The 93,901-nt window shown below is 40.5% G+C and carries 82 protein-coding genes and 2 pseudogenes; 51 read left to right on the forward strand and 33 right to left on the reverse strand.

Going from position 1 to position 93,901, the window contains the following annotated elements:
- From FHQ08_RS04750 to FHQ08_RS04775, 6 genes are all read left to right on the forward strand, one after another.
- Nucleotides 1-257 (forward strand): IS30 family transposase (locus tag FHQ08_RS04750; RefSeq protein WP_230913252.1); only part of this gene is annotated, 257 nt, incomplete at its 5' end.
- Nucleotides 258-314: 57 nt separating this feature from the next.
- Nucleotides 315-545, forward strand: a complete 231-nt coding sequence (locus FHQ08_RS04755) for a hypothetical protein (protein WP_230913253.1) — start codon at nt 315-317, stop codon at nt 543-545.
- Between the two features lie 127 nt (nt 546-672).
- A complete protein-coding gene (locus FHQ08_RS04760) occupies nt 673-1,266 on the forward strand; it encodes an ECF transporter S component (protein ID WP_230913254.1) in 594 nt (197 codons plus the stop codon).
- Nucleotides 1,259-2,035 (forward strand): energy-coupling factor transporter transmembrane component T, encoded by a 777-nt coding sequence (locus FHQ08_RS04765; protein WP_230913255.1) that lies wholly within the window; start codon nt 1,259-1,261, stop codon nt 2,033-2,035. Before FHQ08_RS04760 ends, FHQ08_RS04765 begins: the two co-directional genes overlap by 8 nt.
- The gene (locus FHQ08_RS04770; protein WP_230913256.1) at nt 2,026-2,856 is read left to right on the forward strand and encodes an energy-coupling factor ABC transporter ATP-binding protein; all 831 of its coding nucleotides are present in this window, start codon (nt 2,026-2,028) and stop codon (nt 2,854-2,856) included. The genes FHQ08_RS04765 and FHQ08_RS04770 overlap by 10 nt, the downstream gene beginning before the upstream one ends.
- Nucleotides 2,840-3,643: an energy-coupling factor ABC transporter ATP-binding protein gene (locus FHQ08_RS04775; protein WP_230913257.1), complete on the forward strand. Its 804-nt coding sequence runs from the start codon at nt 2,840-2,842 to the stop codon at nt 3,641-3,643. The genes FHQ08_RS04770 and FHQ08_RS04775 overlap by 17 nt, the downstream gene beginning before the upstream one ends.
- A 123-nt stretch (nt 3,644-3,766) precedes the next feature.
- Here FHQ08_RS04775 and FHQ08_RS04780 read toward each other — a convergent pair whose 3' ends face one another.
- From FHQ08_RS04780 to FHQ08_RS04790, 3 genes are all read right to left on the reverse strand, one after another.
- The gene (locus tag FHQ08_RS04780; protein WP_230913258.1) at nt 3,767-4,762 is read right to left on the reverse strand and encodes a LacI family DNA-binding transcriptional regulator; all 996 of its coding nucleotides are present in this window, start codon (nt 4,760-4,762) and stop codon (nt 3,767-3,769) included.
- A gap of 166 nt (nt 4,763-4,928) precedes the next feature.
- Entirely contained in the window at nt 4,929-6,449 is a 1,521-nt protein-coding gene (locus FHQ08_RS04785; protein WP_407929184.1) for a glycoside hydrolase family 30 protein, read from the reverse strand.
- A 96-nt stretch (nt 6,450-6,545) separates the two neighbouring features.
- Complete coding sequence (locus tag FHQ08_RS04790; RefSeq protein ID WP_230913260.1) at nt 6,546-7,859, reverse strand: MFS transporter; 1,314 nt, start codon at nt 7,857-7,859, stop codon at nt 6,546-6,548.
- A 509-nt stretch (nt 7,860-8,368) separates the two neighbouring features.
- Here FHQ08_RS04790 and FHQ08_RS04795 point away from each other — a divergent pair.
- From FHQ08_RS04795 to FHQ08_RS04835, 10 genes and pseudogenes are all read left to right on the forward strand, one after another.
- A pseudogene (locus FHQ08_RS04795) lies at nt 8,369-10,058 on the forward strand (glycoside hydrolase family 2 TIM barrel-domain containing protein).
- Nucleotides 10,059-10,113: 55 nt separating this feature from the next.
- Nucleotides 10,114-10,611: a glycoside hydrolase family 30 protein gene (locus tag FHQ08_RS13165; RefSeq protein WP_330166070.1), complete on the forward strand. Its 498-nt coding sequence runs from the start codon at nt 10,114-10,116 to the stop codon at nt 10,609-10,611.
- Complete coding sequence (locus FHQ08_RS13295; RefSeq protein WP_407929183.1) at nt 10,509-12,605, forward strand: glycoside hydrolase family 30 protein; 2,097 nt, start codon at nt 10,509-10,511, stop codon at nt 12,603-12,605. Before FHQ08_RS13165 ends, FHQ08_RS13295 begins: the two co-directional genes overlap by 103 nt.
- Before the next feature lie 443 nt (nt 12,606-13,048).
- Nucleotides 13,049-14,581, forward strand: coding sequence for an MFS transporter (locus tag FHQ08_RS04805; RefSeq protein WP_230913261.1), 1,533 nt, complete (start codon nt 13,049-13,051; stop codon nt 14,579-14,581).
- Between the two features lie 29 nt (nt 14,582-14,610).
- A complete protein-coding gene (uxaC, locus tag FHQ08_RS04810) occupies nt 14,611-16,029 on the forward strand; it encodes a glucuronate isomerase (protein WP_230913262.1) in 1,419 nt (472 codons plus the stop codon).
- Nucleotides 16,030-16,043: 14 nt separating this feature from the next.
- Nucleotides 16,044-16,925: an aldose 1-epimerase family protein gene (locus tag FHQ08_RS04815; protein ID WP_230913263.1), complete on the forward strand. Its 882-nt coding sequence runs from the start codon at nt 16,044-16,046 to the stop codon at nt 16,923-16,925.
- 12 nt (nt 16,926-16,937) lie between these two features.
- A complete protein-coding gene (locus FHQ08_RS04820) occupies nt 16,938-18,572 on the forward strand; it encodes a mannitol dehydrogenase family protein (protein WP_230913264.1) in 1,635 nt (544 codons plus the stop codon).
- Between the two features lie 40 nt (nt 18,573-18,612).
- The gene (gene uxuA / locus FHQ08_RS04825) at nt 18,613-19,680 is read left to right on the forward strand and encodes a mannonate dehydratase (protein ID WP_230913324.1); all 1,068 of its coding nucleotides are present in this window, start codon (nt 18,613-18,615) and stop codon (nt 19,678-19,680) included.
- A 23-nt stretch (nt 19,681-19,703) separates the two neighbouring features.
- Nucleotides 19,704-20,390, forward strand: coding sequence for a GntR family transcriptional regulator (locus FHQ08_RS04830; protein WP_230913265.1), 687 nt, complete (start codon nt 19,704-19,706; stop codon nt 20,388-20,390).
- A gap of 70 nt (nt 20,391-20,460) precedes the next feature.
- Nucleotides 20,461-21,117, forward strand: coding sequence for a bifunctional 4-hydroxy-2-oxoglutarate aldolase/2-dehydro-3-deoxy-phosphogluconate aldolase (locus FHQ08_RS04835; protein WP_230913266.1), 657 nt, complete (start codon nt 20,461-20,463; stop codon nt 21,115-21,117).
- A gap of 151 nt (nt 21,118-21,268) precedes the next feature.
- Here the strand turns inward: FHQ08_RS04835 and FHQ08_RS04840 are convergent, their stop codons facing one another.
- The gene (locus tag FHQ08_RS04840; RefSeq protein WP_230913267.1) at nt 21,269-21,550 is read right to left on the reverse strand and encodes a type II toxin-antitoxin system YafQ family toxin; all 282 of its coding nucleotides are present in this window, start codon (nt 21,548-21,550) and stop codon (nt 21,269-21,271) included.
- Nucleotides 21,540-21,818, reverse strand: coding sequence for a type II toxin-antitoxin system RelB/DinJ family antitoxin (locus tag FHQ08_RS04845; protein WP_230913268.1), 279 nt, complete (start codon nt 21,816-21,818; stop codon nt 21,540-21,542). The genes FHQ08_RS04840 and FHQ08_RS04845 overlap by 11 nt, the downstream gene beginning before the upstream one ends.
- A gap of 361 nt (nt 21,819-22,179) precedes the next feature.
- Here FHQ08_RS04845 and FHQ08_RS04850 point away from each other — a divergent pair, with 361 nt between their 5' ends.
- Nucleotides 22,180-22,359: a hypothetical protein gene (locus FHQ08_RS04850; protein WP_230913269.1), complete on the forward strand. Its 180-nt coding sequence runs from the start codon at nt 22,180-22,182 to the stop codon at nt 22,357-22,359.
- A gap of 342 nt (nt 22,360-22,701) precedes the next feature.
- On the opposite strand, the gene FHQ08_RS04855 is transcribed toward FHQ08_RS04850, so the two are convergent.
- Both FHQ08_RS04855 and FHQ08_RS04860 read right to left on the reverse strand, forming a co-directional pair.
- On the reverse strand, nt 22,702-22,998 hold the full coding sequence (locus FHQ08_RS04855) for a type II toxin-antitoxin system YafQ family toxin (protein ID WP_230913270.1): 297 nt from the start codon (nt 22,996-22,998) through the stop codon (nt 22,702-22,704).
- The gene (locus FHQ08_RS04860; protein ID WP_230913271.1) at nt 22,991-23,263 is read right to left on the reverse strand and encodes a type II toxin-antitoxin system RelB/DinJ family antitoxin; all 273 of its coding nucleotides are present in this window, start codon (nt 23,261-23,263) and stop codon (nt 22,991-22,993) included. Before FHQ08_RS04860 ends, FHQ08_RS04855 begins: the two co-directional genes overlap by 8 nt.
- A gap of 302 nt (nt 23,264-23,565) precedes the next feature.
- On the opposite strand from FHQ08_RS04860, the gene FHQ08_RS04865 reads away from it, so the two are divergent.
- A complete protein-coding gene (locus FHQ08_RS04865; protein ID WP_230913272.1) occupies nt 23,566-24,735 on the forward strand; it encodes an iron-containing alcohol dehydrogenase in 1,170 nt (389 codons plus the stop codon).
- Between the two features lie 497 nt (nt 24,736-25,232).
- Entirely contained in the window at nt 25,233-26,933 is a 1,701-nt protein-coding gene (locus FHQ08_RS04870; protein ID WP_230913273.1) for a 6-pyruvoyl-tetrahydropterin synthase-related protein, read from the forward strand.
- 29 nt (nt 26,934-26,962) lie between these two features.
- Here the strand turns inward: FHQ08_RS04870 and FHQ08_RS04875 are convergent, their stop codons facing one another.
- The gene (locus FHQ08_RS04875) at nt 26,963-27,649 is read right to left on the reverse strand and encodes an SGNH/GDSL hydrolase family protein (RefSeq protein ID WP_230913274.1); all 687 of its coding nucleotides are present in this window, start codon (nt 27,647-27,649) and stop codon (nt 26,963-26,965) included.
- Between the two features lie 292 nt (nt 27,650-27,941).
- Between FHQ08_RS04875 and FHQ08_RS04880 the strand changes: the two genes are divergently transcribed.
- Together FHQ08_RS04880 and FHQ08_RS04885 are read left to right on the forward strand one after the other, a co-directional pair.
- Nucleotides 27,942-28,823 carry a hypothetical protein gene (locus FHQ08_RS04880; protein ID WP_230913275.1) on the forward strand — a complete coding sequence of 294 codons (882 nt, stop codon included), beginning with the start codon at nt 27,942-27,944 and terminating at the stop codon, nt 28,821-28,823.
- A 218-nt stretch (nt 28,824-29,041) separates the two neighbouring features.
- A complete protein-coding gene (locus tag FHQ08_RS04885) occupies nt 29,042-29,305 on the forward strand; it encodes a hypothetical protein (RefSeq protein ID WP_230913276.1) in 264 nt (87 codons plus the stop codon).
- An 85-nt stretch (nt 29,306-29,390) separates the two neighbouring features.
- Here the strand turns inward: FHQ08_RS04885 and FHQ08_RS04890 are convergent, their stop codons facing one another.
- Nucleotides 29,391-31,154: an ABC transporter ATP-binding protein gene (locus tag FHQ08_RS04890; RefSeq protein WP_230913277.1), complete on the reverse strand. Its 1,764-nt coding sequence runs from the start codon at nt 31,152-31,154 to the stop codon at nt 29,391-29,393.
- Nucleotides 31,155-31,395: 241 nt separating this feature from the next.
- Here FHQ08_RS04890 and FHQ08_RS04895 point away from each other — a divergent pair, with 241 nt between their 5' ends.
- The 7 genes and pseudogenes from FHQ08_RS04895 (at nt 31,396) to FHQ08_RS04925 (ending at nt 41,229) form a co-directional block, all read left to right on the forward strand.
- Nucleotides 31,396-32,487 carry an NADH-dependent flavin oxidoreductase gene (locus FHQ08_RS04895; protein ID WP_230913278.1) on the forward strand — a complete coding sequence of 364 codons (1,092 nt, stop codon included), beginning with the start codon at nt 31,396-31,398 and terminating at the stop codon, nt 32,485-32,487.
- Between the two features lie 301 nt (nt 32,488-32,788).
- Nucleotides 32,789-34,834: a glycosyl hydrolase 115 family protein gene (locus FHQ08_RS04900; RefSeq protein WP_230913279.1), complete on the forward strand. Its 2,046-nt coding sequence runs from the start codon at nt 32,789-32,791 to the stop codon at nt 34,832-34,834.
- Nucleotides 34,835-35,103: 269 nt separating this feature from the next.
- A pseudogene (locus FHQ08_RS04905) lies at nt 35,104-36,561 on the forward strand (MFS transporter).
- Between the two features lie 118 nt (nt 36,562-36,679).
- The gene (locus FHQ08_RS04910) at nt 36,680-37,996 is read left to right on the forward strand and encodes an ABC transporter substrate-binding protein (protein ID WP_230913280.1); all 1,317 of its coding nucleotides are present in this window, start codon (nt 36,680-36,682) and stop codon (nt 37,994-37,996) included.
- A 34-nt stretch (nt 37,997-38,030) separates the two neighbouring features.
- The gene (locus FHQ08_RS04915) at nt 38,031-39,791 is read left to right on the forward strand and encodes a sensor histidine kinase (RefSeq protein WP_230913281.1); all 1,761 of its coding nucleotides are present in this window, start codon (nt 38,031-38,033) and stop codon (nt 39,789-39,791) included.
- Nucleotide 39,792: 1 nt separating this feature from the next.
- Nucleotides 39,793-40,185 carry a response regulator gene (locus FHQ08_RS04920; RefSeq protein ID WP_230913282.1) on the forward strand — a complete coding sequence of 131 codons (393 nt, stop codon included), beginning with the start codon at nt 39,793-39,795 and terminating at the stop codon, nt 40,183-40,185.
- 87 nt (nt 40,186-40,272) lie between these two features.
- Nucleotides 40,273-41,229 (forward strand): helix-turn-helix transcriptional regulator, encoded by a 957-nt coding sequence (locus tag FHQ08_RS04925; RefSeq protein ID WP_230913283.1) that lies wholly within the window; start codon nt 40,273-40,275, stop codon nt 41,227-41,229.
- Between the two features lie 84 nt (nt 41,230-41,313).
- Here FHQ08_RS04925 and FHQ08_RS04930 read toward each other — a convergent pair whose 3' ends face one another.
- From FHQ08_RS04930 to FHQ08_RS04940, 3 genes are read right to left on the reverse strand one after another with little or no spacing between them, the layout of a single operon-like run.
- Complete coding sequence (locus FHQ08_RS04930) at nt 41,314-42,816, reverse strand: UxaA family hydrolase (protein ID WP_230913284.1); 1,503 nt, start codon at nt 42,814-42,816, stop codon at nt 41,314-41,316.
- Nucleotides 42,817-42,825: 9 nt separating this feature from the next.
- Complete coding sequence (locus FHQ08_RS04935) at nt 42,826-44,253, reverse strand: tagaturonate reductase (protein WP_230913285.1); 1,428 nt, start codon at nt 44,251-44,253, stop codon at nt 42,826-42,828.
- Nucleotides 44,254-44,268: 15 nt separating this feature from the next.
- A complete protein-coding gene (locus FHQ08_RS04940; RefSeq protein WP_230913286.1) occupies nt 44,269-45,267 on the reverse strand; it encodes a LacI family DNA-binding transcriptional regulator in 999 nt (332 codons plus the stop codon).
- Nucleotides 45,268-45,640: 373 nt separating this feature from the next.
- Here FHQ08_RS04940 and FHQ08_RS04945 point away from each other — a divergent pair, with 373 nt between their 5' ends.
- Both FHQ08_RS04945 and uxaC (FHQ08_RS04950) read left to right on the forward strand, forming a co-directional pair.
- Nucleotides 45,641-47,101 carry a glycoside-pentoside-hexuronide (GPH):cation symporter gene (locus FHQ08_RS04945; RefSeq protein ID WP_230913287.1) on the forward strand — a complete coding sequence of 487 codons (1,461 nt, stop codon included), beginning with the start codon at nt 45,641-45,643 and terminating at the stop codon, nt 47,099-47,101.
- Nucleotides 47,102-47,133: 32 nt separating this feature from the next.
- Nucleotides 47,134-48,603: a glucuronate isomerase gene (gene uxaC / locus FHQ08_RS04950; RefSeq protein WP_230913288.1), complete on the forward strand. Its 1,470-nt coding sequence runs from the start codon at nt 47,134-47,136 to the stop codon at nt 48,601-48,603.
- A 71-nt stretch (nt 48,604-48,674) separates the two neighbouring features.
- Here the strand turns inward: uxaC (FHQ08_RS04950) and FHQ08_RS04955 are convergent, their stop codons facing one another.
- The 6 genes from FHQ08_RS04955 to FHQ08_RS04980 form a co-directional block, all read right to left on the reverse strand.
- Complete coding sequence (locus FHQ08_RS04955; protein WP_230913289.1) at nt 48,675-50,357, reverse strand: glycoside hydrolase family 13 protein; 1,683 nt, start codon at nt 50,355-50,357, stop codon at nt 48,675-48,677.
- Between the two features lie 199 nt (nt 50,358-50,556).
- Entirely contained in the window at nt 50,557-51,534 is a 978-nt protein-coding gene (locus tag FHQ08_RS04960; RefSeq protein WP_230913325.1) for a LacI family DNA-binding transcriptional regulator, read from the reverse strand.
- Nucleotides 51,535-51,572: 38 nt separating this feature from the next.
- On the reverse strand, nt 51,573-51,833 hold the full coding sequence (locus tag FHQ08_RS04965; protein WP_230913290.1) for a hypothetical protein: 261 nt from the start codon (nt 51,831-51,833) through the stop codon (nt 51,573-51,575).
- 15 nt (nt 51,834-51,848) lie between these two features.
- Complete coding sequence (locus tag FHQ08_RS04970) at nt 51,849-53,273, reverse strand: glycoside-pentoside-hexuronide (GPH):cation symporter (RefSeq protein WP_230913291.1); 1,425 nt, start codon at nt 53,271-53,273, stop codon at nt 51,849-51,851.
- 178 nt (nt 53,274-53,451) lie between these two features.
- On the reverse strand, nt 53,452-55,140 hold the full coding sequence (locus tag FHQ08_RS04975) for an alpha-glucosidase (RefSeq protein WP_230913292.1): 1,689 nt from the start codon (nt 55,138-55,140) through the stop codon (nt 53,452-53,454).
- Nucleotides 55,141-55,534: 394 nt separating this feature from the next.
- Nucleotides 55,535-56,950 carry an aldehyde dehydrogenase family protein gene (locus FHQ08_RS04980; protein WP_230913293.1) on the reverse strand — a complete coding sequence of 472 codons (1,416 nt, stop codon included), beginning with the start codon at nt 56,948-56,950 and terminating at the stop codon, nt 55,535-55,537.
- A gap of 440 nt (nt 56,951-57,390) precedes the next feature.
- Here FHQ08_RS04980 and folB point away from each other — a divergent pair, with 440 nt between their 5' ends.
- The 7 genes from folB to FHQ08_RS05015 all read left to right on the forward strand — a co-directional run bounded on the left by folB (nt 57,391) and on the right by FHQ08_RS05015 (nt 63,182).
- Nucleotides 57,391-57,729 carry a dihydroneopterin aldolase gene (gene folB, locus FHQ08_RS04985; protein WP_230913326.1) on the forward strand — a complete coding sequence of 113 codons (339 nt, stop codon included), beginning with the start codon at nt 57,391-57,393 and terminating at the stop codon, nt 57,727-57,729.
- 17 nt (nt 57,730-57,746) lie between these two features.
- Entirely contained in the window at nt 57,747-58,232 is a 486-nt protein-coding gene (folK, locus tag FHQ08_RS04990) for a 2-amino-4-hydroxy-6-hydroxymethyldihydropteridine diphosphokinase (RefSeq protein ID WP_230913294.1), read from the forward strand.
- A gap of 6 nt (nt 58,233-58,238) precedes the next feature.
- Nucleotides 58,239-58,808 (forward strand): GTP cyclohydrolase I FolE, encoded by a 570-nt coding sequence (gene folE / locus FHQ08_RS04995; RefSeq protein ID WP_230913295.1) that lies wholly within the window; start codon nt 58,239-58,241, stop codon nt 58,806-58,808.
- 1 nt (nt 58,809) lies between these two features.
- Nucleotides 58,810-60,132 (forward strand): bifunctional folylpolyglutamate synthase/dihydrofolate synthase, encoded by a 1,323-nt coding sequence (locus FHQ08_RS05000; RefSeq protein ID WP_230913296.1) that lies wholly within the window; start codon nt 58,810-58,812, stop codon nt 60,130-60,132.
- Nucleotides 60,129-60,716, forward strand: coding sequence for a non-canonical purine NTP pyrophosphatase (locus tag FHQ08_RS05005; RefSeq protein ID WP_230913297.1), 588 nt, complete (start codon nt 60,129-60,131; stop codon nt 60,714-60,716). Before FHQ08_RS05000 ends, FHQ08_RS05005 begins: the two co-directional genes overlap by 4 nt.
- A gap of 5 nt (nt 60,717-60,721) precedes the next feature.
- Nucleotides 60,722-61,864, forward strand: a complete 1,143-nt coding sequence (gene folP, locus FHQ08_RS05010; RefSeq protein WP_230913298.1) for a dihydropteroate synthase — start codon at nt 60,722-60,724, stop codon at nt 61,862-61,864.
- 130 nt (nt 61,865-61,994) lie between these two features.
- Complete coding sequence (locus tag FHQ08_RS05015) at nt 61,995-63,182, forward strand: MFS transporter (protein ID WP_230913299.1); 1,188 nt, start codon at nt 61,995-61,997, stop codon at nt 63,180-63,182.
- A gap of 266 nt (nt 63,183-63,448) precedes the next feature.
- Here the strand turns inward: FHQ08_RS05015 and tyrS are convergent, their stop codons facing one another.
- Entirely contained in the window at nt 63,449-64,720 is a 1,272-nt protein-coding gene (tyrS, locus tag FHQ08_RS05020; RefSeq protein WP_230913300.1) for a tyrosine--tRNA ligase, read from the reverse strand.
- A gap of 683 nt (nt 64,721-65,403) precedes the next feature.
- Between tyrS and FHQ08_RS05025 the strand changes: the two genes are divergently transcribed.
- The 3 genes from FHQ08_RS05025 to FHQ08_RS05035 all read left to right on the forward strand — a co-directional run bounded on the left by FHQ08_RS05025 (nt 65,404) and on the right by FHQ08_RS05035 (nt 67,825).
- On the forward strand, nt 65,404-65,928 hold the full coding sequence (locus FHQ08_RS05025) for a GNAT family N-acetyltransferase (protein ID WP_230913301.1): 525 nt from the start codon (nt 65,404-65,406) through the stop codon (nt 65,926-65,928).
- Nucleotides 65,928-67,169 carry a C40 family peptidase gene (locus FHQ08_RS05030; RefSeq protein WP_230913302.1) on the forward strand — a complete coding sequence of 414 codons (1,242 nt, stop codon included), beginning with the start codon at nt 65,928-65,930 and terminating at the stop codon, nt 67,167-67,169. The genes FHQ08_RS05025 and FHQ08_RS05030 overlap by 1 nt, the downstream gene beginning before the upstream one ends.
- Before the next feature lie 86 nt (nt 67,170-67,255).
- Nucleotides 67,256-67,825, forward strand: coding sequence for a guanylate kinase (locus FHQ08_RS05035; RefSeq protein ID WP_230913303.1), 570 nt, complete (start codon nt 67,256-67,258; stop codon nt 67,823-67,825).
- 1 nt (nt 67,826) lies between these two features.
- On the opposite strand, the gene FHQ08_RS05040 is transcribed toward FHQ08_RS05035, so the two are convergent.
- The 3 genes from FHQ08_RS05040 to FHQ08_RS05050 all read right to left on the reverse strand — a co-directional run bounded on the left by FHQ08_RS05040 (nt 67,827) and on the right by FHQ08_RS05050 (nt 70,724).
- Nucleotides 67,827-68,642 carry an LCP family protein gene (locus tag FHQ08_RS05040; RefSeq protein ID WP_230913304.1) on the reverse strand — a complete coding sequence of 272 codons (816 nt, stop codon included), beginning with the start codon at nt 68,640-68,642 and terminating at the stop codon, nt 67,827-67,829.
- A gap of 74 nt (nt 68,643-68,716) precedes the next feature.
- Nucleotides 68,717-70,087, reverse strand: a complete 1,371-nt coding sequence (locus FHQ08_RS05045; RefSeq protein ID WP_230913327.1) for a sensor histidine kinase — start codon at nt 70,085-70,087, stop codon at nt 68,717-68,719.
- Entirely contained in the window at nt 70,080-70,724 is a 645-nt protein-coding gene (locus FHQ08_RS05050) for a response regulator transcription factor (RefSeq protein ID WP_230913305.1), read from the reverse strand. Before FHQ08_RS05050 ends, FHQ08_RS05045 begins: the two co-directional genes overlap by 8 nt.
- Before the next feature lie 296 nt (nt 70,725-71,020).
- Here FHQ08_RS05050 and FHQ08_RS13185 point away from each other — a divergent pair, with 296 nt between their 5' ends.
- Nucleotides 71,021-71,719, forward strand: coding sequence for a C40 family peptidase (locus tag FHQ08_RS13185; RefSeq protein WP_330166072.1), 699 nt, complete (start codon nt 71,021-71,023; stop codon nt 71,717-71,719).
- Nucleotides 71,720-72,071: 352 nt separating this feature from the next.
- Here the strand turns inward: FHQ08_RS13185 and FHQ08_RS05060 are convergent, their stop codons facing one another.
- From FHQ08_RS05060 to FHQ08_RS05085, 6 genes are all read right to left on the reverse strand, one after another.
- Nucleotides 72,072-73,712 (reverse strand): peptide ABC transporter substrate-binding protein, encoded by a 1,641-nt coding sequence (locus FHQ08_RS05060; protein ID WP_230913306.1) that lies wholly within the window; start codon nt 73,710-73,712, stop codon nt 72,072-72,074.
- Nucleotides 73,713-73,866: 154 nt separating this feature from the next.
- Complete coding sequence (locus tag FHQ08_RS05065) at nt 73,867-74,850, reverse strand: ABC transporter ATP-binding protein (protein ID WP_230913307.1); 984 nt, start codon at nt 74,848-74,850, stop codon at nt 73,867-73,869.
- Complete coding sequence (locus FHQ08_RS05070; protein WP_269073870.1) at nt 74,840-75,904, reverse strand: ABC transporter ATP-binding protein; 1,065 nt, start codon at nt 75,902-75,904, stop codon at nt 74,840-74,842. The genes FHQ08_RS05065 and FHQ08_RS05070 overlap by 11 nt, the downstream gene beginning before the upstream one ends.
- A gap of 12 nt (nt 75,905-75,916) precedes the next feature.
- Nucleotides 75,917-76,939, reverse strand: coding sequence for an ABC transporter permease (locus FHQ08_RS05075; protein ID WP_230913308.1), 1,023 nt, complete (start codon nt 76,937-76,939; stop codon nt 75,917-75,919).
- A complete protein-coding gene (opp3b, locus tag FHQ08_RS05080; protein ID WP_230913309.1) occupies nt 76,939-77,874 on the reverse strand; it encodes an oligopeptide ABC transporter permease in 936 nt (311 codons plus the stop codon). Before opp3b ends, FHQ08_RS05075 begins: the two co-directional genes overlap by 1 nt.
- 80 nt (nt 77,875-77,954) lie before the next feature.
- Nucleotides 77,955-79,607, reverse strand: coding sequence for a peptide ABC transporter substrate-binding protein (locus FHQ08_RS05085; RefSeq protein ID WP_230913310.1), 1,653 nt, complete (start codon nt 79,605-79,607; stop codon nt 77,955-77,957).
- A 387-nt stretch (nt 79,608-79,994) separates the two neighbouring features.
- Between FHQ08_RS05085 and FHQ08_RS05090 the strand changes: the two genes are divergently transcribed.
- From FHQ08_RS05090 to FHQ08_RS05105, 4 genes are read left to right on the forward strand one after another with little or no spacing between them, the layout of a single operon-like run.
- Nucleotides 79,995-80,735 (forward strand): amino acid ABC transporter ATP-binding protein, encoded by a 741-nt coding sequence (locus tag FHQ08_RS05090; protein ID WP_330166073.1) that lies wholly within the window; start codon nt 79,995-79,997, stop codon nt 80,733-80,735.
- A 23-nt stretch (nt 80,736-80,758) separates the two neighbouring features.
- The gene (locus FHQ08_RS05095) at nt 80,759-81,580 is read left to right on the forward strand and encodes a transporter substrate-binding domain-containing protein (RefSeq protein WP_230913330.1); all 822 of its coding nucleotides are present in this window, start codon (nt 80,759-80,761) and stop codon (nt 81,578-81,580) included.
- A 2-nt stretch (nt 81,581-81,582) separates the two neighbouring features.
- Nucleotides 81,583-82,239, forward strand: a complete 657-nt coding sequence (locus FHQ08_RS05100) for an amino acid ABC transporter permease (protein ID WP_230913311.1) — start codon at nt 81,583-81,585, stop codon at nt 82,237-82,239.
- Entirely contained in the window at nt 82,239-82,913 is a 675-nt protein-coding gene (locus FHQ08_RS05105; RefSeq protein ID WP_230913312.1) for an amino acid ABC transporter permease, read from the forward strand. The genes FHQ08_RS05100 and FHQ08_RS05105 overlap by 1 nt, the downstream gene beginning before the upstream one ends.
- Nucleotides 82,914-83,140: 227 nt before the next feature.
- Here FHQ08_RS05105 and hflX read toward each other — a convergent pair whose 3' ends face one another.
- Complete coding sequence (hflX, locus tag FHQ08_RS05110; RefSeq protein WP_230913313.1) at nt 83,141-84,409, reverse strand: GTPase HflX; 1,269 nt, start codon at nt 84,407-84,409, stop codon at nt 83,141-83,143.
- A gap of 119 nt (nt 84,410-84,528) precedes the next feature.
- Nucleotides 84,529-84,816: a hypothetical protein gene (locus tag FHQ08_RS05115; RefSeq protein ID WP_230913314.1), complete on the reverse strand. Its 288-nt coding sequence runs from the start codon at nt 84,814-84,816 to the stop codon at nt 84,529-84,531.
- Nucleotides 84,817-85,137: 321 nt separating this feature from the next.
- Between FHQ08_RS05115 and FHQ08_RS05120 the strand changes: the two genes are divergently transcribed.
- From FHQ08_RS05120 to FHQ08_RS05130, 3 genes are all read left to right on the forward strand, one after another.
- Complete coding sequence (locus tag FHQ08_RS05120) at nt 85,138-85,890, forward strand: ABC transporter ATP-binding protein (RefSeq protein WP_230913315.1); 753 nt, start codon at nt 85,138-85,140, stop codon at nt 85,888-85,890.
- A gap of 15 nt (nt 85,891-85,905) precedes the next feature.
- Nucleotides 85,906-87,711 carry an FtsX-like permease family protein gene (locus tag FHQ08_RS05125; RefSeq protein WP_230913316.1) on the forward strand — a complete coding sequence of 602 codons (1,806 nt, stop codon included), beginning with the start codon at nt 85,906-85,908 and terminating at the stop codon, nt 87,709-87,711.
- Between the two features lie 341 nt (nt 87,712-88,052).
- Nucleotides 88,053-88,565, forward strand: a complete 513-nt coding sequence (locus FHQ08_RS05130; protein ID WP_230913317.1) for a hypothetical protein — start codon at nt 88,053-88,055, stop codon at nt 88,563-88,565.
- A 231-nt stretch (nt 88,566-88,796) separates the two neighbouring features.
- Here FHQ08_RS05130 and FHQ08_RS05135 read toward each other — a convergent pair whose 3' ends face one another.
- The 3 genes from FHQ08_RS05135 to FHQ08_RS05145 form a co-directional block, all read right to left on the reverse strand.
- Nucleotides 88,797-89,552 (reverse strand): hypothetical protein, encoded by a 756-nt coding sequence (locus FHQ08_RS05135; RefSeq protein ID WP_230913318.1) that lies wholly within the window; start codon nt 89,550-89,552, stop codon nt 88,797-88,799.
- A 630-nt stretch (nt 89,553-90,182) separates the two neighbouring features.
- Nucleotides 90,183-90,374: a hypothetical protein gene (locus FHQ08_RS05140; RefSeq protein WP_230913319.1), complete on the reverse strand. Its 192-nt coding sequence runs from the start codon at nt 90,372-90,374 to the stop codon at nt 90,183-90,185.
- Between the two features lie 137 nt (nt 90,375-90,511).
- A complete protein-coding gene (locus FHQ08_RS05145) occupies nt 90,512-90,709 on the reverse strand; it encodes a bacteriocin (RefSeq protein WP_230913320.1) in 198 nt (65 codons plus the stop codon).
- Nucleotides 90,710-91,390: 681 nt separating this feature from the next.
- On the opposite strand from FHQ08_RS05145, the gene FHQ08_RS05150 reads away from it, so the two are divergent.
- From FHQ08_RS05150 to FHQ08_RS05160, 3 genes are all read left to right on the forward strand, one after another.
- The gene (locus tag FHQ08_RS05150) at nt 91,391-92,092 is read left to right on the forward strand and encodes a GntR family transcriptional regulator (protein ID WP_230913321.1); all 702 of its coding nucleotides are present in this window, start codon (nt 91,391-91,393) and stop codon (nt 92,090-92,092) included.
- On the forward strand, nt 92,082-92,987 hold the full coding sequence (locus tag FHQ08_RS05155) for a triphosphoribosyl-dephospho-CoA synthase (protein WP_230913322.1): 906 nt from the start codon (nt 92,082-92,084) through the stop codon (nt 92,985-92,987). Before FHQ08_RS05150 ends, FHQ08_RS05155 begins: the two co-directional genes overlap by 11 nt.
- A 93-nt stretch (nt 92,988-93,080) precedes the next feature.
- Nucleotides 93,081-93,338 carry a hypothetical protein gene (locus FHQ08_RS05160; RefSeq protein ID WP_230913323.1) on the forward strand — a complete coding sequence of 86 codons (258 nt, stop codon included), beginning with the start codon at nt 93,081-93,083 and terminating at the stop codon, nt 93,336-93,338.
- The last annotated feature ends 563 nt before the right edge of the window (nt 93,339-93,901 follow it).

Here is a 93,901-nt window from a genome sequence, read left to right on the forward strand (position 1 = left end):
TCACAGCCCATCAAGAAGTTACTGAGAAGACGGGGATCGAGTTTTACTTTCCAGATGCCCATGCTCCTTGGCAAAGAGGAACTAGTGAGAATACCAATGGTTTGATCCGGGAATATTTACCCAAGGGTCAAGATATCACAGCTTCCGATAGAGAGATTGATCAATACACAAGCCAATTGAATCACCGGCCAAGGAAATGTTTAGGTTGGAAAACACCCTACGAAGTATTCTACGATAAGAGTTTGCATTTAATTTGACAATTCAAGATATAAAACTTTATTAAAAAAATTAAATATTGAAAGGTAAGGCATATTATGGATAGAAAAGTCCAAATTGACCCAGATAAGTTTGCACTGGCCATTGCTGGAACAGTTAGCGATGGACCAGATGATGTTCGTGTCAGTAAAAACGCATTATTACGTTATTTGACAGCTTACTACTTAGTACTGCAATTTAATGAATTAGAAGCTGATCAGTTTAGTTTTAAGAATAGTGCTAATTTCAAACATATGATTGAAGGCTTAGATAGAATTGTACCCCATTAAGTATGACAAAATAGGAAAGATGTGATTAAAGACAGGTGTGAAATGATTTTTGTTTCACACCTGTCTTGACATCTGTCTAGACCACCTGTATGATGTTATACATGTCAAGACATACAGGAGGCAAGAAATGAAAGTACAAAGATTGTGGTCTATCAAATTATCATCAGCAACACTGGTTCTAATTCCAGCAGCAGTTGGTATCAACTATTTAGCAAAGGCACTAGCTGAGGGGCTAAAATTACCGGTATGGTTGGGTTCTATTGGGACGTTTTTAGCTAGTATGTTAGCTGGTCCGATTGCTGGGGCAATTAGTGGATTTATCAACAATGTGATTTATGGATTAACACTGTCACCAATTTCGACAGTTTATGCGTTGACGAGCATTGGCATTGGTTTAAGTGTCGGGGTGTTATTCCGATTAGGCTGGTTTAGTTCCGTTAAAAAAGTCTTATTAGCAGCTTTGGTGATCGCCTTTATTTCAGCTATTATTTCGACACCATTGAATGTCTATTTTTGGGCTGGACAAACGGGAAATGCTTGGGGTGATGCCATTTTTGCAGCGTTAGTTGCCCATCACACACCTGTTTTTCTGGCTTCGTTTGTAGACGAATTTGTTTTAGATATTATCGATAAAATCGTAGTTGCCTATTTGGCTTACGTGATTTATCGACGTTTACCGAATAAATTGATCAGCTTTTTTCAGGATGAGTCTCATGCTTAAAAAGGCACCATTTTCGGCTGGATTAGTGCATAAATCGTCTTGGACGCGCCATATTGATCCTGGTAGTAAATTTCTATTGATGGCGGATACAATTGCCGCCAGCATGGTCTTTTCTAGTCTTTCCGTGAATTTAGGTTTGATTTTATGCTTATTAATGCTTAATTTCAGCGCCCATATCTTACATAAAAGTTTGGTTGTATTGGCGTTTAGCTTATTTCTGATTAGTACAATGTTACTCATTCAGGGGTTGTTTTATGCTCAAAATCAAACACCGATCTTCACAATTGGCTGGTTGACTTTTTATCAGGAAGGCTTGCAGCATGCTGCCCTTTTGGCAGGCCGGATATTGATCATTACGCTGTCCGCTTGTTTGTTGATGTTTACCATGACAATTGGTGAAAATACAATTTACTTGGAAAAATTAGGTCTGCCTTTTCGCTATGTCTACGCGCTGATGTCCGTCTGTTATATTTTGCCGCAAATGCATGCCAATATGCGCCGAATACAATTGGCGCAACAAGCAAGAGGTGTTGTTGGTTCCGGACGGTTAAGACAGCGATTTCGAGCGATTTTACCTACTTTGATCCCACTGATCGTTATGACTTTAACGCGAACGATCAACCGTTCCATTGCGTTGAGGTTACGCGGTTTCGAATCAAAACAGCGCCAAACACCAAATTGGCAATATACTTATATTTTTGCCAGGGGCTTACATTATTTATTGTTTCTGGGGTTGTTGGCTCTATTAGGAGGCGTAGTATGGCTGTAGAAACATTTATTACACTAGATCGAGTTTCAGTGAAGTATCCCAATGCGCAAGATTTGGCTTTAGACTGGGTTTCAATGAGCGTGCCCCAGTTTGCTAAAGTCGGCGTTATTGGAAATTCAGATGCGGGAAAAACGACTTTCTGCCAATTATTAGCTGGTATTATCCCGGAAATGATCCATGCTAGGATTGAAGGCCAGCTACAGATCGATCGTAACGATACCAAACAAAAACCAAGTATTGGCTATGTTTTCCAAGATCCTGAGAGTCAATTGAGCGGACTCGCCGAAACTGTTGCAGATGAAATTGCATTTGGATTGGTCAATGCAGGTTTATCAGAGAGTGAAATTGATCAACGAGTAAAGCGTATCGCCCAGGAATTAGAGTTAACTTCAATATTACAACAGAGCCCAACTGAGATTTCTGGCGGGCAACAGCAGCGATTGGCCTTAGCAACAGTGCTAGTCGTAGAACCAGACATTTTAATTTTGGATAATCCTACCAGTCAAATGGATCCCCGAGGGAAAGCCTGGCTTTTTGAACATTTAGCAGCTTTAAAAAAGCAAACAATTTTTTTGGTTTCAGATGAAATTGATTTACTTTGTGAGTTTGCCGATTATCTTTGTGTGTTCGCCCAAGGGAAATTACTAGCTTTTGACATACCAGCGCGCGTGATCAATCAAGCAGATCAGAACCACTGGCCAATGGCACTGCCAGCGGTTTATCAATTTGCAAAAGCACTGTCAAAAACCATGGCGGGGACTTATCGCTATCCAGTAACATTAGGGCGGTTAAAGCGGGTGATGCATGATGACGATGATTAGTTTGGATCAGGTACAATATCAATACCCCGGATCAGCTATGAAGTTGACGATCGAACAATTGAAGATTAAAAATGCCTTAACAACAATTGTAGGGGCTAATGGTTCTGGTAAATCTACTTTATTGAAATTGTTGTTGGGACTATATGCGCCATCTCAAGGTACGATCAGTCTTGAAGGCCAGGATTTAAAAGCATTGCCTATTAAGCGTAAGTTAGAAATGATCGGGCTTGTTTTTCAAAATCCCAATGATCAGCTTTTTAATGCCACAGTCTTACAAGAAGTGACTTGGAGCGTACGCCAATTAGGGCTGCCTGTAGTAGAGCAGCGGGCAAAAGCGGCGTTGACCCAGGTTGGCTTAGAAGCGGAACTAACGACGAATCCTTATGATCTTTCTCTTTCAAAACGGCAATTATTAGCTATTGCAACGATTCTAGCAATAGATCCAGCAATTTATTTATTTGATGAACCTTTTAGTTATTTGGATTTTCCAGCACAACAACGAATTACTGCGTTAATGCGTCAGCTATCTGAGACTGGTCACCAAGTTATCGTTGTGACCCATGATATGGATTGGTTGGCAACACAAAGTGACGAGATTCTTTTGATGAATCAAGGGACAATTCAATTTCAAGGAACGCCAGCGGCCTTATTTACAAATCATGACTTTATGAAAATGGGACAAATTGCGCCGCCTCGGGTAATGCAAATCGCCCAAAATTTTGGCGATTATGAGGTTTATTTATCTATTGAGGATTATTTAGAAAAAATACAGCAAAAAAATTTATGAAACATTTTACTAAAATTGATAATTAGTACAGATATATTCTGCTAAAATAAAATAACCATCAAGAATTAAGTTTTTAGCTCTAATTCTTGATGGTTATTTTTATAGTTATGGCAACAGAATTAATCACACACTGCTTTCACGTTTGATCAGTTTCGTCGCAAAAGCAACCAGGCGTGCTGGCCGTTCAGAGTCTTGAATGCGTTCCGTAAGTAATTTAATCGCTTCTTCACCAATGCTAGCCGTATCGGAATGAATTGTGCTTAGCGCAGGTGTGGTGAACTTAGCAATAGCGACGTCATTAAAGCTGATGATGTTAACACGGTCAGGAACGGCAAGATTTGTTTGATTTAATGCCCGAATCGCACCAACAGCCATGGTATCACTGCCAACAATAAAACCGTGGGGTAAATTGGCACCAAGTTGCGCAATTGCTTGGTTCATTAATTTAAATCCTGATTCAGGTGTGAAAGCACCTTTAAAAATATATTCTGGATGATATAAATTCAAAAAGCGTAAGTAATTGGCATACGTTTGTAATCTTGGATCTGGCAATAACTGCCTTTCTTGGCCGGTACTTTCTTCGCCAATTAAGATGCCGATATCGTCAATATGATGCCGACGATAATGGTCAATAATATTTTTTGTTGCCGTTTCATAATCGCTGTGGACACTATCTAAATCAAACTCTAAGGCGTTTTGACCAACCACAATAATTGGCAGTTCAAATTGTTTTAGCAGTTTGAATTCAGTGTAATCAAACTTACCGATCAAAACCAAGCCTTCAGCAGCCACATTTTTTTCTTTCATGATTTTATCTAAGGTGATCACTTCGGTTTCAATACCTAAGCGATTAGCCATATTTTCGACCCCATATTGTAGTTGTAAATAATAAAGGTCTGAAAGTTCCTCTGACATGGTGTGCCATTGGATAATCATGACTTTTGTACTAGTTTTATGTTTTTTTCGCGGGCGTTTTTTGTATTGAAGTTCTTCAGCAACTTCCAATACACGTTGCCGTGTTTCGGGTGTGACAGCGAGCGTGTCGTCATAGTTCAAGATACGCGAGACGGTGGAGATCGAAACATCAGCCTTCTCTGCGATGTCTTTGATTGTTGTCATAAAAAAATTCATCCCTTATCATATAATGCTTAATCCAAATTATAACCGAATCACCGCTTAAAGAACATTATAACAGCTAAACCTCTTACGTATCATATATACAAAAAGCTCGGAAACAAAATGTAAATGTTTTGTCCCGAGCTCAGCAATTAAAATTATTGAAAAATTAATCTAATTTATTAACACCTTTACCAGGGGCTTCGTCATCAGCTAAATTTGCTGGATAAGGGTTCAATTTGAAGGCTTCATCTTCGCGAGGTGTACTCTCATTGACCGAGCCAAAAGCCTTGTGCAGTGTCACAGTACCCCAAGCAGGGACGGTGACGTGTTGCCAAATAGAGCCACGGCCATAGACGAGAACGGCGGCCTCTACGGGTTTGCCAGTTGGATTATACAAGTGAGCGGCAATTGAGCCATCTGGTGCTAAGAAAGCAACGGAGCCAACACCACCTGTGTAACCATCTTGGGTATAACTGCTGGAACCGATCACGGTTGAGCCGGGCACAACGTCTTGACCAAAATTGCGCAACATATAATATTCCAAATTGCGTTGCACTTTACCAGTGGTATGATCAATGGTTACAACACCACGACGTCCAGTGGAGCCTACCATATTCGGTAAACCACGCTCATCTAACGCCATGTTCCAAAGATCGATCATATTCAGCCCTTGACGTACAAGCCAGTTGCCAATCAAGCCAAACATAATATGAGAAGCATCTTCAGGGGTTTCTTCAATGAAACATCGACGTTCAGTCATAGCTAGCTTCCAATGAGGGTAGGAACGGCTGCCGTTGAATAAATTGGTATAAGGTCCATCATAAGTGTGGAAAGCAAAGCCATCAAAGGCACTAGCTTGTTCAGGTGTGATTTCATCACTGATATGTTTGTTTAAGATATTCAAACTGCCATCCCAAAAATAAATCTTTGTGTCAGGGAAAGTTTTGTCTAAAGCTGGCCGTAAATACTCATAACCAAATTTTGCCAATTCAGGAATTTTCCAAATCATAGCTGGCCAGGCAGCCGCATTAGAAGGCTCATTTTGAATTGTGATCGCATAAATTGGGATGCCGTACTGACGGTAAGCTTCAAGATATTTAACGAAATAGCGGGCGTAGACACTTTCAAAAGTATCTTTTTCTTTATCATAGCCATTACCGATATATTCACCAAAACGCAGATGACCACCCATTTTAAGTTCACCAGTATTTTTCATCCAAGCGGGTGCCGACCACGGGGAGGCCATGATTTTAACCGCTGGGTTGATTTGCAAGATTTCTTGAACAACCGGGACCAGATATTTTAAATCTTTAGTGGCATCTGGCGCGTCGGGTTCACCTTCACCAATGGAGAACTTTGACAAACTAGCATCATGTTCACCAAAAGGCACATCATCATAAGTATAGTAAGGCTGGCTCGCTGGTTCACAGGAGCCGAGCGGAATACGGATGGTTGAAAAATTGCCTTCTTTCGGGTCAAATAGTTCATGAAGTAAAGCACTACGCTGCGCTTTGCTTTGTTTCCAGATCAAAGAGGCAGCTGCATCAGTGATAGCGGCACCAGCGCCTAGCCATTCTTGGCGTTTATCAGAAGGATCAATGACGATTTTGGCAGCCTCACCTGGTTCAGTTTGCGGTGTGGGTGTTTGTAAGTGTGTTCTCTTTTCGGAGAGGTCACCAGCGGTCATGGTCCAAAATTCTGTTGGGAAAAGTCCTTCTTGTGTACTCAAATGAAACATCCTTTCAAAATCAGTTGTTAATTTTTACTAAATTTTAACACGTCATTATTTGACACGTTTGATAAGTGCGATACAGATACCACCAACTAATTCCATGGCAACGGCGAAAATGAAGATAGCCTGATAACCAAAAGCGGCAACAATGGCGGCAGCCACCATGGCACCTAACATTTGACCTAAAGTATTGGCTAAGTTGATCAAACCAAGATCTTTACCAGCGGTATCAGATGATGGCAAAACATCCATGTTTAAGGCACCATCAACGGAATTATAAAGCCCATTCCCAAAAGCGGCGATGATAGCGTAAACGAACATAGCCCAAGGTGCTTTGACAAATAATGGGAATAAAGCAGCAGCGCCTAAGGCAAAAGTAGCGATAACAACTGGTGCTTTGACACGGCCAAGTTTATCAGCTAAAGGTCCACCAACTAGGGCAAAGAAAACACCAATGAATAGCATGATACTAGAGAAAATTGAAATGGAACCGGCAGCAGCTTTTGTGCCTTGACCAATATAATCGGTAAATAAGAAGAGCAAGAAAGTTGTGATAATTGTGGAGCCAACAACCATGAAGAATTTACCAGTTAAAGCGAGGTAGAAATCCCGAGCATCATGAGTTGGGAAGAAGAAGTATTTCTTAAGTGAATCTTTATCGAATTTAACTCTAGGTTCGTCAAGATTAGACTTTTCTTTAATTAGAGCAACGTGGACGATGGCCAAAACAACAGTGATCGCAGCCATGACATAGATCCCAAACTTAACATTGCCTAGGAATTGGGCTGCTAATAATGCGAAGCCTTGTTGCGCAATGGTAAAACCAACACCGTAGAAAGTAGAAACAGTGCGACGCCATTTAGGCGCTACACGGTCCGATATTTGCGGGTAGATAGCCGCTGCAATGACATTTTCGGCCGCTGCCGCAATGATCCAAATAAATATAATAGCTGTGACAGAAGCAATGTTAGCGATTGCAATTAATGAAATAGCAATGGCAATCGTTCCGCCAATAATATAGGGCTTTCTTTTACCAAAACGTGTCCGCGTGACATCTGAAAAGGCGCCGAATAGTAAATTGGTAATCGCTCCGGTAATTGAAGCAACAGTCGCTAAAATACCAACGGCCCAAACCTTATGGGCGGCATCAATTTGACTAAATAATTGGGGAATTAAGACACTACGCGTAGAACCAATGGGCCCATACCAGCAAAGTGGGGCAATGGACATGGCGAAGGCAACGGTCAAGGGCACTTTCGGTTGATCTTCATCTTTAACGGCTGCGTTGGAAATTTCACCGACCGCCGTTTTGACAGGTTCCTTTTTGTTATGGGACCCATTATGAGGTGCTAAAGTATCTGACATATTAATTCGCTCCTTAGAATAATATCGATAAAATAATGACTATAATGATAAATTAAAACTTTAACTCAACTCATATACTTGTATATAAGCAGGTGCTTTTGAACGAACCTCCTTAATATTGATATTTAGTTCACAAAGCGGACGATTGCTAAAAAATGGCGGATAATAAGAGGGATGCATGATTTAGTAATCGTTTACATTTCTAATCACAATCTCGGTTTTACCAAAAATCAAGACATTTAAATACTTTTTACCAAACTAATATATTGCTTATTTTTTTAAAGCTGACAGATTATGCTGTCATATTGTTCGTCATCAAGTTTGTTAAATTGGTTTAGATACATACTGACAACGATAATCTTAGCAATTTATTGTTATTATTAATTATGAATTATGGCTCGGAAAATATTTTAGTAAAATTTATGTTGACTGAATTTTGATTCATAGTAGAATGAGCAATGGAAAGCGTTTTACTGAGGAAAATTATAAATTTGGAGGTTATTTCACAAATGGAAAAAGACCTATTATATCCAGTACAGAATCAATATCGGACCCAACAATCTTTAGACGGCCTGTGGCAATTCAAATTCGACCCAGAAGCTAAAGGTGAAACCGAACAATGGCAAGATCGACTAGAAACTGAGACCGAGTTACCTGTCCCAGCAAGCTTTAACGATTTCTTTACGGATAAAACTTCAAGAGAATACGTGGGTGATTTTTGGTATGCCCGGCAATTTTTTGTACCTGATTCTTGGCGTGACAAAAATGTTTATTTACGTTTTGATGCCGCAACACATCGGGCTAAAATATTTGTGAATGGCCAATATATTAGATCCCATGAAGGCGGCTTTTTGCCTTTCATGGCCCAAATTGATCAGGCTGTTAAATTTGGTGCTGAAAACACCGTGGCTATAAAAATCAACAATGAATTGCATCGCGATGCTTTGCCTGCAGGGGATACTTTAACGCTGAAGAATGGGCATAAGATGGCCAAGCCATTCTTTGACTTCTATAATTATTCGGGGTTGAATCGTAGCGTCCACCTCGTAGCATTGCCGAAAATCCATTTGACAGATTATGCAACCACTTACGCGCTAAAGCAAGATCAAGCTGAGGTACATTATCAGTTGACAGCTAACACAGCTGGCTTATCAGCTCAAGTCACACTCTTTGATGCAGCTGGTCAAAAAGTTGCGTCTGGTACTGGCCTTGAGGGGACTTTAAACGTGGCACAACCACATCTTTGGCAAGTGGGTAAGGGTTATATGTATCAACTGCAGATCCAATTGATTCAAAATGGTCAAGTGGTGGATCAGTATCAAGATGAGATCGGCATTCGGACCATCGAGATCAAGGGTCATGAAATATTCGTAAACAATCAATCCGTTTATATTCGTGGTTTTGGCCGTCATGAAGACAGCAATTTTGCTGGTCGCGGTTTTGATCTAAAAGTTGAAAAACGGGATTTGTCCTTGATGAAATGGATCGGTGCCAATGCTTATCGCACATCACATTATCCTTACGATGAACAAGCTTATCGAATGGCTGATCACGCCGGCATACTAATTATTGATGAAGTACCGGCAGTCGGTTTCAAAATGGCAGCAGCTAGTTTTCTCGGTGGCCTAGATCAGAATTTCTTTGATGGTGATTGGATTGACAGTCTTTATGAGAAACATTTGGATCAAATTACGGATCTGATTCAACGGGACAAGAATCACCCGAGTGTCTTTGCTTGGAGTTTGTTTAACGAACCTGACACGTCCAGTGAAAAATGTGTGCCTTATTTCACGAAAATATTCTCAGCCACTCAGGCGTTGGATCCACAAAGCCGACCGCGGACGTTTACTTTGAATGAGGATGATACCTATGAAGCGTCCCATGCCAAACAATTTCCAGATATTTTCTTATTGAATCGGTACCCAAGCTGGACTGCACAAACTACCATCAGTGATGTGGAGCGAAGAATATCAAGTTGAATTATTAGAAATGTTTAATCATGTGTTTGATAGCTATGACTTCATTCGCGGCGAGCAAGTTTGGAACTTAGCTGACTTCCAGACCGTGGAAGGCAACATGCGAGTCGATGGTAATAAAAAAGGGATCTTTACTCGGGAACGGCAACCTAAAGCAGCTGCCTTTTACCTGCAAAAACGATGGACGAGTTTGCCGCTGGATTTTAAAGCAAAGGAAGGCTAAGTATGCAAAAAACGGAATTTACGATTGATGGGGCAACGCTAGATTTAACTAAAAAATGGGCAATACATTTAAAGGCTTTGGTTACATCAGTTGCAACAATTCATCACGCTTATTATTGGACTATAAAGCTGAATACCCACAAGTTTATCAACAGATTCTGAAAATTTTATTTGGTGGTAAGCACCCGTTATTGACCATGCTAAAGGTAGAACTTGGTGATGATGCCAATACGTCCTCTGGCACGGAACCAGCAACCAAGCGCAGTGCTGACGAACCCGCTAATGTGCGCCGTGGAGCTGGATATCAATTGATTGCGGATGCTAAAAAAGTTCAGCCAGAGCTAAAAACAGCTATTTTGCGCTGGGGGAACCTGGTTATCTCAAGTCAGCTTGGCACCAAGTGCGGACGAATGATCCGGATCATGATGTTCCTGAATCGGCGTATGAAGCCATGTATCAGTTATATAAACAGATCATTATTGCCGCCTATGAAACTTATGGTTATTTGTTTGATTACGTGGATCCTGATCGTAATGAAACCAAGCACCCAATGACCCAATGGATCAAGTGGTTTGCCCAAAGATTGGCCAATGACGAAGCTGAATTTCCTTGGAATTTTCCAGTAGCACAGTATCACGAAATCAAAATTATTGCGGCCGATCAAAACTATGAAACCAATTTTGGCGATTTTATGATTGCAGATGATCAGTTACGGTCATTGGTACCAGCAGTGGGGTATCATTACAACACCGATGATGGCCCTAAAGCGCCTTATAAACAATTGGCTGATCAATACGATCATGAAGTCTGGTACAGTGAAGGGGTAGCACCCATGACACGAGGCGATTACCGAGTACGTGCTTCTGCTGGCACAGGTATTGGCGGCCAACAAAGTGGGTTAGATATTGCGAATCGTTTGATCAAGAGTTATTTCAAATCCCGTCGGAGTTTATATCTATTCCAGCCGGCCGTAGCTGCTTATTATCCAGGTGTGAACTATTCTCATAAGGAATTGATTACAGCACAGCAACCGTGGTCGGGGCATTTTACAGTGGATAACGTTGGTCTGCAGATCATTAAGCACTTTACCGACTTTGTAACTTGCGGCTGGGATCCGAAGACAGCTTGGCGTATCTTAACCACGGCTTGTTATAGTGGCGTCGGCGGGACTGAAAACCTCGGCACCCATACAGACGCTGCCAGTTATATGACTTTCGTTGCACCAGATAAGCAGGATTTTTCCACTGTATTTGTTAATGACAGCGCAACGCCCCATCAATATCGAGTGAATATCACTAATTTACCAAACAAGCGCCTATATGTTTGGCAATCTACGGGCCCAACACAGGCAACAGCAGCCTATGATAGCCAACTCAAAAAAATGGTCGCCACACCAGCAATTACGGCTGGCGCGTTTACCATTACAGTACCGGCATATGCAATTATCACGGTGACCACCCTGGATAAGACGCAGGATACTAGTGTGCAGTATCAGCGAATGACGACTGCTCAGCCAGATGATGTTTTGGTACAAGATGCTGACCACCAGCTTTTGTATGAGGACCATTTTGATTATCCCCAGTTTGAATCGACTTATCTTGACCACCGCGGTGGCACACCACGCTACCTGACCGATCAAGGCGGGGCCTTTGAAGTGGTCACTGATCAAACTAAAGAGCCTGTTTTACAGCAGATGATCACTGAAAAAGAACGGGCTTTGGATTGGGAATACTCTTTTGCACCGAACTTTACAGTGGGTGATGACCGTTGGAGTGACTATACAGTTACGTTGGCGTATCGCTTCGATACGACCACCGTGCAAAATAGTCCTGATGGCAATTATATTGGTATTGGTCTACGGCAAACTACAGATGTTAAAGGTCGTTTGGAAAGTGCCCCTTATGTGGTCAAATTAGATACCAATGGTTTTTATCAATTATTAGTTCGCGATCAAGTGGTGTTATTTGACTATGTAACTGTTTTTGATCCTAAACAATGGCATCAGTTCAGTTTTGGCGCGAAAGGCAATGTATTAATAGCTGAATTAGATGGGCAACCACTATTTACTTGGACCGATACGAAGAATCCAACCTATGCTGGCCGTGTTAAAGTTGGCTGTGGCTATTTCAAGACACAGATTAGTCAGTTGACCGTTAAACAAGCCGCTGCAGGTGATCTAGTCACAAAGCGTTTAGATAATTTGAATCAAGCTGTGACTTATACGGGTTCGTGGCAACATTTAGTCGGTCAGCGCAATACAATTTGGGAGCGGACACTCTCCATTGCGACTAATACGCCAGCTAGTTTTGAATTTGATTATCAAGGGCATGGCTTTGCGCTAGTAGGTCATCAAAATGAACCGGTAACGTTACAGCTGATTATCGATGGGACTTGTGTGGTTGATCAAGTTCAGACCAATGTTGGTTCTGAAAAGGGCACACATTATAAATGGGTGCAAGCAACGGGCGGTCAACATCATGCAAAAGTAGTTGTTTTATCAGGCACTTATCAATTAGATGCCATTGAAATCTTAGAAAGACAAGTATAAACAAGTAGAAATTACTGTATCAATTCACACATAGCTACTTGACAATTGGAACGACTAACTGGGGCCCATTTTTTTGATGGATTGAACCGTTCGAAAATCATGAGGTCCTGTAAGTTAGTCGTTATTTTTATAGATATTTTTTAATGAATTTGAAAAATATTTAAAACACTTTCATAAACGTTGTTATATAAGCGCTTAACGGATATATCAGATAGGACTAGATAGTTAAATTTGGTTGTGAATTATATATTTTATAGGCAGATTAAGCCTTTGGATAAGATAGAAAAGAACAGCATTAAAAACTGTACTATAAGTATTTTAACTGTAATTTTTAATTTGATAAAATCATAACAAACTATTGACTTTTGAAACCTTAACATTATAATGAAATCGTATTCATATACTAGTATATTAGATTCGACTGACTTATAATGAGGGGTGTAATGATGGATAACAAAAATCGGCGGGTGTTTGGACCAAATGGTCGTAAGATCACTTTAAAGCGCGCACTTTTGTATGGGCTTCCAGACATGATGGGCGGTGGTGGTTTTACAATTATCGGGGCTTTCTTGCTTTTCTTCTTTACCACGTTTGCTGGCTTGACGGCCACAGAAGGGGCATTGATCATCGGTATTGCGCGGATTGTCGATGCCGTTACCAGTTTGGTAATGGGTAGTCTGACCGATAACTTTTGGCGGACAAAATTGGGTCAGCGCTTTGGTCGACGCCATTTCTTCTTAATGATTGGTGCACCATTGATGCTGGAATACATTTTGATGTGGGTGCCAGGTAGAGGATTTTTCTACTATTTGATCGTTTACCTGCTGTTTGAAATTATTGCGGCTTCTGTGTTGATTCCTTGGGAAACGTTACCAACTGAAATGACTGAAGATTTTACGTCACGGACAAAATTGTCTTCTACCCGGATGTTCATTTCATCGACGGGCACATTTTTAGCAACTTTTATACCTGGACAAATTATTGGCCTGATGGGACAAAAAAATCCTTATGCTTATTTAGTTAATGGGATCGTCTTTGCAATTATCTTCATGATTTGTGTTTGGCTGGCAAATATTGCGACTTGGGAGCGGCCAGTTAGTAAAGAAATGAAGCAAGCTTACTATGATCAACCGAAACGGGGTTTCTTTAAGACACTTGGCAAAGAGTTCAAAGACTATCTTTCCACTTTAAGAATCAAGAGTTTCCGCAAACATATTGCCATTTATCTACTATCATTCACTGGTAAAGACACTTATAATACGATTTTTGTTTATTTCATCGTTTCTTGCATGGGTCTGACGGCAACAGACTCCGCAAATATCCTTTCATTATCTGTTATTGGCATCCCAACGACGATTCTGGCTGGGTATCTCATGATCAAGAAGGGGCCTAAGTTCCTGTTTATCAACGCTTATACCATCATGCTAGCGATGATTGCTGGTGATTATCTTGTGTATAAGCTGCAGCCGGACAATCCATTGCTATGGCTGTTTGCTATTGGCTTGATTTACCAAGTTGGTCGGCAGACTTTGGAGTTCACACCGTGGAACGTTTTCCCATTCATCCCAGATTTGGATGAAATTGTGACCAAGCAACATCGGGAAGGTATCTATGCTGCTTTTATGACTTTCGTACGGAAATCCACTGTCGCTGTTGCCACCATGATCGTAGGGGTTATTTTAGATGCTAGTGGTTACATTAAAGGTGCTAGTCACTTGTTGAATGAACCGAAATCAGCACGTGAGGCCATTGTTGGTATTTTGGTCTTCGGTGCTGGTGGCTTAGTCTTATTAGCTTTGCTGGTGGCATTGACCTTCAAGCTTAATAAGAAAACCCATGACGTGGTCTCAGAGGAAATCACGCGTTTGAAGAATGGTGGTTCTAAGGCTGACGTGACACCAGAAACACGTCAGGTTGTTGAAGAGTTAACCGGTTGGGATTATGACAAAGTTTGGGACGAAAAGAACGCCAATTAAAGTTTCAATCATGAAAGGAAGTTTATAAAATGCAATTGATAGACAGAGATTTTTTGTTAACAAACGAAATGGGTAAGAAATTGTTCCATGATCATGCAGAAAAGATGCCAATTATTGATTTTCACTGTCATTTGGAGCCTAAAGAGATCTATGAGAACAAAAATTATCCCAATTTGACCAGAATTTGGATCAACGATGGTTTGTTCGGTGATCATTATAAATGGCGGCTGATGCGGGCTAACGGGGTACCAGAAGCATTGATCACAGGCGACGGCGATGAATATGAAAAGCTCGTTGCTTGGGCTGGTACGATTGAGAAGGCCATTGGTAATCCATTATATGAATGGACCCATTTGGAATTACAACGTTTCTTCCATATTACAAAACCGTTGACGCGTGACAATGCCAAAGAAATCTGGGATACAGCGAACAAGTTGTTGGCAACAGATGATTTTAAACCCCGGAGCTTGATTCGCAACAGCAACGTCAAAGCTGTTTGTACCACCGATGACCCGGCTTCTGATTTGAAATATCACAAGTTGTTAAAAGCTGAAGAAAAGGAAAATGGCTTCAAAGTATTACCAGCAATGCGCCCCGATGCGGCGATGGCGATCAATGATAAAGATTACCAAAATTATTTAGGCAAATTAGGTGAAGCTGCTGGCGTTGAGATCACTGATTTTGATTCGTTGACACAAGCTTTCGAACAACGGTTTGAATATTTTGAAAGTATGGGTGGTCATTTATCAGATCACGGGTTGAACACGTTCCATTATGTGGCCGCTACGCCAGCCGAGCTCAATGAAATCGTTAAGAAACGACTCACTGGTGCCGCATTATCTGATCATGAAGTGGCAGCTTATGTGACTGGTTTAGTCAAAGTCTTGATGCGCTTAAATAAGAAGTTTGATTGGACGATGCAATACCATATCAATGCGATCCGCAATGCTAACAAACCAATGCTAGCTAAGATTGGACCAAATACTGGCTTTGATTCCATGGGGACGCAACCAGATATTGCTGACAATATGATGCAACTCTTCACAGATATGCAAACAGAAGACAATATTCCCAAGACCATCTTGTATTCACTCAATCCTAATGACTGGATGGAGTTAGCCACTGGGATGGGGGACTTCTATGGCGATGTGAAACAGAAACTACAACTTGGCGCTGCTTGGTGGTTCAATGACACACGCGAAGGTATGCAGAAACAGTTAGAAACAATGGCACACCAGAGCTTGCTGGCAAACTTTGTTGGTATGTTGACAGATTCTCGTAGTTTCTTGTCCTATCCGCGCCATGAATATTTCCGCCGAGTCCTATGTGATTACATCGGCGGCTTATCTGAACGCGGTCAAGTTCCTGAAGATGAGGCTTACCTTGGTAAAATTGTTGAAGACATTTCCTATAATAATGCTTATAACTACTTTGGTTTCTTCAAGTAGGCGGAGGACGCGATATGCAAACAATTGAAAATGATCACTTTAAAGTCACGATCAACGAATTAGGTGCTGAGATCACGAGTATCTATAATAAGACGGCTGATTTTGAATATATTTGGAACAATGAAATTTGGCCAAAGCATGCGCCCGTGTTGTTCCCAGCCATTGGTCGCTCCGAGGCTGATGCTTACACCTACCATGATAAGCAATATCCGATGCCCCAACATGGCTTCATCAGTGGGCAAACCTTTGATGTTTTGGAACAGACCCATGATTCACTAGTTTTAGGTGTGACTGATAGTGGCGATACCCATCAGTATTTTCCGTTTAGCTTTCAATTTAAAGTTAAGTTTGTGCTGACTGAGCGGAGTTTGGCGCTGACATTTACGGTTAATAATACCGATGCTAAAGAATTTGCCTTCTCCTTAGGTTCACACCCGGCATTTAACGTGCCGATCGCTGACGAAGGGACTTTTGATGATTATCAAATTGATTTCAAGCCTAAGTTTGAAACCTTGACACACTTTGAAATCGTTAAGACACCGGCACCTTATCGTTCCGGAAAATTAATCCCAGTTGAAGGCTATCAGGACGGGACGTTAATGTTGAGCCACGATCTCTTTGAAGCTGGCTTAATTATTATTGAAAATAAAGGGATTCAGTCTTTGACCCTACATGCGCCTAAAGCTAAGCATCAGGTCAAAATCGATTTAGGCGATTTTCGCTATGTTTGCTTATGGACTAAGGAAGGCACCGAAGCCCCATTCTTATGTATTGAACCCTTTGCAGGATTACCAGATGTCACTGGCAAGATGAGTGATTTATTAACGAAAGAAGCAAATACCAAATTAGCACCAGGATTTACCAAAGCATTTAATTACAATATTCAGTTAGGATAGGTGATAAATAAAATGGTTAAATTATTGGATGACTATGTTACAAATAAAGCTGCTTTTGAAAAGGCAGGCATTACCGTACCAACTTATGACGCTGCAAAAACAAGTGCCGAAACGAAAAAGGCGCCAGTTTGGTTGCACTTTGGCGGTGGGAACTTATTCAGATGTTTCCATGCAATGATCGCCCAAAAATTATTAGATGCTGGTGAATTAGACGCTGGTGTGCTGGTCGGCGAAACTTGGGACGATGCCGTAGTTAAAGATATCTACAAGAAGTATGATGACCGTATTTTAAGTGTCGTTATGAAAGCCGATGGCACTTTAGATAAGACCTTGTTAGCTAGTGTTGGCGACGCCGAATATTTCAATCGTGATAATCCTGCTGGCTTTGAAGCAATTACAGCCGCTTTCAAATCTAAATCATTGCAGTTCGTGACTTTTTCAATTACTGAAAAGGGCTACGCTTTGACAGATATGAATGGTAACTTAACTGCCCAAGCACAAGCAGATATCAAGGGTGGCCCAGACAAAGCAGCGACCAACATGGGCTTGATGGCTTACTTACTCTATACTCGTTTTCAAAATGGCGCTTATCCAATTGCCATGGTCAGCACCGACAATTTCTCTGAAAATGGTCAGAAATTAGAAAATGCTGTCTTAACAATCGCTAAAGGCTGGTTAGAAAATGGGTCAGTCGATCAGAAATTTGTTGATTATCTATCTGATCCTAAGCAAGTCAGTTTCCCTTGGTCCATGATCGACCGTATCACGCCTAATCCTTCTGAGAAAGTCAGTCAACAATTAGCTGCCGCCGGTTTTGAAGATACCGATATTTTACATACAGCTAAACACACGAATATTGCGCCATTTGGGAATACAGAAGAAGTTCATTATTTGGTCATTGAAGATAGTTTCCCTAATGGACGTCCGGCTTTAGACAAAGCAGGTGTGATTTTAACCGATCGCGATACGGTCAATGATGCGGATCAAATGAAAGTCACAGCTTGCTTGAATCCATTACACACGTCATTAGCCATCTTTGGCTGCCTATTGCGGTATCAATCGATTGCTGAAGAAGTCGCTGACCCAGATTTGTTGAATTTGATCAAGAACTTAGGTTATGGCGAAGACCTATCAGTTGTCGTTGATCCTAAGATCATCGATCCAAAACAATTTATTGATCAATTGATCCAAAAACGGCTGCCAAATAAGAATATCCCTGATACCCCACAACGGATCGCAACGGATACCTCACAAAAATTGCCAATTCGCTATGGTGTCACGATTCAACACTACATCGATGATCCAAGCCGAGATCCTAAAGACTTGGAATTCATTCCGTTGATCTTAGCCGGTTGGTGCCGTTACTTAACGGGCATCGCTGATGATGGGGCATCATTTGAATTGAGTAACGATCCGTTGTTAGATCAATTGCAACCACGCTTCAAGAATGTGCAATTAGGCGCTGATATAGACGCTCATGAGATTTTACAACCAATTTTGGCCAACAAGTCAATTTTTGCTCACGATTTATATGCCATTGGTTTAGGTGAAAAAGTTGAAGCATACTTCAAACAAATGTTGCAAGCTAAAGGCAGTGTGCGCGGTACGATTCAAGCTGCCCTTAAAGCACATGGCAAAAATTATTAAGCAGATTTAAGTCAATTATAAAGAAAAGGTGAATAAACTTATGGAAATGGGTTTTCGTTGGTACGGGTCCAAAGATGACGATGTGACATTACCACAAATTCGTCAAATCCCGGGTATGAAACAAGTTGTCGGTGCATTATTTGATGTGCCAGTGGGTGAAGTTTGGCCTGAAGCTGAAGTCAAAGCACTTAAAGAACAAGTCGAAGCAGCTGGCTTGAAATTAGAAATTATTGAATCTGTCAATATCCACGACGATATCAAGATCGGATTACCTAGTCGGGATAAATATATTGCAAACTATATTGAAACTATTAAAATTTTGGCGAAATATGGGATCAAAACAATTTGCTATAACTTTATGCCAATTTTTGACTGGGTTAGAACAGACCTACATTACAAATTACCGGATGGCTCAACCGATTTAGCTTTCCAACATAAATTAGTGGAAGGCGACCCTGAGGATATCATCAAGTCTGTGCAGGATAACTCTCGTGGTTTTGTACTGCCTGGCTGGGAACCTGAACGTTTGGCCGAAGTTCGGCGCTTATTCAAAGCTTATGAAGATGTTGATGCTGAGAAATTAGCTGAAAATATGTCTTATTTCTTGAATGCCATCATGCCAACCTGTGAGAAATATGATGTCCGCATGGCCATGCATCCAGACGATCCACCACGTTCTTTATTTGGACTGCCAAGAATTTACAAGAACGTCGAAGACATGCGGGCAATTGCGAATATGTATGATTCGCCGTATAATGGCTTCACGATATGTACCGGTAGTTTGGGTGAAAATCCAGATAATGATGTACCAGCAATCATCCGCGAGTTTGTCAAAGCTGACAAAGTACCATTTATGCATGTCCGCAATATTAAATTCATGGGTAATGAAGGGGACTTCCACGAAGCTGCCCACTTATCCAGTGAAGGCTCTTTAGATATGTATGAAATTATGAAAGCTTTGCATGATACCGGCTTCAATGGTGTGATTCGGCCAGATCATGGTCGGGATATTTGGGGTGAACAAGGTCGTCCCGGTTACGGGCTATATGACCGAGCTTTAGGCGCTACTTACCTTAATGGTTTGTGGGAAGCTTTAGAAAAAGCTTAATAAGATGAGTGGGAGTAACAATTATGATCAATCCAGAACGTACTGAAAACATGCAATCACGGGCTTACCAGGAGATTATCAAACGCATTTTGCGTGCGGAATATGTCCCTGGTGAAAAAATATCCGAGAAGTCGTTAGAAGCAGACCTTCAGTTAGGACGAACGCCAATTCGAGAAGCATTGATCCAGCTGCGTAAGGATGGGTTGATCGAAGTTATTCCCCAAAGCGGGACCTATATTACCAAGATCAATATCAAACGGGCTACCGATGCGCGGTTCATTCGGCAAAGTGTTGAACGCAAGATCATGGTCGAGGCAGCGGCTAAGGCAACAGAGGCCAATGTCCAAATTGTGATGGCAAATATTGACGCCCAAGTTACGGCTGCCAAGGCTAAAGATCATGATAAGTTTTTCGAATTGGATGAAGCTTTTCATTATTCGTTTTATCAAATGACAGCTAAAGAAAACGTCTGGGATTGGCTGCAAACGATCAATATCCAATTGAATCGGTTCCGCTGGTTACGCTTACAGATCACGAAGCTGGATTGGTCCAGCCTGATCACAGATCATCGCCATCTCTTAAAAGCCGTCGCAACGCATGATCCCGAAGAAGCCGAGCGCTTGAGTATGAACCATTTGCATTTAATGTTAGAAGAAGAACAACCTTTATTTGAAGCTTTTCCAGAATATTTTACAGATATCCAGAATTGATCGTTGTTGGAATGTAATTGCGTTATAATATATGAGAAATGTCATTTACAAAGGAGAAATAAATAAGTCTATGGCTGATTTACAAAAAGTAAAAGTGCTCCAAAGAATTGAAGACGCTGGTGTTGTTGCGGTTGTCCGGGGCAAATCTGTCGAAGAAGCGGTTAAGATCAGTGAAGCTGCCATCAAAGGTGGGATTGCGGGCATCGAATTAACTTTTACCGTGCCGCATGCTGACCAAGCCATTGCCCAATTAGTTGAAAAATATGGTGATGACAAGGCTTTGATTGGTGCTGGAACTGTTTTAGATCCAATTTCAGCCCGTTTGGCAATCATGGCTGGGGCACAATATATTATTAGCCCAAGTTTCAACGGTGAAGTTGCTAAATTATGTAATCTCTATCAAGTGCCTTATTTACCTGGTTGCTTTACGATTACAGAAATGCAACGTGCTCTAGAAGCAGGCTGTGATATCATCAAACTCTTCCCAGGTAGCGTTGCTGGACCAGGTGCCGTCAAGGCTGTCAAAGCACCATTACCACAAGTTAACTTGATGCCAACTGGTGGCGTCAACTTAGATAATTTAGAAGCTTGGTTTGATGCTGGTGTCATTGCAGTCGGTGCCGGCAGTAACTTAGTTGGTCCTGGTGAAAAGGGCGACTTTGATCAAGTTACTGAGAATGCTAAAGCCTATTTAGCTAAAATCAAAGAAATTAAAAGCAAAAAATAATGATTACGGGCAACCGTAGTTGTTAAGTATGAGCGCGAGACAAAAGGCCGTTGCCTTTTGGAACACGTTTAAAATTTAATTATTCGTAACTAAATACGAGGGCAAAAACAAAACGTTAGTTTTGTCTTGCTCTCGTATTTTTTAGGCTTATTTATTCAATTCCTAAAACGTTGCGGTGCGTTCCAGTAGCTAATAATAGTAAAGTGAGTCGGTCTGCATCAATGTTATAACGTAGTAACCAGTCACCTTGAATGTGTAACTCTCTGTCGCCATTAAATTTTCCTCGAAGTGGATGATCCTTAAGTTTTTTCAAAATGGGCCGATCATTATAATAGACCGCCGCAATAGCTTGATCTAATAGTGTCATATTGTAACCGGATTTTTTTAATTTTTTATATTGTCGTTTAAACGAATCGGCGCGTTTAATGATCATCGTTTAGGTCTTTAAGCAAGCTTTCCAAAGAATTAAATGTTTGATAATCACCTTCACTGATTTCTTTATGTGCATGTTGGGTTGCCTCATTTAATGGGTCGCGCAACGATGGTTTGAAAGGTAGCTGTTTATCTCGAGCAACTTGTTTCAAATAGATATTGATACCTGTACTCAGATCCATACCTAAATCGTTAAAAACCTTACGTGCTGCTTCTCTAGTTTCATAGTCCAAGCGAACAGTAATGGCAGAACGTTTTTTAAGATCCATATGATCACCTCTCTACATGATTTTAGTACATTGGTCATACATTGACAATATAAAAGCATTATAATTAAACCGTTGATACCACTTGCTTCAAGGTACTAGTAAATTACAAAAGAATCTAACGGATTGATTATTTGACTTTACGCCTAATCAAAATATTTCAAAGATGGAAAGGGCGAAAGTTCAAGGAATGCTGAATAATATCGTATAAACTGTAGTTTTTAAGCGCGAGTTTACGCAGCAATAAATAATTCTAGGAATAAGATTGTGGCTTGGCAAATCTTTAATTAAAAGAAATAGTTCTCTGTCTGCTAGAATGATAAATGGGAATGTGTCCAAACAATCATTGTAGGAGGGGAAAGCCATGCGCAAAAAAACATCAAACATTAATAGACAGAAAGTTATGAAATGGTGGTGGTTATTAGCAGCTAGTGGTGTCGCTTTATACGGCCTTATGCGGTGGTTCTCGACAAACCAATATATTGCTTTAATATTTTGGGGCTATCTTATTGGGGAGGGTTATTTTTATGGCATTTATGTATGACCGTGCTTAGAATAATGCTTTGATCACCAATTACATATCGTTTAGTATTTCCCATGATTATTGGTTTAAATTTGGCGATAATATAAGGTCGCAAACGTTTCGTTTCTTTGATCAAGAGCCTGATTCTTGCAGCTGTCATCAGAAGGACGCTAATGGCTGTGTTCCACACAGTAGTACAAGATTGATGCTACCGTCTGATTAGTAATAATGCTCTAAGTTGGCGGATGGCTAAAGCCATAAACATAGTGCCCCTTAAAAGTTAGACCGAAAATCCGACTTCTAAGGGGTACTGCAGTTTTACCCTGACCGCTTGATGTAACAGCCACTATATGAAACGATTACTTATTTGCCAAGTAACGTTTTATGACTGCCTGTACGAACAAGGGTCAAAAGATTATCTGATATTTGGTATATCAATAGCCAATCACCACTTTTGCCATCAACGTGCAACTCGTGATGACCTTTCCAAATGCTGTTGGGTGCCAGGGCATGATCATGGTATCGTGTTACTAATTCTTGGTTGTGGGTACCTTCTGCTAAGAGATCGATCACCGTTTTTAATGCATCAAGCGAATAATGTTTCTTTTGTAGCTTTTTTAGATCTCGTCGGAAGGTTGGCGTAAAATTTAATTCAAGCATCTAAATCATGCCACATATCTTTGGTATTTTTATAATATTTACGTGTTTTTTCCGGGTGTTCGGATTCCTTTAAGGCACGTAGCGTCTCGATCGGGAGACTGGTGGGTGTAAATGGAAGTTCATGAGTCTTTACCATTTTTGTGATAAACATGGTCACAGCCGTTGTAAGGTCAAGGCCCATATCATTAGCGATTTCTTGACCGGCTTTTTTTAGTTCGGGATCGATTCGAATACTTAGACGTGTATCCTTTTTTTTAGCATCCATAGTACATACACCTCCTTATTATTATTTTACCTCCATAAGTTACCGAGTGCAACCCAATGGATACACGTAAGGCACACAAAAAGTGATTTAGACAGATAACGATTTTTCCATTTTGGTCATTCGTGGTTAGGGTAAGGTCATGGTCTTTTGGCATACAGTTAAAAATTAAATTACTCTCAAGAGGTTAGTTATGTGAATAAAGACGGTTAATGACTAAATTGATAAATATTTCACAAATTATCCTAATAATATGTTACAGTTAGGTCTGTAAGGTAATTCTATCTAAAGGGGATAATGTGAATATGAAATCAAACTTTGATTTTTTAATGCCTAGTGTGAATTTCTTTGGACCTGGCGTCATTGAAAAAATTGGTGCTCGGGCTAAAATGCTAAATATGAAACGGCCGCTGATCGTAACGGACCAATTTCTTGAAAGTTTATCTGATGGCGCTGTAGCTCAAGCAACAGCTTCGTTAAAAGCTGCTGGCGTTGATTATGTCATTTACAATGGCGTCGAGCCAAATCCTAAGGTACATAATATTCAAGAAGCAAAGGCCCTTTATTTAAAAGAAAAATGTGACAGTATCATTACTATTGGCGGCGGCTCTGCGCATGATACGGGGAAAGGTACCGGAATTATTCTAACGAATGGTGACGATATTACTAAATTGGCTGGGATAGAAACGTTAACAAACGCCTTGCCACCATTGATTGCAGTTAATACAACCGCTGGAACCGGTTCAGAGTTAACGCGGCATTGTGTGATCACGAATACCGAAACGCATTTGAAATTTGTCGTCGTTTCATGGCGTAATATTCCGTTAGTATCGTTTAATGATCCGATGTTGATGCTAGATGTACCGAAAAGTTTAACTGCAGCAACAGGGATGGATGCCTTTGTTCAGGCAATTGAACCTTATGTCTCCACCAATCGGAATGCAATTACAGATAGTCAATGTATTCAAGCTATCAAACTCATTGAAACCAGCTTGCGGGAATGTGTTGCAAACGGGCATAATATTGAAGCACGTACTAAGATGGTGGAAGCCGAAATGTTAGCTGGTATGGCCTTTAATAATGCCGATTTAGGTTATGTGCATGCGATGGCGCACCAATTAGGCGGCCAATATGATGCCCCGCATGGGGTTTGTTGTGCACTGCTCTTACCAGTGGTAGAACAGTATAATATCATTGCTGCACCAGAGCGCTTCGCTGAATTAGCACAAATTATGGGTGAAAATACAGCTGGCTTGTCGGTACGGGAAGCGGCTGATCTATCCATTAAAGCTATGCGCCAAATGGCTGAAGATGTTGGCATTCCTAAGAGCATCAAAGCAATTGGTGCTAAGCCAGAAGATTTTCCATTAATGGCTGAAAATGCTTTAAAAGACGGCAATGCATTCTCGAATCCACGTAAGGGGACTAAGAAAGAAATCATTCAGCTTTTCCAAGAAGCTTATGACGCAGAATAGCTTAAAATAAGGTATAACCATAGACTCAGGTGCAAAATTATTATTTTGCCCTGGGTCTTTTATTAGCTTTATTTATAAAGTCCGTAGTGGTTCAAAAAGATGCTATCTACATTTGTTTTTTAAATAAATGAATAAAACAATTTATCGTATTGCTTTTCGAGTTGAATCTTAGATTGCTTAATAATTTTATTGTTGGGTCTACTTAAAATTTCGTGTAAAATTGAAAGGGTATTTTGACAAATACATTTAAACTGCAAAACAATCAGAGAGTGAGACAAAAAGCGCTCAGCACCTGAGCACTAACAAGAATTACGAAAAATGGTGGGCTTTCCATTTGAGCCATTCGTGGTTAGGTGAGAGTATTGCCCTTTGGAACACATTTAATTTAATTGTTTACAAATAAATAGTGACTGAAAACAAAAACATTAGTTTTGTCCCAGCCACACTGGTATTAAGCTTAATATGCATCATATCAATCCGTTTTGGGAGGCACGACAATGTCGTTGACTGGAATCAAAGCATCTAAGAAAATCAAAGTTCGGATTTTAATTACCATCTGTTTTATCCTGCTCAGTTTAATTTTTATCTTACCTGTATGGGCTTACCCTAAAATTTTAGTGAGTGCTGATGATAGTCTCTTTCACATTCCGCGTTTAATTAGTCTGCAAAATGCGTTGACGCACGGTCATTTATTGCCAGGCTATGATTTTAATACTTTTGGGAATGTTGGTTCTGCCATCAATATTTTTTATCCTTATGTTACCACGGCACTACCTTTGGTTTTGATTCACCTGGTTGTTCATAATTGGATCCCTGCTTTTTTGATTTTTTTATTTTTGACGACATTAGCAACTCTGGAAATTGCTTACCATTGGTGTAAAAAACTGCTGCAGAGTGATGTAGGTGCTTTTGTTTTTTCGGTTGTCTATACCTATGCTATGTATCGTATTGCTTCGGCCTACATGCGTCTAGATTTGGGAGAATATATGGCCGCAATGATCCTGCCGATTATTTTTGTGAGTTTAGAATTATTGCTGCAAAAACATGATGTGCAACAATGGTATTGGTTAATGCTTGGCATGAGTTTTTTAATATATACTCATTTACTATCAGTATTATTAGTTATTGGGTTAATTTTAATACGGCTGTTGATCAGTCTGCCTATGATCAATAAAACAGTTATGATGGCGCTCATAAAGGCAGCCGGCGCCACCTTATTGATTAGTACCTATCAAGTGATTTCGTTGCTGGAACAGTATCATTATCAGCCGTTGCGTAGTGTGGGTACATCTGCATTAGAGCGTATTCTAAAAACGCCAGCCCAGATGTTGAAATTTAGTGTCAATAATAACGTTTATGTTTATACTATTGGCACAGTTGGCGTGATCGCACTGGTAATTATCCTAAGTCAGCTGACAAAATTACAGGTAAACGGCATTGATTTAGGGCCAATGGCATTTTTGGGCATTTTAACCTTTTACTTAACGACTGATTTATTTCCTTGGAAGCAGCTAAATCATACGCCATTTGCTATCATACAGTATCCTTATCGGTTTAATTTTTTCGCTACTTTTTTTATTTTGTTTGTAGCTGCGGCGATTTTAGCCAAAGGTAATCAAAAAAGCAGCACACTGTTAATGATCAATGCGCTGACGATTACAATGTTGCTATTTGTTAGATCCGCCAATGGCATTATCCATAAATCTTGGCGCCAAAATGTCCCTTTCGTTAGCCTAGAGCACAAAGTAGAGATCAATGATTTTAAAAATTTTACTACCACAGACTACCGGCCAGTCACGACAGAGCCCTATGATAATGACATCAACCACCATATTGCGGTGATAGGCCAACAACGCAAGCCGGTAATGGTAACGAGTACAGCGGATCATTATGCTGTCAATCTAACAACTACAAGCAAAAATCAAAGCGTTGATCTGCCAATCATCAATTATCGAGGCAATCAAGTTTTTGCTGGGCAAAAGAAAATACCAACGACAATTTCACCAAGAGGCACGCTGCAAATGACCTTAAAACAAGCTGGAAATCATCGATTATTGATTGGCTATCAACCAACCAAGAAACGCATTTTTGCGAGTGTCATTTCGGTCATCGCCTCGATTACACTTATAAGTAACCCTTATTTCACAAAATATGGCCTGAAAGTGCCCAGGCAGCATGGCAAAAAAAGTGAAATTTGAAAAATAAAAGCACTATTATGATGCTGCATCTATACTGTGACAAGTGTTTTTAATTTTTGGGTAATGATTGGATCATAAAAAAGTCGATAGCCCGCGGCATTAGGGTGGGTACCAGTGCCGCCAACAGCATGATTACTGCCATTGTGGTCTACTGTGTCATAGGAATAATCATGCTGATATTGTTCTAAAAAAGCGTTAAAATTACCTGCTGTATAAAGGTCAGCCACCGCAATCGACCATTTACGCATAATTTTTAAAGCTGTGGCTTGCATGACATTTTGCACGCGTAAATCCCGTGCCGGTGTTTTATGGGTAGCGATATAAAGCAGTTTAGCTCCTTGGTATTTCGTTTCCAGCAAGCGGCAAATGGTTTCTACAGCGCCACAATAAGTTTTGGAATCGAGCGCATCATCATAAGTGATTTGGCCCATGATTTGGGGATCATCGACCACTTGGGCATAGGCATCATTATCTACCGCATCAAAGACGATAAGATCTGGTACTTTTGTCGGTGCATTTTCAATTTGGGTCACGATGTTATTCGTATCCGTGGTTCTAGCAGCGGCACCATTGACGCAGAACTTTCTGTAAGTCATTTGATTAGCTTGACCGATATCGTCCACAAAACTGGTATTTGCCAGATGGCCATTAACAATACTGGTACCGAACGCGTAGAGGACTTTGCCATTTAATGGATTGTTTGATTTTTCCGTCATATTTTCACCTTCAATAAAGTAATAGAATTACATACTTATATTGTAATCGCTTTACAAAAGATTAATAGGGTCTATTCTAGACGAAAAACCAGAAAATTTAGACAAACAAAGCCGGGTATTTTTTGCTTTTGACGGCTGTTTAGAAGTTAGCTCAAATAACCTCAAAAATCAGATGTTGTGTCTGTTTCTGAGGTTATTTTTATGTTTAAATTAAAAGAACGAAGCAAAAAACAGCCTCTTAGCAGCTATTCAAGATTAAGTCGGGCGTTAATATAAATTGGAGTTTACCAAAATGAAAAAAGTAACCTTAGCAGTTGGCCTATTCGCGATATTTCTGGCTGGTTGTTCGATACAACAGCCAGTCGTTAATCGCAATCATAAACCTGAAACAGTTCATGATCACAGTAAGTCAAGCCGTTATCACCAAGCTGTTATAACTGCGCAAAAGAAAGGTAGCAAACAGCGTCAAGCTTTAGCAGCAGTTGCCAAACACTATATTGGGCGTGCGGGTTCTGATGCTAGTTCTAACCGTGATAGCGTGATGATCTACCCAAGCAAGGTTAAGGCTTATGCTGGTCGTGTTAGGGGTTATAAAGGGATCGTTGTTTCGGGAGTCGTCACTAACTGGCGCCCCCATGCACGGTCAGCCAACCATGAAGTTTTGACCGAATATGAGCTTTTGGTGAATCGGCAGCTGACTTTCCGCGCAAAACAAAATTTGGAGGGGACCACGATCAAAGTTTTGCATCTTGGCGGCTATACAACAATTGGGGACCAGATGGATGGCATGCCAGATAAACCACAGGTAGCCGCAGTTGAAAGTGAAAAAGTTATCTTTACGGAACAGATTTCCAGCCCGCTTCCAAGAATTGGCGACCAAATCTTCATTGCCTTAGTCCCGAATGATCGGCAAGCTAATCTAAACTTTTATAATCAAAACCGCTTCTCTAAAACAGACATTTTTTCATTAGCTGCTGGTGACAATTGTTATTTCTTCTTTAATAAGCACACGAAGCAATATGAAGCCAGAATTGCTGACCCAGAAACTGGACAACTTAAAGCGACCAATTTAAACAGTGGGGAAGATGATGCTTACCAAAAAGCTCGACATGAAATGTTAGCAGATGTGAACCGGCATTATCGCGAGAGTGAAACCAAAAATGTTGATGGTTAAACCAAAGGTATTCACAGTGAGCATGTAGTGATCAAGTGTTTTATACTTAAGATTATGACATTCTTTGATAATAATGAGTTAGAAAAAATTATGAATTTCATGACTATTCCTTGCCTAGAAATAGGAAGATTTATGAATAGTACTAAAAGTATTGAAATCGTTTTAAAAGATGGGTAGTCTAAACGACATCAATGTTTTAAGTTAGTAGGTGATTTTTAATGCTCACAACAGATGAGTTACAGTTGTTAGGTTTTCTTTTTCTTGCTGTCTGTATTCTTTTACATCGGCCGTTTCAACGAACTCAGCTCTATCAAAAGCTATTAAAACCACACTTAGTTCCTATTTTAAGCCTGCTATTTTTGATTATTATTAGTTGGCAACTATGGTTATATGGATTTCATGCTTTGATGATGCCGTTACTTGTTCTAGCGGTTGTCGGTATATTTATTGGCTGGCGAATTCAATATTCAGTTAAATCATGATGGTTGATTTCAGTGTTATGAGAGTCTAAAAATAACCTCAGAAATAGATTGACTGTCTGTTTCTGAGGTTATTTATTTGTATTTTTTATTCAAACTGAGCTTGGTACAACTTAGCGTAGTCGCCGCCTTGGGCCAATAAACTTTCATGTGTACCAGTTTCGACAACTTGACCATCATCTAAGACGACGATTTGATCGGCGTTGTGAATGGTGGATAAGCGGTGGGCAATGACTAAGCTGGTACGAGATTGCATCAGGTTGTTTAGCGCGTTTTGAATGGTTTTTTCTGACTCATTGTCTAGGTTGGCGGTGGCTTCATCTAAGATGACAATTTGGGCATCTTTTAAGAGGGCCCGGGCAATGGCTAAGCGTTGGCGCTGCCCGCCAGAAAGTTTAATGCCCCGTTCACCGACTTGTGTGTCTAATTGATTGGGTAGACCAGCGATAAAAGTTTTGATATCAGCCAGTTCAGCCATCTGCCAGATCTGGGCGTCGGTTGCGGCTAAAGTACCATAACGAATATTGTCCCGGATCGTCCCATCAATAATGGCGATATCTTGGGAAACAATGGCAATATTTTGCCGTAGGGATTGTAATTGGATTTGCGTAATTGGTAAGTTATCGAAGTAAATCTGGCCTTGATCGATATCATATAAACGATCAATCAATTTGGTGATTGTTGATTTACCAGCACCAGAGTGGCCAACCAAAGCGGTTTGTTGCCCATAAGGTATTTTGAAAGAAACATCGGTCAATGCGGCATGTTTGGCTTTTTCGGCCGGATCATCTGCTTTGAAAGTGAAATAAACATGGTCTAAAGTGATGCCTTGTTTTAATTGCGGCATGGCAACGGCAGCTTTGGCATCAATGATTTGCGGTTTGACTTGGGTCACAGCCTTGATGCGACTATACGAAACTAAGGATTGCTGCAGCTGATTCAATAGGCGCGTGAAGGAACTGATAGGATTTTGCAGCATACTGACATAGCTCAGGTAGGCAACGAGACCCCCCACGGTGAGCTGGTGCTTAATGACAAAATAGGCGCCTAGCAGTAAGACGATTGCAACCCCAAGGTAATTCACACCATCGACTAAAGGTGAAAAGATGGCTTGATTCTTGGTGGCATTGATCATATTCATCTTATTTTGATCAGCATATTTGCCGAAAGTTGTTTCTTCTGAATCTTCACTGGTATAACTCTTGATCAAATCAATTTGGGTCAAAGTATTTTGCATTTGGTTGGACATTTGTGATTGGGATTGCCGCACCCGAATGAAGGCGGCGTGGATCCGATCGCGAAAATAACGATAAATAAAGAAAGTCAGAGGGAAGGTCAAACTAACGGCCAGCGCCATTTGCCAATTTTTGTAAAAAATAAAGCCCAGCACGCCAATGAAAGTAAATAGGTTACCGATCATAGCTAACATGTTGGCAGAAATTAAACTTTGCATATTATTGATGTCACTGGTCAAACGCACCATCAAATCACCGGTTTTGCTAGATTCGAAGAAGTGCGTGTCTTGATGCAAAATATCATTATACAGCTGGGTGCGTAGATCGGTGATCGCTGTCTGGCTCATCACACCCATGTAATAGGTTGAGATGAAGTTAAATACACCTAACACGACTGCAGTTAATAAAAGTAGCCCGATGCTAATAAAGAGTAATTTGAAATGGGCTTGCGGGATTACTTTATCAATGATGAACTGCTCGATTTGCGGGAGCACAAATTGTAAGAGCGTGATCACCGTCAGCGCTAAAATATTAAGGCCTAAGATCCAGCGTTTCTTCAAGACATTGCGAAAAACGAAGTGAAACATTTCTTTGATTGTTGGATTTGTTTGCGTCATATTAGCGGCCTCCTTGTCCAGAGAGTAACTATAAAGCATCAAACTTAAAAGCGCAAAGAAAATACTTAGGCACCTAAATTATGCTTTTTATTCCCGAAAATTAAATTAAAATTGAAAATTAAAGTATTGTTGGTTAAGCTAAACATACTGACTTATGATAAGTAACCATAAAATTAGAACTTAAATGATTATTGTCAGTCAGCTTTGACATAAGATTAACAACAAAGGAGTCGATCATATTTTGGCTAAAATAGAACAACTGCCACTGACATTGCGTTCAGGTGTTACGTTGCCGAATCGGATCATGATGTCACCCATGACGACGCAGCAAAGCTTTTATAATGGGACGGTGACCCAAGATGAGATTGCTTATTATGCGGCTCGAGCTAGGGGACTTGGCGCTGTGATCACTGGCGCAGCTAATGTTCAAGCAGATGGTAAAGGCTGGCCCGGTGAGTTGAGTATTGCCGATGACCAGATGTTACCTGAGCTTACTGAGTTAGCTAAAGCGATTCAAGCGAAGGGTGCCAAGGCGATCATTCAAATTTTTCATGCTGGTCGGATGACGGATCGTTCCACACTTGGCGGTGTTCAACCCGTCTCAGCCAGTGCGGTGGCGGCTCCACGGCCAGGGGCAGAAACACCACGAGCAATGACGCTTGCTGAAATCGAACAAGTGATCAAATCTTTTGGTGCGGCTACCAAGCGAGCTATTGAAGCTGGCTTTGATGGGATTGAATTGCATGGGGCGAATACTTATCTGATCCAGCAATTCTTTTCCCCACATTCTAATCGTCGGACAGATCAATATGATGGGGATCGGCAAGCTCGGTTTACTTTTATCAAAGAACTATTGACTGAAGTTTTTGAAACTGTGCATCAGTATGCTAAGCGCCCCTTTATTGTCGGTTATCGGATTTCTCCAGAAGAGTTTGAAACACCAGGTATTCGTTTTGCGGATACTTTATGGTTATTAACCCAGCTCCAAAACTTTGATCTAGACTACATTCATCTATCTGAAAATGATTATCAGCGGATTGCTCAGGATCCAGATTATCAAGATCATAGTATGCTGTTTTATGTCCATCAAGCTTTGCAGGGGAAACTGCCATTGATCGGTGTCGGTAATGTCCGCAATCGCCAAGATGTGACACAAGTTTTGGCGGATGCAGAATTAGTAGCTGTGGGCCGGCAATTGATTTTCGACCCTGATTGGGCACTAAAATTACAGCAGGGTGCCGATGAGACGATGCTGACCGCACCTTTCAAAGAAGCACTCAAGAGCATACCTTTGAATACACCATTGCGTGACTTTGTTGCTACAATGGTCTAGAAATTAATTTTGCTCATTGTGAATTAAATATTTATGAAATAAAAACCCGTAAAAAATAGTGCCACTTTTTACGGGTTTTTATCTATTTTAAAGGGTATGTTATTTTTTGATTTACTTTAACATAAGATATGTAAGTGATTACATAATTGTCAATCAATTATCAGCTTAAATCGTTTTTAATTGAGCATAATTGGTAATAAATTGGTGGCTGGTCATTTAAAGCGTCCCCAAGCCATCATTAAATATTTTATACCAATCGTTCCACAAGCTTTGAATCTGAATGATTAAAAGGAGCGTCGTAATGACAGAAAAATTTTTAATTTCTAAAGATACAAGTGTTGTGACGGATTATACCAATGATGTCTTGCGCAATGCAGCTAGAATTTTGACTCGAGACATTGCACAGACCGTGACTGCTCAGGGCGACAAAAATGAAATCGCTTTGATCTTGGATAGTGACCGTGATCAAGATGAAACGTTTTTGGTCACGCAAGTGGATGATAAGCGTGTAGAAGTTCATTCTGGTACCGCACGTGGTGTGATGTATGGTGCTTTAGCTATTTCAAAGCAAGTCTTAAAGATCGATGAATTTTGGTTTTGGTTAGATAAACTACCAAAACCAACGCCTTATGTCACTTTGCAAGATACGACACAGTTAAGGCTGCCAAGATATCATGTGAAATACCGCGGCTGGTTCGTCAATGATGAATTACTTTTGAATCATTGGGAATATCGGGAATCTACTAAGAATGTTTGGGAAATGATTTATGAAACCTTGTTACGCTGCGGTGGGAATATCGTTATTCCAGGGACAGATACCAATGCACATTTGAATCGTTCCGACGCGGTCAAAATGGGTTTGATGATTGCGCATCACCATGCAGAACCGCTGGGTGCTGAAATGTTTTCGCGTGTTTATCCTGATTTAGATGCCTCATATCTCAAACATCCAGATCTTTTCAAAGCCCTATGGCAAAAGAGTATTGATGAACAGAAGGATAATGATGTGATTTGGAACATTGGCTTTAGAGGTCAAGGGGATCGCCCATTCTGGTTAGATGATGATCATGAATATACTTTGGCGGAAAAAGCAGCTGTCATCAATAAAGTCATTAAGATTCAGTATGACATGGTCAAAAAAGCGGATCCTAATGGACAATGTTCCATCAATATTTATGGTGAACTAACAGGTTTTTATAACGCTGGGTTACTGGACGTCCCTAAAGACGTGATTCAAATTTGGGCTGACAATGGCTACGGTAAAATGGTTTCACGCCGGCAAATGAATGATGATCCACGTTCTGAAATTTTGAAAAATGGGGACCCTAGCATTTCTCAAGGTATTTACTACCATGTGGCTTTCCATGATTTACAAGCTTCCAATTTTTTGGCACTACTGCAAATTGATCCACACTATGTTGCTAATGAACTCAACAAGGTTCGGGTAGCGGGGATGGATGACATGGTGATGTGTAATACGGGGAATATCAAACCCCACATCCTCTTCTTAAGATTGATGATGCAATTCTGGCGGGAAGATTTTGAAGTCCAGTCTAATGCTGAAATTTTAGCGGACTATGTTAATACCTACTACGAAACAAATCAAACAGAAATTGCTGCTTTATATCAAGCTTACTTTGATACAACTTTCAATTATGGCAAGCATACGGATCAAAAAGCCGGTGAGGAATTTTATACTTACACATTACGTAAAATCATCGCAACGTGGATCGCTCAAAAGCAAAAGTTGCCTGAGATGGAATGGTTAACTGGCGATAAGAAGTTTATCGGGCAACTCGCGCAGATCGATGAACTGATCAGTGACCATGTCAAACCATTTGCTAAATTAGCCAATCAAGCGCGCCTGCTTTTAGAAAAATTACCAGCTGAGGATCGTCATCGGTTATATAACGACCTCTGGCTAAGCATTGCGGTACATGCCTATCCCTTAAAAGCACTCAAATTAACCATTGATGCCTTTGATGCCTTCTTTGCTGATACCGATGATTATTATGTCAATTCATTCTTATGTGCTAGTAAGGCAGCTGAAGCGCTGGATCAAGTTTTACAGGCTTGGCAAAATAATCCTACCAAGAAATGGGCTCACTTCTACGACAACGATTGCTATACCAATACCTCGTTAACGATTGAGACCTTGGGCACGTTACGGAATTATATTCGCATCATTGGCGATGGACCTGATGAAGATCAATGGGAACGGCAATATTTGATGGCTAAGAGCGATGCCAAGATCATGTTATTGTCCAATACGCATAAAGCCTATGATGATGATGAATTAGCAACGCGTTTACTAGGACTGAATAAATTTAACCAGACAAAGGGCTAGTTTTGCTTAGCCATTATAAAGGAGGATAGAGGTCAGCCGCTGCGAAAAATGAATTTCTGCATTTATTTATGTAAGCGTTTGTGATAGCTATTGTTTTTAATTATTAATTAAAGGAGTTTACGAACATGGAAACAAAAAGTCATGATAATACCCCCGTCGAACACGACGGCTGGAATGAGTATGCCAATAAATCCATTTATCATGCCCATGGCAAAGTTGGGGTGACTCGCTCCATTGGTTTTGGTCTGTTCTCATTCTTTAGTATTTCGATGCAGGGCTTAGTCGGAGCTTGGCTGTTATTCTTCTATACCACATTTTGTGGTTTGACTGCTGGGCAAGGGGCCACGATCTTCTTAATTGGCCGTGTCGCTGATGCGATTGCCTCACTAGTTATGGGGAATATTTCTGATAATATTTATAAATATAAGTTAGGCCGAAAATTTGGTCGGCGGCATATTTTCATTCTAGTTGCCGCACCATCAGTTCTATTTGCCATCACGATGTGGGTTGCTGGCATGGGCTATTGATACTACTTAGTTACTTATATTATTACCACCGTATTGATGTCTGTCTTACAAATTCCTTGGGAAACTTTACCAAATGAAATGACTAAGGATTATAACCAACGGACAACCATGTCCACTGCTCGGATGGTTATCGCTGGTTTAGGGAACATGTTAGCCCAATTTGTACCCGCCCAATTATTCCATTTCTTCCCTAAGACTTCACCAACACCATACTTATTGATGCAAGCTGGTTTTTCAATTGTCACTTTCTTCTTGATTTTCATTACTTATAAGAGTACATGGGAACACTTTGTGACTAAGGAAGAAGCTAAGCGGATCGAAGCTGAAGCGTTACGTGAGAATAATGGTCAAAAACCAAACTTAAAATCTGAGCTCAAAAATTATTTCTCAACCTTTAAGATCAAGAGTTTCCGAATCCATATGGGTATTTACCTAAGTTCATATTTTGCTTCCATTTTATGGTCTACCGTTTTTGTTTACTTTATCGTCTTCGTTGTTGGTAAAACAACGAGTACCTCTGGTTTCTTACAGTCTTTAAGTATTGTTTCTGTGCCAGTTACGTTACTAGCTGGGTATATCGTCACTAAAATTTCACCAAGAATGCTTTATACTTTTGGGTATTCTTTGATCTTGATCAGTTGTCTAGATTGGGCCTTCGTTGCCTTGACTAAGCCAGCAAATGTTATGGTTTGGTTAGTTATCGGGACATTGTTGTATGAAATTGGCCTTTACATCTTATACTTTGTTCCTTGGAACGTCTTTCCATTCATTCCTGATGTCGATACCTTAGTCACTGGTAAAAACCGGGCTGGCTTATTCGCTTCAGTCATGGTCTTTATCAACCAGATCAGTCAAGGGCTAGCTTCTGTTGTTGCAGGCTACTTACTTGACTTCGGTGGTTTTCGCGAATCTACGAATGGAGCTGTAACACAGCCTGCTAGTGCCATTCACATGATCACATTCGTTGTTTCCGGTGGTGTCGGGATCATGATCCTATTAGCGCTCTTCTTTGCCAGCCGCTTTAAGTTGAGTAAGAAGACATTCAATGTGTTAGCTGCTGAATTGAAACGGCTCCAAGATGGCGGCAGCACTGCTGATGTTGATCCGCATACTAAAAAAGTTTGTGAAGATTTAACTGGTGTGCCATATGACTCCATCACTGCTTGGGAAAAGAATGATACAGTCACCAATAAATCTTAATTGATTACATTTAGTCATTAAAAAGCTCATTCTTAATTTGAATGAGTTTTTTGCGTCAGAAAAATAAATTATTAAAGTGTAGAATAAGTTTAAATAGATGTGATTGGAGTTAGCGGGCATGAAACGACAGCGTTGGTTTTGGGTGATCACGATTGGTGTGGTGTTATTAGCATTCATCGTTGGGTTAAACTTTTCAAATCATTTTAAGGTCGCACCAACGGCTCAGCCTAAGACAAAACTGACCTTTGTTTGGTGGCGTGGTGACCGACGTAATGAGGATTACATTAAAGCAATTCGTTTATATGAACGCCGGCACCCGGATGTGGAAATTGATTATAAATATTACACCTGGCATGATTATTGGCAAAATTTGTCGGCAATGATCGCTGGTGGGAAAGCACCAGACATTATGCAGATGGATATCATGTATGTGGCTGAATATGGTCGACGGGGGTACTTGAAGGATCTTAAGCCGTTGGTTCAACAAAAGTTGATTCATACAGCTGCCATTGAGCCATCGGTACTAAATAGTGGTGTCATTGATCACCATCTCTATGCCTTAACATTGGCGGTCAATGCGATGGGCACATTTAGTAATGCTAAATTGCTAACGACGACAAGTTCGACAGCACCTAAAGATTTTACTGATTGGATGACTCAGATTGAGCAAAGTCATCAAGCTACTGGTAAATATGGCTATGTGGATAACGGCGATGTTTATGTGCCCTTAGAATATTACTTACGTACGCACCATCAGGAATTGGTTCAGTACAATGCCCAAGGCTATCCGGTGGTCGGGTTTGATAAAGCAACATTTATTGCTTTTTTTGATGCTTTTTATCGGGCTGCTCAGCAACAGGCAATTCCTAGTGCGGAGTTAGCCGCAAATACAAAAAGCATGGATGAAAATCCCATGGCAACAGGAGAAGCAGCTTTTCATCAGAATTGGTCAACTACTTATCTGTGGTACCAATTAGCAGCAAAACGGCATCAGCAGAACTTAACCTTGACGATGCCTTATGCCGCTAAGCAAACCCATGCCCTGTATTATCATCCAACCTATATGTTAGCCATCAGTAAGCAAACCAAACATGCCAAAGCAGCGGCTAAGTTTATCAATTATATGGTCAACAGTAAAATCGTTTCACAGAAATATATTGGTGCCTGGCTCGGGTTGCCAGCCAACCAAACGCTACAAAAGCCCTTGGCAAAAGCAATCCAACAGCAGCCAGCTGAAAAGGCAACGATTGATTATTTGCTGCAGATCAATCCTTATACTAGTCGCCCAGCACCTACGCCACCAAGTGGTTTTATTGAAATCAATGATACGTTGAATGATATTTATACGCAGGTGTCTAAGGGACAAATGACGGGTGAAGCAGCGTATGAGGCCTATATGGCTAAATTTAAGACTGTCATTCAAGTCAATTACTAGGGGTAAGCTAAATGAAACGAATGTCAAAAAAATTATGGAGAATCAGCCTTCTTTTCGGCAAAAGCTCGCCCGCTTATTTAATTTGCTCTTTATTCTATTACTAGCTATCTTAGTTCTGATCTCGATTATTTTTGCCCGCGTATTAAATACTGAAGTTTACCACAGCAGTCAAGAAAAATTGAATGGCTTATCTAGTAATGTGCGGCAGTCGTTTAATGATGTAGAAAGTTTAGCTCAAACCGTTTTACACAATAATACGATCATTACGGATCTGCCCAAAACAGCTCAAATACCAATGCAAACAACTGAAACTTATCACTTGCGACAGGAAATGCAACGCGAAGTAAACACGGCTAGATTGAATATTCCCAATATTAAAGATGTGTATTTGTTGAATAATAAGAATGAAAATCAAGCTGGTTATATTTTCGACTCTGGTGATATTGGGGCTGGCTGGTCGGTATCTGAAATCAAACGAGCGTTGGCACAACAGCCAAACCGGCAAGGGCGTTGGTTTTTCTCACCTAATTTAACTTCTGCTTTTTATGCACAAACAGTTTTTGATGCGCCTAAATTAAATCGACAACCTTTAGGCTTGTTGATTATTGTAGCTGACACATCGTTTATTCAATCCGAGATTCGGCACACACAAGTGTTTAATCGTGATGATTACTTTGTGATGCGTTATCAACATCAGTTATATACGACGGAAACAGATGGCGGCCCTTTTAAGCACTTCTTAAAGACACATCGTTATTTGGCTGATCAAACCAAACAAGATTATCAGATTCAAAAAATTCAAAATCAAAACTATTATTTCCTACAGAGTCAAAATGAAACATTTGGTTTTTATTATTTTATCCATAATCGGCAGATTCTGACCCGCGTGATTCAATTTGAAGCGGTGCTCTTCATCCTAATGATTTTGATTTTGAGCATGATCTATTTTGCCATGCGGCGAAATCTAAATGATTTAGTTGCACCAATCCAAAATTTAGCTCAATTGATGGGCACCTCTAAAAGTGCGGATGACTTGGCTAAATTAAAAAGTACGGTGGCGCAAACGCCTTATCTGACCAATCAGGATGAAGTAGGGGTGTTATATCGTAGTTTTGATCGGTTGATCATAAATATGGATGAATTAGTGGTTAAGAATTATCAAGCCAAAATCTTAACTCGAGAAATGGAATTGAAGTCCTTGCAGGCACAGATTGACCCTCATTTTCTATATAATACGTTAGATTCAATCAACATGCTGGCCTTAAGCAAAGGAGATCAAGAAATATCTGAAATGGTTACGAATTTAGCCTTATTATTTCGCCAACGTGTCAAAACCAATCAAACTTTTGCCACCGTTGCGACTGAGCTAAAGTTAGTGGATGCTTATATAAAAATCCAAACGATTCGGTTTGGTCAACGGTTGGCTTTTTCAAAAACCGTTGCGCCAGATACACTGCAGCTTAAGATGCCAAGCCTGATGATTCAACCCTTGATCGAAAATTCAATGAAATATGCTCTTTCTCAGATGGCCGAAACGACTAAAATTCAGCTCATTATTCAAAAAGAAAAACAATATTTGGTCATTCAAGTGATTGATAACGGCCCTGGATTTAAAACGGTAGCTGCTCAAAGTGGCGGGTCAACGCACGTCGGTTTAGCAAATATCAAGCAAAGACTTGCGCGACTATATAATGACCAGGCTCAGTTGACGATAGATTCTACCGCTTACCAGGCTACAAAAGTTCAAATTTCAATACCACTGGTGCCGCAAAATAAAGGGAAGGATGTGACTTAGAATGACAATTTCCGTTATGATCGTGGATGATGAAGCGATTATTACTGATGGTCTCGCCCAGATGATCCAATCATTTGAACTGCCAATTGAGTCAGTTAAGAAGTTCTATGCTAGTCCCACTGCTTTGGATTATTTAAAAGTAAATGCGGTAGATATTGTCATTACGGATATTAATATGCCAGTTTTAAATGGGATTGAATTAATTAAAGCAATCAATCAAGTGGCACCCACAACTCAGATTATTGTGTTGACTGGATTTGGCACCCTAGATTATGCCACTGAGGCAATGAGATATGGGGTGCGCTACTTTTTGCAGAAGCCAACCCAGCCAGAGCAATTGAAGCAGGCAATTCAAAAGAGTATCCAGTTTTTACAAGAATCCACTGAAAACTAGCAGTTACAATTCAAAGAGAAATTTGAATTAGCGGCTAATAATCAACTCACTAATGTTGACGATCCAACTGAACTGCCGACTTTTGGCATGATTTTATTTGATGAAAAACTAAGCGAGCGGTTAAAGCAACCGTTATTACAATTACTCAAACCTTTGACATCAAAGGTGATCATCGGTAGCGTCCGCCATGCAGCCTATGTCTTGCTGCAGACGCCAATTGATCTGACCACATTGGTGGCTAAGTGGCAAACGCTGTCGGGGCTACCTAATAGCGTGCTGGTTTGGGCAGCAGATGTCCATTTTGCGGCGGTACATCACATCATTACATTGGCAAAGGGTGCATTTACGGATAGCTTTTATTATGACCATAGCATTTTAGTCAACGCTAACGATCTGAAGCCACATCGCCAAGATACAAATCAGTTTATCTCAGCTTACCAAGCAGAGATGCAGCGGTTGATAAGTAAAAATGACTTTATTGCCGCTCAAGCCAAAACGCGTTTATTTTTTCAAGCGGCTAAAGATGAGCATTATGATGTTGAGTTTTTAAAGGTAACTTGCCAGCAATTGGTAGATCAGTTAATTAAAACTACCAAAATCAAGGTTAATGAAGAGTTGACGCTTAAAATTATTTATGCCGCGAATTATTTAGATTTACAAGCGACTATTTTGAACGTCATTGAGTCCATCAAAAGGCATACATATATTGGTCACGGCTCTGGAAACATCGTTGCTGACTTAAATCTGATTATTGAAAAGAATTTCGATAATCCGAACTTATCTCTCCGATGGATTGCTAATAATTTGTTGTTTTTAAATTCAGAATATTTAGGCAAGGTTTACGCGCATCAGACGAATAAACGCTTTACCGAAGCTTTGACGGATTATCGGGTAAATGTTGCCAAAGCTATGTTGCGTCAAGGTGACAAAGTCTATGAAGTTGCCAATGCAGTCGGCTATCAAAATAATACGGACTACTTTAGTAAACAATTTAAGAAGCGCACCGGTCTGACCCCGAAACAATATCAGTTGAAGAAAAAGTGAATTAGAATATACCAAAAAGCCACGATACATATTACGTGAGATCAACACAACACGTTTTATGCATCGCAGCTTTTTATAGGTACGTTATTCAGTAACGCCAGTTTTGAAAATTGCTAAGCCATGAATACCATATTTTTCATTATTGGTTTTTTCACCACTGGCCACTTTAATGATATAGTCGATGAACTCATCAGCTAGCTGAGCCATCGGTTTTTCTAATAATTGACCGGCGTCAAAATCGATCCAGCGGGGCTTTTTGTTGGCAATGTAAGAATTGGAAGCTACTTTGACGGTGGGGACATAGGTTGCAAAGGGTGTTCCACGACCGGTAGTGAATAAGACCATTTGACAGTCAGCAGAAGCTTCTGCTGATGAGGATACGAGATCATTACCTGGTGCTTGTAACAATGAGAGTCCAGAGCTTTTGATTTTTTCACCATATTGCAGCACATCATTGACTAATGAAGTGCCAGATTTTTGGGTACAACCCAAAGATTTATCCTCTAAGGTTGAAATACCACCAGCTTTATTACCAGGGGAAGGATTCTCGTAAATTGGTTGGTGAAAAGATTCAAAGTAAGCTTTAAAATTGTTGATCAAAGCGACTGTTTTGTTGAAAACAGCTTCATCTTTTGCCCGGGACATGAGAATGGTCTCAGCCCCAAACATTTCTGGAACTTCAGTCAAAACTGTTGCGCCGCCTTGAGCTGTGACAAAATCGGAGAGTCGACCTAATAGCGGATTGGCCGTGACCCCCGATAACCCGTCAGAACCCCCACATTTTAAACCAATTTTTAGTTTGCTTAGTGGCAAAGGCACACGCTGGTCATTGGCAGCAGCATCATTGAGTGCTTCAAGCATTTCTAGAGCTGTGCCCAATTCATCATCGACTTCTTGAGAAATTAGAAATTTCATACGGTCAGGATCATAACCACCTAAGGTTTTGATTGTCTTGATCATACCGTCCATTTGGTTGTTTTCACAACCCAGTCCGAAAATCAAAACACCGCCAGCATTTGGCTGCACTGCTGCATCGGCCAAGATTTTACGGGTCTGTTCAAAATCATCGCCTAATTGCGAACACCCATATGGATGTTTAAGTAAGATGACATTATCAAAAGAACCGTTATCTGGATGAAGTGCTTTGAACTGTTCAACAACGATGTCTAGTAATGGATTGATACAGCCGACTGTGGGAATAATATAGAGATCATTGCGAATACCAACTTTACCATTGGGGCGTTGATAGCCCATAAAAGTACGGTTATCTTTTGGCACTTGCCGTATTTTTTGCGGGTCGATGGGCGTGTAGTGATAATTTAATTCCCCGGAGAGATTCGTGGCTAAGTTGTGTGTATGCAGCCACTCACCTTGGCGTACGGGTTGGGTGGTGTGGCCGATGGGGAAACCATACTTAATGACATTTTCACCAGCAGCTAAATCATGGAGGGCAAACTTATGCCCACGGGTAATGACATCCTTTAAGGTAATGGTGTCGCCCGCAATCGTCAGTTGTGTACCTGCAGGAATATCTTGTAAGGCGACCCCCACAGAGTCATGTGGGTCTAATTTGATAGATTGATTCATATGATTCACCTAGTTTGCATTGATTTCTGTGACAATTTGACGCGCACCCTTGGTATCTAAGTCAGCCAAGAATTGTGTCACTTGAGCTTCAAAGCCATTGATTTTTGTGAGGTCTTCACCCCAAAAATCAGGTTCACTTAAAGCTAAATGAATGTAATTTGGCTGAGCCTTGATTTTATCGAAGCCGGCTAAAACCGCCTCAGTATCTTGGGGTGCAAAGTCAGCTTGTCCCTGATAGATCTTAAGATAAGCAGCTAGAGCTAAAGTAATGCGCAGTGGCAATTTATGTTCTTTGGCAACGTAACGCTTTAACGTTGGTAATAAGCGTGCCGTGAATTTAGAGATGCTGTTAAGCGCAATCGAACTCAATTCATGTTTGACAAACGGATTTTCAAAACGTTCCTTAACGCCTTCTGCATAGGCTTTTAACTCAGCTTCTGGCAGCGCTACGGTAGGGATGATTTCTTGATACATCTCATCATTTATAAACTTGTAAAAATCTTTATCGGCCATTACTTCGCCGACCGTTTCAATACCTGCAAGCCGAGCAATGGGACTCATCGTCGTATGGGGACCGTTTAACAAGGACACTTTACGATTGCGGTAAGGTTGCATGTCATCAGTGACGACCACATTAATGCCAGCTTGCTTTAGTGGCAGCAGTGTCTTGATCTTCGGATCGCCTTCAATAACAAAAATCAAAAATGGTTCTGCTTTAACGATCGAATTATCTTGATAACCCCATTCTTGTTGCAGTGCTTCCGCACGATCTTTAGGATAACCAGGAACGATTCGATCGACTAACGTAGCATAAAAATCATTTTCAGTTTCGACCCATTGTTTGAAGTTAGCCCCAAGTTGCCAAGCATCGGCATATTGTAAAACAATTCTTTTAAGCTCGTTGCCATTGTGGTTGATCAATTCACAAGGGATAATTTGAAAGCCCTTTTTGCCTAACTTGAACCGGGTGTAAAGTAGGGCAGTCAATTTGCCGGGATAGGAATTTGGTGCTTGATGGGGCACTAATTTGTCATTAGGATCATAACTGATACCAGCTTCGGTGGTATTTGAAAAGATAAATTCAATCGTGTCGATTTTAGCCAAGTCTAGGTAGGCATCAAAATCTTCAGTAGGTCTCACCGTATCATTGATGCATTCAATGATTTCGTGTTCTTGAACCGTTTGACCTTCTAATTTACCTTCCAATAAGACGGTATAAAGATCATTTTGAGTATCTAGATCCTTCGTCCGACCACTAGCAATCGGCTGAACGACTGCCACGCCACCATTAAATAAGCCTTGTTTGTTCATCTGTTGAATTTGCCAGTCGACAAAGGCACGTAAAAAGTTACCTTCGCCAAACTGAATGACCCGGGTGGGATAACGCTTTAATTTACGAAAATCATTGCTTAGTTTTGGTAATGTTTTTTGTATCATGTTGGATAACTTCTTTCAGTAATTTATTTTTTTGACAGAGTTGCGGATCATCAATTCCGGCGGCACTGCACAGACAATTTCGGGCAATGCCTCTTTAGACATTAATTGCGATAACCATTGAATCCCAATTTTACCCATATCTGTAATTGGCTTTTGCACAGTCGTTAAAGCGGGTGTTAAGTACTCTGAAAAATCGGAATCATCAAAACCAACGATGGAAATATCGTCAGGAATATGGACATTTAATTCCGCGCAAGCTTTGTAAGCGCCCATCGCCATATCGTCATTACTGGCAAAAACAAAGGTTGGTGGCTCTTGCATCAGCAAAATTTGTTTCATCGCTCGATAACCACTTTGCATGGTGTAATCACCAGGAAAAATCAAGCTTTTTCCTAAATTGATGTCGTAACGTTTCAACGTTTCAATGTAGCCCCGTTGCCGATTGACAGAAGAAGCAAAATTGCAAATACCTTGAATCAAGCCAAAACGTTTATGACCGAGTTTGACACCGTACTCGGCAATTTGGCGTGCCGCTAAGTATTCATCAAAATAAACATTTGGTACGTTAGTCATGGATACCCGACGATTCAGCACAACGACTGGAATTCTTTGGCTCGTGACATAATTGATAAAGGCATCATCATCGGTGGATTGACTAATAATACAGATGCCATCAAAGCGATGATTAATACTTTCAAAATTGGGTAGATCATTAATGGCATTGATAGATAAGGTATAGGAATGACTTAAGTATTTGTAAAAAGCATTAATGGCCTCAGTCAGAAAACTGCGTGAAGTACCGCTGGTAATATTTGAAAAGAATAGGCCAACGGTATAGGACTTATTTGTGACTAAACTACGAGCATTCAAATTGGGTTCATAGCCAAGTTCGTTGGCAATTTTTAGGATCTTCGTCTTTGTCTCGGGGGTAATCCGGGGACTATTGTTGAGTGCGCGTGAAACAGTTGTGTTGGAGACATTAGCGAGTTTTGCGATTGTCTTGATAGTTACCATATTTAGAGGCCCCTTTATCTGTGTTAACGTTTACATCATATTGCGGTAATTACTTATTGTCAATTGTTTTATGATGATTTGTGTCCTAAATAACTAGTAAATTTAAGCATATATGGCTTTAAACCAGATATGAGAAGGGATAAATGGCTTAAATAGTTATTTACATTTCAATTTTTGCGTTATATCATAAGTAATCCTTTTTAGACGAGTATCTAAACTTGTGATTTATTGAATTTGTTGTTGACAGATCATTTTCTTGGTCCTATGATGTAAACGTTAACACAGATGATCATCGCACTTTATTTTGAAACGTTTCAATACAAAAGCTATTATTTCGTTAAAAAAATGGTCAACATGGGAGTGAATTATAATAATGAATAGTCAAACAACAGTAGTAGCACATCCCAGAGAGAAAACGTTAGCACAGAAAATTACCGATGATAATTTAAACAAAAAAATTCCCTTATCACAGAAAATTGCTTACGGTTTTGGGGACTTTGGTAATGGCTTCATGTTTGATTTAGGGCAGGCGTATCTCACTAAGTTCTGGATCGATGCGGCTGGCATCGGAGCTGGCGCTGTGGCGGGTATTTTTGGTTTCACTAAGATTTTTGATGCTTTTATGGATCCAGTCGCCGGTTCATTTATTGATAATCGTAAGAAAATCGGAAAACATGGTAAGTTTCGACCAGTTATGATGATATCAGCTGTGCTATTGGGCTTGATGACAGTCGTGACTTTTACCATGCCTAATCTATCACCAACTGGTAAAATCGTTTACGCTTATGTGGCTTATATGATCTGGGGTGCCATCTATTCTTTTACCAATGATCCCTATGGTTCGTTAGCCTCAGTCATGTCACGCAATGTCCAAGACCGGAGTTTCTTGGCAACATCACGCCAAGTGGGTTCAGTTGGCGCGCAATTCCTAACGGGAATCGCCTTTATCCCTCTAATGGAAATGTTTGGTGGTCATAATGAGCGCCACGGCTTCTTGATTGCAGCTTCAATTTTTGCAATTGCGGGCGTTTTGATGTTTCTAGTTTGTTTCTTAGGTACGCGGGAAAACGTCAAAGTACATCGGGATACGAATGCTAAAAAAGAAGGTTTCAAAGATTATTTGAAGGTCGTCTTTACCAATGGACCCTTATTTGCGGTTATCTTAATGACAATTTTTACAATTTCAGCCATGAATACCAATAACCAAATGATGGTGTTCTTTGCCCAATATAATTTAGGTAATATTGGATTGCAGCCAATTGTAAACGGTATCATGATGGGCACATCTATCATTGGCGTATTTATGATCCCATCCTTAACTAAGCGCTTTGGTAAAAAGAAAACCGCTATGTGGAGTTTTGTGGTGGGTGCAGGCGCTAATATTCTTAATTTTATCCTGCCGACCAATGTCATTACCTTTATCATTTTGGTAACGATCGGCTATACGGCACTTGCAATCCCCAATGGTATTACTTGGGCTTTTGTTTCAGACGTAATCGATTATGGCGAATGGCATACCGGCATGCGTAAAGAAGCCATCACTTATGCGGCCTTTAATTTTTCTAGAAAATTAGCTCAATCCTTAGCTGCACTTGTCAGTGCTGGTGTGCTGGCGTTGACTGGTTATGTGGCTAATGCCCATCAAACCAAGGGGACACTCATGGGTATCAAAGGTGCCATGACGATCTATCCTGGTATTTGTTTGTTGATTGCGGCGGTTGTGATTGGCTTATTGTATAAGTTGACGGATGATCGTTACGAGAAGATTGCCACCGACCTTGACCAAGGCAAATGGGAAAAAGGAACGATCGGCGATAAGGATGTTAAAGATTAATTAAAAAAATTTGAAAAAGGAAGTAATTTACAATGGCATTATTGGATGAGGATTTTTTATTAGAAAATGATATGGCAAAGAAATTATTCAACGATTACGCAAAGGATATGCCGATCATTGATTTTCATTGTCATTTGAATCCACAAGAAATCTATGAGAACAAAAATTATCCCAATATTACCCGGGTCTGGATCAATGAAGCGCATTATGGCGATCATTACAAATGGCGTTTGGAGCGGGCCAATGGTGTCCCAGAGGATTTGATCACCGGCGATGGTGATGAATACGAGAAATTCATGGCTTGGGCGAAGACGATTGAAAACGCAGCTGGCAATCCATTGTATGAGTGGACGCACTTAGAATTACGCCGTTTCTTTGGCATCGAGGGTGTCTTTAATGAAGCCAGTGCGCCTCGTATCTGGAAGAAAGCGAATCAATTGTTACAAACAGATGCTTTCAAACCCCGGAATCTGATTCGCAATTCTAATGTGCAGGCGGTTTGTACCACGGATGATCCAGCTTCAGATCTGAAGTATCATCAATTGCTGAAACAAGAAGAACGTGAGAATGGTTTCAGGACGTTACCTGCGATGCGGCCAGATAAATTGATCCAGATCGATCGCGATGGTTTTGGCGATTACTTACAAAAACTTGGGCAAGTTTCTGGCACTAATATCCATGATTTCGAGAGTTTGGTGGCTGCGTTACATCAACGCTTTGAATTCTTCAATGAAATGGGCGGCAGGCTGTCAGATCATTCCTTATTGACTTATCATTTTGTTGAACTTTCTAAAGCGCAGATCAATACGATCTTACAAAAAGGTATCAATAATGAACCGCTTAGTGACCATGAAATCGACGGTTATTTAACAGCTCTATTAGAAGCATTGATGCACTTGAACACGGAATTTGATTGGACGATGCAGTTCCATATTAATTCTGTGCGTGATATTAATCGACCAATGTTTCAACAATTAGGCCCAGATACGGGTTATGATGCGATCGGTACTCAGCCAGATATTGTGGCTCATATTCAAAAATTGTACACTAAAATGCAAGACAGTCAGGATATTCCTAAATCAATTTTCTATTCTTTGAATCCCAATGACTGGATGGAGTTAGCTACCATGATGGGGTGTTTCCAAGGTGGCGGCAAGCAACGTCTGCAATTAGGTGCTGGCTGGTGGTTCAACGATACCGCTGAAGGGATGAATGAGCAGCTAAGAATTTTTGCCCAACAAAGCCTTTTACCAAACTTTGTCGGGATGCTGACGGATTCCCGCAGTTTCTTATCTTATCCGCGTCATGAATATTTCCGACGGGTACTCTGTAATTTCTATGGTCAATTAGCTGAAAAAGGCCGGGTTCCAGATGATGAAGCTTATCTAGGCGAAATTGTACAGCGAATCGCTTATCAGAATGCGTATGATTTCTTTGGTTTCTTCCCAGACAAGACGCCAGCAGAACTATTTGCGAAACATGAAACTGCTTTTCAACTGTAATGGCTTAAGATAACTGATAAATCAAAAATAGAACTCAAGACAGTTGCGCTACTGTTTTGAGTTCTATTTGTTTAATATTGATAAACTTTCACTTCGTAAGGTCTAAGTGTATCTGCCAAGTCGTCAGGATAATTTTGGACCAAGCGCGTTTTACTTTCGGGAAACGCATAGTGTCGTTGGACGGTTTCCTGTGTGAAATTGGCAATAACCATTAAATGGTCTGTTTCGTATTGACGCGTATAAGCGAAAACAGCGTCGTCATTTTCGTTACCGGGAACTAAGCAATAGTCACCTAGCGTAATGATCGGTAGTTTATGGCGTAAGGCAATCAAGCGGCGATAAAAGTGGAAAATACCGTTTGGATCATTGACCTCATTTTCAGCATTGATCTCAGGATAATTTTCATTGACAGCTAGCCAAGGCTGGTGGTCACTGAACCCAGCGTTGGGTGCATCGCGCCACTGCATGGGCGTCCGAGCATTATCACGAGAATGGCGATTGAGGTATCGTAACATGGTGGGTCCATCAAGCAAGTTATTTTTGTCAACGAGTTCATGGTAAGCGTTGATCGATTCTAGGTCTCGAAAATCAGCCGATGATCGGAATGTCGCATTAGTCATGCCCAGTTCTTCCCCTTGGTAGATGTAAGGTGTTCCCTGCATGAAATGGAGTAGAGCTGCTAACATCTTGGCAGCATAAACACGATATTCTGGGGCATCATTACCAAAGCGTGAGACAACGCGGGGCTGATCATGGTTATTCCAATACAAACTGTTCCAAGCCTGCCCATGAAGCTGTTGCTGCCAGTCAGTCAATACCGATCGCAGCGTTTTTAAGGGCACCGGTTGATCGCACCACTTACCAAGAGCGGGATTGACATTGCGGTCTAACCCCATATGTTTGAAATGAAAAACCATATTCAGTTCAGAACCATCTAAATTGGCATACTTTTTAGCTTCATCAATGGTAACACCAGAAGTTTCACCCACCGTCATCCAATTGTGGTGGCTTAAAACTTTTTGATTCATTTCTCGCAGATAGTCATGAACGTGGGGACCGTTCGCCACGACAGAGCCAGCTTTACCATAGAGCTCATTGGCGGCCTTAGGGGCATCTGGCAGGTTTTTTGGTTTAGAGATCAAGGAAATGACGTCCATTCGAAAACCATCGATTCCCTTAGTTGCCCACCAATTCATCATATCAAAGACCGCGTTTCTAACATTGGTATTATCCCAATTTAAGTCAGGTTGTTCTTTCGCAAAAATATGTAGATAGTATTGTTGCGTAACGGGATCATATTGCCAGGCTGGCCCGGAGAAGGCGGAGCCCCAATTGTTAGGTTCGTGATCATCAACTGGATCACGCCAAATATAGTAATCACGATAAACGTTATTTTCCTTTTGAGCACGGCTTTTTTGGAACCATTCGTGGTAATCCGAAGTGTGATTGACCACCAGATCCATTATGATTTTGAGACCACGCTGATGTGCTTGTTGGATCAATAGATCAAAATCTGCCATTGTGCCAAAATCAGGGTTGATGGCTTGATAATCAGAAATATCATAACCACCGTCGATATCGCGCGTCTTGTAAATCGGGTTTAACCAAAGCACGTCGACACCGAGTAATTTAAGGTAATCTAAATGCTCAATAATACCCTTTAAATCACCGATACCGTCATGATTGCTGTCTTGAAAACTTTTGGGATAAATTTGGTAAACAACGGCCTTTTGCCACCATTTAATGTCGGTCATGTGTCACCCTCCAGTAACTTGAAATGTAAAACGGATTGTTTATAAATCGGGTTGTCCCAATAAGGTATCTAAATCATACTGTATTATCTGGATTATGCAAACATTAGATTTAGATTTTAAAGAGATAGAAATGCAGCCGACACACAATAACCTTTTGTTGTCGGCTGCATTTTTATAAATTTATGATATTGTCTACTACTTACCTTGTTGTTAAACCGGCGCTAAAACTAATCGGCACGATCGTCGGCTGATATTTACGTCGCGATTCACCATTTTTAGGCAAACGTTGGGTTAAATACTGCACAGCTAGTTTGGCCATCTGTGTAATGGGCTGCCGAATCGAAGCTAATGCGATTGGTTGGCGCGGATAGACTTGGGCGGCATCGAACCCGATAATTTGGACATCTTGGGGGATACGAATACCCTGTTGCAGCAGTAAATGCCACATATCTCCAGCAAATTCATCAGCATCCGCAAAAATACCATCAAATTCAAATTGATCTGCATGTAAATGCTGCTGAATAAACGCCTTAAATTCAGCTAGAATCGTTTGTTCATTGTGTGCCAAGCAGCGGGTATATGACATTTGATGTGTGATGCAATAATCAATGAAGCCTTGCTGGCGTTGCGCAGAAACGTTGACCACTGGTGCCAATGATGCAAAGAGTAAATTTTTCGCGCCAGAATCAATCAATTGTTTGGCCGCAAGTTGGCCGCCAGCATAGTTATCAGCCACAATTAGCGGAAAATGGTCTGATACTTTTTTCTCAATCGCAACTAGGGGAATATCCGCTGGAATCAAGTCGCTGATCTCTGAATAAGACATCGTGATAATACCCGCTACTTTCTGGGCTTTCGCCATTTCGATATATTCTAATTCTTCTTTAGGTTCGCTGTTTGAATTACATAGAATCATCTTATAGCCCACTTGATTGAGGGCCATCTGAATTGCATAGCTTAAATTGGCGAAAAATGGGGTATTGACTTGGGGGATAATTAAGACCACATACTCAGAACGATTTGTCTTTAAAGCCTTGGCAGATGCATTAGGGACGTAGTGAAGTTGCTTGATGGCGGTTTCAATTTTTGCAGCACTAGCAGTACGCACGTTTTGACCATTGATGTAATTTGAAACCGTCCCTCGAGAAACACCGGCCAAGCGAGCAACATCGTTCATGTTTGCCATAATATCGTTCTTCCTTTATTTAATAATTATTACGGATCGAATCTCCTAGATAACATCTTATCAAATAAATCAGATATTTGCTGTTGCTTCATATTTTGAAATTGAGAAGTCTCTAATTGGTCAAAATCTTGAATGAGATAAAAGGCTTCTAAATAAAGTGTGAGTTGGTCTTTGACAAAACGTTGATTGGTTTGCCCAGGCTGTTTTTGATTATTGCGAATGATGTTCATCGCGAATTCATTGGGATCAATATTTAATTGGTTGGACTGGATATCTTTTTCGACAGACATAATTTAACGCCTCAATTATTTTGTAGTAACTTGCTCTTGCTGATGTTTCTTTGTTAGATAACGGGTCATTTCTTTTTCTTTCTTAGGTGTCAATTGATAAAACAAGACTAAAATAAGTGAGATAGCAAAGGCGATCATTGGCACCCAAACGTAATCGGATTCGATGGCAAATAGGGCGGAAGCCGGTTGGGTTTTGTTTGGTACATAATGGCCTAAGGATAAGAAGAAGCCACTGATGGCGCCGCCGATACCCATACCAAACTTAGCTGTGAAACTAGAGGCAGAAGTGACAATACCCTCTGCACGCACACCATTGCGCCACTCACCATAATCTACAGAATCGGCTAATAGCACGGCAATCAAAGCTGAGATGAACCCATTCCCAAAGTTGCTGATGATCGTGCCAAAAATGATAATGGCAATATTTAACATGTGCGCACCGATGCCTAAGAAGAGTTGACCAGCAATAGCAATCGCTAGTCCCCCGAGCATGGTTTTCTTCTTGCCGATTTTCAGCACAACCTGCGGGGTCATAAAGACAGAAATCAAACTGACGGCATTGAATAATAGCGCGAATGAAACCAAATCGGCACGACCCAGGTTATATTTGAAGAAATAAATCGTTACTTGATTTTTGGCTTGCATCCCCAGCCAATAGACGAAATTCAAAACGATCACGATCACCCACGGCCAATTTCTTTTTAAGGCTTTTAGAGAAGTTTTAATGGGTAAAGGTTTTTCGGAACCCTCTGAATGAACACGTTCGCGTAGATTTTTAAAAACAACTAAATAAATCACGAAGAAAACGATGCCAGCCAGCAAAGCTAATGAGAAAAAGCCTTTCTTGTCGTTACCTTGGCCAAAGAAGCCAACTAAAGGCAAAGCAATCACGGAGATCAGTGTCCCACCGAAATTAGAGAAAAGCGACCGGATGGTTGACAGCGTGACCCGTTCATGGGAATTTTCGGTTAGGCTTGGCAAAATTGAGGTGAGGGGAATATTGACAGCGGAATAGAGGACATCCACACCAATATAGGTGACATAAGCCCAGATGATTTTACCAGTCATCGACAAATTAGGTGCGGCAAAACATAATACCGTGAAAATAGAAAATGGGGCACAGAACCATAACAGATAAGGGCGGCTTTTACCCCATTTGGTATGTGTGTGGTCGATCATGATGCCCCAAAACGGACCATCAAAGGCATCTACGATTCGGGCAACCAACATTAAAGTGCCAACGGCAGCGGCCTGAATGCCAAAAACATCGGTGTAAAAATACATCAAATAAGTACCAACTAAACTAAACGTGAAGCTACAAGCAAAGTCACTGATGCCATAACTTAAACGTTCATGCCAAGGTAAAATACCTTGGGCTAATTTCTGTGCGGTTGTTAAATGGGTAACATGATGTGGCCCAACTGGATCAGACTTGATCATATGCCATACGCCTCCTAATGACGTCTCGTTGAACATTATAATTTTTGTCTACTGTTTCTTAAACGTGTGCCAAAAGGCAACGATCTCACCTAACGGCAAATCACTCAAATGGCAACCCCATCCATTTATCGTGATTTTTGTTAGTGCTCGATCGCTGACCGCCTTTTGTTACACGCTGCTATGATTCATATTGATAAACTTTGACTTCATAAGGTCGAATCGTATCACCCATATCGTCCGCATAATTTTGAATTAGTAATTGCTTATTTGTGGGCAATTCGTAATGGCGTGAGACCGTTTCAGCTGTGAAATTAGCAATGATTTGTAAATTTTGATTTTGATAATGGCGTTGATAAGCAAAGATAGCTGTATCAGTTTCGTTGCCCGCAACAAGTTGATAGTCGCCCAAAGTGATGATTGGCAGGTCATGGCGTAATTGAATCAAACGCCGGTAAAAGTTAAAAATGGACTGGGGATCAGCGACTTCTTGAGCGGCATTGATTTCAGGATAATTTGGATTGACAGCTAGCCAAGGCTCGTGGTCGCTAAAACCAGCATTTTTTTGATCATTCCACTGCATTGGTGTGCGGGCATTATCTCGGGAGCGAGCGTTGAGATAACGCAACATGGTTGGTCCGTCAACCAATTTAGCTTGGTCAACGAGTTCATGGTAGGCGTTGATCGATTCAAGATCCCGGAAGTCATCTAATGAATGGAAAACTGTGTTGGTCATACCCAATTCTTCACCTTGATAGATATAGGGCGTCCCTTGCATAAAGTGTAATAAAGCGGCGAGCATTTTGGCAGCATAAACGCGATATTCAGGACGATCATTACCAAAGCGGGAAACACAGCGAGGTTGGTCATGGTTGTTCCAATATAAGCTATTCCAAGCTTTGCCGTGCAGCGTACTTTGCCACTTGCTCAAGTTTGCTCGTAGATCTTTTAAAGCAACCGGCTGATCGTTCCATTTACCTAACGCTGGATTAGGATTGCCATCTAAGCCCATGTGTTCAAATTGGAAAACCATATTTAATTCAGAATGATTCAAGTTGGCATATTTTTGGGCTTCTGAAACAGTCACGCCAGCAGTTTCACCGACAGTCATCCAATCATATTTACTTAAGACTTGCTGGTTCATCTCACGCAAATAATCATGGACATGAGGGCCGTTCACAACAACAGCACTGGCATCGCCATATAAAGCACCTTTAGTTTGTGGGGCATTAGGCAAGCCTTTTGGTTTAGAAATCATGGAGATCACATCCATGCGAAAACCGTCGATACCTTTAGCTGCCCACCAATTCATCATATCGAAAACGGAATGGCGGACATGAGGGTTATCCCAATTGAGATCTGGCTGTTCTTTAGCAAATAGATGCAAATAGTATTGTTTTGTCTGGGGATCATACTGCCAAGCTGGACCGGAGAACATGGAACCCCAATTGTTAGGCTCGTGACCATTAACAGGATCGCGCCAGATATAATAGTCTCTAAAAGCATTATCTGTTTTTGTGGCGCGACTCTTTTTGAACCAATCGTGTTGATCAGAGGTGTGGTTGACAACTAGATCCATCACAATCTTTAAATCGCGCTGATGTGCTTGCTGAACCAATTCATCAAAGTCAGCCATTGTCCCAAAATTAGGATTAATAGCTTGATAATCAGAGATATCATAGCCACCATCGACATCCATTGTTTTGTAGATTGGGTTCAGCCAGATCACATCGACACCAAGCTGTTTGATATAATCTAAACGCTGGATGATGCCTTGTAAGTCACCGATGCCATCGTGATTACTATCTTGAAAACTTTTAGGATAAACTTGATAGACAACAGCATTTTGCCACCATTTTACATTTTCCATAAGGATAACCTCCATTAATTTGGAACGTTCCATTAAATGAGTAAAAAAATAATTGCAACACTTTAAACAAATATGTCTGGTAAGGCCTTCAAAAAAGTGGAATCTATTTATATGTTTTGGAACGTTCCAACTATTCAAATAAATCATAGCGCTTTCTTAGAAAAATGCAAGCGCTTTTTAGAATTTTTGTCTGCTAAATCGTTCGTAAATAAATAGGGACAGAAACAAAATATTAGTTTTGCTCTGATCCCTATTTATTACGAGTATATGTTGTTTAAACGTGTTTCAAAAGGCAACGCCCTTGCCTAACAGCAACTCCCTCAGATGGGAAGCCCACCATTGTCGGGATTCTTGTTCGTGCTCGATCGCTGACCACCTTTTGTCACACACTGTTTTATTTTACCAAATCTCGCAATTCAGCAATTAAATCTAAAGGATGCCGCGTTGCTTTTGAAATGGTCTTAATATTTAATAAATCACGATCCGTTAAGTTATGAGAGATCGAGTTTTTACCGTAAGAGCCAGTACCTAAGGTTAAGGAAGGGGTCAATTTATTGAAGAGACCGCCAATACCACCTAGAGAGCCTGGCGTGTTGATCAAGATACGGCAGGCTGGCATTTTGACACCGAATTCGTCAATAATTGCTTGATCTTTAGTGTGCAAAACAGCAGTGTGACCCAAACCACCATATTCTAATAAAGCCAGGCAAAGGTTCATGGCTGATTCATGACCGTTGGCTTCATACATTGTTAAAACAGGCGACAATTTTTCGCCAGAAAGTGGGAAATTCACACCAATACCGCCGACTTCAGCGATGAGTAGTTTTGTACCCTTAGGCACCTGAATGCCGGCAATCTCGGCGATACGTTCTGCTGACTGACCGGCAATTGGACCTCGAACGGTATGGCGTTTGGGATCGATGACCGCGTCACTTAACTTTTGTGTATCAGCCTTGGGCACAAAGTAAGCACCCTGTTTTTCAAAACTTGTACGTGTTTTTTGATAGATAGCACGATCGACGACCACACTATTTTCTGAGGCACAAATCATGCCATTATCAAACGTTTTTGACGTCATGATATCTTGGACAGCAGCGTCGACGTCAGCAGAGGCTTCAATATAAGCCGGAGCATTACCGGGGCCAACACCAAGAGCAGGTTTACCGGTGGAGTAAGCCGCAGCAACCATTGCTGGACCACCAGTTGCTAGGACAATGGCGACGTTAGGATGATTCATCAATTTATCTGTAGCTTCGATGCTTGGCTGTGGAATCCACTGGATGCAATCCTTAGGGGCGCCAGCTTGTTCAGCGGCTTGAGCCAGAAGTCGGCAAGTTGCACTGCCACATTGCTGCGCTTGTGGGTGTAGCCCAAAAATAATCGTGTTCCGCGTTTTTAAAGCTAACAAGATTTTGAAAATAACCGTTGACGTTGGATTCGTGACCGGAGTAACGCCCGCAACGACGCCCAGAGGTTCTGCAATTTCCTGAAGACCATTGGCTGGGTCGTCTTTAATGATACCAACGGTTTTATCATCTTTGATTTGATTCCAAATATATTGACTGGCATAAATATTTTTAATGGCTTTGTCTTCATAGTTGCCCCGACCAGTTTCTCGATAGGCTAACTGAGCCAATGCCTTGGCATGGCGCCGGGCTGTATCAGCAATGGCTTCACAAATGGTATCCACTTGTTTTTGATCAAAAGTACGTAAGCTCTTAAAGGCATCTTGTGAACGAGAAACCATAGTGTTAATCATATTTTCAACGGGTAGATTTACTAAATTCGTTGTTTTCTCTATATTTTGCATATCGAGACACGTCCTTTTTCAGAAAATTAATTATTTAATTCACAATTAGAATATAGAACTTTTTGGTTCTGTTGTAAAACAGGAATAACTGTTTTCACACAGTTTGGTACAGTTAACATAAATTGTTATGGTACGAAGAACTGTGTATTTCAGATGAATTGAATTATTGTTCGTTTAAAGATGCTATGTGTGCGATAATGCAGTCATAAAGTATTAAAAAGTAAGTAAAAGACGAACAATGTAAATAAAAACGGTTTCAAAATAAAAAATTTTAATAACAAAATATTTCGCGTGTACTAATTTGCATAAGGAGAGTGAGACAAGAGGCGTTCCAAAAGGTCGACTGCCCGTGCCGTTTCAATACTCATTCAGGCCAAATTATGATAGTATTGAAACAGGTTGTAACGCATGAAGATTAATTAAAAAAGGGCGTGACGCAAATGTTGAGCGTGCGTTTAAATAATATGAAGTTTCACGGCCATATTGGTGTTTATCCTGAGGAAAAGAAAATCGGTCAAGATTTAGAAATTGATGTTGCCTTGCAAACCAAAGTGGATGTGCAGCAGATCCATGATGATTTGACTCAGACCATTAGTTATGGCGCCGTTTATCGTCAGATTCAAAAAATTGTTTCAACTAGCCGGGTGGACTTAGTCGAAACGTTGGCGACGGACATTATGAATGCCATCAAGGCTACTTATGCTGAACAAGTAACTCACGTAACTGTGCGGATTCGCAAGTTGAATACCCCAATCGATGGCATTATGGATAATGTGTAGATCGAGGTGCAGGGGTGATGCCAGAAGTCTATTTAAGTATCGGGGCTAACTTAGGAGATAAAGTTGGACAGCTGCGAACGGCGATTGCTGAATTAGCAGCCAAGCCGGAAATTGACATACTGGCAACTTCTAAGTTTTACCAAACGGCACCGGTGGGCGGTGTGCCCCAAGATGACTTTATCAATGCTGCGGTTCGTCTTGAAACGGCATTAACACCAAGTGCCTTATTAGAGGTGCTGCATCAGATTGAGCAGGGGTTACACCGGGTTCGGAAGATCCATTGGGGACCGCGAACGATTGATTTGGATATTATTTTTTATGATCATGAAACGGTGCAAACCGCTGTTTTGACAATTCCACATCCGGAAACTTTTAACCGTCGTTTTGTATTGGTTCCTTTGTTAGACATATTACCCCCGACTGATCCCTATTATGCCCAAGTGAAAGTTGCTCAAACGCAATTAGGGGACACTCAAGCATTACAAGTTTTTAATGGAGTGTGAATCGTATTGAATGAAACAAACCAACAAGCAATTGAACAAGCCGTCAAGCAGATTTTAACGGCTGTGGGTGAAGATCCTAATCGGCCTGGTCTGCTGGAAACACCAGCCCGGGTGGCGCGCATGTATGCAGAAGTATTTAGTTCCTTGTCAGAACAAAAATTTACGGACTACAAAATTTTTGATTCCGATCATGATGAAGACGAGATCGTTCTAGTGAAAGATATTCCTTTCTATAGTATGTGTGAACATCATTTATTGCCTTTTTTTGGTACAGCTACGGTAGCTTATATCCCTAAAGACGGCAAAATTATCGGCTTAAGCAAGATTCCAAGATTGGTAGATTTTGTTACTAAGAAACCAACGCTACAAGAGAATGTAACAGCTGATATCGCGACAAATCTGGCTGATATTTTACATCCAGCAGGTATTGCAGTGATGGTGAAAGCACGGCATATGTGTATGGAAATGCGCGGGGTCAAAAAGGCGAATAGCCAGACGCGCACCAGCTTTTATAGCGGCCGTTTCAAAGAACCTCAGACGCGGCAAGACTTAATGTTGCAATTACAGGACATTTAAAATGACAAAGGTCAACGATGAAGTTCAATTCCATGAATATTTAAAATTAATCAAAACCACGATGCGATACGGTTCTGAAAATCGTATCGAATTGTTGCGGCAAGTCCTAACAGCGTGTGACCACCCAGATCTGAGTTTTAAAATTGTGCATATTTGTGGGACTAACGGTAAAGGGTCGACTGGCTATTTGATTGGTGAGTTATTGCAGCAGGCGGGCCTGCGGGTTGGGCGATTTTCGAGTCCGGCAATTTATGAAGATCGAGAAATGATTCAACTTAACGGTCAATTAGTCAGTTATGCGGCCTTTAATCAAGCCTTTAATGAATTATTGACGGCTTTACAGCAGCGGCAGCTAGCTTTAACCCAATTATCGGAATTTGAATGCTGGTTCTTGATTGCAATGCTGGTTTTCCGCCAAGCGCAAGTGGCCTGGGTGATTTTAGAATGCGGGCTCGGCGGTGAGTTGGATGCCACCAATGCCATTGCGACAGCAGCTTATGATGTCTTTACCCATATTGATTTGGACCATATGGCTTTACTGGGCAATACGATTACCGCCATTGCTACCACTAAAGCCCGAATCATTCGCCCACAAGCCGAAGTGATCAACTATCCGGCGCAATATCCAATAGTGGATCAGATCATTGCCGATTTGGCGGCTCAGCGTCAAGCCTATTATCATCACGCTAAAACCAGCCAGCTAGTGGTTCAGCGGGCTGATCTGAATGGCACAGACTTGCTTTTTCAAACACAGGAGCAAGCTATTCCGTTACATTTAAATTTAGCTGGTGCCTATCAGGTTAAAAATTTGGCGACTGTCTTGGCATTCGTTCATGTTTATAATCAAAAAGTGCAAACAAGACTTATTACGACAGAGATGATTCAGACTGTTCTGCAGTCGGCCACGTTAATGGGTCGATTGACGCGGGTTCATAAGCAGCCACCGGTTTATATTGATGGTGGTCATAATCCTGACGCCATGCGTGGTATGCTGCCGCTATTAGCTCAAACCAGTCAAAAGCATGAATTGATTATTGTTTTAGGCTTTTTGGCTGATAAGAATGTCCAAGCGGCGCTACAAAATTTTCGGACATTATCAGCTTACTTTATCGCAACAACGCCTGATAATCCTAAGCGTGCCTTACCGGCAGCCACGTTAGCTGATTGGCTGATTCAACAGTTGCCTGAGGCAAAAGCTATTCAAGCACTAGCTGCCCCGCGAGCAGCTTATCAGCAAGCTTTAGCTCTGGCAGCAACACTCAAAGATCCAGTGATCTTTGTCTTGGGTTCTTTTTATTTACTGCGGCAGGTACCAAGGTCATGAAACAACCAATTCTAATCGCCAGCAATAATCAAGACAAGTCACAAGAACTTAGTGCAATTTCGGCGTTGTTTGGGCTACAGGCAGTTAATTATCAAACCGTTGCCGCAACCAAGTTTCAATTTCCAGAAGAGACTCTTGACTACGGCCAAAATGCGCAGCAAAAAGCTGAGTTTATTTGGCAGCAATTGCAGCAGTCTTATCCAGTTTTGGGTGATGATTCAGGCATTCATCTTGATTTTTTACCCAATCGATTTAATGAAGCTACAAAAAGAGAATTTGCAAAAAGCAGTCAAAATCATGTAACATACTTACTACAGTTATTGGAGGAAGCGCCGTTAGAACGGCGGGGCATTACGATGGTCACACATCTAGTGCTGCGAAATTATCGGGGAATCTACCACGCAACCGGCTATTTAACCGGGCATGTTGCACTGCAAGCCATGGGGACGGGCGGATTTGATTTAGACCGTATTGTCATCTCAACTGGTTTTCAGCAGACACTTGCTCAGTTATCGCCAATGGTTCGGATGCGCTTGGGGCACCGTTATCAAGCTATGACGCACTTAATCCAACAAATGAGGTAATTGATATGAAAATATCTGAGCAAAAAGATCTATTCCAGTTGGCAACACGGACAACCTTTGATCCCTATCAAATCCAATTGACTTTGACCGATTTAACAACGGCTGAACAAGGTTGGCTGCGGCCATTATTGGCAGACCTAGATGTCTTATATCAGCAATTGGGCACTAATTTTGCAATTAAATTTGATATCTATCAGTTTGAAGCTTTTAAGCATGCATTTTTAACCCATGAATCAGCAACAGCTTTACGCACGCAGATCCAACAAATCTGGTCAGAACATCAGGTTTGGTGGCGTGGCCGTAACTTTAGCTTAAATTTGACCACTGATCCTATTGTCTATTCGATCATTAATACCTCACCAGATTCGTTTTATGATGGTGGGGTATTGAAGGACATGGACACGGTCATGCAGCGGGTGGCAGCGGACGTTGAAGCCGGTGCAAAGGTGATCGAAGTTGGTGGTCAAACAACACGACCGGGCTTTAAACCGATTACGCCAGAAGTTGAGATTAAACGCACTGTCCCTCAGGTCAAAGCAATTAAACAAGCCTATCCTGACATTGTTGTGGCGGTGGATACGTATAAGACACCCGTTATGCGTGCAGTGCTAGCAGCCGGTGCTGATGCGATTAATGATGTGAATGGCTTCAATGATGATCCAGAGAAATTTAAATTATTACGGGAATATCAACCAGCAGTATTGACGATGCATGAAAATCGCGGACGGCCGTATAAGGATAGTTTGACGCCAAATATTCGCCAATTCTTCAAAACTAATTTGGAAATGTTACTGCAGGAAGCTGACTTGGATTATGAAGCCATTGCGCTGGACCAGGGTATCGGTTACTCTGCAAATGCTGATAATATTCAGGATTTCGCTTTCATGCGGTCTTTAAGTGAACTTAATATTTTTGGTCGGCCGACCATGGTCGCTGTTTCGAATAAGGGGTTTTATGGCAAACTCTTGGGTTTGGCTAAAGACAGTCGTTTATTACCGACCATTGTCAGTGAAACGGTCATGATCCAGCAAGGTGGTCGTTTGATTCGTGTTCATGATGCCAAGGCAACCGCAGATATGATTAAATTGCTAAAGGCCATTAATACCTCATTTTTGATTGATAAGGAAAATGATGAAATTAAAAGTTGATCTAAATTGATTGATTTAATTTAAAAAGTACTAATTTCAGTGGTTGATCGCTGAAATTAGTACTTTTTTTGCAAACATCACCACGTGTATAATAGATCCATTAGTCATCATTAAATAGGGTGGGGATGTTGTGCAACACAAACGCATTAATTTTACTTTTGAGATTTTTCTATTGTCAGCTAATTTACGCGTGGCAATTACGGCTTTACCGCCGCTGACCAATAAAATTCAAAGTTTTTTCCAACTTGATTCAGCCCAAATGGGTGCCGTCACTACGATTCCACTTTTGTGTTTTGGATTTTTATCGATTTTTGCTGGTCAGTTAATCAAACGCATGGGGACGACATTTACTCTGCGTTTAGCGCTAGTTATGCTGGCAGTGGCTAACTTATTGCGCGTATATGTGAGCTGGGGCTTATTTGTAGGGACGGTTTTTGTTGGTGCAGCCATTACGTTGTTGAATGTGACACTACCAACAATGATCGTGGAATGGCATCCGGAGAAATCTTCATTTTTGAATGGTGTTTATACGGCTTCTATCAATTTATTTTCGGCGTTGGTCGGTGGCATTATCGTGCCTTTGGCCAATCATTTTAGCTGGCAGATTGCCATCCAAATGTTTTCGATTCCAGCAATTATTGCCTTTATCGGCTCGTTATTTTTGGGACGCGCGCAAGGCCCTGCCGCATCAGAACAGGCGACCGTGGCAGCTTCTAGAAATACGGCCTATCCAGCAGCGTGGCGCCGACGTCATGTCTGGTTACTAGCCATTTTTATGGGATTACAATCTTTTGTTTTTTATACGTTAGTTGCTTGGCTGCCGAGTATCATGATGTCTCATCACAGTTCCGCGACTAAAGCCGGTTGGTTAGTAGCCTTGTTCCAAATCATTGGGATGCCATTTTCATATTTTGTACCCCGGGCAGCGCACAGTCGAGCCAGGTTATTTAAAGTGAATTTGGCATTTGCCGTAGGATATTTGGTAGGTATCGGCTTAATGTTCACCACTAGTTCAGCAACACCAGTTTTAGTTATGATCAGTTTGCTATTAGGGATCACGACGGCAGCAACTTTTTCACTGTCATTGAGTTTGATCACTGAAATTTCAATAGATGGGGCAGATGCCAGCTCCGTAGGCGGCTTGGTTCAGTCAGTGGGGTACTTATTGGCTGCCAGTGGGCCGACAATTTTCGGTGCAACGCGCCAATTGAGTCATAGTTGGACCGTGCCATTAATTGTTTTACTTGTAGTCGCAATCGTTACAATTATTTTTGGCCAAATTTTTATTCAGTCCAGTCAAAAAGTCATTTCTAAATAATTAAAGTTCGAATAAACGCAAAGTTTGTTAAATGAAAGCATTTTTTCGCATATGGGTAAACAAAAGAGAGTGAGACAAAAGGCGTTCAGTGGCCGAGCACTAACAAGAGTCACGATAAATGGTGGGCTTTTCCATTTGAGTGATTCGTCGTTGAGTGAGGACATTGCCTTTTGGCACACGTTTAAGCAATAAATATTCGTAATTAACAAGTGGCTGAAAACAAAACGTTAGTTTTGTCTCAGCCACTTGTTAATACTCATAGGTTTTTATTTTACGCGCAGCAACGTGTATTTCTTTTTACCCTTACGGATAATGACGAATTTGCCGTCAAAGTCAGTATTTGGATCGACTTGAAAATCAAGATCTTGCTGGCGTTCACCATTGATGTAAATCGCGCCGTTCTTGATGTCCTCGCGTGCTTGGCGCCGAGAAGGTTCGATTTTGGTATCGTCCACCAGTAGTTCAACTAGTGGCCGAACTTCATTTTTGATCGTAACGCTTGGCATGCCTTTGAATCCTTGTTCAATTTCATGGGCAGTTAAAGTCTTTAGTTCACCGGAGAATAAAGCTTTAGAAATATGTTCAGCTTCTTCAACAGCAGCTTTACCATGGACAAATTCAGTGACTTCTTCGGCTAGACGTCGTTGTGCTAAGCGTTTCTCAGGGGCAGTCTTAACACTTTCAGCTAAATCATCGATCTCAGCTTTACTTAAGAATGTAAAGTATTTTAAGTATTTGACGACATCGCGATCATCTTGATTTAGCCAGAATTGGTAGAATTCGTAAGGTGTCGTTTTTTCTGGATCCAGCCAGACAGCCCCACCAGCCGTTTTACCAAACTTCGTACCGTCAGCTTTTAACATTAAAGGAATTGTTAGGCCAAATACCTTAGCTTCTTGGCCTTCTTGACGATGGATAAGGTCAATACCAGCAGTGATATTGCCCCATTGATCAGCCCCACCAATTTGTAGCTGTACATCATGTTCTTTATATAGGGTCAAGAAATCGATAGATTGCAGAATTTGGTAAGTGAATTCAGTATAAGAAATACCGACTTCTAAGCGGGAAGCAACGATTTCTTTGTTCAACATGGTATTGACGTTAAACAATTTACCAAAATCACGTAAGAAGTCTAATAAGCTGATCTTGGATAGCCAGTCATAGTTATTAACGATCGTAAAATTATCCGTACCAAATAGTTTTTCCATTTGGCCAGTCAATGCAGCTTCATTGTGTTTGACTTGATCCATGGTTTGTAAAACACGTTCAGATTTTTTACCGGAAGGATCGCCAATTGCACCAGTACCACCACCGATGACGATAACGGGATGGTGGCCGGCTTCTTGGAAACGTTTAAGCATCATGAAGGGAATCAAGTGGCCAATATGTAAAGAGTCGCCGGTTGGATCGACACCACAATATAGAGAAATGGCTTTTTCGTTGACAAGTTCTTTTAAGCCCTGTTCATCAGTCATTTGGTTGACTGCACCACGCCATGCTAATTCATCAATGATTTGATTTTGCTTTACTTCTGTCATAAGATACCATCCTTAAATTTAGAATAAAAAAAAGCCCAATCGAAAAAATCGATTGGGACGAATCAGTCATTTGATCCGCGGTACCACCCGCGTTATGCTTACGCATCAACTTGAATGATCCATAACGAGATCAGTCGGTTAGTCCATATGTTTCTGCGTAATTCATGCTTAGGAGATTCATCGGTTCTCAACAATGCCGACTCTCTGGCGAAGGGCTCCTATCATTACTATACAGAAAACTAATAAACTTAGAATAACTGAATTAATACGCAAAATCAAGCAAGGAGACGGATAAATGACTGAATCAATTAAGTTAGTGGTGTAAATTTAATTGTTAGCTGTTGTTTAGTTGCTTGGGCAATTTCTGATAAAATTTTAGTAGATACAGTCATAGAACCATTTTCAATTTTTGAATTGTTACAACTAGTTTTGCCGCGTCTTGTTTGGGGAGGCTGTCTAAGAACTCTTTGAATTCAGACTAATCGCAGTAATCAAACTCTATTTTCTTCATTGATTTATGATAGCCTATAAGCTATCGCAGGGAAATTTGTAGGCATTAATTAATGAAACAAATGCTAGCTTTCAATAATTGGATAAATTCTTATAAAAATTGACACCATATTGGAATTCTTTCACGTATTATAGTATGTGTAAGATTATGTCAAGATTAAGCGAGGCACCTAATGAACGAACTAACCTTTCGAACAGCAACCTTCAAAGATTTGGCGACAATCGTTGCCATATATAATGAAAGTATTCCCGGCCGGCTAGCGACGGCAGATACCGAACCGTTAACCGTTGCGGCACGACAGCCTTGGTTTACGGCACACCAGCAAAGTCATCAAGGCATCTGGGTTGCTGTCTTAGCAAATAAAATCGTGGGCTGGTTCAGCTTTTCAGACTTTTATGGTCGTCCAGCTTATAAGCAGACAAAAGAAATTTCTATTTACTTAACTGCTGCGGTACAGCACCAGCATTTAGGTCAAAAAGTATTGACTTTTGCGGAGACAAAGGCCAGACAACTCGGTTTAGAAACGATTGTGGCTTTTATCTTTAAGCACAATCAACCCAGTGTACATTTATTTAAAAAAAATCATTATCAAATATGGGGCGATTTACCTGACGTCGCAATTATGGATCAAAAACATTATTCGTTATTGATTTTAGGTAAACAGCTTACCCCTAGCGTTGTGGGAGGCAACAGTTGATGAAACACAGATATAAATTTGGCTTCATGACCTTATTTTTAGTTGGCTTGACCACTAGTATTTTATCCACTTCAGTTGTTTTAGCAGATGAAGTTAGTGAGGCGCAAAATGCGTTAGATGCGAATAAAGCGCAAAGTAATGACTTGAATCAGCAAATTCAAGATCAAGAGAATAAGGTCGCTCAATTAAACAATCAAGTCGCTAATAAAACTTTAGAGATCAGTAAAACCCAAAAGAATATCAGTGCTAACCAGGCCAAATTAGCAAAACTAGATACTAAGATCACTAAGACCCAAAAAGAAGTTAAGCAAAGACGGCAAACTTTGCAAAGTCAATTAGTGAATCTGCAAAAGCAGTCCAATAAGAGTGCTTTAGGAAATGTTTATGCAGATTTTATTTTAAGTGGGTCCGATTTATCGGATATTGTGAGCCGAGCTGTTGCTGTGCAAAAAATCAATACTGCTAATCATGCGGCTTTGACAGCCTTAACGGATGCCCAGCAGAAATTACAAACTTTTAAAGATCAACAACAAACTCAACAAGCGGCATTGGTCAATGCTAAGCAGCAGCTAGAAACGGAAAAGGCAAAATTAGATACTGCTAAGTTAGAAGCGACCAACCAGCAGACGCAGCTGCAAAACCAGTTGAATGCGAACCAAGCAGCTACTTCTGGTCTGCAAGATCAGCTGAAGGCTGCTCAGGATAAGCAAGCTCAAATTGAAGCTGCCTTAAAAGCAGCCCAGGCTAAAGCAGCACAGACGCAGACTGCAACAGCGAATCAACAGACGGAGGCAACAAGTGCTGCAACCACGGCAACGGCATCTGGGGCCGATTTAGCTGCGAATAATAGTGATTATCAAGCTGCACTCAATGCCAATTTACCTAGTAGTGCTGCTAATAACAAGATTATTCAAGATGCCATGCAATATTTAGGTGTCCCCTATGTGTGGGGTGGTACGACTCCGGCCGGTTTCGATTGTTCAGGTTTGGTTTATTATTGTTATAAACTAGAAGGTAAAACTGTGCCTCGAGTTTCTCAGGGCCAGAGCACAGTTGGGCAATATGTGAGCCTAAATAATTTACAACCAGGCGACCTATTATTCTGGGGTGGTGTTGGTACCGCCCATCACGTAGCTATTTATATTGGTAACGGCCAGTACATTCATGCACCGCAACCGGGTGAGAATGTCAAAATCGGAAGCATTGCTTGGTTCCGACCTGATTTCGGCCGGCGTTATTAAATTTAAGTTCTGAACAGTTAATCCTTTTGTCTAACTAGGGGACTATGCTATGATTGTCAGTAAATAATTTAGGGAGCGACAAAACGATGATGAGGACACAAGAACGTCATTTGATTGTGATCACTGGCGCTGCCGGTACTGGCAAGACAACGGTCAGCCACTATTTGGAGCAACAGTTTGGGGTAACCCGAGTATTGACTCATACGACGCGTTCACCTCGGCAAGGTGAGACTGACGGGGTAGATTATTATTTTGAGACTGAGGCCTCATTTTTCAAAAATCATTTTATTGAACACGTCACTTATGGTGGGCATTTATATGGCTCTTCTGAAGAAGGGCTGGAGCGAGCCTTTAAGAAGAATCGCTTAGTATGTCTCGTGTTAGATACGGCTGGTGCCCAAACTTATTTACAACGTTTCCCTGAGTTAGTAACGATTTTATATTTAACGGTCAATGATCCGGATCAGTTAAAAGAACGGATGGTTCAACGTGGTGACAGCGTGACGGCTTTACAGCAGCGCATTCATTCAGATGAGTATATCCGTGATTTGCAAGTTCCAACCTCATTACAGCGGCATGTCAAGATCATTGTCAATGATCATTGGCAAGCAACGACGGCTAAATTGAATCAGTTAATGTTGCAGCTAGACGATTGAGTTAATTTTGCAGTACTTGCTGGATTTGTCGGTGTACGCGGTGCCGTTCGGTTGATGTAATTTTTTGAAATGATTGGCCATTGATCAACTGTTCCGTGCCGTTAAGCTGATCAGATTGAATATGATGGATGCCTTTACCACTCACCTGACTAACTGCGAGTCTTGTAAGTGGTAAATTTGTTTTAAATCCAGCGTTTTTGGCAATGCGAAGGTATTTTGGTAGATTGTGCAGTTGCTTTTGCTGCGTCAATTTTTGAAAACTGGCCTTGAGGACTTGCTGCTGGCGGAGTTGTCGGCCATAGTCGCCTCTGGGATCCTGATAACGCATCCGCATGTAACTGAGCGCTTGGCTTGGGGTTAAAGTCAGCTTACCCTTTGTAAAGTGATGATGATCAAATGTGAAGTCCAGTGAATTTTGAACGGTTATTTTGCCAACTGCCTGCATGATTTGGGTCACGCTATGCATATTTACCACAGCATAATAAGAAATCGTGACATTTAATAGAGTCGCAATTTTTGCACGTACCAGTTTAAGGCCACCTACCGTATAGGCGCTATTGAGTTTGAGTTGTTTACCGGCAATCTTAATAGGAATGTCGCGCTCAATACTTGTCAGATGGCAAAGGCCTTTTTGTGGGTTGATCGTGGCTAGAATCATCGTGTCGGTGCAGCCACGGTCATTACGGCCTAGAGCACCAGTATCTGTTCCTAAAAGCAGGATATTAAAGGGCTTTTGGGTAGCAGCGGTAGCGGTAGATCGTGGTTGGATACATAAAAATAGACTAAGTAAAATCATCAAAATAAGGCTCATTTTCATAATTTTGTGAGTTGAATTTATTTTAGAAAACAATAGGCTTACCTCCAAATATTTGTTGAGGTAAGCCTACTTTTTTAATGTGGCATTTCCGTGGCAAAGTGGATCGTTACCGAAAATCGGTGTTGTGCTGCTTTAACAGTTAGCTGGCCGTGATATTTTTGAACGATTGCTTGAACAATAGCCAAACCAAGGCCACTGCCAGATTCTGTCGTACTTCTTGAGGTTGCGCCAACGGTAAATGGCTTTAGGAGTTGGGCACTGTCTTTGATCGTGCCATTAAACGAGTTGGTGACCGTTAAGACGAGCTGTGTGTTGACAAGGGCCAATTGGATCGAAATCGGTCCTTGATCAGCGTAACGGATAGCGTTGGTTAATAAATTGGTCAACAGGAGTTGGACATCCAATTTTGCAAACTTAACTGAGGGCAGATCTTTGGCAATCGTAAGCTGAAAGGTCAATTGCTTTGTTTTAGCAAGCGGCTGCAGGCGAGCCAATTGTTGGTTTAAGACATCGGCTAGATTTAATGATTGGATAGAGTCTGAGGGTGCTTGCTGTAATTTGATCAATTTCAGCATTTGATTAATGAGTGCCGTGAGCTGTTCTGTTTGGCTAATGATCTCAGCACTGGCTTCAGAAGTCTCGATACCATCTTTAATAGCATGGGCATAGGCTTCAATCACAGTTAAAGGCGTTTTTAGCTCATGCGCTAAATCAGAGCTTAGTTGCTGAATAGCCTTGTTTTGCTGTTGTAGATCTGTCTCATGCTGCTGAATGGTTTGACTCATGAGATCAATATTTTTCCCCAGTTCACCTAATTCGTTGGCAGGGTAGATAAGCATCGGACTGAAATCTTGTTGCCTGATTTGTTTAGTTTTATGTTGGTAAGTGCGAATCGTTCGAATCAAAGGTGTCGTAAATAAAAGGATCGCAATGATCATGAGCACCAGTAGTAATAGCAGCATTGCCAGATAAAAGCTAATGAAAGTACCAGCCGTCTCTGTGAAGTGTACGGTTGACAAACCGACCAGATAGATACGTTGATGATATAAAAACATTGTGGTCATAAAGGTCGATTTCTGCTGTGTTTGATTATAATTTTTAACCACTGTTTCGCGATTGTGGACACGTTTTAAATCATGAGTCGTGACCCAAATCTTTTTTAAAGCAACACCTTGACGTTGAAATTTAAGCTGAACTTGTTCGTTAAAGTCAGCCAAATTATATTTATTTGCGGATAAGGTAATGACACTAGCGCCATATTTATCCTGGATTTGCTGCTGACTGCTGCCTTGATGGACAGCGTAAGTTGCATCGGTAACCTTTTGCCGTTGGCTATACCAATAAAAATAAGGCAGCACGTATTTCGTACCTAAAACGGTAAATAGAGAGCCGAGCAATAACACCATTAGAACAATGGCTAAGAGCTGCTGCCGTAAACTATGCATTTTCTTCAAAATAATATCCTAATCCTCGCTTATTCTTAATGATATTTTTATCAACTTTTTCTCGAATTCTTTTGACGTGAGTATCCACAACGCGTGGGTCGCCATCAAAATCTAAGCCCCAGATACGATCAATCAGCTGTAATCTTGAAAATACCTGTCCAGGTTGTTGCGCTAAAGCATCGAGTAACTGAAATTCTTTATTGGTTAAGGTATAGGTTTGACCTTGCCAGATGATTTCTTGGTTATTGCGGTTAAGTGTCAAATTGGTCAGGCGCCGTACATCGGATAGATTCAATAAGTGTTGAATCCGTAACAATAAAATATCTGGATTGAAAGGTTTGCGAATAAAATCATCGGCACCATTTTTGAGTGATGTGATCTCATCTTCAGGCAGGTCTTTAGCGGTCAACATGATGGTTTTGGTCATACCAAGTGCCTGAATATAACGAATGACCTCTAAGCCATCCACTTCGGGCAGCATCCAATCGACAACGGCCAAATCGATTGGCTTAGCATCAATCAAATCGATTGCTTCAGTACCGGTCGCCGCTGTCAAGACAAAAAAATGGGCGCGTTCAAGATATTTCTTAATGATTTTTTGTAAAGGTAGGTTATCTTCGACAATTAAAATGTTCATAATTCACCTCAATATAATTAATAACGCATGTTTGTGTCAATTCTGTGACATTGTTCATAAGCAAACTTATATACCGATATAAAAGGATTTTTTATAGAAAAATTAATAAATATTTCAATTTTGTCACTTCGAAAGCTGTCAAGTGTAATGTTTCCTTTGTGTTCCTGTAACACTCCTGAAACAAACGATGTGTATTATAAATATCGTTGGTTGATTGATAGTCAGCTATTTCAAATTTAAGAAAATTAAGACATTAAATAAAAAAACGATATTTATAAATTGTGGAGGAACATACTTTGAAGTTATCTGTTAAAAAAGTTTCAATGGCTCTTACTACTGCTGGTGTTTTAGGTGTTGCTGGATTTTTAAATACAAACCAAGATACAAATAAAGCACAAGCTGCAACTGCTGGCGAAACAGCAAGTGTGAGTGCAAAGAGTGCAATTAACGTTTATGCACAGCCAAGTGCCAATGCTCAAGTTGTCAGTCATTTAGATAGTGGCAGTTCTTGGAAAGTTGGTCAAGTCACTCAAAGCGAAGGCAAGACATGGTACTTAGTTGGTGCAAACCAATGGGTTGATGCTTCAAGTATGGCAGATGGCGTTGCGGTTGCCCAAGCACCTGCTGGCACTGATGCACAAATCCAAAAAGTTATTAGTGTGGCTCAACAACAAATTGGCAAGCCTTACGTATGGGGTGCTAAAGGTCCTAACGCATTTGATTGTTCTGGTCTGATGAATTATGTCTTTAAACAAGCAACTGGCCGTGATATCGGTGGCTGGACGGTTCCTCAAGAAAGTGCTGGGACAATTGTTAGCCCAATGCAAGCTAAACCTGGCGATTTATTATTCTGGGGTGGTCGTGGGGCAACTTATCATGTTGCTTTATTCATTGGTAATGGTCAATATATTCATGCACCACAACCTGGTCAAAACGTGACCGTTGCTAATGTATCACCTTACTTCTGGCCTTCATTTGCAGTACGCGTACTTTAATTCATATATTTTATATCTATGACAAAATACATATCGGAGATGAGTTGCATATAAACTCAGATCCGGTTTTTTTGTTTGTATCGGTTCTCAGGCAAGGCTATTTTAGTTTGCACGTGTCCTAGAAATATAAAGATATAGATTACAGAAACATACAATAGGCACATAAAAACGGGTATCAGGACAAAACTAATGTTTTGTTTCTGATACCCGTTTATTTACAAATAGCTTTGGCTTAAATGTGTTCCAAAAGGCAACACCATCACCTAACGACAAATCACTCAAATGGCAAACCCACCATTCATCGTGATTCTTGTTAGTGCTCTGGTGCTAAACGCTTTTTGTCACACTCTGACTATTTGATATACGTTCCGACAAAGTTGTACGTATTTTGGGGGCTGTATTTCAGATTCTTAACTTTCTTGTTGACTAAGTGTGCTTCGACTGTTTGATATAGTGGGATAACACCTTGCGTATTCGTTAATAGTGTTTGAGCTTTCATCAAGTCATTGTAACGTGCTTGTGGGTCAAGTGCATCCGTTGTCTTGCTAGCTTCGACTAATTTATCATAGTCGCTATTAGACCACTTGCCAAAGTTATAGTCATTGTTAGTGGTGAACAGGTCTAGGAATGAAATTGGATCAGGGTAATCAGCTTGCCAACCGCCGAGAACCATCTGGAATTGGCCGTTGGTTGAACGGGTGACCCGGGTCTTAAATGGAACGCTGTTCAAAGTAACTTTCAAATTCGGTAGAGCTTGCTGCCAAGCGCTTTGCAAGTATTCTGCTAATTTTTTGGCAGAATCCGTATCATCATGTAGCAAGGTAACTGTGATTTTCTTCTTGCTGACTTCTTTCAAGCCTTCATTGAAAAGTGCTTTAGCTTTGGCCTTATCAAAGTTATCAGCGGCCTCATCTTGAGCTTTAGCATCAGCGGCAAAATCTTTACCATTGCTTGGATTTTCCATGATACCTTGTGGTGTGGCATTATCAGCAACGATCGAGCCATCACCGAGCACTTTCTTGACCATTTCTTCACGGTTGATAGCCAAAGATAACCCTTGCCGCAGCTTCTCATTCTTGAACTCTGGTAATTTCTTCTGGTTCATTTCAATGTAAGTGGTCCGAGATTGTTTCCGAGGTACAAAAGCAGGATCTTTCCGCATTTGTTGAGCATTTTCACCGGTTAGGATTGCATCGTCTAACTTATTAGACTGATATAAGTTCAAAGCGGTAGATGGATCTTTAACGACTTGAACTTTGATCTTATTCAATTTAACAGCTTTGGCGTTCCAATAGTTTTTGTTTTTAACTTCTGTCCAAGTGTTATTGGTACCTGTCCAGCCCTTCAAAACGAATGGGCCGTTGCTTAAGCTGTATTTAGCTGTGGTCCCAAATTTCTTGCCGGTCTTTTTGACGAACTTTTCATTTTGGGGGAAGAAAGTTTGGAAAGCTAAGAGTGAATTAAAGTATGGGACAGCTTGAGTCAAATCAATTTGTAACGTGTACTTATCTAAAGCCTTGATACCTAAAGCACTGACTGGCTTTTTCTTGTTCATGATATCTTTGGCGTTTGCCACGGGTTCAAATAAATAAGCATATTGGGAACCAGTTTTGGGATTAACCGTACGCCGCCAAGCAAAGACAAAATCATTAGCAGTCACAGGGTCACCATTAGACCATTTAGCATCGTGACGCAGCTTGATCGTGTAAGTTTTACCGTCATTTGTAGGTTTAACCACGTTAGTTGCAATGGCGGGTTCAATATTTTTGCCATTGTAACGATAGAGACCATCCATGGTATCTAAGTTTGCCTGCCCACTAATGGCATCTACGATCATGGAAGGATCCATACTTTGAATGGTATCTTTTTCCATTCGTGTAAAAGTTTGGTTACTGGCCGCTTGAACAGTACTTTTGGCACTTAATAAAGTGGTACCAAAAGTACTGAGGGCGGTTAATGCTAAACCTAAATGAAGTAATTTTTTGAGTTTCATTTTTCTGCCTCCTTAAAATCATATATTAATATTACATTAGAGATTAATTAAAGTAAATACCGTTTTTTAATTAAACACAAAAAAGAACTGCTTTGTCATTGGCTGATAAGCAGTTCTTTTTATATGTTATTTGGAATAATGAGATTATGTGATTTTAATTAGTCTCAGAAACCGTCTTTTTTTCATGGATTTTATCGTAGCGCTCTTTATACATTTTAACTTCTTCATCAGCCGCGTAGACCATATGACCAGGAACGATCTCTTGAAGATAGCGGTCTTTTGAATCATCTTCAATTGAAGCATCGTAAGGCTGCGCTTTACGTTTGCGTTCGTATTCTGGGTCAGGCAGAGGCACTGCCGATAAAAGACTGGATGTATAAGGGTGTAGCGGATAGTTGTAAACTTCATCTGCCGTGGAAAGTTCCATTAAGCGGCCATTATGCATGACAGCAATTCGGTCAGAAATATATTTTACCATTGATAAATCATGGGCAATGAAGAGATAAGTCAAATTCTGTTCTTTTTGAATATCTTCCAGTAAATTGACAACCTGAGCTTGAATCGAGACATCCAAAGCTGAAATTGGCTCATCAGCGATAATGAAGCGTGGTTTAACAGCTAGTGCGCGTGCAATACCGATTCGTTGCCGCTGCCCACCAGAGAATTCATGGGGATAGCGCGTCATGTGATCACGATTCAAACCGACAAGATCCAATAATTCTTCGACTCGGGCATCACGTTCTTGATCATTTTTGACTAGGTGGTGAATGTCCAGACCTTCAGCAATGATATCTTTGATTTTCATCCGCGGGTTTAGTGAAGCATAAGGATCCTGGAAAATCATTTGCATTTCACGGCGAAATTCCAGCATTTCGGCCGAGTGATTTTTGATTTTACTGATATCGCGACCGTTAAATAGAATTTCACCATCAGTAGGATCATAGAGGCGAATGATACTGCGGCCGGTAGTACTTTTACCGGAACCAGATTCACCTACAAGACCGAAAGTTTCACCTTCATAGATATCAAAAGAGATGTCGTCAATGGCGCGAACTTCATTTTTACGCCCAACATTGAAATATTGTTTTAAATGTTTGACTTCAACGATTTTTTTACGTTTTTCAGGGTTAGTTGCCAAGCTGGGCACCTCCTTCAACCGGCTGATTCTTGAGGTACTTTTCGTATTGTTTTCGCCGGCGAATAATTTCAGCTGGGGGATCAATATGTGGTGCATCAGGGTGCATGAGCCAAGTTGCAGCGTAATGGGTATCAGTTACCTTAAAGAAAGGCGGCATTGCTTCGAAGTCGATTGCCAAAGCATATTCATTTCGAGGCGCAAAGGCATCACCAACTGGTGGTTCAAGCAAGTTAGGTGGGGTGCCGGGAATGGCATATAATTTTTTAGAATCCATGGTTGGCATAGAGTTGAGTAAGCCCCAAGTGTAAGGATGGCGGGGATCATAGAAAATTTCATCAACCGTACCATATTCAATGATCTTACCAGCATACATGACGGCAACGCGATCAGCAATCCCAGCCACAACGCCAAGGTCATGGGTAATAAAAATAATGGAAGTTTCAATCTTACTCTGTAATTCTTTCATCAAATCAATAATCTGAGCTTGAATCGTTACATCTAGAGCAGTGGTTGGTTCATCAGCAATCAAGATTTCAGGGTAATTAACGATGGCAATGGCAATGACGATCCGTTGCCGTTGCCCGCCAGAGAATTGATGGGGATAATCTTTCATCCGATTTTTAGCATTGGGGATGCCTACGAGCTCTAAAACTTCTTGCGCCCGTTCCATGGCTTTGGAGCGGCTCATTTGATTATGGATCAATAAAGGCTCGGCCACTTGTTTGCCAATTGGCATGGTTGGATCAAGAGAAGTCATCGGATCCTGGAAGATCATCGAGATATCATTCCCACGAATTTCTTCCATTTCTTTTTTAGAGGCTTTGATCAGATCTTTACCCTTAAAGTTAATGGAACCCTTAGGAATAACTGAATTTTTAGCTAACAATCCCATAATACTACGGACAGTCACGGATTTTCCCGATCCTGATTCACCAACGATTGCTAGGGTTTCACCTTTGTTTAAGTGAAAGCTAACATCACGAATGGCTTTGACATCCCCAGCGAAGGTATGGAAATTGATTTCTAAATCTTTAACATCTAATACTTTTTCCAATTTAATAACCTCCTAACGAGATGATTTTGGATCAAAGGCGTCACGTAAGCCGTCTGCAAGTAAGTTGAAGGCTAACATGAGTAAGACAATAACGGCAGATGGATACCACATTTGGTAAGGCAGGAATCTAAAGGTCTTTTGCCCATCAGAAAGCAGTGTCCCCAGCGAAGCATTTGGTGCCGGAATTCCGATCCCAATGTAACTTAAGAAAGCTTCAAAGAAGATCGCGGTTGGAATTGTCATCATGGTATTGATGATGATGACCGAAGACATATTTGGAATCAAGTGTTTGAAAGCAATTTTACTTGAGCTTTCACCTAAGGTTTGAGCAGCTAAAATATATTCTTCACTCTTTAGCTGCAAGGTCTCCGCTCGTATCAGTCTGGCCATGGTGATCCACCCAGTAAATCCAATGGCAATGATGATGGAAGTTAAACCAGGTTTAAAGACCAGTAACATTAAGATCGCGACGATCAAGTTTGGCACGGAAGAAATAATTTCAATGATCCGTTGTAAGACCATATCCGTTCCTTTCCCGCGCCAACCAGATATTAGGCCATAGGGTACTCCGATTAGCATATCGAACAATGTAGCCATGAAAGCTACAAAAATTGATAAACGTGTCCCATAAATGATACGGGATAATAGGTCACGACCAAGATAATCTGTACCTAAAATATAATAAGTTCCCTTTGGCACACCGGCGGCTGCGTAGCGATCGCTGACACTACCGGCAACGGAAGCCTTACCCGTGAATCCAGGAATATTGCCACTCCCAATTTTTGGGGGCAAGTTGGCATAATTCACATTTTGAGCATTAGGATTATGCGGCGCAATAATCGGGGCAGCCATGGCAATGACGATCAGTACCAACAAGACCCAGAAGGAAACAACGGCAACTTTATTTTGTTTCAAACGACGAACAGCATCTTGGAAAAAAGTTAATGAGGGTGCTTGTATTTCTTCTTGACTAGCAGTGTCATGATGTTCAACACGTTTGAAGCTGTCTTTTGTGATTTTAATATTATCAGCCACTACTCTTTACCTCCAGTACTACTTAAACGGATACGCGGATCGATGATACCATACAAAATATCAACGATTAGATAAACAGCCAGTAAGGCGGCTGAATAGACAATGGTCAAGCCCATAATCGTTGGGTAGTCGTTCGTCAAAATGGATTTGACAAATTGTTCCCCGATGCCAGGAATTGAGAAAATATTTTCAATAACCATCGAGCCGGTCATTAAAGCGACGGCCATAGGACCAATAATAGTAACAACTGGAATCAAAGAGTTACGCAGCGCATGTTTGGCAACTGTTTGCCAGTTTGAAAGGCCCTTAGAGCGTGCCAGCTCAATATAATCACTACTCAAGACATCGACCATTTCCGTCCGCATGAAACGGGCGGTATCAGCTAATGGCGCCATTGCTAAGGCAATAGTTGGCAAGATACTGGATGTGAACCCATCCCAAAGGGCAATTGGGAATAGATGTAATTTAAAAGCGAGGAAGAACTGTAAAATAACGGCGAACACAAAGTTTGGAATTGAACGGCCGACGATGGCGAAGAAAGTTGCTACGGAATCGACCCAGGTATTCTGACGAACAGCGGCGATAGCACCCAGTAAAATACCAAAGATAGTCCCAACGATCATCGCTTGAGCCCCAATTTGAATGGAAGGACCTAAGCGATTAGCAATCAGGTACGTAACTGGCTGGTTGTTGAACTGGAAGGATGTGCCTAAATCACCATGGAGTAAACCAACGATATAGATCCAATACTGAGTGAACAGTGGCTTATTCAAGCCATACTGGTCGTTCATGATCCGAATTTGATCAGCTGAAAGTTTTGCCTGGTTTGTATAAGGCGTTCCAGGTAAGAGTTTCATTAAGAAGAAAGTTATCGTGGCAATGATCCACAGGGTGATAAAGATCCATACAATCCGTTTTAGGATATATTTTGTCAATGAGAAGCACCCCTTGTAAATTATTTAGATAAAAAGGGTTTCGGGCTGTTATTCCCGAAACCCTTCTAGAAACTGATTAATTAATTTTTGATGTACGTCGTAACGAAGTTGTAGTTGTTAGCAGGACTGTATTGTAAGTTCTTAACTTTCTTGTTAACTAGATGTGCTTCAACACGTTGATACAATGGCACGACACCTTGTTGTTCAGTAATGATGTTTTGTGCTTGCATCAAATCATCCCAACGTTTTTCTTTATTCAAGACATCAGTTGTCTTACTGTCTTGAACCAATTGATCGTATTGGCTGTTGCTCCATTTACCATTGTTATAACTGTTGTCAGTTGTGAACAAGTCTAGGAAGCTGATTGGATCTGGATAATCAGCACCCCAAGCACTAACAACCATGTCAAATTGACCGTTTTGTGAACGTGTCAAACGTGTCTTGAATGGCACGTTTTGCAACGTAACTTTCAAGCCTGGTAAGTTATCTTGCCATGTACTTTGCAAATATTCGTTCATCTTCTTGGCATTATCTGTATCATCACCAAGTAAAGTGACATTGACATTCTTAGCGCCAACTTCTTGCAAACCTTCTTTGAAGAGCTGCTTGGCTTTCTTAGGGTTGTAAGTTGTGTATTGACTATCCTTGCTGGCAGCTTCTTTGGCGAAGTCTTTACCAGTAGTTGGATCATCCATCAAGCCTTGTGGTGTCACGTTGTCAGCAGCCAACGAACCATTACCAAGGACCTTGTTGACTAATTCTTTACGATTGATGGACATTGAGATAGCTTGACGAATCTTCTCGTTCTTGAAGGCAGGAATTGTCTTTTGGTTCATTTCAACGAAGAAGACAGAAGATTGTTTCCGTGGTGTAAAGGCGGGATCGTTCTTCATTTGTTGGGCATTTTCACCAGAAAGGATGGCATCGTTAAGTTTGCCGCTTTGATACAAGTTCAAGGATGTTGATGGATCTTTGACAACTTGGACTTTGACAGCATTTAATTTAACGGCTTTGGCATTCCAGTAATCCTTGTTCTTACTTTCAGTCCAAGAATTGTTAGTACCTGTCCAACCCTTTAAGATGAATGGGCCATTACTTAAAGCGTACTTAGCAGATGTCCCGTACTTTTTACCCATCTTTTCAACAAACTTCTGATTTTGTGGGAAGAAAGCTGGATTAGTCATCAATCCATTGAAGTAAGGCACAGCTTCACTCAAAGTGATTTCAACGGTATGATCATCTAAAGCCTTGATACCTAATGTATCTGGAGATTTCTTACCAGATTGAATGTCTTGCGCATTTTCGACTTGATTATATAGGTAAGCATATTGGGAAGCCGTCTTTGGATCAACGGTCCGGCGCCAGCCATAAACGAAGTCTTTGGCAGTGACAGGATCACCGTTAGCCCATTTGGCATCTTTACGCAGCTTGATGGTATACGTCTTACCATCATTTGTTGGTTCAGCAACGCTTGTTGCAATGGCCGGTTGTAATTTTTTACCATTGTAGCGATAGAAACCATCCATTGTATCGATTAAAGCCTGACCACTGATCGCATCCGTGTTTGTGGATGGATCCATGGTTTGAATCGTATCGCCCTCCATACGTGTAAAAGTCTTACTATTAGAAGCGCTACTACTTGAGCTAGAACTGGAATTAGAACCACACGCAGCTAACAAAAACGCTGATGCCGCGATTACTAACCCGGCCCCCAAAACTTTCTTCAGTTTCATCAGACAATTCCTCCTTAATGACATGATATTACATTAAATGAGTATAAATGTAAAATCATTAATTATTCTCTAATTATCCATAAAACAGATGTGAATTCAATTAAGATTAATATTTTTTAATTTAACACTAATTATTTTGCAATAATTAAGCATAATTTGCAAAAATATATTTATATGTTGCGTTAAAATGTTAATTTACTAATTTTTGTTGAATACATAATGGTAACTAGTTGCCTATAACCTAATTTATAAGGTATATTAGATAGTAGATTCGTTGTTAAATATTGATTTACATGAATTATTTTCATGATTGTAAGTAGTATATTATAATTAGATTATTCTCATAAAACTTACAAAGTGTGTCAGCTTTTTTAGGAGGTAATAGTTATGTCGATGATTGAGTTTCATAACGTGGAAAAATATTATGGTAAATTTCACGCTTTAAAAGATATCAATTTTACAGTTGAACAGGGCGAAGTGGTAACCATTATTGGACCTTCTGGTTCAGGTAAAAGTACACTTTTGCGGTGTATCAATGGGTTAGAGACAATTTCATCTGGTCAATTGTTGGTTGATAATTTTGACTTGGCAGATAAAAAAACAGATATGAACCGGATGCGTAAAAACGTTGGCATGGTCTTTCAGCATTTTAACCTCTATGCAAATAAGACGGTTATGCAAAATATTACGTTAGGACCGACAGCTGTTTTGAAACAGTCAAAATCCCAAAGCGAAAATGAAGCTAGGGATCTACTGAAGCTAGTTGGTTTAGAGTCCAAAGCAAACAGTTATCCTGATCAATTGTCTGGTGGGCAGCAACAGCGTATTGCGATTGCACGCAGCTTGGCAATGAAACCGAAGGCCTTGTTGTTTGATGAGCCGACATCGGCACTGGATCCAGAAATGATTGGCGATGTTTTGAATGTCATGAAGACTGTGGCCGAACAAGGCATGACCATGGTTGTTGTGACTCACGAAATGGGTTTTGCACAAGAGGTTGGAGATCGCATTGTCTTTATGGACGATGGACGCATTTTGGAAGATCGTAAAGATGTGAAGCAATTCTTTGAAAAACCGCAAGATACTCGAGCACAGACCTTCTTGTCTAAAGTTATTAAGCATATTTAATAAATGGGGGCAAAATTATGAGAATGAAACATAAAAAGTGGTGTCTTTTACCCATTTTGTTACTGCTTTCAATGATTGTTTTAGCTGGCTGTGGTCAAAAAAGTGTCGCTTCTGAAGATATTTTGAAACGTGACCAAAGCACTAAAACAGTGGCTTGGGGGGTAAAAAGTGACACCCGGCTATTTGGTTTGATGAACATCAAAGATAATCAAATTCAAGGTTTTGATATTGATGTAGCTAAAGAACTTTCTCATCGGATCTTTGGCAAGCATGTTAAGATCGATTTTCTACCTGTCACGAGTAATACGCGGCTGCCTTTATTGAAAAATGGCAATGTTGATGCGTTGATCGCAACTATGACGATCACACCTGAGCGGCAAAAACAGGTGGACTTTTCTGATGTCTATTTCGATGCTGGGCAAGCCATTTTAGTAAAAAAAGGCAGTCCAATTAAGAGTGTCAAAGATCTCAAAGCTGGCACGAAAGTTATCGGTGTGCAAGGTTCTAATTCAGTTGATAACGTCAAAAAAGTTGCGCCACAAACGGAAGTTTTACAATTATCAGATTATGCCCAAGCATTTACAGCTTTGAAATCAGGTCAAGGTGATGCCTTAACGACTGATAATGGGATTTTATATGGGATGTCTGCAGATGATCCCAACTACGTGGTCGTTGGTGGGGCATTTACCAATGAACCTTATGGTATTGCCGTCAATAAAGGCCAGAAGCCATTTTTGAAGGCTATCAATAAAAATTTAAAAGCCATGCGTCAGGATGGGACCTACCAGAAGCTAGAAAATAAATGGTTTGGGAACATTCAAGGCTTCCATCAAGGGAGGGATTAAGCATGATCGATATATTCACAAAATATGGCAATGTCCTTTGGAGCGGCTTTGGGTATACGTTACTTTCCAGTTTTTATGCCTTAGTTGGCAGTTTGGTCATTGGGACACTATTTGCATTATTCGAAATCAGTCCGATCAAAACATTACGCGTCATTGGTAAGATTTATGTGGAAATCTTTCGGAATATTCCGCTGTTAGTGATTGCGATGATCTTTTATATTGTCGTACCCCAATATTTCGTAAAAATTGATGGTTTTACAGCAGGGACGATTGGGTTGACAATTTACACATCTGCTTTTATTGCTGAAACTGTCCGTGCTGGTATTGAAAGTGTGGCTACCGGTCAAATGGAAGCTGCGCGCGCGAATGGTATGACTTATATTCAGGCCATGCGTTATATTATCTTGCCGCAAGCCATCAAAATCGTCATTCCGCCATTAGGCAATCAATTTATTAACTTAGTCAAAAACTCGTCTGTCTTAGCCTTCTTAGCAGGTTTTGATTTGATGTATCAAGGTAATATTGTGGCTTCCACAACCTTTAAAACGACAGATACTTACTTTGCTGTAGGATTATTATATTTGATCATCACATTACCAATGAGTTATTTGATGCGCTATCTTGAGAAAAAATGGTCGGTTGAAGGAGATGAAGCATAATGGCAATGTTTGCACAAGCTTACCAGTGGATCAACCTTAAATACTTATTGGAAGGGCTTTGGGTCACAGTTGAAGTGTCTGTCATCTCGATTATTTTAAGTTTTTTGATCGGCGCTGTTTTAGGACTAACGCGTTATGTGAAAATTAAGTATCTCTCGGCCATCGTTGGTTTTATTGTGGATATTATTCGTAACTTACCGCTGCTGCTAATTATTTTCTTTACTTATTTCGGCTTACCCAATGTTATCGGTATTCGTTTTAATCCGCTATGGGCGACAATTATTGCTATGACTGTATTTGAGTCAGCTATGTTGGCCGAAATTATTCGTAGTGGGATTGTGGCGGTGGACACGGGACAAATGGAAGCTGCTCGTTCGAATGGTCTAACATACTGGCAAGCCATGTATCACATTATTTTGCCGCAAGCCATTAAAAAAATGATTCCACCAATTGTCAGTCAATTTATCTCCTTAGTTAAGGATACGTCCTTGGCAACAATTATTGTTTTACCAGAGTTAATGTATCATGCTCAGGTTATCTACGGTCAAAATACGAATTATATGATTCCGATGTTTGTGGCGCTGGCAGTACTTTACTTTATTGTTTGTTACTTGCTATCGCTACTCTCTCGTTATTTGGATCACAGATTATCAGAATCTCCTGAAGAAGCATAGCGCAAAGTTAAGTCATCTCGACGACAAAAAAATCCCGAAAACAAGGCAAGCTGCTTTGTTCTCGGGATTTTTTGTTGTACTGTAAATGCATTTCAAAGGATCACAGCTTCATTCACGCTCTAAACGCGTTCATGAAGCTAACTTTGTCACCTAACCCTAATTGTTTGTTGAAGCTGGCGCTTCATCGGCACAATTTGTGTTAATGCTCCAAAGCTAACCAGCTTCATTCACGCTCTGTATTTTTCGAAGCGGCCTAATAGTTTGGGCGAAATTTGGACTTTGAGTTTGGTGCCGTGTTCGGTATAGTCTTGGTTAATTATACGAGCATGGGTCATGAGATATTCTGTTAATTGACCCTGGGTAAAGGGAATTAGCATATCTACAACGGGGTTCTTGGCAAATAACTGTCGTTGGATCACAGAGCTTAAGGTCTCAATACTCTTTTCGTCTTGGGCGGATAGGTAGACTTCATTGCCATTGACCATGGGGTAATCGATGTCAGTTAAATCAGCTTTATTGTAGACTTCAATCACAGGAATATCGGTAATGCCCAATTCTTTGAGGACTTGATCAGTGACTGCCATCATTTCCCGAAAATGAGGATTGGCATAATCTACCACGTGAATCAAAAGATCTGCATTCTTTGCTTCAGCCAAAGTTGCGCGGAATGATTCAACAAGATTATGGGGTAATTTACTAACGAAACCAACAGTATCACTTAACAAAAAGCTTTGCTGATTCGGTAAATCGATTTGGCGCACACTGGTATCCAAGGTGGCAAACAACATATTTTTTTGAAAAACTTGTTTTTGCGGTTCGTTGGCAGCATAGTGTTTTAGCAATTGGTTCATTACAGTGGATTTACCCGCATTGGTGTAGCCAACTAAGGCAACTTTAGGTAATAGACTACGTTGACGTTCTTTACTTTGCGTTGCCTGATCTTTGAGAATTTGCGCGAGTGTTTGTTGTAAACGGGTGATGCGCTTTTGCAATACGCGTCGATCTAATTCTAATTGACTTTCACCAGCCCCACGGTTTGCTAGTCCGCTGGCACCGCCCTGTTGGTCCAAGGGGTTACTTGAAGGATGGATCCGGGGCAATTCATATTTAAGACGGGCAATTTCTACTTGGGTTTTAGCCATTTTGGTTTGGGCGCGATCGGCGAAAATTCGTAAGATCAATTGCGTTCGATCAATGACATAGAGCTTGGTTTGTTTTTCAAGGTTGCGAATTTGTGAAGGCGATAATTCATCGTTAACAACTAAGGCTTTGGCATCTTGAGCTTCAGCCGTTGCTTTGATTTCGTGAACTTTACCACTGCCGAAATAAGTCGCAGCTTGAAGACGATCGCTGTTTTGAGTGATCTGACCAACGATATCGAAATTATTAGCCTCAGCAAGCTGACCCAGTTCCGTCATAGTATAGTCAAATTCAGGGTCATTCACATTTACGCCCCCTAAAAGAACGCGTAAATTAGGTTGTTGTGTTTCAGTCATAAATAACCTCCAAAGGTTTCATTATATTAGATAATTGTTTTTTTATTTGGGCATACAAAAAAGGTGCAACACTGACCATTCCACAGTCATTGTAGCACCTTGGTAGGATTTGATGAAAATTAAGAAGCTGCTAAGAGTGAAGACTCTAATTGAGCATCTTCATAAAGATAATGATTTTCTTCAATGATATTGGCATTCGCATCCAAGATCATATCAACGCTTTGACGGAATTCTGGTTTCACTAAACCGTAGAATTGCGTCATAAAGTCGATGACATCACTTGGTGTCAAAGCACCGTTCATTTCAGCATTAAACTTATTTTCAAGCAAATTTGCCATTTGCGTCCGCTTTTGTGGATTGGTATTTTGTAAGACATAATTTTTAAAGTCGCTTTTTACGTTTCTCATGATTTAAAACACTCCTAAGAAATTCCTAGTAACTGGTATATTACAATTTCAATTGAAGTCTAGTATAACACGGTTTATTTTTAATGCAAATTTTCCTGAACCATTTCATGTTTTCTGCACAATTGATCAGTCGCGCTTTCGCAATAAAGCCTAATATATCAGTGCTTATCGAATGATTAGAAATTACAATCATACTTTAGACCTAAGCATAACTTACAAATCTGTCATCTGGGCATCTGAATTGTTAGGTCTTTACAAGGCGAAAAAAGAGCCAGCTTCTTATACTAGACTTATACATTGAGCGAAGGAGCGATTGAGTTTATGACAGCTATTGTAGATATAAAAAACGTCACCAAAATTTATGGTAAAAAAGGTGAGAAACAGTTCCAGGCCTTAAAGGGCATCAATTTTGATGTTGCACCGGGAGAGTTCGTCGGTATTATGGGGGCTTCAGGTTCTGGTAAAACCACACTATTAAATATTTTATCAACCTTAGACCAACCAACGGCCGGTCAAGTAACCATTAATAATCAAGAAGTGACACAGTTAAAAGGGGATCAATTAGCCGATTTTCGTGCCAATGAAATCGGGTTTATTTTCCAAGATTTCAACTTATTAGAAAACCTAACCGCACGTGAAAATATTGGCTTGCCTTTAGCATTACAAAACGTCAACGCCAAAAAAATTGACCAATTAGTCCAAACCATTGCCCAACGGCTGTCGATCACTGAAATCTTGGATAATTATCCAACAGAAATTTCCGGCGGTCAAAAACAGCGGGTAGCCGCTGCACGCGCTTTGGTTCATGAACCCGCTATTTTATTTGGCGATGAACCAACCGGCGCTTTAGATTCCAAGAGTGCCCGAGATCTATTGGAAACCATGGACGATTTGAATAAAAATGATCAAGTTTCGATTTTGTTAGTGACGCATGATCCTTTTTCAGCCAGTTACTGTCAACGGATCTTGTTTATTAAAGATGGTGTGATCGGTCAAAGTTTAGAGCGTGGTCAAAAATCACGGCCTGATTTCTATCAAGAAATCCTCACGACATTGGGCACATTTGAACAATAAAGGGGGGAGATCTGGATGTTACGAAAATTAGCCTTGACCGGGATCAAAAGTCGTTTAAAAGATTACATTGTTTTGTTTTCCGGATTAACCATTGCTTCAGCTATTTTTTACATGTTTGAAGCTCTCGCAACGAATAAAAATTTCATTGAACACAACACTACAGTTGGCAGTGCGCTGATCATTTTCCAATTTGGTTCGGTCCTATTAGCCATCATTACATTGGTTTATATTCTTTATGCCAATTCGTTCCTAATGACCATGCGGCAAAAAGACTATGCCACTTATATGATGCTAGGGGCCAAAAGTCGAAAAATCGGTGAATTGATCGTTTCAGAAACGATTGTGATTGGAACCTTAGCCACTTTAATTGGAATTGTTGTGGGAACGGCTTTGACTTATGGGGTGGGCATGCTGCTTGTCGCACGAATTGATGCTACCGTACATAGCTTTCAACCCTTTTATCTGCCAGCAGCCATCATTACCCTGATCTTCTTCTTAATTCTCTTTATCTTTGCAGGTCTGGTAAACCGGCACCAATTGTTGAAAAAACCAATTCTATCGTTATTGCATGTGGATGATACCCCTACGCAAATTAAATACCGCCCAGTGGTTTGGCTAATTGAAGCTATTATCGGCGTGGCTTTATTGGGCGTTGGCTATTGGGCCATGGCTAGCCTGACCAAATTGAATATTCTTGCCATTCCAATTGCTTTAGTCACAATCGTTGCTGGAAGTTTCTTAGTTTTCAATGCTTTAACAATTTGGGTGTTAGCTATTTTACAAAAATCCAAGTTAGCTAAAAAAGGCCTAAATGGCTTTACCATGGCTCAGTTAAAATTCCGGGTTCATGATTATACACGCTTGTTATCGATGGTTTCTATTTTATTCGCTCTTGCTTTAGGTGCTATTACTGTGGGCATGGGCTACTATAACCAAATTCCATTGATGACTGAACATTCTGGTATTGCTTACGATACAGTGGTTCACGATCCTAATCAAAAAGAATTGCGTGAAATTCGGGCCATGGATGTGTCTCAGCAAGCAAATTATGCTTATAAAACGGCAAATAAGACAATTTATTTTGTCAAAAACGATTTTGATAAAAAGCCATTGTTGCGCGTGAAACAACAGCACAACATGTCGCTAGCCGCTGTGGAATATGAAAAAATAACCAGTGATCAAATCATGTCGAAAACAGACAAATCCGGCTTACAGACTTTGCAAGAGTTGTTGTTAGCCAACCAACGTAACGATCAAGTGCAGCTCGTATCACAAAGCCAATTCGATCAATTGGCACAGCCAGCACATCATTTACACACGGTTCAAGTCAAAAACTTTAGAACAGATTTACCTCGTATCAAGGCAGTTTATAATTCTCAAGTCGCTAAACACCCAGAAATCAAAGAAGACTTCAGTAATAAGTACGGCTTTTATCAAGTTTTAAAGGCGACTTTCTCTGGACTAGAATTCATGGGCTTCTTCCTAGGTATTGCTTTCTTAGCTATGTTAGCCAGCTGCTTAATGTTTAAGATTCTCTCTGGGGCGTCTAGTGATCGAATTCGGTATCGTATGCTTGATAAAATTGGGACACGCCAAAGCATGTTAAGAGGGGCAATCAATAAAGAAGTTGGTATTTTATTCCTCTTACCTGGTGTTTTAGGTGTGATCCATGTTCTCTTCGGTTTACAGCTATTCAAAGTATTAATGGTTGATCCCTATTATCAAATCTGGATTCCATTCGCCATCTTCATTGTGCTTTATGCAGTTTACTATGTGATCACGACGAAATTGTATCAGAGCATTGTATTGAAAAAAGAATAAGTCATAAATGTGGCATGAGATAAAAGATGATTAGCAGCGGAAAGTAAATATTAGTTTTGTTGGTATTATGAATATACCTCCTGGTTGTTAGGCTAATAAGCTTAATGGTCAGGGGGTATTTATGTTATACAGAATGGCTGTAACCAATTAAAATGATTACCGAGTTTTGATTCTGCGACATTGACTAGTATACTTGGACCTACAGCTAATAATGGAAAGCAGCAGGATTGTTTCTATGGAGCGCAGCAGTTATAGGCGGTGCTGCTGTATTATCTTTTGCCTTTTCTTTGGCTTTACGGGTTTAGTCTATTGAATGGCATCAAGTAATAAGGAGAAATGTAGTGGGAACATTAACAATTATATTGGCATTAGTAATGGTCTTTTTGGGAATTAGCTTAATGGCATTAGGGATTTTGTTGATTGATCAAATAAGAAAAATGGTTAGTAGCCAGACTCGTCGCCAAATACGCACTGAAATTGCAGAGACACTTAAAAAAGATACAAGGCTGGCAAAAAAAGTTAAATTAATTTTTATTCTTATGTACGGTACTTTTACTGCCGCTTTCTTATGTCTTGTTGTTGGCTGGCTAAGCTATCAGTTCAATAGTTTGTTTATGATTTCATTGAATTCTGATACAAGTGTGTTAGTACTATGGAGTTTTACTGGTATATTTAGTGTTTTGGTGATTATAGAATCGATTATTGAACAGTGGGGCGCTAGGTTATTAGCACCACTTGTTACTCAGATTAAGCCGCCAAAAAAAGTTAATATCAAACGACGTCGTTTTTTTAGTAGATTATTATTAATAGCTGGGGCAATTGTACTGACGGCTTGGTTTCAAATGACGTTCTAAAATTTCAATGGGCACGTTTTCATAAATTTATTGTCAGATGATTGGATTTGAGTCAATACCTTGGACACTATTTGAGAGAAATTTCCAAAATTAAATATACTTAAAAATAAGAAATTAGCACTAATATACCGCGTGGCAATGTCCTTTTTTTATTCTGAACTAAATTTTAACAAAACCACCTATTTAATATATTTTATAGAAACTATATGAATTAAAAATCGTTATCAGTCCCTAGTTTGCTTGCATATCGCTGAGTTTAGCCCACTGGTTATCGTCGCCCAATTTAATATAGGTCTGCCCATTAATAGTGGTAGCACCGAATACTTTATACTTTAAAGTTTTCAGGGTGCCGGTTTGTTGACCGCTCAAATTATAGATTGGGGTGCCTTCAAGAAAGAAAGCGTTCGATAAAATGACATCTACATCATGTGCATTGACCCATTGGTTATGGCCAAGATCAACCCGGTCAATTGGCAAAAAGGCAGCCGAATATTTAGCGTATTGATTGACCGCCCAATCTTTAATTCCTGTATCTAAATAGCCGGTTACGTTGATAAGCTGTGGTGAGTCATAGATAGGGACCTTTTTACCAGCTGAATAAACCTCTAAAATATAAGTTTCTTTACTTTTATCATTTGGACCGAGATAGCCGTTGAAAAGATCAGAAGCCTTAACCCACTGATTGGTACCAAGGTCGTAGGCTTTCCATATGTAATTTGTGCCTTCAGCATCGACGGCAACGCGATTAACTTTCCATTCTGAATAACTAGTACTTAACGTTTGTCCCGTTAATTGGGTGCATTCTGGGTCACTATAAATTGGTACTGCAAAACCACCAGAGTTCACCGGGCCGACATTCGTCGAATCTGTTGGGACTTGTACCTTGAGTGCTGCTTTAACTGGGGTTGTCGTAAGACCGATAATTCCCAAGAATAAAATACTGACTAACATGAATAGCCCCATTGAAATACGGCTCTTTTTCATCATAAAATTTCCTCCTAATAAAATAACCATATCACTGTTGAATCAGAAAAATGATTAATTATTTTATAAAAATATGCAGAGGATATCGTTTATAAAAGGATGATAGAGAAGGATAAATGATAAGTAGTAAGCAATTAAAATACACCTAAGAGTATCGTATGATGTTTGTTCTCGGGAAGTACTTCAAAACGATTACGCCTGATCGCGGTAAAAAATTCACAGTCCACTAAGAAATTACTGAGAAGACGGGGATCTAGTTTTATTTTCCTGATGCCCGTGCACCTTGGAAAAGAGGGACTAGTGAGAATACGAATAGTTTGATTCGCGAATATTTACCCAAGGGCCAAGGTATCACGGCTTCTGACAAAGAGATTGCTCAATACACAAGCCAATTGAACCACCGGCTAAGGAAATGTTTAGGTTGGGAAACGCCCTAAGAAGTATTCTATGGTAAAAGTTTGCTTTTAATTTGATAATTCAAGATAAAAAATAGCCACCATGGATGGCGGCTAGAATTCAGTATCAAAAATAAATTTTAAATTGGAAAACAATCGACTGGATATAAATTTGCAGAATTGAACCTCTCACTGTTTATATACAGTGATGTTGGAAGATATCCTTTTTAAGTAAACGTTATGGTAAAGCATAGATGAATAGATAAGGAATCCAAGCGCTGTTATTCAAGAACCGTTTAATAAACGATTGTTTCTTAGTATTATTAAATGGTAAGAAGGCCCAGATTACCTGTAAGGTAGTAACGATTAGCGTCGATATGAACCAAACTGATATCATGATAAGGAAGACAACTAAAATATTTTTTAACATTAGGATTACCTCCAAAGAGTTAAATCAAAGGCGGCTACTAACAATCAAAGTTAAGTTTAGAGAAACAAACACTTTGATTATTCCTTAAAAGTATGAATGTCTGAGCTCTGGCTAGATATTTCAAGATTTTTGAGACCTTACCCGAAATAATGTTTGAATTTGTTTGCCCAGTTCCAACTACTAAACATACCAGAACCGGATGGAGATCCGCCAAATGTAATTCCGCCACCATAAGGAATGGAACTAATATCAGACATCTCGTTTTTTCCACCATTAATATTTTCGAGTTCTTTCTTTGATAATAATGATTTTGCTACTACTGTGTCGAATTTCATATAATCGCCTCCATTAATTAGAATACAATAATATTAACTCATTGTATTTTAATGTCAATACATTTTTTGCTTTTTTATCTAGGTTATTTGCTATGTTTTTATTAAAAAGGTAAATCTTATTGAGATAGACTTTGTTTTTAACCATCTGGTAATCAAGACTTTCTTTTAGTTAAGATGATCCAAAATGATGAGAAGATATTTTTGCAAGGTGTGGCTAATAATTTATTCATTTTTTAAGAATTTCAAATTCCTAGGCCTATTTAATATTTGACGATACATTCACAAATTTAGATTTGGCTTATTATTATGCATTGTAAAATCTTCAGCTAAAATAAATTTATTGACATAATGGTGGTTATGACCATGAACGAAAGCTGTTTATGGAATTGCATCAGATCTCGATTGAAAGAGGAATATATTGTTCACAGTGATTTTTACTTCTGTGTGCATCAACGAAAAATGTCTTTGAAATTCTGTTGTTTGTGCAGACCACTATAACTATTTTGATACTATGTTTCTCAATATGACAAATTTCTATTGGCATGCTTTTTTCATGTCGTTTATATCTCCTTAGTACAAGAAAACTAACTTCTACGAGACACCTTTTGTATGCGGTTGCAACAAAATCCTGTATAATGGATATGGCAAAGTTATCAGAATAATAAGTATTGGGGTTTTATTATGAATGATTATATTGATAGCATTATAGATCATATGCAGGTGAGGCCCAATCAGACGCTAGCTGAGGAGGTCTATTTGGCGATGCGGCAAGCTATTATTCAGGGTCATATTATGGAAGGCCAGCGAATTAATGAAAAGGAACTTTCATCGCGGGCACATATTAGTCGTACGCCGATTCGAGAGGCACTTCATCGATTGACGGAGGAGAAATTGATTAGTTACGTGCCACATGTTGGTGCCGTTGTCACGCGAATCACGCCAGCTGATGTGGCTGAGATTTTTGAGATCAGGATCGTTTTGGACCGCTTAGCAACGTTTCATGCGATGCAAAATATGCAGGCGGCAGATTTTGATGCTTTGGATCAGTTATTGACCGAAACAGAGGCTGCTAATCAAGAAAGTGATATTCCGACTGTGATTCATGGTTTTGAAGCATTTAATAATTTTATTTATCAGCAAAGTCAAATGCCCCATCTGATATTGATCGTGTCGCGGTTGCGTGATTATTTGAAGCACTTGCGCGACGTCTCTTTAAACGGACAGGAACGGCGCAACAAGGCTTTGCAGGAACATCGGGAGATTTATGAACTAATGCGCGAACAGAATCGGCCAGAATTAGGCCGGATTTTGGCAGAGCATTTGACGTATTCTAAGACATTTATTTTGTCAGAAATGGCGCAAGGTCAGCAACATGCCAATTAATGATCATGAGTTGAAACAACAGGCAGATAAATTGACGACCTACCTGTCCCGAGCTTTACTGTATGAATTGATACTCTACCCTAAACCTGGGTTAGTTGATCCGGTAGATAATGGCGCTCATCAAGATATGGATGCGTTTACTTTTGTGGATAGTATCACGGCATTGACACCAGTCTTACATGAATTGGTATTAGCCGGTCTAAAGTATCCGCAAGAACGCCCCCTAGCTGAGCTTTTTCCTGAATTACGTCGACTTGGGCAGCAGGCTGACCAGGCAATGTTTGCGGCTACTAAAGGCATTAACACACATAAGGGCGCCATTTTTACATTTGCCTTATTAGCTGCGGGTGTCGGTGTCGTCTTGCAAGCGCACCAAGCATTGCTCCATGATTGGGATACCACCATGTCAGCGCAACTATTCACCGTTTTGCCTGAAATTGCTGCACCGATTCGGGCTGACTTTACGGCGATGGCCCAGAAAAAGTCAGATCCCCAATTAAGCTATGGTGAACGTATGTATTTGGCCGATGGATTTCGGGGCATTCGTGGTGAAGCGCTGCTGGGGTTTCCGGTTTTACGTGATTATGGATTGCCTTTTTTGAGAGCAACTCAAACGGCGCCTAAAACTGAACGCTTATTGGACTTGCTGTTAACGCTATTAAGTCGGACGCAAGATGCCAATATTATCCATCGTAGTGATTATCAGACATTGACGTTAGTTCAAAAACAGGCAAAAAACATTTTAGCCCAAGGCGGGACACTCAAATTAGGCCGCGAAGTGATGCAAAAGCTGAATCAGGCCTATATTGCGCGCAATATTAGTCCTGGAGGTACGGCGGATATGTTGTCCGCAAGTGTTTTTTTAGGGTTCTTAGAACAGCTATTTCCAGTGTAATGAAGTTGGATATGTTATGTTTAGTAAACAAGCGAGCGACAAAAGCATCCAGCTGCTTTGATAAACATCTATTTAATGAAGGGAGACTAAATTATGAGTGATCAATATCAAAATGGCCGGATTCACTTAGATCCGGTGGATTTTGCCAAAATGGTAGTTAATTCGCATCAAGTTTCAGATGATCAGGATCCAGAAGCAATTGTGAAACGCAAGTTGACCCTATATTTAACAGCAATTGTTATCGCTGAAAAGTTCAATCGTTTAGAGATGCAAGATTTGGGTAGTTTAGATAAAGAAAGCTACAATTCTTTGATCGAGCAATTATCTGAACGTACATTTAACGATTGGTAATTTGAATTAAATTGATATTCTAAAAAAGACCAGAATCACGATTATAGGGAACTACTCCGTGTCAAGTAGACAACTCAAATAATATTAACATGCTTATGCACTTTTCTTAACGGCATGGCACCCATATTCGTTGGGTACCATGCCGTTAAGTGTTTCTTGGAGATGTTTGTTGTTATACCAAGATACACCGTGAAATCTGAAGCACCAGCTCCTCTTGTGAATACGCGCGTTCAAAGGCGAAGAATTCTTCTTTCATGCGACTCCAAAAGCTCTCCATAGGACTGTTGTCTTCGGGTGTCCCTGGACGAGACCATACTATGAGTGATGCCTAAACTGGCTAGTTTCAAATTATAACTACCCAAAGTATAACTGGCTCTGATCTTTTTTTCGATGGTTTATGTTTAAGAACCATAAGATACGAAACAGTAAACCACCCGCTATGCAAAAAAGCCCTCTTTTCAGATAGAATATTGGATGTTCAGGCCAATCAATCTATTTGAAAGAGGGAAAAAACAAATGGCGAATCAATACAACAGTTTGGCACATACCAAATGGTTGTGTAA

The organism is Agrilactobacillus fermenti, from assembly GCF_021030645.1.
In the GTDB taxonomy this organism is placed as follows: Bacteria; Bacillota; Bacilli; order Lactobacillales; family Lactobacillaceae; genus Agrilactobacillus; species Agrilactobacillus fermenti.

Coding starts and splice junctions, on each gene's coding strand:
- FHQ08_RS04790 (WP_230913260.1), bottom strand. CDS start 7,859: ATGTCAGATACTTTAGCACCTCATAATGGGTCCCATAACAAAAAGGAA.
- FHQ08_RS05040 (WP_230913304.1), bottom strand. CDS start 68,642: ATGAAAATGAGCCTTATTTTGATGATTTTACTTAGTCTATTTTTATGT.
- FHQ08_RS04755 (WP_230913253.1), top strand. CDS start 315: ATGGATAGAAAAGTCCAAATTGACCCAGATAAGTTTGCACTGGCCATT.
- FHQ08_RS05095 (WP_230913330.1), top strand. CDS start 80,759: ATGAAACATAAAAAGTGGTGTCTTTTACCCATTTTGTTACTGCTTTCA.
- FHQ08_RS04980 (WP_230913293.1), bottom strand. CDS start 56,950: ATGCAAAATATAGAGAAAACAACGAATTTAGTAAATCTACCCGTTGAA.
- FHQ08_RS04835 (WP_230913266.1), top strand. CDS start 20,461: ATGGCTGATTTACAAAAAGTAAAAGTGCTCCAAAGAATTGAAGACGCT.
- FHQ08_RS04920 (WP_230913282.1), top strand. CDS start 39,793: ATGACAATTTCCGTTATGATCGTGGATGATGAAGCGATTATTACTGAT.
- FHQ08_RS04885 (WP_230913276.1), top strand. CDS start 29,042: ATGCTCACAACAGATGAGTTACAGTTGTTAGGTTTTCTTTTTCTTGCT.
- FHQ08_RS04780 (WP_230913258.1), bottom strand. CDS start 4,762: ATGACAACAATCAAAGACATCGCAGAGAAGGCTGATGTTTCGATCTCC.
- FHQ08_RS04965 (WP_230913290.1), bottom strand. CDS start 51,833: ATGTCTGTCGAAAAAGATATCCAGTCCAACCAATTAAATATTGATCCC.
- FHQ08_RS04955 (WP_230913289.1), bottom strand. CDS start 50,357: ATGACCGACATTAAATGGTGGCAAAAGGCCGTTGTTTACCAAATTTAT.
- FHQ08_RS04890 (WP_230913277.1), bottom strand. CDS start 31,154: ATGACGCAAACAAATCCAACAATCAAAGAAATGTTTCACTTCGTTTTT.
- FHQ08_RS04850 (WP_230913269.1), top strand. CDS start 22,180: ATGCGCAAAAAAACATCAAACATTAATAGACAGAAAGTTATGAAATGG.
- FHQ08_RS04880 (WP_230913275.1), top strand. CDS start 27,942: ATGAAAAAAGTAACCTTAGCAGTTGGCCTATTCGCGATATTTCTGGCT.
- FHQ08_RS04840 (WP_230913267.1), bottom strand. CDS start 21,550: ATGATCATTAAACGCGCCGATTCGTTTAAACGACAATATAAAAAATTA.
- uxuA (WP_230913324.1), top strand. CDS start 18,613: ATGGAAATGGGTTTTCGTTGGTACGGGTCCAAAGATGACGATGTGACA.
- FHQ08_RS05000 (WP_230913296.1), top strand. CDS start 58,810: ATGACAAAGGTCAACGATGAAGTTCAATTCCATGAATATTTAAAATTA.
- FHQ08_RS05120 (WP_230913315.1), top strand. CDS start 85,138: ATGACAGCTATTGTAGATATAAAAAACGTCACCAAAATTTATGGTAAA.
- FHQ08_RS04970 (WP_230913291.1), bottom strand. CDS start 53,273: ATGATCAAGTCTGATCCAGTTGGGCCACATCATGTTACCCATTTAACA.
- FHQ08_RS04915 (WP_230913281.1), top strand. CDS start 38,031: ATGGAGAATCAGCCTTCTTTTCGGCAAAAGCTCGCCCGCTTATTTAAT.
- FHQ08_RS04870 (WP_230913273.1), top strand. CDS start 25,233: ATGTCGTTGACTGGAATCAAAGCATCTAAGAAAATCAAAGTTCGGATT.
- FHQ08_RS13165 (WP_330166070.1), top strand. CDS start 10,114: ATGGGCAATACATTTAAAGGCTTTGGTTACATCAGTTGCAACAATTCA.
- FHQ08_RS04770 (WP_230913256.1), top strand. CDS start 2,026: ATGGCTGTAGAAACATTTATTACACTAGATCGAGTTTCAGTGAAGTAT.
- FHQ08_RS05145 (WP_230913320.1), bottom strand. CDS start 90,709: ATGAAATTCGACACAGTAGTAGCAAAATCATTATTATCAAAGAAAGAA.
- FHQ08_RS05035 (WP_230913303.1), top strand. CDS start 67,256: ATGATGAGGACACAAGAACGTCATTTGATTGTGATCACTGGCGCTGCC.
- FHQ08_RS04930 (WP_230913284.1), bottom strand. CDS start 42,816: ATGAATCAATCTATCAAATTAGACCCACATGACTCTGTGGGGGTCGCC.
- FHQ08_RS05140 (WP_230913319.1), bottom strand. CDS start 90,374: ATGTTAAAAAATATTTTAGTTGTCTTCCTTATCATGATATCAGTTTGG.
- uxaC (WP_230913288.1), top strand. CDS start 47,134: ATGGCATTATTGGATGAGGATTTTTTATTAGAAAATGATATGGCAAAG.
- FHQ08_RS13295 (WP_407929183.1), top strand. CDS start 10,509: ATGTATCAGTTATATAAACAGATCATTATTGCCGCCTATGAAACTTAT.
- FHQ08_RS04945 (WP_230913287.1), top strand. CDS start 45,641: ATGAATAGTCAAACAACAGTAGTAGCACATCCCAGAGAGAAAACGTTA.
- FHQ08_RS04935 (WP_230913285.1), bottom strand. CDS start 44,253: ATGATACAAAAAACATTACCAAAACTAAGCAATGATTTTCGTAAATTA.
- FHQ08_RS05090 (WP_330166073.1), top strand. CDS start 79,995: ATGTCGATGATTGAGTTTCATAACGTGGAAAAATATTATGGTAAATTT.
- FHQ08_RS05060 (WP_230913306.1), bottom strand. CDS start 73,712: ATGAAACTCAAAAAATTACTTCATTTAGGTTTAGCATTAACCGCCCTC.
- FHQ08_RS04865 (WP_230913272.1), top strand. CDS start 23,566: ATGAAATCAAACTTTGATTTTTTAATGCCTAGTGTGAATTTCTTTGGA.
- FHQ08_RS05100 (WP_230913311.1), top strand. CDS start 81,583: ATGATCGATATATTCACAAAATATGGCAATGTCCTTTGGAGCGGCTTT.
- FHQ08_RS04760 (WP_230913254.1), top strand. CDS start 673: ATGAAAGTACAAAGATTGTGGTCTATCAAATTATCATCAGCAACACTG.
- FHQ08_RS04765 (WP_230913255.1), top strand. CDS start 1,259: ATGCTTAAAAAGGCACCATTTTCGGCTGGATTAGTGCATAAATCGTCT.
- FHQ08_RS04775 (WP_230913257.1), top strand. CDS start 2,840: ATGATGACGATGATTAGTTTGGATCAGGTACAATATCAATACCCCGGA.
- FHQ08_RS04940 (WP_230913286.1), bottom strand. CDS start 45,267: ATGGTAACTATCAAGACAATCGCAAAACTCGCTAATGTCTCCAACACA.
- FHQ08_RS05030 (WP_230913302.1), top strand. CDS start 65,928: ATGAAACACAGATATAAATTTGGCTTCATGACCTTATTTTTAGTTGGC.
- FHQ08_RS04925 (WP_230913283.1), top strand. CDS start 40,273: ATGATTTTATTTGATGAAAAACTAAGCGAGCGGTTAAAGCAACCGTTA.
- FHQ08_RS05005 (WP_230913297.1), top strand. CDS start 60,129: ATGAAACAACCAATTCTAATCGCCAGCAATAATCAAGACAAGTCACAA.
- FHQ08_RS04830 (WP_230913265.1), top strand. CDS start 19,704: ATGATCAATCCAGAACGTACTGAAAACATGCAATCACGGGCTTACCAG.
- FHQ08_RS04815 (WP_230913263.1), top strand. CDS start 16,044: ATGCAAACAATTGAAAATGATCACTTTAAAGTCACGATCAACGAATTA.
- FHQ08_RS04910 (WP_230913280.1), top strand. CDS start 36,680: ATGAAACGACAGCGTTGGTTTTGGGTGATCACGATTGGTGTGGTGTTA.
- FHQ08_RS04820 (WP_230913264.1), top strand. CDS start 16,938: ATGGTTAAATTATTGGATGACTATGTTACAAATAAAGCTGCTTTTGAA.
- FHQ08_RS05105 (WP_230913312.1), top strand. CDS start 82,239: ATGGCAATGTTTGCACAAGCTTACCAGTGGATCAACCTTAAATACTTA.
- FHQ08_RS05150 (WP_230913321.1), top strand. CDS start 91,391: ATGAATGATTATATTGATAGCATTATAGATCATATGCAGGTGAGGCCC.
- FHQ08_RS05160 (WP_230913323.1), top strand. CDS start 93,081: ATGAGTGATCAATATCAAAATGGCCGGATTCACTTAGATCCGGTGGAT.
- FHQ08_RS04900 (WP_230913279.1), top strand. CDS start 32,789: ATGACAGAAAAATTTTTAATTTCTAAAGATACAAGTGTTGTGACGGAT.
- folK (WP_230913294.1), top strand. CDS start 57,747: ATGCCAGAAGTCTATTTAAGTATCGGGGCTAACTTAGGAGATAAAGTT.
- FHQ08_RS05135 (WP_230913318.1), bottom strand. CDS start 89,552: ATGATGAAAAAGAGCCGTATTTCAATGGGGCTATTCATGTTAGTCAGT.
- FHQ08_RS05025 (WP_230913301.1), top strand. CDS start 65,404: ATGAACGAACTAACCTTTCGAACAGCAACCTTCAAAGATTTGGCGACA.
- FHQ08_RS04860 (WP_230913271.1), bottom strand. CDS start 23,263: ATGGATGCTAAAAAAAAGGATACACGTCTAAGTATTCGAATCGATCCC.
- FHQ08_RS04875 (WP_230913274.1), bottom strand. CDS start 27,649: ATGACGGAAAAATCAAACAATCCATTAAATGGCAAAGTCCTCTACGCG.
- FHQ08_RS05155 (WP_230913322.1), top strand. CDS start 92,082: ATGCCAATTAATGATCATGAGTTGAAACAACAGGCAGATAAATTGACG.
- FHQ08_RS05085 (WP_230913310.1), bottom strand. CDS start 79,607: ATGAAACTGAAGAAAGTTTTGGGGGCCGGGTTAGTAATCGCGGCATCA.
- FHQ08_RS04855 (WP_230913270.1), bottom strand. CDS start 22,998: ATGCTTGAATTAAATTTTACGCCAACCTTCCGACGAGATCTAAAAAAG.
- folB (WP_230913326.1), top strand. CDS start 57,391: ATGTTGAGCGTGCGTTTAAATAATATGAAGTTTCACGGCCATATTGGT.
- FHQ08_RS04845 (WP_230913268.1), bottom strand. CDS start 21,818: ATGGATCTTAAAAAACGTTCTGCCATTACTGTTCGCTTGGACTATGAA.
- FHQ08_RS04975 (WP_230913292.1), bottom strand. CDS start 55,140: ATGGAAAATGTAAAATGGTGGCAAAATGCTGTTGTCTATCAAGTTTAT.
- FHQ08_RS05045 (WP_230913327.1), bottom strand. CDS start 70,087: ATGCATAGTTTACGGCAGCAGCTCTTAGCCATTGTTCTAATGGTGTTA.
- uxaC (WP_230913262.1), top strand. CDS start 14,611: ATGCAATTGATAGACAGAGATTTTTTGTTAACAAACGAAATGGGTAAG.
- FHQ08_RS04805 (WP_230913261.1), top strand. CDS start 13,049: ATGATGGATAACAAAAATCGGCGGGTGTTTGGACCAAATGGTCGTAAG.
- FHQ08_RS04785 (WP_407929184.1), bottom strand. CDS start 6,449: ATGACCGCTGGTGACCTCTCCGAAAAGAGAACACACTTACAAACACCC.
- FHQ08_RS05050 (WP_230913305.1), bottom strand. CDS start 70,724: ATGAACATTTTAATTGTCGAAGATAACCTACCTTTACAAAAAATCATT.
- FHQ08_RS04960 (WP_230913325.1), bottom strand. CDS start 51,534: ATGAACGATGTTGCTCGCTTGGCCGGTGTTTCTCGAGGGACGGTTTCA.
- FHQ08_RS05125 (WP_230913316.1), top strand. CDS start 85,906: ATGTTACGAAAATTAGCCTTGACCGGGATCAAAAGTCGTTTAAAAGAT.
- FHQ08_RS05115 (WP_230913314.1), bottom strand. CDS start 84,816: ATGAGAAACGTAAAAAGCGACTTTAAAAATTATGTCTTACAAAATACC.
- folP (WP_230913298.1), top strand. CDS start 60,722: ATGAAAATATCTGAGCAAAAAGATCTATTCCAGTTGGCAACACGGACA.
- hflX (WP_230913313.1), bottom strand. CDS start 84,409: ATGACTGAAACACAACAACCTAATTTACGCGTTCTTTTAGGGGGCGTA.
- tyrS (WP_230913300.1), bottom strand. CDS start 64,720: ATGACAGAAGTAAAGCAAAATCAAATCATTGATGAATTAGCATGGCGT.